Genomic DNA, 86,924 nt, shown 5'->3' on the forward strand with positions numbered 1-86,924 from the left:
CCACCGTGGGCCAGGCTCATGCCCAGTACGGTGTCGCCGGGGGCGCACAGCGCCATGTAAACGGCGGCATTGGCCTGAGAGCCGGAATGGGGCTGCACGTTGGCATAGTCGGCGCCAAACAGTTCCTTGGCGCGCTCGATGGCCAGCACTTCAACCTTGTCTACCGCTTCGCAACCGCCGTAATAGCGTTTGCCCGGGTAGCCTTCCGCATATTTGTTGGTCAGTACCGACCCCTGGGCTTCCATCACCGCCGGGCTGGTGTAGTTTTCTGAAGCAATCAGCTCGATATGCTGTTCCTGACGGGCGGCTTCTTCTTCCATGGCGGCCCACAAAGCCGGGTCTATATCCTGAATGCGGGTGTCTTTGCTGAACATCTTGTGACCTCCTTGCGCGGCCCGGGCTACTCCCGGTGCCTGATGTATCCTGTTTGCCTGGCAACCGATATAAACACGGCGGCCTTGCGTTAGGAGGATACTACTGGGGGCCACTATTGCAGGGGTGACTGGCTGCGGCCTAAAACTGCGCATTTGCGACAATATTTCACATATGAACAACATTGTGATTAATATCCGTCACGAACCGGAGTCAGACCGAACCTTATGCACGGGTACAGGTGCAAAGCCCTGCCCGGCGGGGTACTATTCGGCCCTAAGCGGTAACATTCTGGAAACGCTCCCTTCACCCCGGATCCATCATACAAACACCATGTCTCAAATCAGTGAAAAACGTTACTTCAGTCATCGTCTGCGCGACACCAACAGCGCCTTTCTGCCGGCGCGCCAAAACGGCGCAGAGCCGGTAAGAGTCGGCTTTGTACTGCAGCCCCACTTTTCGATGATGGCCTTTACCGCCGCGGTAGACGCCCTGGTCACCGCCAACCTAGTGCAGGCCACGCCGCTGTTCACCTTTACCATCTTCGGCCTTGACGCCACCAGGGTGCGCAGCGATCTGGGCATCGACATTTCGGCCAACAGCACCCTGGCCGAACTAATGCTGGAAGGCGAAGGCGCCCTGGATGTACTGATTGTGTGCGGCGGCTTTCGCTGCAACCTGAGCGAGCACCCGCCACTGAGCCTGATGCTGAAGGCGGCGGCCAAAAAACAAAAGGTACTGGGCGGCCTGTGGAACGGCGCCGTGGCCCTGGCCCACGCCGGTGTGCTCGACGGGCTTGGCTGCGCCATGCACCCGGACAACCATGCCTTCGTACAGGAAGGTTTCCCCCAGATACAGGTGTCACCTCAGGCCATGGTGGTGGAAGCGCGCATACTGACCAGCGCCGGCCCCAATAGCGCGTTGGAGATGATGCTGGCGTTAATCGAACGACTGCACGGCACCGATACGGTGCGTGCCATTCGCGAAATTCTCAGCAGCGACCGCGTGGCCGACGACGACGAAAACCGGCTGATCCCGGCCGAAAACGACCCGACCATGCCCGATGCCTTGCGCACCCTGCTGCGGCTGATGAACAGCAACATCGAAGAGCCGCTCGGCATCGAGGAGCTGGCCGACTACGTGGGCCTGTCGCGCCGGCGTATAGAACGGCTGTTTCAGAGCCACCTCGAGACCACGCCCTCCCGCTATTATCTGGAGCTGCGCATCACCCACGCCCGCCGCCTGCTGCTGCAAAGCAGCGCCAGCATATCCAGCATCGCCGTGGCCTGCGGCTTTGTCAGTTCCACCCACTTCAGCCACTGCTTCAAGGACTTTTTCGGCGTCTCACCCAGCCAGGCCCGTCAGCTAAAACGCGGTTAACCGGCGCCCACCTCACCCGCCCCGAGCGAGGGCGGGCATAGCGCGCCCGTTCGGTTCATCACTCCCTCCTTAAACATCATCACGATAAAAATAATTAATCATTTAAAAACAATCAATTAACATCATATTCATCATCCGGTGCAACACAAAACCGACACTGCCGGTTGATCATTCCCGCGCCAGCCTCTAGGATTTATTTTTATTGAACGGTCAATTAATTAAAATCATATGCCTATCGTCGGAGTACAGGAAATTCGCAGGAAACAGCTGATCGACGCCACCCTGGCGTCGGTGGCCGAGTATGGCCTGCATAACACCACCATCAACAGCATCAGTCGGCTGGCGGGAATGTCATCGGGCATCATCAGCCACTATTTCGGTGGCAAACAGGGTTTGATTGAAGCCACCGTAAAGCAGCTGCTGGAAGAACTGAAACTGGCGCTGCTGCGCAAGACCAATGGCGGTGAAAGACACTCGCCCCGGCAGCGGCTGATGCTGATAGTGGAAGCCAACTTCACCGAGTTTCAGCGCTCGCAGCCGACCATCAAATTCTGGCTCAGCTTCTGGGCCCAGGCCATGCACGACCCGGCCCTGGCCCGGTTGCAGCACATCAACAGCCGCCGCCTGTACAGCAACCTGCGCTATTCCTTCCGCCAGCTGCTGGGCGAGGCGGCGGCAACCAGCGCCGCCCGGCAGACCGCAGCCATGATCGACGGTTTCTGGCTGCGCAGCGCCATGAGCGCAGATCCCTCTGCCGACTTCGCCCAGGCCGAAGGCCTGTGCAAGTCCTTTATCGAACAATTGTTAACCCCGCATGGAGCAAAAACATGTCATTGATGCGCTATCAGAACTTTGTCGACGGACGCTATCTGGCCAACGAAAGCGGCGAGGCCTTCGACGTCATCAATCCGGCCACCGGCGGCGTCGCCTACCAGATGGAAGTAGCCGACGCCTATGTACAAAAGGCGGCCATCGCCTCGGCCCGCCGGGGCTTCGAGCAGTGGTCGGCCATGAGTGGCATGGACCGCAGCCGCATCCTGTTGCGGGCGGTGGCGCTGCTGCGCGAGCGCAATGACGAGCTGGCCCGTATCGAGGTGCTGGACACCGGCAAACCCTGGCAGGAAGCCTCGGTGGTGGATGTGGTGACCGGTGCCGACAGCATCGAGTTCTTCGCCGGTCTGGCCCCTTCCATCGAAGGCAATCAGCAGGATCTCGGCGGCGATTTCTACTACACCCGGCGCGAACCGCTCGGCATCTGTGCCGGCATCGGCGCCTGGAACTACCCGCTGCAGATCGCCTGCTGGAAAGCCGCCCCGGCCCTGGCCTGCGGTAACGCCATGATCTTCAAACCGTCGGAAGAAACCCCGCTCGGGGCGCTCAAGCTCGCCGAAATCTTCATCGAGGCCGGGGTGCCCGCCGGGGTGTTCAACGTGGTACAGGGTGACGGCGCCGTGGGTGCCTGGCTTACCCAACATCCGGATATCGCCAAGGTATCCTTCACCGGCGAAGTCGGCACCGGCAAGAAAGTCATGGCCGCCGCCGCCGGTTCGCTGAAAGAGGTCACCATGGAGCTGGGGGGCAAGTCGCCGCTGATCATCTTCGACGATGCGGATGTGGACGACGCGGTCTCCGCCGCCATGCTCGGCAACTTCTATACCCAGGGAGAAATCTGTACCAACGGCACCCGGGTGTTCGTTCACAAAAATATCTACCCGGCCTTCATGGAACGACTGCTGGATCGCACCCGCAACAACATCATCATCGGCGACCCCATGGACCCGGCCACCAACTTCGGCGCCCTCATTTCCCGGGAGCATCAGCAGAAGGTACTGGGCTACATCCGCAAGGGCATAGAGGAAGGTGCGACCCTGGCCCATGGCGGCGAAGCGCTGCACCCGGAAGCCGCGCCCGATGGCTATTTTGTGGCACCCACCATCTTCACTCATTGCCGCGACGACATGACGATTTGCCGGGAAGAGATCTTCGGCCCCCTGATGTCGGTGCTGACCTTCGAGCATGAAGAAGAAGTGATTGCCCGCGCCAACAACACCGAAACGGGTCTGGCCGCCGGGGTCTTCACCAACGACATTCGCCGGGCGCACAGGGTCATTCATCGACTGCAGGCCGGCATCTGCTGGATCAACGCCTACGGCGCCTCACCCGCCGAAATGCCGGTGGGCGGCTACAAGCTGTCCGGCATCGGCCGGGAAAACGGCATGGCCACCCTGAATCACTACACCCAGCTCAAGGCGGTGTATGTAGGCATGAACAAGCTGGAAAGCCCGTTTTAAGGGGCGGTGACGAGGTAACGCAATGAACAAGCAATTCGACTACATCATAGTGGGCGCCGGCTCCGCCGGCTGCGTGCTGGCCAACCGCCTCACCGAAGACGGCACCAGCAGCGTGCTGCTGCTAGAAACCGGCGGCAGCGACAAGAGCATCTTCATCCAGATGCCCACCGCCCTGTCCATTCCCATGAACACCGAGAAATACGCCTGGCAGTTTCATACCGAGCCCGAGCCCTTTCTCGACAACCGAGTCATGCACTGCCCCCGCGGCAAGGTACTGGGGGGATCTTCCTCCATCAACGGCATGGTGTATGTACGCGGCCACGCCCGGGACTTTGACGAATGGCAGAGCCAGGGCGCCGAGGGCTGGGACTATGCCCACTGTCTGCCCTACTTCAAGAAAGCCGAAAGCTGGGCCTTCGGTGGCGACGACTACCGGGGTGATCAGGGTCCACTCGGGGTCAACAACGGCAACAACATGAAAAACCCCCTGTATCAGGCCTTTGTCGATGCAGGGCAGGAAGCCGGCTATTTCCATACCCCCGACTACAACGGACGCCAGCAGGAAGGCTTCGGCCCCATGCACATGACGGTGAAGCACGGCAAACGCTGGTCTACCGCCAATGCCTACCTGCGCCCGGCCATGAACCGCCCCAATTTAACCGTGATCACCCATGCCCTGGTGCACAAGGTGCTGCTGGAAGGCAAGCAGGCGGTGGGCGTGCGCTTTGAACGCCAGGGTCAGGTTCAGGAAGTACGGGCCGGCAAGGAGGTGATCCTCAGCGCCGGCTCCATCGGCTCGCCGCACCTGCTGCAGTTGTCGGGCATCGGCGCCCGGGACACGCTGCAGGCGGCCGGTATCGAGCTTGAACATGAGCTGCCCGGGGTCGGTGAAAACCTGCAGGATCATCTGGAGTTCTACTTCCAGTTCCGCTGCAAGGAGCCCATCTCCCTCAACGGCCAGCTGGGGCTGTGGAGCAAGTTCAAGATAGGCAGCCGCTGGTTGCTGAAAAAAGACGGCCTGGGCGCCACCAACCACTTCGAGTCCTGCGGCTTCATCCGTTCCAAGGCCGGGGTGGAATGGCCTGATTTGCAATACCACTTCTTGCCGGCGGCGATGCGCTACGACGGCAAGGAAGCCTTTTCCGGCCACGGTTTTCAGGTACATATCGGCCACAACAAACCGAAAAGCCGCGGCACTGTCAGGGTGGTCAGCGCCGATCCCAGGGTAGCGCCAAAAATCCGCTTCAACTATCTGGAGCACGAAGACGACCGGGAAGGCTTTCGCGCCTGTGTGCGCCTGACCCGGGAGATCATCAACCAGCCGGCAATGGACCCCTACCGGGCGGAAGAAATTCAGCCTGGCGAGCACATCCGTACCGATGAAGAAATCGACGCCTTCGTGCGCCAGGCGGTGGAAAGCGCCTACCACCCCTCCTGCACCTGCCCCATGGGCACGGACGAGCGGGCCGTGGTGGGCCCGGATACCCGGGTGCACGGCATACGGGGCCTGCGGGTGGTGGACTCGTCCATTTTCCCCACCATTCCCAACGGCAACCTGAACTCGCCCACCATCATGGTGGCGGAGCGGGCCGCGGATCTGATCCGAGGCAGGACGCCGCTGGCGCCCTCGGTGGCAGAAGTGGGCATGGATGAACAATGGCAGCAGCATCAGCGGGCAGGCTCCCCCCTTCGCCGTCTGCCCTGAACCAACGACATTATTGAGCAGACATTCGGTTGGCCCGCCCTGACGGATCCGGGCATCATCCGACACGCAATTCGCCAACACGGCACCTATCTGGTGCCGTGTTGGCGTTTAACGCCGACAAAATTCCCCCTGCAGGTCGCTTTAAGACAATATCTCGCCGCCGCCAGAGCCATGCCGAAGACAGGGCAGACTACCATGCCGACATAACAACAAGATAAACGGGAGAACACCATGGATAACCGCTTGAAAGGCGGGCTGCTGACCACAGCCGGGGTCGCGGTACTGAGTCTGGACGCCCTGCTGATCAGGCTGATCAGCGCCGACCCCTGGATTTTGCTGTTCTGGCGCGGGCTGCTGCTCAGCCTGTGCATCGGCGGTGTCTGCCTGTTTCGGGCTCAAAGCTACCGCCCCACCCGCAAGCTGATCACCCTCGGCCTGGGCTCGGCGCTGTTTTATGCGGTCTGTACCGTCACCTTCGTGATCTCGATACGGCTGACCAGCGTGGCCAATACCCTGATCATCCTCAGCGCCGCGCCGCTGATTGGCGCCCTGCTCAGCCGGTTTGTGCTGAAAGAACAGGTATCCGGCCGCACCTGGCTGGCGATATTGCTGTGCCTGGGCGGACTGGCGCTGGTGTTTTCCGGCAGCCGGGACGGCAGCCACCTGCTGGGCGATCTCACCGCGCTGTTGTGTGCCGCCAGCATGGCCGCCAAGTTCGTGGTGGAGCGGGCCGCCAGCCCCGCCAACATGACCCCGGCACTGGTGCCGGCCGGCCTGCTGATCAGCCTGTTCGCCCTGTTCCAGGCGCCCACCCTGGCGATGCCGACCCAAGACATGCTGTGGATGGCCATTCTCGGCCTGCTGGTGGTCCCCCTGGCCTACGCCCTGATCACTCAGGGCCCGCGCTACCTGTCGGCGCCGGAAGTGGGACTGATAATGATGCTGGAAATGCTGCTGGGACCGCTGTGGGTCTGGCTGGTACTGGCGGAACAACCCGGCCAGCAAGCCTGGCTGGGCGGCCTGGTGGTCGTCGCTGCCCTCGCCTGCCAGTCGTGGCCGGTCAAGCGGCGCAAAAAGGGATTGGCCCCGACTCCGTGCGAGGCTTAATACTATCTGATCAAATATTCGATCGGAGCACCAGAGGCAACACAGTCGCCTCCCTCGACACGCCATAAACCCATCCGTGGGGGCTCGGAAATACCATCCCTGGCATTTCACGGTCGTGGGAGCCGTTCTCTGTTACCTCTTATCAAGCACCGAGTTGTCAGTAGACTGCGCTAACAGGTCACTCCATGGCAGCAGGGCGGAGCCTACATGGAGGTATTCACGGCGTGTCGGAGGAGCAGGCCATTTGTCCGACCTTTGCAAAACAACCAAATAGATCAATTTGTGTTATTACGCTTTACAGATACTGTCCATCGCATCATTCCAGGCTTGCAAACCATTTTCTGCCTTTATCTGCTCAATGCCCTTTCGGGTAAAGGTGCCGGGGGTCGCTATGGCGTTGCCGATATCGCCATAGTCGAGCTCGGGGCGGGATTCGGCGAGCTCGATGGCACTGCCGATCGAATGCACCACCATATCCCGCGCAGTTGCCTTATCCATGCCCTGGCCAATGCTCCAGTCAATCAGTTGTTGCACCAGAAAATAACTCCAGCCATGCAGGCAGCCATGGGCCAGTGCCACATCGAAGAGCGCTTCCGACTCCAGCACGATGACCTTGCCGATATTGCCCAACAGTTGCTCGGCTACCTCATTGGCAGGGAACAGCGGCACCGGCCCGGCACAGACCTCGGCACTGGCGGAAGGCAGAGAACGTGCCAGGGTGACCGCTTGCAGTGCCGGATAGTGCCGCAACTGCGATAAGGTGACACCGGCGATCACCGAGATAACCAGCTGTCCCGGCTTGAACGTCAAATCCTCCAGCAGGTCGCCCAGACTCTCCGGCCGTACCGCCAGCAGTATGATATCGCTGTTCTCCACTACCTCCTGGTTATGGTCGGCAATGGAACACCGGCAACGTTCGACCAGCAATGCCGAGGCTTGTGCATTGCGTGGACTCAAGGTGATCGGCCTGTGATCACCACTCTTGCGTAAGCCGGTTACCGTGTAGGTGGCCAGATGACCCACCCCTAAAATCCCGAGTGTGTTTGTAGTCATGTTATGTTTCCTGTGTTTTTCAGGACATTACAGCATCCAGATACTGGCTGTTTTTCCGTCTGCGACCTTGGCATGTTGAATGAGGACGACTCGCTATAAAGCCGTCACCTCCGCGAAAACGGGGGTCCATGCGAACCTTCATACCACCACGGTCATCAACCCTACGCACCCTGCCCGAATACAGCAAACCGGCAAGCTCTTCCCCAAAAACTGCTTACAACCCAACCAAATTCACACAGCCACTTCGCAAAATGACCTTTCACATTGCTTTTTCAGACTCATACGACAAAAATACAGACTCAAACAAGTAAGCCGGGCATACGCTTAAGCCCCAGTACAGTGAGGGGCGGTAGCGTGTTTGTTACACACCACAAAACTGATTTTATTTAAGCACTCCCGCCAACCATGCGCATATTGCTGCGCAGACATGCTCAAAAAGAACAGAAGCATCAGAAAAATATACGGTAGAGCAAAAGGTTACGCAGCTTCTGTATGGAGATAGTGAGCAAGGCCTGAGTGAAAATGAGCATGCTCGTTTTCCACGCTGTCAAAAAGCTTAAAAACTCTGATTAAGTCAATAAAATAATAAATTTAAGAAAGAAATCCAGACCGTCATAACCGAACAAAAACGCGCATGCGCAGTATTAAAATGTTATGCTGCTACGAATCTATATGCAACTTGGTTATTTCAAAGTAGAATACGCCACCTTTTGTATCAACGTATTTTGTATGAGATTCGAAAAACTTAATCAGAAAGCATTTTCAGCAATTTTAATCACGGCTTTGGCACTTTTGTCATTAGCTGCATACTTTGGGGATTCCGATAACTTTTTAGTTGGAAATCTCACCCCCGAGTTAATGGGCGTTTGTATTGAGCTGTTAATCATCCTTTGGGTGTTTGATCGTTGGCAAGAAAATAGTAAGAAAAAGAAGTTAGTTTCCTTGGAACGACGTTTACGTGAGTACTTGATCTTTTTTCTAAAGCACAGCTTTAAAAATGTTCCTCAGGAATATCGAGTTGGCAGATTCTTCGGGAAGGATCATGAAAAGAATATCGAGCAGATCGATAATCTTATCCAGTACGTTAAATCTAACGGTTTAGATGAAGCTGCTTTAACCTCTATCCAACAGCATTGCATGAGAGAGTCTCGTACGTTAGAGAATTTGCTACCCGTAGCATCTGAACTGACTAATGAGCACTTCAAAGCATGGTGCCGTATAGTTTATTTCATTAACTCTATAGCTGGTTCACAAGAGCCAATCAGCAAGTCGACGATAGACATCCTGCAAAACATCAAACGTTTTGACAGTGAATCATTTAAAAGAAAGCTATATGTAGACGGTGAATAATCAGCATAACAAACTGTTTAAGAGTGATTCGCAACGCGTGGCATTTTTACTATGCGTTGCGTTTAGTGTTTAAGGTGGTATGCGGCGGCCTTTGTATTGCGTTGCTCACACCTTAACAGGGCGTTACATGTCACTAAAAGGAGAATTCAGTGTCAGAAGAAAAAAATGAAACAACACCAAAGAAAAAGAGAACTAGGAGAGTCGTCCCTTATCCACTCTGTCCATTTGAAGAGGTTGTTGAGTTCGCAGAAGCCTTATATGAGCTTGGTTCAGGGCATAAAGTTAGACGCGTAACGCTTTTTGACCATATAAAGAAATCACCTGATAGTGGCCCGTCTAGGACATTAATCACAAATTCAAATAAATATGGGCTCGTAAAAGGTGGGTATCAGGCTGAACAACTTGAACTAACACCCGAGGCATTAAAAGCTTTTGATGAATCAGGATCAGAGCATTCAAAAGCTGAAGCTAAAATACAGCTTGCCATCCTAAATGTTGAACCTCTAAAAATCCTCTATGAGAAATTTTCCGGCAATAAAATGCCAGTGAAAACGGTTCTGGCAGACACTTTAAGAGAGGCTGAAGTTGAAGAAAGCGTCATAGATACCCTTGTTGATATTTTTGTAGTAAATGCAGAGTATGTTGGAGTCCTACAAACTCTAGCTGGTGCAGAAAGGATAGTAACAGTCGATCACGCATTAGAATCTTTCTCAAGAACAAAAGCAAAGTTACCTAATGCTAACAATGATCTACCTGTTCCAGCCCAAGGAAAAGAAATTGCAGGAATCATAACATCAGGTAACTCTGTTTATGATTCCACTTGTTTTTATATTACTCCTATTGGAGAAGAAAATTCTGAAAACAGGAAGCACTCAGATTTATTTTTAGGCTCTATTATTGAGCCGGCAATTGAGCCATTGGGGCTAAAGGTTGTTCGAGCAGATACAATAGACCAGCCGGGTCTAATTACAAATCAGATCATTGAATATATCCTTCGCTCACGTTTAGTGATTGCTGATCTTTCATTTCATAATCCTAATGTTTTTTACGAGTTAGCTTTGCGTCATGTCTCAAGGTTGCCAACTATTCAAATAGTTCGTAAGGGAGACAAAATCCCATTTGATATTGGAAACTTTAGAACGATAGTTCTCGACTGTACTGATATATATACATTGGTGCCCAAATTAGAAACTTATAAGTCCGAAATCGCAGCGCAAGCTAGAAGAGTGCTAGATGACCCAGACTCAGTTGAAAACCCTGTAACTTCTGTGTACCCAACTTTAAGCTTGGAGCTACAAAGTTGACAACATGTAACAAGCGCATGTTGTCGGACTGGTTTTCCGCTGCGCTCCAAACCAGCCGCAAATGCGGGCGTTAGGTTTACAATCTATATTTCGGAGAATCATGGACGTTAAAATTGTTTCTGCTCTAATTGGTGTCAGTCTTGGGTGGCTACTGAGTCAACTTACCGACTTAACTAAAGATAAAAGACGAAAGAGAAAAGTGGTTGAGTCTATCTATACAGAACTTTCAGACGTAAACGCTTGGCTGGTAAGAATGTTACATCAAACGAAATACTCTCTTCAGCTAATCGTATTGAGTCAGGAAGTTACTTCGGTACCAGGTAGAATTCACACCTTTATTTTTGATGAGCACTTCCATGAGATATGCATGGATTTATCGAGAAGCGCTAGAATTGGCCTGACGGACACTTATGATTCTATTAAAACTATTAACGAGCTGATTAATCAGCTCAAAGAGTTAATAGATAATCAATCAGGAAGTAACAATAAAAAACTTTGTAAAAAATTTGAGGCCATATATTGTATAGCTTATGCTACTGAGTTTAAAACAAGATACTTGCTGAATAATCGTAGTGGTAGCATGGGTGATTTGGCGGGAGTAGCAATTGAACTTGATAAGAAGCTTCACGAAGAACTTGTCGCAATAGTGAAAGAAGCCAAAGAAATGGATCTTGACGAAGTTAAATCAAAATATTATGCCGAGTAAACCTAACAAGGCCAATCACAAAAGCCAGCAAGCTGGCTGGACTCGCTACGCTCGCCTGTGTTGGCGGCGTTATGCACCATATAATCAGGTGCTTTGGTTGGAAAAAATACCCTTAAGGATAATACATGACAGATAAAGAGCTTCAAGACACAATTCTCAACGTGGTAAAACTATTCGACAGAGTGAACCCCGACCTGGTAAATATGGAAAGTAATTTCGTCACCGACCTGGGCCTCGACTCTCTCGATATGGTAGAAATCGTCATGGCTTTTGAGGACGAATTTGGTATTGAAATCAGCGACGAGGAAGCCGAGAAGATATTAACCATTACTCAGGCCTTCGATCTGGCGAAGCAGAAACAATCCTGAACCCTGTGGCAAAACCACCAACAGGGGGATACATCAAACTTGCCGGCAAGAACAGCTGTTAATCAGAATATTATTGACTTTTAATGTTTTACCTAACCAGAAAACCAATACGATGCAAAAAAACACGCGTATTATTTGAACGTTAGCAAAAATCGAAAGGAACCATACATTGAAAAAGAATCTTGTTGAAATCTATGCTCTTGCTGTTTGCTTTTTTACTGTTGCCTGTTTCGTTATTGTCGCTGGAATGACAGCCTGGGATGCCGTTCAACTGTCAGCCCCGGAGTTCACTATAAATAACAACGAATATGAAGCGCACCTATCTGATCAGCAGTATCGTGATTGGCTGGCTCAACGAAATCAGTACAATGAAGATGCGTTTATTCTGCCAAGTGGTCAAGATCTCACGGATGCAAGAAATGCTAGCTGGCAGCAAGAAATAAAGAGTGAGCAACGGAGCGCGCTGCAAAGTCTCGCGCAAAACTTTATTATTCTTGTAATTGATATCTTGGTATTTATGGCCCACTGGATTATTGCCAGAAAATCACGCGATAGTCACAGTTAACAAGTGAAATCATTGCGACGCTTTCGCGAGCATCCGCAGCTGGAACAAAAACGCCGGCATTTGCCGGCGTTGTTACATTGTCTTCCCCAAGACAGTTACCTACTTTCTCAATACTCCCTCCTCTACCAGCAGATCGTAGATGGCCTTGGCCGCGGCCTGGGGATCATCGCGGATGATCTGGCCCTTGCCGCCCTGGGCCTTGGCGGTCGCCTGCTTGAAACGGTCGGCGGCGGTTTTGGCGGTAGATACCTTGAGTCGTTTGGGCCTGGATTTGGCCGCCGACAGTGTCCATTCGGCACGCGTCAGATCGACCTCGGTGGCCGGGGTCAGCCGCGCGATATTGCCACGCCGGGCCTTGGCAAAGGCAATCTGCCGGGGCTCGGCGGCGGCGCTCTCCACGCTGGCGACGAAGGGCAGCCTGACCTTGATGCGCCGGCGCTGGCCTCTGGGCAGGGCCTGCAACAGGCTGGCTTCGTCGTTCTCAATACTTTCGATGGCCGCAATGCCGGTCACCAGGGGCCAGCCCAGGCGTTCGGCCAACAGGTAGGGCAGCAGGCCGGAGCCTTCGCCACACTCGGCCCGCACCCCGGTCAGCAGGATATCCGGCTGCTGCTCGTTCAGGTAAGGAGTCAACACCGCCAGGGCATCGTCTTCCTCCGTCTGGTTCAGCACCGTCAGGCCATCGATGCCCATGCCGAGGTAATCGCGCAGGGCATCCTGCTCGGGATCACCGGCGTGAATGGCGCTCACCTTGCCGTTCAGAGACGGAGGCAGCGACAGGGCCAGCTCCAGGGCGCAGGCATCCTGATGGGCGCGCCGCGCGCGCCCGGATACCGGATGCTGGCCCTGGGAGACCAGCACGGCAATATTCAGGGTGTCAGGCTGCATCACTCACCTCCTGGGGGGATTTGGCTTCGACCAGTTTCATCAACTCGGCCAGGATCTCGCTGCTGTCGCCGATGGTGGTCAGGCTGGCGCGTTTGACCATGTCACAGTCGGCATCCCGGTTGATGGCGACCACTTTTTCGCATTTGCCGATGCCTTGCAGATGCTGCACGGCGCCGGAAATGCCGATCGCAATATAAACGCGGGCGCTGACCCAGGTACCGGTCGCCCCCACCTGACGGTTGCGGGGCATGAAGCCGTCGTCCACTGCTACCCGGCTGGCCCCTTCCGAGGCCCCGAGCAGGGTCGCGGCCTGATGGAACTGGGGCCAGTCGTGCACACCGTTGCCGGCCGCGAGGATGAACTCGGCCTCGGCCAGGGGGATTTCGGCGGGATCCACCGCCACCTGACCCAGATCTTCGAGCCGGGAACGGATCGGTGCCGAGAGCTCCAGCGCTACCGGGCCGGCCTCGTAACGATACTCGCCACACGGCAGGGCACATTCTTCCAGCAACAGCATGACCCGCGACCAGGGCCGACTGATATCCCGGTTGCCGGCACCGTTTCTGGCCAGCAGGGTGTCTGCTTCCAGCTTCCATACGCCGGTAGCCGGACGCTCGCCCAAGGCGACCCCCAGGCGGCGGCCCAGCTCGGCGGACTCGCCGCTGTCGGGCAGCAGCCAGTACAGCGGTGTCAGCGCCGCTTCCACCTGAGCGCACAGCTGGCTCCAGGCCTCCGGCTGATAGCCTTCATATTCCGGCCCCTGTACCTGCAGCAGCCGATCGATTCCGGCGCCTTCCACACTTTCCTTCAATTCGCCACAAAGCAGGCCCAGTACCGCCGTCGGCTGTTCCCGGGCCACCGCCAGTTGCTGGGCCTGGCCCAGCACGTCCTTGCAGTGGCTGGTCAGGCGACCGCCGCTGGTCTGCAGCCAGACCGCAATATATGCCTGGGGCTCCACCACCTGGTGCAGCGGCAACACCGGCTGTTCGTTGCGCTTTTTGGAAGACAGCTGGGTGATTCCGGCCGCTCCGCCCATGTTCAGCCGATCCAGTCGGCGCAGGCCACTGGGACCATACTGCCACTGGGGCCTGGGGTTCTTGCGCAGCAGGCCGGTCGGGCCTCGGGTCGGCTGGCCATTCAGCTCACCATGACGAGGATGAAGCCGGTTGCGCTGTATCCACTCCAGGCGCGGATCACGACGATTCAGTTCAGACATGCGCCACTTCCTCCTTTGGCTGTTGCTGCACCCCTTGCGAAGCAGTTTGCGGCGAAGCAGGCACGATCAGCGCCTCCAGCAACAGCTCGGCAATATCCTTCACTTCGGGCCGCGGCTCTACCACCCCTTCCATCATATGGGTGCATTGCGGGCAGGCTACCGCCATCAACTCGGCATTCACCGCCCTGGCGTCGTCCATACGCATGTCGGCAATACGACGTTCGCCCGGTATATCGGTGATAGGTGCACCGCCGCCGCCGCCACAACAACGGGAACGGAAGCCGCTGCGTTCCATCTCGGTGCGCTCGTACCCGAGCTGGTCGATCAGGTAACGAGGGGCGTCATAAACGCCGTTGTAGCGACCCAGATAACAGGGATCATGATAGGTCATGCGCCCGTTGCCGTTGGCACTGAACGCCAACAGCCCCTGCTGGTGCAGTTCGGCCAGCAGCTCGGTGTGGTGCACCACCTGGTAGTCTCCGCCCAGCTCCGCATATTCGGTCCCCAGGCACTGCAGGGCATGGGGATCGGCGGTGACGATGCGGTTGAACTGATACTTGCTTAAGGTGTTGATATTGGTTCTGGCCAGGCGCTGGAAGGTGGCTTCATCGCCCAGGCGGCGGGCCAGATCACCGGAGTCCAGCTCTTCGTCACCGAGGAAGGCAAAGTTCACATTCGCCGCCTTCAGCAGCTTGACCAGGGCACGCAGGGTACGCTGGTTGCGCATGTCGAAGGCACCGTCACCAACCCAGAACAGAATGTCGGTCTCTCTGATCTGCTTGAGCAGGGGAATCGACAGGTCCGCCGCCCAGTGGCTACGGCTGGCCGGCGACAGGCCGCCCGGGTTGTCGGTGGCAATCAGGTTTTCCAGCACCTCCTGGCCCTTGCCCGGGGTTTCACCGCGCTCCAGGGTCAGGTAACGACGCATGTCCACCACCGCATCCACGTGCTCAATCATCATGGGGCACTCTTCCACACAGGCCCGACAGGTGGTACAGGACCACAGTGTCTGGCTGTCGAGAATGCTTTCCACCAGCGGCTTGTCGGGGCAGCCGGTACGGGCGGCCTGCTCCTGGCCCGGGTGGGGGCTGCCGTGGTAGTTCACTTCCTCCTGAGCGGCCAGGCTGGTCACCATGTCCTGGATCAGCTTCTTCGGGTTGAGCGGCTGGCCGGCGGCAAAGGCGGGACACTTGCTCTCGCAGCGACCGCATTGCACGCAGGCGTCGAAACTCAGCAACTGGTTCCACTTGAAGTCGGTGACCTTCTCTACGCCCAGCTTGCCGGCGTTCAGATCCAGCGCCTTGAGACCGGTATCGCGGCCACCATTGAAACGGGCCGGACGGCGATGAAACGCCAGATGCAGGGCACCGGCAAAGGCGTGCTTCATGGGGCCGCCCCAGGTCATGCCGAACACCATCTCACCCAGGCCCCAGACACAGGCGGCCAGCAACAGCAGGGCCAGCAGACCGCTGCCGAACCCTTCGGGCAGGATGCCGGTAGCCGGCAGAGTGGCCAGGAAAAAGCCGATGGAAAAGGCCATCAGGCTCTTGGGCAGGCGCTGCCAGGGGCCTCTGGAAAGACGGGAATGAGGCAGCTCGTCGGCCGACTTGCGACGGCGCAGCCACACAAAAATCGCGCCTGTCATCATCAGCAGGCTGGCCGCCAGCAGCGGCCAGGTCAGCCAGGCGGTCTTCAAACCAAAACCATGCACCAGCACCACCAGTACCAGCGCCAGCACAAAGCCGCCGCCGGTGGCCACGTGGGTATTGGACATGTACTTGTCACGGGCGACCACATGGTGCAGGTCAACCAGATAACGCCTCGGCATGGCGGCCAGCCCCTGCCAGAACGAAACCGGGCTCGGCTGCCCCTGGCGCCAGAGGCGGACTCGCCGCAGTGCCCCGACAAAGCCCAGGGCGAAGGCGAGCAATAACAAATAGGGGATCACAGGCTCAAACATAAGGGCTTACCTCATGGTGCCGGAGCAGGCTCCGGCACCTTTCAGATCAGAAGTCCTTGCACAGGCGAAGGGCGTCGTAGATGGCAGCATAGGTGTTGCGCTGGGATACGCAGTCACCAAGACGGAACAGCAAATATCCCTGACCGTCGTGAGACAGGCTCGGTTGGGGCTTGGCCGCATAGAGGGCTTCCAGATCGATCTGCCCCTTGTTGACGGAGTCGGCCTTCAGCTCGTAGTAAAGCCGCTCGTCGGAACGAACACCGTTCTCCACCACGATTTGATCCACCACCCGCTCTTCCTTCTGGCCGGTGTACTCGTTTTCGAGTACCGCCACCAGCTTGTCCCCTTCCCGGTACACCTGATGCAGCGCCAGATCGGAAGTCATGATCACCTCACGCTCGTACAGCGAACGGTAATAGGTGGGGAAGGTGGTACCGCCGATGGCCGCGCCCGGCTTGATGTCGTCGGTGACCATTTCCACCAGGCTGCCCTTGGAAGCCAGGTAATCGGCCACCGACATGCCACTGAATTCACAGATGGTGTCATAGACCAGCACATTCTTGCCCGGTTCTACCTTGCCGGACAGGATGTCCCAACTGCTGATCACCAGGCCTTCTTCTGCGCCCCACTCCGGGTTCTGCTCGATGAAGGGGGTTCCGCCTACCGCCAGGATCACCACATCCGGATTTTCCGCCATCATGGCAGGCATATCGGCCGCGGTATTCAGACGCACATCCACCTTCAGGCGTGCCAGTTCCAGGGAGAACCAGCGAGTGATGCCGGCAATCTGATCACGCTGGGGTGCCTTCGCCGCCAGGGTAATCTGTCCGCCCAGCTCGGGGGCTTTCTCGAACAGCACCACATCATGGCCGCGTTCGGCACTGACCCGGGCCGCTTCCATACCGGCAGGACCGCCACCGACCACCACTACCTTGCGCTTGGGCCCGCTGCTGGGCTCAATGATATGCGGCATGGTCGACTCACGTGACGTCGCCGCGTTCTGGATGCAGAGTACATCCAGCCCCTGGTACTGACGGTCGATACAGTAGTTGGCGCCCACGCACTGGCGAATTTGATCGACCTGGCCCAGCTTGATCTTGGCGATCAGGTGCGGGTCGGCCATGTGTGCCCGGGTCATGCCCACGAAGTCGACATAACCGCCTTCGATGATACGCTGGGCCTGGGTGGGATCCTTGATGTTCTGGGCGTGGATCACCGGTACCGTCACCACCTCCTTGATGCCCGCCGCCAGGTGCAGGAAGGGCTCGGGCGGATAGCTCATGTTGGGGATAACGTTGGCCAGGGTATTGTGGGTGTCGCAGCCGGAGCCGATCACCCCAAAGAAATCCACCATGCCGGTGTCGTCGTAGTACTTGGCAATCTGCTTCATGTCGTCGTGGCTGAGGCCGTCCGGATGGAACTCGTCACCACAGATACGCATACCCACCACGAAATCGGGCCCGACTTCGGCACGCACCGCCTTGAGTACTTCCAGACCGAAGCGCATGCGGTTTTCGAAGCTGCCACCCCACTCGTCGGTGCGCTTGTTGACCCGCGGGCTCCAGAACTGATCGATCAGATGCTGGTGCACGGCAGACAGTTCAACGCCGTCCAGCCCGCCTTCCTTGGCACGACGGGCGGCCTGGGCGTAGTCACCGATGATGCGCTGTATTTCTTCCGGCTCGATGACCTTGCAGGTGGCACGGTGCACCGGCTCGCGGATACCACTCGGGCTGACCAGAGTACTCCAGTTATGGCCGTCCCAACGGGAACGACGGCCCATGTGGGTGATCTGTATCATGATCTTGGCACCATGCTTGTGCATGGCATCGGCCAGGTTCTGGAAGTGGGGAATGATGCGGTCGGTACTCAGGTTGACCGAGCTCCACCATTCCTGGGGGCTGTCGATGGACACCACGCTCGAGCCGCCACAGATGGCCAGCCCCAGGCCGCCCTTGGCCTTTTCTTCGTAATATTTGACGTAACGTTCTGTGGTCATGCCGCCGTCGGTGGCATACACCTCGGCATGGGCCGTGCTCACCACCCGGTTACGAATGGTGAGCTTGTTGATATTCATGGGTTGAAACAAGGCGTCGAACTGTCCCATCCTGGATCCCTCTGCTGACTTGTCTGGCGGCCGGCAACCGGCCCGCCGAAAACTACTATCCTGTCGCGATGACCACGCAGGCGGTGCATCTTAACGCGGGCTGACCTCGAACAGGCCGTAGTCACAGCCGGTCTGGGAGCCGCTCTGGGTCTGGCGAGCGACAGTACGCACCGCCAGTCCCAGGCTTTCGGCAATCTGGTCGACCGCACCGGCAAACCAGCCGGTGAACATGTAATCCACCATGCGGTCCACCTTGCCGTACTGGTAGACGAAGGCGGAGTGATCCAGACGAACCCTGGCGGTACCGGCGGCGATATCCAGGCTTTCGATGGTGAACAGACCCCAGCCACGCTGAGACAGGCGCTTCATGTAGTGTTCGAACACGGCGTCACCGCTGATGCCGTGACACTCGGCTTCCTTTTCACACCAGTGCCAGGCAGACTTGTAACCGGCCTTGTACAGGATCTCGGCATAGCGCTCCGGGCCCAGCTCTTCTTCGATCGCCATGTGGTTGTTGACGAAGAAGTGGCGCGGCACATACAGCATGGGCAGCGCGTCCGTAGTCCAGACGCCGGTTTCATTGCTCACTTCAATTGGCATTTCGGGTGCATGTACTGACATTGTGATTCTCCTTTAACTTACCTGTTATGGCTTATGCGCCCCAGACGTCTTTCAGCACACGCATCCAGTTGCCGCCCATGACTTTTTCTACCTGACGTGGTGAGAAACCGTGACGCAGCAGGGCCTCGGTCAGATTGGGGAATTCACCGATGGTACGGATCCCCTCGGGATTGATGATCTCGCCAAAGCGGGTCAGACGACGGGCATAGCCCTTGTCGTGAGTCAGCCATTCGAAGAAATTCTGATCATGACCCTGGGTAAAGTCGGTTCCGATACCGATGGAATCTTCACCCACCAACTCCATCACATAGGCGATGGCCTCGACATAGTCGTCGATGGTGGAATTGATGCCGTTTTTCAGGAAGGGGGCGAACATGGTCACCCCGACAAAGCCGCCGTGATCGGCGATGAAACGCAGCTCTTCGTCGGACTTGTTGCGCGGGTGGTCTTTCAGGCCGGCCGGCAGACAGTGGGAATAGCACACCGGCTTGCCGGACTCGAGGATCACTTCCTTGGAGGTCTGGGCGCCCACATGAGACAGATCACACATGATGCCGACCCGGTTCATTTCGGCCACCACCTCGCGGCCAAAGCCGGACAGGCCGCCATCGCGTTCGTAACAGCCGGTGCCCACCAGGTTCTGGGTGTTGTAGGCCATCTGCACTATGCCCACGCCCAGTTGCTTGAAGATTTCCACATAACCCAGCTGATCTTCGAAGGCATGGGCGTTCTGGAACCCGAGGATCACGCCGGTGCGGCCTTCTTCCTTGGCCTTGAGGATGTCGGCGGTAGTGCGCACCGGACGGATCAGGTCGGCATGCTCCTGGTAGTAGCGATTAAAGGCGGCAATGTTGTTGACCGTGCCCTGAAACCCTTCCCATACCGACACGGTACAGTTGGCGGCGGTGAGGCCGCCACGACGCATGTCCTCAAACAGTTCCCGCCCCCAGTTGGCGATGATCAGGCCATCGATGACGACTGCCTGCTTGTGTAGTTCAGCTGCATTTTGCATAGCCAGACCTTCCTTGAATAAATGTGGCTGGTGGTATGGAGACCACCGGATTCAAGGGCAGTCTAGCCCGCAGCCATGCTCGCCCGCTGGCTGAAAACGACGAGCACATAGCCAAAAACGTCACGCCTGACGACAAACTCCGGAAAGTAAAAAGCCCCGCGATGCGGGGCTTGTCGATACAGTGCTATATCTTCCGGGGCTACAAGGTCACAGAGGCAAAGGTGGGCTCACCCTTCGCCGAATCCAGCTGGATATGCATGACCAGGTTGGGCAGAACCGGGGTGGTTGGTCTGGAGGCGGAACGACTACAGCGGTCATCTCGCGGTGGTACCCCGAAGTTCTCCCGGTAGCATTTGCTGAAATGAGGCGTCGACACAAAGCCGCAGGCGGTAGCGATGTCGATTATCGACAGCGAGGTCTGGCGCAACAGCTGCCGGGCCCGTTTCAGCCGCAGATTGAGGTAATAGCGGGAGGGGGAACATTTTACATGACGCTGAAACAGTCGTTCGACCTGACGCCGGGACAACCCCACATAACAGGCCAGCTCGTCCAGAGTGATCGGCTCTTCCAGGTTGGCTTCCATCAACGCCACCACCTCGGCCAGCTTGGGTTGGGCCGTACCCACCATATGGCGCAGCGGCACCCTCTGCTCTTCCTGCCCCTCGCGAATACGTTCACACAGAAACATGTCGCAAATAGCGGTACTCAGGGCGCTGGAATGTTCCTTCTCGATCAGATGCAGCATCATGTCCATCGGCACTGTGCCGCCGCTGCTGGTCAGACGGTCCCGATCGATGCAATAGAGGGCGCTGCTGGTTTCCAGCTGGGGGAAAGCTTCTTTGAACGAGGCCATGTATTCCCAGTGCAGGGTGCAACGATAACCGCTCAGTACACCGGCATCGGCCAGCAGATAACTGCCGGTACAGACGGCTCCGAGTTTGATCCTACGCCTGGCCAGCTGCTGCAGCCAGACACGCAGGTTACGGCTGCGGGCATTGACCACCCCTACCCCGCCGCAGAGGATCATCATGTCCAGGTGACCACAATCTTGAATACTGTGATCCGGGGTAATCAGCATATGGTCGCTGGCCCGCACCGGGGCTCCGGTTTCGGACAGCATCACCCATTCATAGAGGGGCTGACCCGATAACTGATTGGCCATGCGCAGGGGCTCGATGGCGGAAGCCAGGGAAATCATGGTGAAATTGTCTATTAGTAGGAAACCGACACGTTGTGTTTGGCTCATTTCGCTTGCTCCTGGTCCCTGTACAACCGCAGTCGGGATCCCTGTTGATACGATGGCGTCACGATAACTGGACGTGAACATTTAAATTACAAATGCTCACATTTGCGAAACATATACCATAAGTGAGATTTCGGAAACCCGATCACAGGTAATTTTCAGGCGTTCAGTGATAACTTGTGACGAAGCTATGATAATTCCGTCCTGATGGACGTCGTCAAAGACTCGCTCGCTGTCGGCATGCCCCCGCAAGAGCATGAGGACACAGCCAGTTCCCTCATATTCATCAGCCAGAATCAGCAAGATACGCGCCATTTTTTCACGCCATAAAAAGATAAAAAAACCCTCGTCAAACAGGTGTTTGCCGAGGGTTTTCGGTAAAAAATCGTTATTTGTTGCGAGAATGTTCGGCCGAACGACCGATACCGCACCAGAGCGGGGCAGTACAGCCCCGAAAAAGCACATTAAAAAAGGGGCTTTCGCCCCTTTTGTTACCATTCGATATCAGGCTCAGGATGCCGGTGGCACCTTTACCGGTGCTTCCATGGTGACCGGCGAGTCGACCGTCACCGGCTGGGTGACGGGCACCTCCTGATGCAGGGCTCGGTACAGACCCCACATCATGATCAGGATGACGAACGAGAAGGGAAAAGCCGCAATAATGGCCGCGGTCTGCAGCGCCTTGAGACCACCGGCCAACATCAGTATGGCCGCCACCGCCGCCACCGCCATACTCCATAATACTCGCTGACTGCGCGGAGGATGTTCGTTGCCCAGCGACAATATGGTGGTCACGACCAGGGTGCCGGAGTCGGCAGAGGTAATGAAGTAGAGTGCCACCAGCAGGGTCGACAAGATCGCAGCCAGCGTGCCCATGACACCACCATCCAGCTGGGACAGGGTTGCATACAGGGCCGAGGTGACATTTTCGCCCACCGCCGTCACTATGCCGGCCTGCCCCACGGCCGCCACCGCTTCTCCGGCAGCATTGGTAACCGTATGGGTCAGCTCAAGATAAAGGGCGGTACCACCGAACATGGTCAGCCAGAGCATACCCAGCAGAGTCGGCACCAGCAGCACACCACAGATAAACTCGCGAACGGTGCGCCCCTTGGAAATTCGGGCAATAAACATGCCGACGAAGGGTGACCAGGACATCCACCAGGCCCAGTAGAACACGGTCCACCAGGACTGCCACTGGCTGTCTTTGCTGGCATCGGTCCAGGTACTGAGCGCCACCACATGGGTCAGGTAATCACCGATGCCCTGCACATAGCTCAGCAACAGATAACGGGTGGGGCCGTAGCACAACAGGAACAACAGAATGGCGGCGGTAAACCACATGTTGATGACCGACAGCCATTTTACGCCCCGCCCCAGCCCGGACAGCACCGACAGGGTGGCAATCAGCGAGATCACCACTATCAGGATCAGCTGATTGCTGGTGCTGATTTCCATACCGACCAGGTGGTTCATACCGGTGTTGATCTGGGCGACACCCAGGCCGAGAGAGGTCGCCACCCCGAAGATGGTACCGAATACCGCCAGCACATCCACAGTGTGTCCCATCCAGCCGTAGATGCGCTTGCCAATCAACGGATAGAGCGCCGAGCGAATGGTCAGCGGCAATCCCTTGCGGTAGGAAAAATAGGCCAGGGTCAGCCCCACTACCACATAGATGGCCCAGGGATGCAGACCCCAGTGGAAGAAGGTCAGCCGCATGGCCACTTCGGCCGCTTCCGGCGTCATGCCTTCGGTAATGAAGGGGTTACTCTGAAAATGGTAGATGGGCTCGGCGATAGACCAGAACACCAGGCCAATGCCCATGCCGGCGCTGAACAACATGGCAAACCAGGAAAACAAACTGTATTCCGGGCGGGAATCATCGGCTCCCAGGCGCAAACTGCCAAACCGGCTAAAGGCCAATACCACACAGAACACCAGCATCAACGTCAGAATGGCGATGTAATACCATTTGAAATTGTTGATGAGATATCCCGATACGCTTTCAAACAAGCTGGTCGCCGCATCGGGTAACAAGGCGCCTCCCACCACAAATAAGGTAACGATAATCATGGAACTGATCGTCGCCGCCGGGCTCATTCCTTTCAAAAGTCCATCTTTGCCTAACATAGGACAAGATCTCCGTCGGGTTGGTAAACATCAAAACGGCAACCGGGGGCCAGGGGTCCTGCCGGCCCGGCGCTTGCCGGTACAACTTTTGTCCATAACGCCAGCTGGCTGTCGTTATGGGCAAAAACTGACCTCTATAACAACAGCTATCACCCCGGTACAGTTTCCCCGATACGACACCCGGTTACGTCTGTGCGTCCTACCGGCCGCTTACCATCCTGAATGCGACATATGAACCAAAGAACAACTGCAGTGGGAAAAGCCGTGGAATAGGGTGTAACGTTATGAATAAATCAAGGAGAAGGACCAGATGATTACCGAGCTTATCGATCAGGACGACTTGCATGACAAGTAGCAGGCAAGGAAAAAGCAGCTGTCGCTGGTGAAGTGCAGTCACAGGCTGAATGAGACACTGTCACCTCCGAAACAGGAGTTATGGCAGAACGGCGGGCACCAAGCCGTAACTCTGCATCCCGAAGTACCGAAAGTATATTCTGGAGTGCCTCACTAACTAATTGATATCCGCTATTACGGCCGGATGAATCTATCAAAGCACACCTGATCATAAATTATTCTGGTGACGCGGGTATACAGGCCATAAAGCCGTCATCATTTCCAATTGCATTGTCAGCAGAACAAAGGGGCGCCTGGAGGCCCCCAATGGTTATGGCTTGACCGTTTATGAATCAATACATTACCGATACGACACGCCATATACAGGCCGCACTGCTCAGCGTATTCGAGCGCAGACGGTGTACAAGTCCTTTTAACGGTAAAATGGTACTGGTCGCAAACAAGCAGGGGAGACTCTCTGGAGGACAGTCCGTCTCGTCGGATACTGACTGTTGATTGCGGTGCTACGCCCATGCTACAGGCTCGAGCATATCTCATGATCCCGATAGCGACAAAAACCGGAGAAACTAAGTTAATTGTGTCACAACCCAAATAGCTTGCCTGAATACGACATAATAACCACGGATCTATTGCCCGGCGGAAACCGGCGGCATAGGCTGTGGCGATAATGAACCGAGGAGGACAGAGCCATGATGATTACCGAGCTTATCGATCAGGACGATTTACGTGCCCAGTTGCAGGCCTGGGGGCTTGAGGGGGCAAGGCAGCTGTCGCTGGTGGAGTGCAGTAACAGGCTGAATGAGGCGCTGTCGGGTCCGGAGCAGGAGTTATGGCAAGAACGGCTGGCGTCGTTGCTGGTCAAACGGGAACTCTTGCATCCCGAAGTACAGGCCATGCTGGACGCCTGCATGAAATAAACGTCACTTCCGCGTAGGCGGAGAGCCATGGCAAAGGGCACTGGATTCCCGCCTGCGCGGGAATAACGGTAGAAAATCAGCGGAAATAACAAGGGGGAGCCGATGGCTCCCCCTTTGAATTCACCTTATTCGGACAACTCGACGGACAGGGTCTGCCCGCCGGCGCGACCGGTGGCATGGTCGATAAAGGTATCCGAGTACCAGTCGATGAAGTTCACCACACCAAATTCATAGGTAGGCGAATAAGGACCGGGCTCATAGGCCACCGAGTTGATGCCCCGCTGGTTTTCTTCGGCCAGGGTTCTGTCCTGGGCATTGGTGGCGTCCCACACCCGGCGCAGTTTTTCCACGTCGTAGTCGACCCCTTCCACCGCGTCCTTGTGTACCACCCACTTGGTGATCACCTTGGTTTTCTGCGGGCCTATCGGCACAACCTGGAAAGTAACCAGATGATCGCTCTGGCCATGATTCCAGGAGTTGGGCAGGTGCAGGATGCGCAGCGAGCCCAGCTCCCGGTTCTTGACCCGGCCCAGGGTCTTCTCGCAGGCATGGGTTCCGTCTATGGTCATGGCCACCTTGCCTTCGGCCAGCGGCATCCGCACCATGCGGTTGCGCAGCCCGAACGACACATGGTGATGGGGAATGTTCTCCGCATCCCATTGCTCGCCCATGCGCGCCACGTGGGCCTTGAAGGCGTCGGTGGCACGGGGATCCGTGGTGTCGTCAAACTCCAGCAGGGTATTGAGCAACTCGGGGTGCGAGCCGTTGCAATGGTAACACTCGCGGTTGTTCTCTATTACCAGCTTCCAGTTGGCATCCTCGACGATTTCGGACTGCACCGCCACCTTGGCGTTTTCCAGGTCGTAGGGTTCCAGGTAACGCTCCAGCTCCGCCAGAAAATCATCTATTGCGGGCGGGTTGTCGGCCAGGCTGATGAAGATATAACCGCCGGCGGTCTTGGTGTGCACCTGCTTCAGCGGGAAGTCGGCCTTGTTGAAGCTGTCCCCCATGTCGTTGCCGGCATAGAGCAGGTTGCCATCCAGCTCATAGGTCCACTGATGGTAGGGACAAACCAACTTGGCCACCTTGCCTTTTTTCGAGGTACAAAGGCGTGATCCCCGATGACGGCAGACATTATGAAACGCCTGAATGCCCTGCTTGTTACGTACTATGGTAATGGGATTATTACCCACCTCCAGAGTCATGAAGTTGCCCACTGTGGGGATTTCGCAGGTCAGGCCGACGAAGAGCCATTCCTTGCAGTAGATCTGCTCCATGTCGGCGGCAAAGACGTCGGGGCTGTTATAAAACGCCTGGGGGAGTGAATAGCCGGGACGACGCTGCTGCAACATCTGCACTGCATCACCCAGGCCGGGGGCTGTGCCTAACAATGCGGTGTTGATCTGCTCCATGTTTGCTGCTTCCTTTGCTGTTGATATTGAGCTGTGTCTCTGCCACCTGAGCTGGACACCAGTGACGCTATTCTCACCAAGGCCATCATCTCGTGGTTGTCTGAAAACGACCCGACTGCAGATGATTTCCGACCTCTCCGCCCCCGCCCCGCCCTATATGCGCCTGCTCATGAACAAAAACGGGGCTGGCAGGTATCTGCATGTCGTTTCTGGACAATCAGCAACGGCAAAAGTGCACAAAAATGCCGGCATAAGGACAATCAGGCGAAGCCCAGACGGAGAACAGCGATGAATCAGGATTTTATCTCACCCATCAATACCCAGACATGGAGCAACGGGCGCCATCCGGTGCGGTGCGTCCGGGTCATACAGGAAACCTGGGACGTCAGGACCTTCTGCTTTACCGCAGAAAGCCCCCTGCTGTTCTTCTTCAAGCCCGGGCAGTTCGTTACCCTGGAACTGGAAATAGAAGGGCAAACGGTGATGCGCAGCTACACTATCGCCTCTTCTCCTTCCGTGCCCTACAGCTTCTCCATTACCGTCAAGCGGGTACCCGGCGGCGAGGTGTCCAACTGGCTGCACGACAACCTGAACGAAGGGGACGCACTGGCGGTCCATGGCCCAGTCGGCAACTTCAACTGTATCGACTTCCCCAATGACAAGGTGCTGCTGCTCTCCGGCGGCGTTGGTATCACCCCGGTGATGTCCATGGCCCGCTGGTGGTTCGACACCAATGCCGACGTCGACATCCATTTCGTGCACAGTGCCCGCACGCCCAAGGATCTGGTGTTCTACCGGGAGCTGCAGCACATGGACTCGCGGCTGAACAATATTCACCTCAGCCTGATCTGCGAGCGTACCGACATCGGCGAAACCTGGAGTGGCTTCAAAGGCTACCTTAACGGTTCCATGCTTGCCCTGATCGCCCCGGACTTCATGGAGCGGGAAATCTTCTGCTGTGGGCCCAATCCCTACATGCGGGCGGTACGCACCCTGCTCCAGAACAGCGGCTTCCCGATGGAGCACTACCACGAGGAAAGCTTCGGCGCGACACCGGTAGATGTGGCCGAAGACGTCGAAGAGCAAGCCCGCGATGCGGTCGAGCTGGCCGAGGAGCTGGAGCGTACCGAAGACCGGCTGACGGTGTCGTTCCAGGACAGCGATTTGCAGGTGGAGATAATGCCGGGCGAAACGCTGCACAGCGCCGCGGCCCAGGTAGGCCTGCACATTCCCAAGGCCTGCGGCATGGGTATCTGCGGCACCTGCAAGGTGCAGGTGGTAAGAGGCGAAGTCACCATGGATCACAACGGCGGTATTACGGATGAAGACATCGCCGACGGTTATGTACTGAGCTGCTGCAGCGTGCCTCAGGGCAATGTGGAAGTGGCGTTCTAACCTCAGACAGGCACCTTGAGTTATTGAATGTGAATTAATTAAGGTCGGTCCACTTTGCTGGTCTGGGCGGTATGCCCCGACCAGCTTTTTTATGGGCCCTGCCCGGTGGGTTACACTCGATACCCTGGTTAAGATGCAGCCACCTCCGTATAGGCCGAGCTCCATGGCACTGGACACCAGGCTCCCGCCTGTACGGGCACGACAATTGAGGGGGGCGCGGGAACGACAACAGAAGACTCACGGAAGACGGTGGAAAATACAGGTAGTTTGTCTGCAATATAAAGGCCGCCATCCGGCGGCCTGTTTCAGATAGGAATATAGCGGGAACTGTGGCTTTAGGCCTTGGTAGAGGCCGCACTCAGTGAAGAAGGCGTCTGCCCCAAGCCACCAAGCTGGCGGCGACGATGCCAGAGCAGCACGGTAATCAGGGCATAGAGACCAATCACCACCAGCCCTATCCACTCTATCTTCAATGGTGTGAACTGGAACAACAGCACCAGGCCAAACATCAGGCTCCAGTTAAAGGCCACATAACGCACCGGCCCCAACTTTTCCGCCTCGATACGCAGATTAGTGGTGTAGAGCCGGATCAGCGAGTCCAGAGAGTTGATCACGAAGATGACGCCGACCACTACCATCGCCAGGTTCAGCAGGCCGTCGATGGCCAGACTCTGCTCGAAATGCACATAGAGCACGGAAAACCAGATGGCGATGGGAATGGACGGTACCACCAGCATGGACACACACAGCTGCCAGGCCTTGAGTCCGCCAGAAAAACGGGCCACGAACTGACCGATCATGATGCTCCAGGAGAACCACCAGAACAGGTAGAAGGCGTGATAGTCGGTGATGGGCGCCACAAACTGATGAATATTGGTAAAATACTCGCCAATGCCGGCCACCGTATTCCCCAGCCCCTGCACACCGGCTCCGGTATTCAGCCACATGGCGGCGATCAGGGCGATAAACAGCCAGGTCGAGGCCACACTCAGCAGTTTCACATAACGCACGTCCGAGCTGGACCAGACCGCCGCCAGCACCACCAGTGCCACCAGGCCATAGGTCATGGCCGGCGAGATGCCTTCGATATAAGTGGGCAGATAGCTGAGAAACAGGAAGCCGGTGAAGGCGCAGGTACCTATGATCACCAGGTTGTTGACAAACTTGACCACAGGCAGCTCGAACAGCCGGACCCTGGGCTCAATCAGCACGAAGTAGAAGGTGGTCAGAAAATAGAAGCCCCAGACCAGAAAGCCCCAGAAGCCGAACTCGATGGCCAGGGGGTTGGCAAACCCGTATTCGGCTTCACTGGCATAAACCGGAAATTCGGTCAGCGGAAACATGATCAGGCCTACGTCCAGGCCCGAGGTAAACAGGATTGCGATAAAGGTAAATAAGGAGGTGGGCATATCGCCCTTGCAACGAAGATTCCCGTAGCGAAGCAGGATCACCACCGACGCCAGCAGGGTAAAAACAATAGCAACAGATAACACCATTTCCATGAGTAACATCCTTTTGTCTCGATTCCATGACACATCGTTAAATTAGCTTAATACCGTCCATCGGTTTCTCTGATCTGTGAACACCCCGCTGCGAACATGATCCGGTTTGCCTGTAGCTAGGCTGCCAGATGTTAATTGAACGATCAATTAATTTAACTTTAGATAACATTCCCTACAGAACAAGCACTGGATACGTCACCTACCTATCTGGATGCGACGGCGGAAAAGCGGCGAGGGAAAACAGGAGTCAGATGGATGTGCTTTCAGAGAAACAAACAAAGGGATAAGAGACTGCAGCAGCGAGGTTAAGGGGTGTCACCTCCGCGCAGGCGGAGATCCACGGTAAAGGACGCTGGATGCCCGTCTTCGCTCTGAGGGATCCCCAAAAAAATGAGGGCGCCTGTCAGACAGGCGCCCTCTTTTTTGATGTCCGTTCAACCTATAACGGAGACTTACCGACTCCCCTGCTCACTCCCGGCCTCAAGATGGTCCAGCTGCTCGCGGGTAAAGGCATAGAACTTCTGCTGCCAGTCGGACAGGGCATGCGTATCCGTGCCCAGCACCTGCACCGCCGTCACCTTGTATTCCGGGCAGTTGGTGGCCCAGTCGGAGTTATCGGTGGTGATCACGTTGGCACCGCTGTGCGGGAAGTGGAAGGTGGTATACACCACTCCCGGCTGCATGCGCTTGCTCAACCTGGCCTTCAGCACCGTATTGCCGGTGCGGCTGGCGATGGTCACCGGCTGACCGTCCGCTATCTGCCTGAGCTGGGCATCGTGCGGATGGATTTCCAGCACGTCCTCGCTGTGCCAGACGTTGTTGTCGGTGCGCCGGGTCTGGGCACCGACGTTGTACTGGCTGAGGATACGCCCCGTGGTCAGCAACAACGGGTAGCTTTCCGACACCTTCTCGGTGGTGGGAATGAACTCGGTCACCACCATGCGCCCCAGGCCGATGGGGAAGCTGTCGCCGTGCATGATGGGCATACCGTCCGGATGCTCGTCGTTGCAGGGCCACTGTATGCTGCCCAGCTCGTCCAGCTTGTCGAAGCTGACATTGGTGAACGAGGGCGTCAGGCTGGCGATTTCATCCATGATCTCGGAAGGATGATCGTAATGCATCGGGTAGCCGAGGGCATTGGCCAGCGCCATGGTGACTTCCCAATCTTCCTTGCCCGCCAGCGGCGGCATCACCTTGCGCACCCGGTTGATGCGGCGCTCGGCGTTGGTGAAGGTGCCGTTCTTCTCCAGGAAGGTGGAGCCGGGCAGGATCACATGGGCGAACTTGGCGGTCTCGTTCAGGAAGAGATCCTGCACGATAAGCAGCTCCAGCGAGCGCAGCGCCGCCTCCACATGATGGGTGTTGGGATCCGACTGGGCGATGTCCTCCCCCTGCACATACATGGCCTTGAATTCGCCATTGATGGCGGCATCGAACATGTGCGGAATTCGCAGCCCCGGCTCGGCATCCAGGCTGACGCCCCAGGCCGCCTCGAACCGGTGGCGGATCTGGTCGTTGTTGACCGGCTGATAACCGGGCAGCTCGTGCGGGAAAGAACCCATGTCGCAGGAGCCCTGCACGTTGTTCTGGCCCCGCAACGGGTTGACCCCGACCCCGGGTCGGCCGATATTGCCGGTGGCCATGGCCAGGTTGGCGATACCCATTACCATGGTCGAGCCCTGGCTGTGCTCGGTGACGCCCAGACCATAATAGATGGCGCCGTTGCCGGCGGTGGCATACTGACGGGCGGCCCGGCGAAGCGTCTCCGCCGACACGCCAATCACGTCCGCCATCTGTTCGGGAGCATGACGCTCTTCGGCAACAAAGGCACGCCAGGCGAGGTAATCCTCCGGTTCACAGCGCTCGGCTACAAAGGCTTCGTTTTCCAGACCTTCGGTGACCACCACATGGGCCAGGGCGTTGATCAGGGCCACGTTGGTACCGGGCCGTATCGGCAGGTGAATACCCTCGCCCGCATGGGGGGTGTCCAGCAAATCAATCTGACGCGGGTCGGCCACAATCAGGCTGGCCCCTTCGCGCAGACGCTTGCGCATCATGGAGCCGAAGACAGGGTGGGCGTCGGTGGGGTTGGCGCCAATCACCATGATGCAGTCGGCTTCCATCACGGAGTCGAAGTCCTGGGTGCCCGCCGACTCGCCCAGTGTCATCTTGAGGCCATAGCCGGTGGGGCTGTGACAGACCCGGGCACAGGTGTCGGTGTTGTTGTTACCCAGCGCCGCCCGGATCAGCTTCTGCACCAGATAGGTTTCTTCGTTGGTGCAGCGAGACGAGGTAATGCCGCCCACGCTCTTGCGGCCATGCAACTCCTGCACTTCGCGCAAACGGCGAGCGGAAAAGGCGATGGCCTCCTCCCAGCTGACTTCGTTCCAGGGATCATCGATGGACGCCCGTATCATCGGCTTGGTCAGCCGGTCCTTGTGGGTGGCATAGCCGAAGGCGAAGCGCCCCTTGACGCAGGAATGACCATGGTTGGCGCTGCCGCCCTTCCAGGGGGTCATACGGATGACCTTGTCGCCTTTCATTTCGGCCTTGAACGAGCAGCCCACGCCACAGTAGGCACAGGTGGTGATCACGCTGTGCTCGGGCTGGCCCTGATCGATGACCGATTTTTCCATAAGAGTCGAGGTCGGGCAGGCCTGTACGCAGGCACCGCAGGAGACACAGTCCGATTCAACGAAATTGGTGTTCTTGCCGGTCGACACCTTGGAGTCGAAGCCCCGGCCTTCGATGGTCAGGGCGAAGGTGCCCTGCACCTCGCCACAGGCCCGCACACAGCGGGAGCAAGCGATACACTTGCTGGGGTCGAAGCTGAAATAGGGATTGCTTTCGTCCTTGACCGCCTCCAGGTGGTTCTCGCCGTCGAAGCCGTAGCGCACTTCGCGCAGGCCCACGGCACCCGCCATGTCCTGCAACTCGCAGTCGCCGTTGGCCGGGCAGGTCAGGCAGTCGAGGGGATGATCGGAGATATACAGCTCCATCACATTGCGGCGCAGTTTGGCCAGCGCCCGGGTCTGGCTGCGTACCACCATGCCCGGCTCGACCGGCGTGGTGCAGGAGGCGGGATAACCACGCCGCCCCTCGATTTCCACCGTGCACAGCCGGCAGGAGCCAAAGGCTTCCATGTTATCGGTGGCGCACAGCTTGGGGATGTTGATGTCGGCCCGGGCCGCCGCGTGCATCACGGAAGTCCCTTCGGGCACAGTGACCTCGACACCGTCTATGTTCAGGGTGATCAGGTTTTCCGACAGCCGGGCCGGCGTCCCGTAATCCTTCTCGGGATAAAAATGTTCAACCATCTTTTACGCCCCCTTCGAGTCGTTGAAATCTTCGGGAAAATACTGGAGTGCGCTCTTCACCGGGAAGGGTGTCATGCCGCCCATGGCGCACAGGGAGCCGTGGATCATGGTGTCGCACAGGTCTTCCAGCAATTCGATATTGGCGGCCCTGTTGTCGCCCTCGATGATCCTGTCGATCACCTCGACCCCGCGTACCGAGCCAATCCGGCAGGGAGTACACTTGCCGCAGGACTCTTCGACACAGAATTCCATCGAGAAACGGGCCTGCTCGGCCATGTTGACCGTGTCGTCAAACACCACCACGCCCCCATGACCGAGCACGGCACCAATCTTGGTGAAAGACTCGTAATCCAGCAGTACATCGAACTGCTCCGGCGCCAGATAGGCGCCCAGCGGGCCGCCCACCTGCACGGCGCGCACCGGCCGGCCGCTGCGGGTACCGCCGCCGAATTCATAAATCAGATCATGCAGGCGCTGGCCGAACGCCAGCTCCACCAGGCCGCCCCGTTCCAGGTTGCCGGCCAGCTGAAACGGCAGTGTGCCCTTGGATCGCTCGTAGCCGTAATTGGCGTAATAGGCGGCGCCCTCGCTGAGGATGGCGGGAATGGCGGCGAAGGTGAGCACGTTGTTGACCACGGTCGGCTGACCGAACAGGCCGACGATGGCGGGCAACGGTGGCTTGGCGCGAACCATGCCGCGCTTGCCTTCCAGACTTTCCAACAGCGAGGTTTCTTCGCCGCAGATGTAGGCGCCGGCGCCGAGCCGTACTTCCAGCTCGAAGCGGCGGCCGCTGCCGGCAACATCGGTGCCCAGTATGCCGGCGGCGTAGGCCCGCTCGATAGCCTGGTTCAGCAGCTCATGGGCCAGCGGGTATTCTTCCCGCAGGTAGATGTAACCCTGGGTGGCGCCCACCGCCAGGCCGCTGATGATCATGCCCTCGATCAGCATATAGGGATCGCATTCCATCACCATGCGGTCGGCAAAGGTGCCCGAGTCGCCTTCATCGGCATTACAGACGATATATTTCTGTTCGGCCGGCGTGTCCAGCACCGTCTGCCACTTGATACCGGTAGGAAAGGCCGCCCCGCCCCGGCCGCGCAGACCGGACGCTTTCACGCAATCGACCAACTGCTGGGCCGACAGGCTCACCGCCTTGTCCAGCCCCTTGAAACCGTCCAGCTCACGGTAGTCGTCCAGCGATACCGGGTCCGAGATACCGATGCGAGAGAAGGTCACCCGCTGCTGCTGCTTGAGATAGGGAATTGCTTCGGTCAGGCCCTGGGCCAGTGGGTGCTCGACCGCACCGCGCTCGAAGCCGGCGTCGAACAGGGAAGACACATCGTCCAGCTCGACCGGGCCGAAGGCATAACGGCCTTCATCGGTGGATACTTCCACCAGCGGCTCCAGCCAGAACAGCCCCCGGGAGCCGTTGCGGACCAGCTCGATATCCATGCCACGCCGTTCGGCCTCGCGCCGGATCAGGGTCGCGACCTCGTCGGCACCCAGTGACAGGGCCGTGGTTTCATAGGGAACATAGACACGCAGCGTCATTATTTCAGCTCCAGTTTAAAGGTGGTCAGCTCGTCTACCAGACGGTCGAACTTGGACGGGCTCATACGACCCTTTATCTTGTCGCCGACTCTGATGGAAGGACCGGTGGCGCAGTTGCCCAGGCAATAGACCGCCTTCAGGCTGATGTCCTGGTTCGGGGTGGTCTGATCGAAGCCGATGTTCAGCTTTTCCCGCACATGGCGTTCTAGCTCACGGCTACCCTGGGCCTGACAGGCCTCGGCCCGGCAGACTTCAATCACGTGTCGGCCCGGCTTCTCGCTACGAAAATAATGATAAAAACTGATCACCCCGTGCACATCGGCCGCGGTGCTGCGTAAATGGGTCGCTATCACCGCGATGGCGGCATCGGGAATATACCCGAACTGATCCTGGATACGATGCAGGATGGGCAACAGCGCGCCGGGTTTGTGTTTTATTGACGTCACTATCGCTTCGATGGTGTCAAGAACGCCTGCTTGAGTCTCATCCATATCATCAACCTTGTAAAAACGGTCATGGAGGCTGTCTGATCAACCGCCATGAACAGTACTGTTCTGCCGGCCGCTCCTGACCGGATGATTTTTTTCAACCAAAACATGCCCTCCACCGAGAGATGGAAGGCATGAACCAGTCAACCCTATCCGTTACGCCGGGACCATACCATGGGGGTCGATCACAAATTTCTTCGCCACTCCGCCGTCAAATTCGGCATAACCCTGGGCGGCCTGATCCAGGCTTATCACCTGTACGTTGACCGCATCGGCGATCTTCACCTTGTCGAACAGAATCGCCTGCATCAGGGGTCTGTGATACTTCATCACCGGACACTGACCGGTATGGAAGGAATGGGACTTGGCCCAGCCCAGACCGAAGCGCATGCTCAGGGCACCCTGCTTGGCAGCCTCGTCGACGGCACCCGGATCTTCGGTAACATACAAGCCGGGAATGCCAATCTGGCCGCCGGCGCGGGTCAGAGCCATGGCCGAGTTCAGCACGGTAGCCGGCTGCTCCTTGCCATGGTCACAACCGCAACCGTGCGCCTCGAAGCCGACACAGTCGACGAAGGCATCGACTTCACGCTCGCCCAGTATCTGTTCAATCTTGTCTTCCATCGACCCTTCTTCGCGCAGATCTATGGTCTCGCAACCGAAGCTGCGTGCCTGGGCCAGACGGTCCGGGATCATGTCGCCAACGATGACGCAGGCGGCGCCCAGCAACTGGGCCGAGGCGGCGGCAGCCAGGCCGACCGGGCCGGCACCGGCGATATAGACGGTAGAGCCGGGGCCGACACCGGCGGTAACACAGCCGTGGAAACCGGTGGGGAAGATGTCGGACAACAGGGTCAGGTCGCGGATTTTTTCCATCGCCTGATTCGGATCCGGGAACTTAAGCAGGTTGAAGTCCGCATAGGGCACCATCACATACTCGGACTGGCCACCGACCCAGCCGCCCATGTCCACATAGCCGTAGGCGGCGCCGGGACGGGCCGGGTTGACGTTAAGGCAGATGCCGGTTTTGCCTTCCTTGCAGTTGCGGCAACGGCCACAGGCGATGTTGAACGGCACGGAAACGATGTCGCCCACCTTGAGGAACTCGACATCGCGGCCGCATTCGATGACTTGCCCGGTGATTTCGTGGCCCAGCACCAGGCCGGCTTCGGCGGTGGTTCGCCCACGCACCATGTGCTGGTCACTACCGCAGATGTTGGTCGCCACTACCTTGAGAATCACCCCGTGGTGACAGGCACGTTTTCCGATGGCCAGCTCGGGGAAGGCGATGGATTGCACCTCGACCTTGCCCGGACCGGTATAGACAACACCTCTGTTTCCGTGAATTGCGCACATAATCAGCATCCTTTTTCTTAACGGGAGTCAACGCCGGCACCTGGCCCGCGCGTCACAAACCGCGACAGGCAGCCTCTGTGCCCCTGTCAAGGTAGCCGACAGTAAACAGCCGAAGCCCTTTCGCCACATTGCTGATTAAGACACCGACATGCCAAAACGAGACATGGGATAAAACCACGGCCAACCGCAGCCCCGCGAAAGGCTTATGTGAAAAGGTCAACCTGACGCATCGGTCACCGTCACTCTTTGATCAACGACTGCACCAGATGATCGAATTCCTCCTTGAGAGCAACCTGAAAGTGGCGACAAAGCCGGGAAACAAGGTGAAATTTAGGCAGGATAATGGCGACCTCAAATTCGACCAGGGGTCTGAAAGGCCGCAAAATGACCTGACTGTCACTCCTCTTGCCGTATTCCATCGCGGTAACAGGATCGATCAGCGCATATCCAACCCCTTCATTGACCAAGGCAATCGCCGAGGGGAAAAGCTGGGTTTCGGCAACCACATTAAGCTGACAATCGTGCTTGTTTGCCAGACTCCGCAACTGCATGGTGGTTTGATGCGCATCACCCAGGGTTATCATTGGCTTGTCATCCAGATCCTCTATGGTTATTTCATCTCTGGCTGCCAGCATAGAGCCTTCGGGTAACGCACAGAGCATCTCGAACTTATAAGAAAAAACCTCCAACTCATTTTTAGACTGCGGCCTTTCGACAATGCCAAGATCGAAGTGGCCGGCGGCAACCCACTCCTCCACCTTCCTGGAAGGAAAGGTCTGCAGGGAAAGCTTCACTTCCGGGTTGTCACGCATAAAACGGGCGGCAATCTTGGGCGTGATGGTCGACAACCCCGGCATACACCCTATCTGCAGTTTACCGACCCGGCCATGTTTCAGGTTCTCGGCCAGCTCCTCGAGGTTATTCAGCGCCGTCAGCACCCGCTCTACACCTTCGGAAAAGGACTTGGCTTCTATCGTCATTTCGGTGCCGTAATGGTTCCGCTTGAACAGCAAAAAACCCATATCACTTTCGAGGTTGGCGATGGCGGTACTGACTGCCGGTTGCGTCAACCCCAATCGCCGCGCCGCCTTGCTGATGCTACCTCCACCCATAACCTCTTGAAATATATATAGTTGCTTTGCGTTTATTTTCGGGATCATGCGTTACCTCGAATCGCTTTTGCCGTTAACCAACGTTGGGTAAAAATATAATTTATACAATCATCAAAAAGTATTATTTGTTCCTATGACTGAATGGTTAACATAATCAATACATCTTCACAACAAACAAGGGATGTAGAGTGATGCACTATTTAGATGTGACGGGCCTGCTGGCCTACTTTATTTTGCTGGGATACATAGGATACCGCAGTGTCAAAAAAGTGAATTCCAGCGCCGACTTTGCCGTTGCCGGCAATAAAATAACCTGGCCCATCCTGTTTGCTACCCTGGCGGCCTCCTTCCTCGGTGGCGGCGCCTCCATGGGGCGGGCCGGGCAGGCATTTGATCACGGCTACGCCTTTATGTTCGCGGCCAGTGCCTTTCCGATTGCCACCGTGCTGACAGGGATCTTCATTGCCCCAAAACTGAAACGGTATATCGGTGCTCATACGGTGGGCGACATCATGGAACAGCAGTTCGGCCGTTATGCCCGGCTGATTACCGGACTCTTTTCACTGATATTCTGTATCGGAATCCTGGGTGCCCAGGCTCTGGCGGTCGGGACCGTGTTCAATGCCATCATCGGCATCGACATTACCACCGGCATCCTGATCGGCATGGGGGTGGTGCTGCTTTATTCCACCATTGGCGGCATGTGGGCGGTTATTCAGACCGATGTGGTGCAGTTTCTGATGCTGGCCATCTTCATGCCAATTACCCTGATGATCGGCATCAATGAAGTCGGTGGCGCGGAGCAACTGATTGCCCGGTTGCCTGACAGCCATTTCAGCATCATGGGCGATTACGGCCCCGGCATGTTCCTGAGCCTGTTTATCGCCTTTCTGCTGGGTGAAACCCTGGTGCCTCCCTATACCCAACGCGCACTGGCGGCACCCGACTCTCGCAATGCCAAGATCGGCTATACCATCTCGGGTCTGTTTGGCTTCCTGTTCTATTTTGTCAGCTCGACCATTGGCCTGATTGCCCTGATCCTCTATCCGGATATCAGCCCGGATCTGGCCATGCCCGAGCTGATCAGAACCGCCCTGCCCCTGGGCATCACCGGCCTGGTGCTCGCCTCCTTGCTGGCGGTGGTGATGTCGACTGCCGACTCCTATCTCAACTCGGCGTCGGTCATCTTCGTCAAGGATATCTACCAGAGCTTTATCAACCCCGATGTCGGCGAGAAAAAGAAACTGTGGATTGAACGTCTGGTGAATCTGTTGATAGGTATTGGCGCCATCGTGTTCGCCCTGTATGCGACCTCCATCATCGATGCTCTGCTGATCAGTTATTCGCTGTGGGCGCCGACCATTCTCATTCCCTTTGTTCTCGGTGTGCTCCTGGACCTTAAATGCAGCAAATCGGCCATCGGTGCCATCATCGCCGGTGCTCTGGTCACCATGGTATGGAAATGGGGCCCCTGGGATCTGAGCGGCATGACGGGACTGTCGGCACTGGTCGCCGGCGTATCGGCCAACCTGCTGACCTTTACCGTGATTTATCACACCTTTAAAAACGGCCGCTCGGCCACGCTTATCACCAAAAACAGTTAACAAGGAGTTCAGATATGCATTGGTTCGAATTCGCCATTTATGCCACAGCCGCCACCTGTATTCTGACGGCATTGGCTATCGGTGTTATGTCCTACAGATTCTATAAAGAAAATTAATGAACAGGGGGGCTCGCCCCCCTATCACCCCTTATTGCCCTGTTAAATAACCGATGCTCTCTGCTTTAGGCCGCTATCAGGTTCAGCAATAGCCTCCCATGGTATTCCGGGACGTCTGAACCTCAGGAGCCGTTATTTCACAGCGCACCTTGTCACTGTCATTCGAGTCAATCAGGTGATTTTATTAACATGAAACACATCATAGTGGTCGGCGCAGGTATTGTTGGCCTCTCCGTCTCCAAAGCATTACTGGACCAGGGTTATCGAGTGACCTTGCTGGATGAGAGCCAACCCGGCTCGGGTACTTCGTCGGGCAATGCCGGTCTTATCGCCAATTATGCCACCACCCCGCTGGCCAACCCCGACAGCCTGCGCTCTATGCTGACGGAAATCATCCGCAGCAAACGCGCGCTCTCGATCGATCCCCGTTATCTGACCGAGCTGACCGGATTTGGCCGCGCTTTTCTGCGTGCCATCGGCAACGGCCCCTTTACCGACAACAAGCGGACCCTGGTCGAGCTGGTTGCCAGAGGAACCCTGTTGCAGCAGCAGTTACTGAAAAGCCTGGGCTCGGATGAGATATATCAGACCAAGGGATGCCTGCAGGTCTATCGCCAGGTTCCCGCCATGGGTCCGCAACTGGCCGCGCTGGCCACCGCCAAACAACGGGACGGGGTCATGTGTGAAGCCCTGGATCGGGAGTCATTACTGAAACTGGAGCCGGGTCTTAACTCACAAGGTTTGGAGGGCGGCCTCTGGTATCCGGATACCTGGTCGCTGCGTCATCCCCGACAGCTCTGCACACGACTCCATGAGCAACTGCTGGTACAGGGACTGGATTATCGGCCATTAGCGGCCGATAGCGTAAAACAAGTGGGTGACCGCATCCAGGTAAGGGCCGGCAGTCAGGAGCTGGCGGCCGATGCCGTGGTGCTCTGCGCCGGTATGGGCAACCAGCCGCTGCTGGCGCCTCTGGGAGTCAAGCTGCCGGTGGTCAGCGAACGCGGCTATCACCTGATGCTGGACGATAAGGATCTGGTACTGAACCGGCCCGTCGGCTGGCTCGCTCATTATTTCTATGCCACCCCGATGGACAACGGCATCCGCATCGCCGGTACCACGCAATTTGCCCAACCGACGGCGCCCGAGGCACAGGGCAGGTACCACCATATGCAGGACTGGGCCGAAAGCCTGTTCGGCCGGCCGGTTACGGTGACGTCCCGCTGGATGGGGGTCCGCCACAGCAGCCCCGACTCGCTGCCCGTTATCGGCGCCCTGCCAAACCATAAGCGTGTGATCCTGGCCTTTGGCCACGGCCACCTGGGCATGACCCTGGCCGCATTCACCGGCCAGATGGTCGCCGACTGCCTGACCGGCCGGCAACCCGACAGGCTGGCCACGGCGCTCTCGCCGAGCCGCTTCCTTTAAGATGTACCGGTATCGTTGAGCAGATAGGAGTCGGGTTAGCGTTCGGACGCCACCAGTCGTGACAGGCGGTCACCACTGAGCCTCTGCTCGGATACCCGACGGTAAACCGCCGTTACCCTCCGGTAACATGACCGGTGGAAACATCGACATACCAAAACAAGAAACGGGCATTTGTTGAGCTACGCCCTGCCCGTACCAGGCAACATCGACCCGCCGCCTTACCCATACGGGGGCCAGACCACCCGATCAATAAAGCGCTCCGGCGCCATCATGCGACCGGGCGGCCAGCAGCGATTAACATGTAAAAGATCTCATCAGATGCCGCACCCGGTACTGGCTTGCTACGTGCAGAATCCGCATTGCCAAGCCTGACTTGGCGATGTTGCAAGTCGGAGGCGAGGAGTAACCGCAATGACCGCAATTCCCCGCTGGCTGAGGCCCGGACTCACTCAATACCGCGACCACTCCTCGTTTTTTTTACAGGGTTTAATGGTCATGTATCCTCCGACAAAATGCGGTTAAACTCTGCATACAGCAAAACCGGACACCGACTCCATGAAAGACCCAGATGACACATCATTCGACAGCAAAAAGGCAACCGACGACCAAAAGAACCTGATCGACGCGGTTAACGTGCGCAGTGTCTCGCTGATCATACTGGCGTCGGTGGCGACCGTGTATTTTATCGACTGGGCGCAGGCGGTGCTGCTGCCGCTGATGGTGGCTGTCTTCATCAGTTATGCTCTGGATCCGCTACTTTCCCCCTTCGACCGGCTCAGGGTGCCTCGTCCCGTCAGCGCGGCCATGGTGATGTCCGTCTTGCTGGCAGTCATGGTCAGCGCCAGCATCCCCTTGCAGCGTGAAGCCGTAATCATGCTGGACAAGGTACCGGTGGCCATCAGCAAGTTCAAACGCACTGCCGCCACTACCCCGCCCAAAGAGGCGGGAATCATAGAAAAAGCCCAGGCTGCGGCCAAAGAAATTGAAGAAAGCACCAGTGGCAAGAAGCAGCAAGCCAGAACGCCGGGCGTGACGGCAGTGCGCATCGTGGATAAGCCCTTTGATGTGCAGGAATATTTGCTTGGCGGCGCCTCGGCGGCGCTGGTCATGGTGTCCCAGAGTTTTTCTGCCCTGCTGCTGGTGTATTTCATGCTGGCGGTGGGCAAGCTGTATCGGCGCAAGGTGACCCGGATCTCGGGCCCCTCGTTTGAACGCATGCGCAAGGCCGCCCGTATCATGGATGACTTTCATCATCAGGTGCGCCGCTTCCTGTTTGTCATGCTGCTCAGCGCCGTTTTTGTCGGCGCCTTCACCTGGCTGGCATTCTGGATGCTCGGTGTGGAACAGGCCGGCCTCTGGGGTGTACTGGCCGGTGTGGCCAGCGGCATTCCCTATCTGGGTCCGCTGCTCGTGTTGCTGGGCACCGGCATGGCGGCCTTTTTACAGTTCGGTACCCTGGACATGGTGCTGATCGTGGCCGGTACTTCGCTGGCGGTCACCAGTATTCAGGGCTATCTGCTGACCCCCTGGCTGACCAGCCATCTTTCCAGTCTCAACCCGGTGGCCATTTTTGTCGGCCTCTCATTCTGGGGCTGGATATGGGGCCCGGTGGGGCTGATTATCGCCACCCCCATGATGATGGTGATCAAGTCGTTGTGTGACCACGTCACCAACCTGCGGCCTATGGGCGAACTGCTGGGAAAATAGACGGCAACATTGACAGTTGTGCGTCGGCGGTGGTAGAAGTTGGCCGCCGGGCTCGCACGTATACAACAAGAAAGAAAAATGAGAACAACCGATATGGATATCCGCATCTTGATTGTGGAAGACGACGACACCACGCGGGATTGCCTGGTGGAGTACTTCAGGGTAGAGCAGCACCAGGTATTTGCGGCCCGGAGCGCGGAAGAAGCCGAGCAGATACTGAGCGGGCAGGATATCGACCTTGTCCTGCTGGATATCCGGCTGCCGGGCAAGGACGGCCTGACCTTGACCCGGGAGCTGCGCGCCGCTTCCGAAGTGGGCATCATATTGGTGACCGGCCGTCAGGACGATATAGAACGCATCATCGGCCTGGAATGCGGTGCCGACGACTATGTGTGCAAACCCTTCAACCCCCGCGAGCTGCTGGCCCGGGCCAAGAACCTGGCCCGCCGGGTACGCACCGTGTCGCCCTGGGCCGACACGGCTCCCGCGACCAACATTCATCGGTTCGACGACTGGCGCATCGATCTGGATCGTCGGGTGCTGCTCGATGAAGATGACCGACAAACCCCGCTGACTCACGGCGAATACCAGCTGCTATGTGCCTTTTTACGTCATTCGGGGCAGACTCTGTCACGGGATCAACTGCTGGATCAGATAAAGAACCGCGAGTGGGCCCCCAACGACAGAACCATAGACGTGCTGGTGGGCCGGCTGCGGCGCAAACTGCAAGACGATCCGGCCCAGCCCAGGATCATCCTCACCATGCATGGTGCCGGATACGTCTTTACCCCAAGGCCGGTACCATGCCACTGATCCTCACGCTGCTGCTTGCCCTGCTGCCGGCGCTGTCGTCTCACGCTCAGGAACCGGTTCAACCCCGCCCTCTCACCGCCTGTGGCCACCCCATGTATCCGCCCCTGTCGTGGGAGCAAGGGGGCGAACTGACCGGCATAGCTCCCCATCTGGTCCGCAAGCTGCTGGCCGAGCACGGCTATTCGGTCAACATGCGGGTATTCGGCAACTGGGAGCGCTGTCAGCTGGCAGCACGCCAGGGCAAGGTGGATCTGATTGTTGCCGCCTACAAAACCAGTCAGAGGGAGCGGGACTTCCGCTTCAGCGACACGCCCATAGTGGCGGATCCTGTGGTGCTCTTTACCCATTTCGGCAACGGCAATCAGTCCCCCTGGAACCTGTCAGACAAGACACTTGGCTTGCTGTTTGGCGACAGCTTCGGTGACGATTTCGATAAGACCGCCACCCGCCATCCTCATGTTGAGCGGGTATCCACCGGCGAGCAGAACTTCCGCAAACTGGCACTGGGCCGTATCGATTACATGCCCATTGGTCTGTCCACCGGCAAGTTGCAGGCACAAAAACTCGGACTGAACGGGCAGGTGCTTGCCCTGCCCGAGCTGCTTACCCTGGAGCATTACCATCTGGCCCTGCCCAGAGGCTCGGTACTGGAGCCCCTGCTGCCGGCCCTGTCCGCTCGGCTGCGAGAGCTTGCCGACGACCGTTATATTCAACGCATTACCTTCTATTTTGAACGCCGTTATCTGGATACACCCTGAATGCATGCCCTGTTGACCCTGTTGCCCCGCTACCGGCGGCGGCATCCACTGAGTTTTCGCCTGTTTCTGCTGGTACTGGGCGTCAGCCTGACGCTTTCTCTGCTGTCCACCGCCTTTCAGCTCTTGCTCGACCATCGCCAGATAAAACAGGATCTGGACGATCGGCTCGCCCTCATAGAGCAGAGCTACCTCGACAGCCTGACCCAGAGCCTATGGGATCTTAACCTGCCGCAAGCCCGGTTACAGCTGGAGAGCATGCTCGACATGCCACACATGGCCAGGCTTTCGGTGACCGGGGACGCCCTCGCAGATCCCTTGGTGTTTGCCCGTCATAACAGCGATGAAGGCATGCATAAACACGGTTTCGATTTGATTTATCCCAGCCCGGTGCTGGGGCCCCAGAGAGTGGGCCGGCTGGAGGTTGCCTTCAGCAAGCACAGTATTCGTCAGCAGTTGCTCGATCATGCCCAGACCATACTGCTGGGCCAGACCCTCACGATACTGGCCATCGCCTTTTGCCTGATGCTGGTGTTTCAACGCCGGGTCACCCGCCATCTGGAACGCATGGCCCGCCATGTGGCGCAGATTGGCGAAGGGCAGCCAGGCAGCCCGCCGCTGACCCTGGCCCGTCCGCCCGGCCAGTTGCCCGACGAACTGGATACCCTGGTAGGCGCCATCAACACCATGCGCCGCTCGGTCGAGCGCCGTCAGAACGAACTGCAGCATGACAAGGATAGGCTCGAAGCCCTGGTCGACAAACGCACTCACCACCTGCGCCAGGCCAAGGAGGCGGCCGAGGCAGCCGATATGGCCAAAAGCCGCTTCATCGCCAACATGACCCACGAGCTGCGCACCCCCATGAACGGCATTCTGGGCACCCTTACCCTGCTCAGAACCGCCCTGAAAGACAGCCCGGAACAAGAACTGCTCGACATACTGCAGCACTCGTCCGAGCACCTGCTGATGTTGCTGAACGACGTGCTCGATTATGCGGCGCTGGAGCAGGGCCCGCTGCCCGAAGGACCGGCTCCCTTCGCCCTGAACGAGCTGCTTGAAAGCAGTGTTGCCATGATGCAGGGTTACGCCGAGGCCAGACAGATCCAGCTGCAACTGGATGCGCCCGATGCCCGGATTTGGCTCTCGGGTCATGCCGGCCGGCTGCGTCAGGTGCTGATCAACCTGCTGTCCAACGCCACCAAGTTCACCGATACCGGTGGCCGGGTCACGCTCGGAGCCAAAGCGGTAGACGCAGGCTGGCAGTTCAGCGTAGAAGACAACGGCATCGGCATTGCCCCCGAACAGCAGGACCGCATTTTTCAGCGCTTTACCCAGGCCGACGAAAGCATCAGCCGGCGTTATGGCGGCACCGGGCTGGGGCTGGCCATCTCCAAACGGCTGATCGAAGCCATGGGCGGCAGCATGACACTGCAAAGCACCCCCGGCCAGGGCAGCCGATTCGGCTTTATCCTGCCGCTGCCACCCGCCGCTACGCCGGCCACAGAACAAGAGACCGAACTGGCCGCCCTGCCCAGCCTCAGCCTGCTGCTGGTGGAGGATGTGGCCATCAACAGGGCCATTCTTGCCGCCATGCTGGAGCAGCATGGCCATCTGGTAAGCCAGGCGGAAAGCGGCGAACAGGCGCTCGAGATGACCCATCATCAGGCCTTTGACCTCCTTCTGATGGACATGCATCTGCCGGGTATGGACGGCCTGGAAGCCAGCCGCAGTATTCGCCATCAAACGCAGGGGTTGAACCGGGACACCCCGGTCATTGCCCTCACCGCCAGTGTGGCCCCCGACGACATTCGCCGTTATCTGGCCGCCGGGCTCAGGGCCGTGGTGGCCAAGCCGGTGCAATGGCCAAGACTCACTCAGGCGTTAAATCAGGCGCTGGGAGTTCGCATACAACCGGAATTGGAGCAGCCCCTGCTGCAGGAACACCTGCGGGTACTGGGCCGCCCCCGGCTGCAAGCCATGCTGCACCGCTTTGCCGACGAGCTGCCGGCCGAACAGGCGGCCCTTGAACGGGCGCTGGCAGAAGAAGATCACCTGGAGCTGGGCCAGCTGGCACATCGACTGGGCGGCACAGCCCGCATGCTGGCTCAGACCCGGCTGGCCGGGGTGCTGGCACAACTGGAGCAGGCGGCCGAAACTCAGAGCTTACTGACACACAACCTCGCCGGCGAGCTGATCCAGGCGACAAATGAAACTCAAAAAGAGCTCTTTTCGCTCATCGGTCGCCTCGATAGCAACAAATAAAACAACATCTTTACAATTTTTTACATTTGCCCCGTAACTGTCATACATGGTGGCCTTAGTCTGAAGAAATCCCCCGGGATATATGGCGTCGGCCGGTTGCACAAACCGGCCAGACTCACAGGCTCAAGGAGAGAACCATGACCACAACAACACCCCGCAAACCCGGCTTCTGGCTGGCCTGCCTGCCCATAGCACTGACCTTTGTCGTGCTGGGCGTGCAGCTGTTTTATTTCGGCAACTTTACCCCTCATATTCCGCTCGCCATCGGCGTGGCCATCACCGCCCTCATCGGCTGGCTGCGCGGCTACCGCTGGCCCGAGATGGAAGACGGCATCATGCACGTGGTGCGCCTGGGGCTGCAATCGGTGGGCATTCTGATTATCGTGGGCATGATCGTCGGCATCTGGATTGCCAGCGGTACCGTGCCTTACCTGATCAAGCTGGGCCTGAGTCTGATCTCTCCCGAGCTGTTTCTGGCCGCCAGCGTGCTGATTTGCGCCGTGGTGTCGGTGTCGCTCGGTACCTCGTGGGGTACCACCGGTACCGTGGGCCTGGCGCTGATGGGCATCGGCAACGGTTTCGACATTCCCATGTACTGGACCGCCGGCGCCGTGGTGTCGGGCGCCTTCTTCGGTGACAAGATGTCGCCGCTGTCGGACACCACCAATCTGGCCCCGGCGGTAACCGGCGTAAATCTGTTCGACCATATCCGCAACATGCTGCCCACCACCATACCGGCCATGCTGATTGCCCTGGTCATCTATCTGTTCGCCGGCTTCAGCCTGATTGGCGAACAGGCCGTGGACTTCGGTCGCATCGAGGCCATCATCAACGGCCTTGATCGGCACTTCAATCTGTCGTGGCCGCTGCTGCTGCCCCTGGGCGTGACCGTGCTGCTGGCGCTGAAGAAAATGCCCGCCCTGCCCACCCTGTTTGCCGGCGCCATGCTGGGCCTGGCCACCGCCATGCTGACCCAGGACGTAGGCCTGCAGCAGGCCTTCAACTTCATGTTCAGCGGCTATCAGATTGATACCGACGTAAGCGAAATCGACGCCCTGCTCAACCGCGGCGGCATTCAGAGCATGACCTGGGTGATCACCCTGATGCTGGTGGCCCTGGCCTTCGGCGGCGTGCTGGAGCGCACCGGCTGCCTGGAAGTGATAATGGAAAAAATCCTGACCCGTGCCAACAGCTTCGGTGCCATCCAGTCTTCCGCCATCGCGACCTCTGCCATGACCAACGTGATTGGCGGCGACCCCTATCTGTCCATCGCTCTGCCCGGCCGCATGTTCGCCCCCGCCTACCGAGCCAAGGGCTATTCGGCGCTCAACCTGTCGCGGGCCGTTGAAGAAGGCGGCACCCTGATATCGCCCCTCATTCCCTGGAACGCCGGTGGCGCCATCGTGATCACCGCATTGGGCCTCGGCATTGCCGAAGGCAACACCGAGAACCTGTTGTACATACCACTGGCCTTCGCCTGCTGGCTGTCGCCGCTGATCGGTATGGCCTACGCCCACCTGGGCTGGTTCTCGCCCAAACTCGGCGCGGAAGAAGCGGCACAATGGCAACGGCAAGAAGCCGAACTCGTCCCCGAGCCGGTGCCGACGAAATAACGCACCGCAAACACAAAAACGAGCCTCTCGGCTCGTTTTTGTGTTGAAGTCTTTGCATACTCATACCCGCAGCATTAAACATTCGATATTTTCTACGGCATGCCAATCTAAGACAACGGGTCCGCTCCGCCGACCCGTTCAAGCGCATCCTTGTGATGCTCGGCACATGACGTCCCTATCAAGGGCAGGCAGCGGGAACGAACTCGAGGGGCCGGATCTTGCCTTTTGCCCTTCATTCCGACTCGTCGTTTACACAACTCAAAGAGAGGAAAGCCTCGTGTTCATCGCCGTATATGAATTTGAAATCAGGGACGGTAAAGAACAGCCGTTTCGTGAGTCCTGGCTGGCCGTCACCCAAGCCATTTATCGGCACTGTGGCAGCCATGGTTCGCGCCTGCATACGTCAGATAGGCCGAATATCTTGATCGGCTATGCCCAGTGGCCGAATCGTGCCCAATGGGAGCAAGACAAGTCACTTGAAGATCCGGCATATCTACAGGCCCGGCAAAACATGCGTGAGTGTCTGATCTCATCCCGAACCGTATATGAGCTGGAGGTATGCGATGACTATCTGCAAACCGATTTGGCTCCAATCTGTGTTCCCGCACAAGGCATGGTGGCGAGCAAAGGGATATGATGGTGATGTGAGTCATTACTTATATCGCAGCAACATAACATTGTCGGTTGTCAGGTGAGAGGAGGAAACACCATGGCCGGAGGATGGTCACGAGACGGCGCCGTTCAGGATCAGATAGACGCCAGTGTGGAAGACGCGGTGCAGAATGCCCGCAGCCGGTTGGGTGCCGGCGAGAGTCTGAGCCACTGTGAGGAATGCGACGCTCCCATTCCCGAGCCGCGCCGAAAGGCGGTGCCGGGCGTGCGGTTGTGCATCGGGTGCCAGAGCGAACAGGAAAAGCAGCGCAAGGCGGTCGACGGCGTCAACCGCCGCGCAAGTAAGGACAGCCAGCTAAGGTAAGGCTTGAAAGTGCAGACCAACGGAACACCAATAGAGGATAAAGGGATCTGCTCAGCCGACCGTGACATGCCATGGATGGCATGTCCGAGCTTACACGGATGTACTTGCAGCGGGTCGGCGGAGCTGGCCCTTTATCCTCTTTGACTCCGGCCTGCAGGCCAATCAGCCCGCCAGTCGGGGGTAGATCAACAGGCTATCGTCCGGGCCGGGCAGAATGTCGGCCCCTACTCCGTATAACGTCTGGATCAGCTCGGCTTGCAGGCACTGATGCAGCGGGCCGAAAGCCTGCAGCTTGCCGCCCTTCACCGCCAGCACGTCGTCGGCGCAGCGGGCCGCCAGGTTCAAGTCGTGAATGGCCACCAGGGTCACCATGTTCTGTTCCCGGGTCAGGCGACGCAATACCGCCATGATGTGCAGCGAATGATACAAGTCCAGCGCACTGGTGGGCTCGTCCAGCAGCAGCACCCTGGGTCGGCGGATCAGCGCCTGGGCGATGGCCACCATCTGGCGCTGGCCACCGGACAACTGCTCCAGATAGCGGGGCGAAAGATGTGCAATTTCCAGCTCGCTCAGCACGCCGCGTACCAACGCCAGATCGTCATCGGTCACCCGCACCTTGCCGTGCACCTTCAGCGCCATCAATATCGCTTCAAATACCGTGATCCGCACGCCCACCGGGGTGGTCTGGGGCAGGTACACCACCTGCCCGGCCCGGCGGGCGCGGCTCAGATCGGCCAGATCCTGACCGTCCAGCAGCACCCTGCCCAGCTCAGGGTCCAGCAGGCCGGCAATACCCTTGAGCAGAGTCGATTTTCCGGTGCCGTTGGGGCCCAGCAGCACACTTAATCGACCGGACTCGGCGGTCAGGCTCAGATCGTCCACTATCAGCCCCTGGCGATAACCCAGGCTCAGGTGTTCCAGTGTCAGGCTCATGACCAGCTCCTTCTACGCACCACCACCAGCAAAAACACGAAGAACGGCACCCCGATAAGCGAGGTGGTGATGCCGATAGGCAACAGGATGCCGGGGATGATGCTCTTGGACAGAATTTCGGCGATGGTCAGCAGAATGGCGCCGAACAGCATGGAGCCGGGAAGGAAAAAGCGCTGATCTTCACCCAGTAACATCCGCGCCATGTGCGGCCCCACCAGGCCGACGAAGCCGATAATACCGACAAAGGCCACCGCCACCGCCGCCAGCAACGACGACAGCAACAGCACCACCAGCCGGATGCGGGTCACGTTCACCCCCATGGCCTCCGCCGCCTCGTCGCCCATGCGCAGGGCCGTCAGACGCCAGGCGCTGCGCGACAGCAACACGCAGGCCAGCACCAGCAGCGCCGCCGCCACGCCCACCTTGGGCCAGGTGGCCCGGCCAAGGGAGCCCATGGCCCAGAACACGATCTGCTGCAGGGTCTCGGCGCTGGCCGCAAACTGCAGCATGGCGTTGAGGGCAGAGAACACGAACAGGATGGCGATGCCGGTGAGGATCATGGTTTCCTGGGTGGAGCCGCGCATGCGACTGACCAGAAAGATGACCCCGGCGCTCAGGCAGGCAAAGAGGAAGGCATTAAGGGTAATCATGTAGCCCTGAGCCCACTCCCAGGGCAGCAGCGGCGCGCCGAAGGCGATGGCCAGGGCCGCACCAAAGGCCGCGGCGTGGGATATGCCAAGGGTAAAGGGCTCGGCCAGCGGGTTGTTGAGAATGGTCTGCATCAGGGCGCCGGCCCCGCCCAGCGCCGCGCCGACCAGCACCGCCATCAACGCCACCGGCAGACGAATATCCCAGATGATGAAGCGGGACTTCACATCCGCGCCATCCGGATCCATCAGGGTGGCGACCACCTGCCCCAGCCCCAGTTTTCCCGGACCCAGGGTCATGTCCAGCAAAAAGATACCCAGCAGCAGCATGGCGCCGATGGCCACCCACCGCAGGCGCCGCCCCTGATGTTGACGATAGTGATGCCGGTCTTCCTGACGGGCCATGATGACGTCGGTGCTCATTTCATCTTCACCCAGAAACGACCTTCATAAGGGAAAGGCATGAAGCGCTCGTGAAATTCCCGCAAATCCGCTTCGGCGTCGATGTCCTGCATACGCTCGGGATGCATCCACTGGGCCATGACTTCGATGGCGGCGAAATAGGCGGGGCTGTTGTAGAACTGGTGCCAGATGCCGTAAAACGCCTTGTTGCCAACGGCGTCTATGGCCTGCCAGCCGGCGCGCCGGCTCAGGGCCTGGAATCCACGCTGTAAATCATCGTCCTCGGCCTGGTAACCCAGATTAAGGCTGTTGACCTCGGGATATGCCCGCTGCCAGTTGGCGCCGGTACCGATGATCAGATCGAAGGGCTCGGTGACCAGGGCTTCCGGATTGATGATCAGCGACAGGGCCTGGGTCTTGTCACTCCCCCAGTTGTTGCCGCCGGCCAGCTCCACATAGTGGCCGAAGTTGTTGGGACCAAACACCTGACAACAGTCGCCCATGCCGGAGGCGCGCTCCATCAGCACCAACGGGCGCTCTTGTGCTTTCAGCCCTTTCATGCGCTCGGCCAGCCGGGCCATTTTGTCGGCAATAAAGGTGTTTACCGCCTCGGCTTCTTTTTCTTTATGCAGCACCTCACCCAGAATGCGGATGCTGGGCACAGTGTTCTCGGTCGGCGCGTCGCGGAAGTCCACAAACAGGGCGGCAATGCCCGCCTTTTTCAGCTTGTCCAGGGTGCCGTTTTCCTGCCAAAGCTGGAAGTAGGCCTGATTGACCACCACCAACTGGGCATCCAGAGTCAGGGCTTTTTCGATATCGAAGGTTACCTTGCCCGGATGGCCGAAGCGTGGCAGCGTGTTGACGATGTCGGGAAAGGTTTCGGCCAGCTTGAGGTAGGTATCGGGATCGGCCCGCTCCATATCGTCCGACCAGGCCACTACATGGGCAAAGGGGTCGTCCTTTTGCAGCGGCATCAGCATGTACATCAAGCGGGCTTCGGAAAGAATGATGCGCTCTACCTGGCTCGGCAGGGCCACGGTGCGCCCCAGAAGGTCGGTGACCTGGCGCTCGGCCGCCAGTGCCGGCTGTGTGATAAAACAGGCACAAAGCAGCAATAAGCACTTTCTGAACATGAGCAATCTCGAGGATAAAAAATGGACGTTAATGGTATTGCTAACCATTGCTATTTGTAAACTCTTATCTGGCTTGGCATTGATCGGTATCGGTGAAAAGCACAGAGAGGCATAGGGCCAAGCGACCTCCATGATTCATGACCGGATTCTGCTATTCTGTTCCTCCTGTGGTTCGCCATACAGCAATGAGGTAAGCGGCATGTTCATCGAAAAAATATCCATCGGATTCATGGCCATACTGGCCATGCTGACGTCCATCACCACCTCCGCCGATGGCGGCGAACTCGAACACCAGTTACGGTCGGCCGCAGAGCAAGGCAAGACTCAAGAGATCCGCCTGCTGCTCGAACAAGGAGCAGATATGGAATCGCGCAACAAGATGGGCCGTACCCCGCTGCTGATTGCCACTCGCCATAACCAGATCGCCGCCGCCAGGCTGTTGATCGAGGCCGGAGCCAACGTCAATGCCAGGGATGCGATTCAAGACAGTCCCTACCTCTATGCCGGTGCCAGCGGCTACAACGAGATCCTGGCCATGACCCTCAGCCGGGGTGCCGACCTAGGCAGTACCAACCGCTATGGCGGCACCGCCCTGATCCCCGCCGCCGAACGCGGCCACGTAGAAACGGTGCGCCTGCTGATCGCGGCCGGGGTGGATGTGGATCATGTCAATCGCCTGCACTGGACCGCTCTGCTGGAAGCCATCATTCTCGGTAACGGCGGCGCGCAACACACGGATATTGTGCAGTTGCTGGTCGATGCCGGGGCCGATGTAAATATCGGCGATGCCGAAGGTATTTCGCCCCTTCGGCATGCACGCGAACGCGGTTACGCCGATATAGTGCAAATACTGACGGCGGCAGTTGCCCCTTGATGGCGATGTTTCGGGGCAGACCCCGCCTGCACCTGCCTGAATGCGGCCAGCCCCCGGGGGCCGGGCTTGGCCCTGGAGTCAAAACTTCTATACAATAGACCCCTTTACCTTCCCTTTTCTTCTGTTGACTCTACGCTATCCATTCTGAGTTGACTCATTACACACCCGGAGCAGCACCTTGGCGCAAAAACCCGAACAGTTTAAAGATCTTGGGCTGGATTCCCGTCTATTGACCGCATTGGATCACATGGGCCTCACCACGCCCACCGAGATCCAGGACAGGGCCATTCCGGTTATATTGACCGGCCATGATCTGATCGCGTCCTCCAAAACCGGCTCGGGCAAGACGCTGGCCTTCCTGCTGCCGGCTCTGCACCGGCTGATGAAGACCAAGGCGCTGAGCAAGCGCGATCCGCGGGCGCTGATCCTCGCACCCACCCGGGAGCTGGCCAAGCAGGTGTATGTGCAGCTGCGCTCGCTCACCAGCGGCAGCTCCACCAACATCGCCCTGGTGCTGGGCGGAGAAAACTTCAACGACCAGATCAAGGCACTGCGTAAAGAGCCCCATGTGGTGGTGGCCACCCCGGGCCGACTGGCCAACCATCTGGATGCCCGCTCGCTGATGCTGAGCGGTCTGGAACTGCTGATCATGGACGAGGCCGACCGCATGCTGGATCTGGGCTTCGCCAAGGAGCTGAACCAGATCAACGAAGCCGCCGATCACCGCCGCCGCCAGACGCTGATGTTCTCGGCCACCCTGGAACACGCCGAAGTGAACGAAATGGCCGAAAAGCTGCTCAGGTCCCCCAAGCGGGTGGCCGTGGGTGCCGCCAACGCCGAGCACCTGGACATAGAAAAGCGCTTTTATCTGTGTGATCACCTGGATCACAAACAGGCACTGCTGCAGCATATTCTGACCACAGAAAGCTACCAGCAGGCGATTATCTTTACCGCCACCCGCCCCGATACCGAGCGGCTGGCGACCCTGTTGCACGCGCAGGGCCTGACCACCGCCGCCCTCAGTGGCGACATGAGCCAGTCCGAACGTAACCGCATCATGGACAGCTTCAGCCGTGGCCAGCAGAAGGTGCTGATCACCACAGACGTGGCCTCGCGCGGGCTGGACCTGTTGCAGGTGTCGCTGGTGGTGAACTTCGACATGCCCAAACAGGCGGAAGAATACGTGCACCGCATCGGCCGTACCGGCCGTGCCGGCGCCAAGGGCACGGCGGTGTCCCTGGTGGGTCCCAAGGACTGGGACGCCTTCAAGCGGGTCGAGCGCTTCCTGCAGCAGGACATTGCCTTCGTGACCATCGAAGGGCTGGAAGGCAAGTTCAAGGGCGTGAAACCGACCGCCAAAAAGTCCGGCCCCGGGGGAGCGAACAAGCCGGCCGCCAGAGGCAACGGCTACAAGGGCAAAGGTGGTCCCGGCGCGTACAAACCGGCCAAAAAACCGGTCAAGGCGTTGAAGGATCGCAGCGACCGACTGCCGGCCGGCGCCGGTTTGGGCTCCAATGACGGCATGGCGCCGATGAAGCGCAAGAAACCGACCAGCAACGACTGATCCCGCCCGCCATTCAACCGGTTGCGGAAACAAAAGGCCGGGGCGCACAAGCGCCCCGGCCTTTTTTACCCTCACGCCTCACGTCACTCTCACTGCATATGCCAGCCGTGGCTGACCACCATCGCCTGTCCGGTGAGGGCCGCCGACGGAAAGGCCGCCAGATGCACCGCCAGCTCGGACACGTCTTCCAGGGTAGTGAACTCGCCGTCGACGGTGTTTTTCAGCATCACATTGCGGATCACCTCTTCTTCGCTGATACCCAGCTCTCTGGCCTGTTCCGGGATCTGCTTGTCCACCAATGGCGTGCGCACGAAGCCGGGGCAGATAATGTTGCTGCGCACCCCGTGTTCGGCCCCTTCGCGCGCCACCGCACGGCACAGGCCCAGCATGCCGTGCTTGGCGGTCACATACGGCGCCTTGAGCGGCGAGGCCTCCATGGAATGCACAGAGCCCATGTACAGCATGACCCCGCCCCCATTCCGGTACATCTGCTGCAGGGCCGCGCGGGTCACCAGGAAGGCGCCGCCCAGATGCACCTTGAGCACCCGGTTCCAGTCATCGAAGGCCAGCTTGTGCAGCGGCGCTATATGCTGAATGCCGGCGTTGGCCAGCGCTATGTCCAGCCGACCCCAGTGGCGTACCACCCGGGCCATGCCCTGCTCTACCGCCAGTTCGTCGGTCACGTCCATTTCCAGGGCGATGGCACTTCCCCCGGCCGCGACGATGGCCAGCGCCACCCGCTCGGCCCGGCCCAAATCCAGATCCGCCACCGCGACCCTGGCGCCTTCCCGGGCATAGTGCTCGGCAATGGCCCGCCCTATGCCTTGGCCCGCGCCGGTGATCAGGGCCACTTTGTTTTCAAGACGCATGGTTCTTTCTCCTTTTAAGCAGCATATTCGTTATTTACAGGCCGCCGTAGACTCGGGTCGGCAGCCAGGTGGCCAGCGGCTCGTAACAGAACACCAGCACCAGACCCAGCAATTGCAGGGCGATAAAGGGCAGCACCCCCAGATAGATATGGCGGGTGGTAATGCCCGGCGGGCACACGCCCTTGATGTAGAAGAGCGCAAAACCCACCGGCGGGGTCAGAAACGAGGTTTGCAGACACAGGGCAAACAGCACCGCAAACCACACCGGCTCCACCCCCAGCGAGAACACCACGGGTGCCACCAGCGGCAAGATGATCAGGGTGATTTCCACCCAGTCGAGAAAGAAGCCCAGCAGGAAGGTGATGAACAGTATGGTGATCATGATGCCGGTGGTACCGAACGGCAGCCCGGTAATGGCATCGCGGATCACGTCATCGCCGCCCAGCCCGCGCAGCACGGCGGCAAACACGGTGGCGCCGATGAAAATCCCGAAGATAAAGGCGGTGGTGCGGCTGGTCTGGTACAGGGATTCCTGCAGCACCTTCAGGTTCAGGCGCTTGCTCAACAAGGCCATCAGCAAGGCGCCCGCCGCCCCGACCGCCGAGGCTTCGGTGGTGGTGGCAATGCCCATGAAGATGGAGCCCAGCACCGCCACTATCAGCACCATGGGCGGCACCACGGCGCCGATAACGTCCAGCCAGGCACGGGCATCCATGCGCTCGCTGTATGTCGGGGCCGGTGCCGCGTCTTTCTTGATCCAGGCCAGCAGCACTATATAGAGCACATACATCAGGCCCAGCATGACACCGGGGATCAGCGCCCCCATGAACAGCTTGCCCACCGAGGCGGCCGGCGTGCCCAGCCGGTCGGCCATCAATACCAGCATGATGCTGGGCGGTACCAGAATGCCGAGGGTACCCACAGAGCAGGCCGTGCCCACCGCCAGGCTCTTGCTGTAGCTGGCCTGCATCATGGGGCCGAGCGACAGCATGCCGAGCAGCACCACGGAGGCACCGACGATGCCGGTCGAGGCCGCCAGCAGCATGCCGACAATCACCACGGTAATGGCGTAGCCACCGCGCAGCGGACCCAGCAGCCGCACCAGGCTGTGCATCAGTTTTTCGGCGATGCCGGAGCGGTCCAGCATGATGCCCATGAAAATAAACAGCGGCAGCGCCACCATGAGTTCGTTGGCGACAATGCCGAAGATGCGGGCGTCCAGCACCCCTATGGTGCCGTTCCAGGTGAACCAGAGGTTGGCGTCAAACTGCTCCACCAGCACATGGCCCGCCAGCGCAAACAGCAGGCCGGTGCCCGCCAGCACCCAGGCCACGGGAAAGCCCAGCAGCAACAGCCCCATAAAGGAGGCAAACATGGCCACCACCAGTAAGGTTTCCAGCTCCATCGTGACCTCTTTTATTTCGACTGGGAAGAAGAATGCCTGCCCGGCCCGGCCGTGGGCAGCACGGCCCGGGGAAAGGCGAACAACAGGGTCGTGCAACGCAGACCACGAGAAAACAGCGCCATGGCCACCAGCAGCAGGCCGATGGGCAGAGCGCTCTTGAAGATGAAGCGATACGGCAGACCGCTTGGCGCCTGGGACCGTTCGTTATAGACAAAGGCCTTGTATGCGTAGGGAACCAGGGCGTCGACCATGAGTGCCATGATCGGCAGCGCCAGCAGCACTATGCCCGCCAGCTCTATGATGGCCTGAGTTCGCAGCGAAAACTTTTCACGCAGTACATCCACCCGCACGTGGTCATCTTTCACCACCGCAAAGCCCAGGGTCAGCATCATGGCGATGCCGAACAGATGCCAGGACAGCTCTTCCAGCGCGATGGAGCCCGCCGACAGCACGAAGCGGCTGAACACGTTGGTCAGTACCACCACCAGCACCGCCAGCCACAACCAGGAGCTGAGCCGGCCCACGGCCGACACAACGGCATCCAGCCGTTGTGACAAGCCGTTGACAGGCAGCTCGCCGGTGGCAGCCGGGTTCATGGGGGGAATAATGTGATTGTTTGTTTGAGACGGGCCTTCAGACATAAGCTTCTCCAGGCAAGATCAGCAATAAGGCGGGCCCAGCCGGGCCCGCCGCCGTGAGGCATTATTCAGTCGTACTGGTAGAAGTCGCGCGGCAGGTAACCCTTGCCATGCCAGATGGAGTGATGTTTCATGAAGTCGCGCTGACTGGTCAACACCCGCTTGAACATCTCGTCTTCGGCGGCCATGTCATCCATCACCTTATTAGTGACTTTTTCCAGCTCGCGCAATACCGGCTCGGGCAATACCTGGGCCGTGACTCCTTCCTTTTCATAGTCACGCAGCGCCGTGGGCTGGGCCCACTCGCTCTGGGAGAAGCCCTTGAGGGTGGCCGACTCGCAGCCCATTTCGATCAGGGCGCGGGTTTCCGGCTCCAGGCCCTTCCACACATCCTGATTCACCAGCAGGTGCGAGGTGGTCAGGGTCTGGTGCCAGCCGGGCATGATGTAGTTTTTGACGATCTGATCCAGGCCCAGCATCTTGTCGATGGCCGGCTGGGAGAATTCGGTGGCGTCTATGGTATTGCGTTCCAGTGCCTGGAAAATTTCCGCCCCCGGCACCATGGTCACGGATGCGCCCAGGTTCTCCAGCACCTTGCCGCCGATACCGGCAAAGCGGATACGCAGGCCCTGAAAGTCGTCCAGGCTGGTGATCTGCTGCTTGAACCAACCGGCGCCTTCCGGACCTATGATGCTGCACAGCATGGGATGAATGTTGCGCTCGGCATAGATCTCTTCCAGCAGGGCCTTGCCGTCCCCTTCGTAATACCAGGCCAGGTAGGCCGGCGGCTCCATGTTGAAGGGCGCGCCCGAATACAGCGGCAGGGCGGGAATGGTGCCCTGATCGTAACCGACCCAGGTGTAGCCCGCCGGGTACTTGCCGGAGCTGACTGCATCCATGATTTCAAACGGCGGCACCAGCTCGCCCGGCTCGTAATAACGCAGTTTTACATTACCGCCGGAGACGGCGGCCAGAGATTCGGACAAATGCTTGACCGGCGTGGTCAGCCCCACCAGATGGGAAGGAAAGGCCAGCGGAACCTGCCAGCGTACCTTTTCGGTGGCGGCCACCGGCGCGCTGATCAGGGTGGCGCACAGGGCGGCGGCGGTCATGGCATGAGGTAATCTGGACAGCTTGTGCTTGATGGTCATGGAGGTTTCCTTCTTCTCGTTCAGTCCTTTGGCTCCGCCTGCCGAGGCGGCGGAACACGATATATTCCATCCGTATCTAAGCACAAGCCGTGCCATTAATGTAAACCCAATGTTAACCAATGGCTTATGGTAAGTAACAGGGATAACGAAGGCGGAAACTGCCCGGAAAACCGGACAACCTCAAAAAGGGAATCATTTGAACCATCCGATAATCCGGACAGGTGTCCGCTTTTCAGGACAACCGGGCCAGCTTGTCGTAGAACACAGAGCGGGAGATCCCCAGCAGCCGGGCGGCCCGGGTACGATTGTTCCCACAGCGGGCCAGGGCAGCCCGAATAGCATCGGCTTCGGCTCTGGCCAGCACCGCTGCCAACGGGCGTATGTCCGAGCCGTCCCCGTTCGAGCTATCCCGCGCCGCATGATCGGCTTCGGGCTGCGACTCTGCCGGCCGCTCCGGCGCCAAGGTCGGCTCCGGCAGTACCCGGCGAATCGTGTCTGTGTCCAGCACCTCGGCGCTTTCGCTCATGGTAAAGGCCCGTTCCAGCACGTTGTGCAGTTCGCGCACATTGCCCGGCCAGTCATGCTGGCTCAGCAGCGCCACCGCCGCATCGGTGATCTCGGTGCGTTCCTGACCGTTGCAGATGTCTTCCAGCAGAAATTCGCACAGAATGCCGATATCGGCCCGCCGCTCCCGCAACGGCGGTATCTTGATTTCCAGCACGTTGAGCCGGTAATAAAGATCCGAGCGAAAGCGGCCCTCGGCCATCATGGCATCCAGATCCCGGCTGGTGGCGGCGATGACCCGCACATCCACCGGCACCACCTGATTCGAGCCCAGCGGCTCTATTTCCCGCTCCTGCAGGGCACGCAACAGCTTGGCCTGCAGGCCAAGGGGCATGTCACCCACTTCGTCCAGGAACAGGGTGCCACCCTGGGCATGCTGAAACTTGCCCTTGCGCATGCGCTTGTCGGCGCCGGTAAAGGCCCCGGGCGCCACCCCGAAGAATTCGGCTTCCAGCAGGTTCTCGGGAATCGCCGCCAGGTTCACCCCCACGAAGGGCCCCCCGGATCGTGCTGACAAGGTATGAACAGACTGGGCCAGCACCTCCTTGCCGGTGCCGGTTTCTCCCAGCAACAGCACGGGAATATCGCGCGCTGCCGCCAGCCGGGCCCGGCGCTTGGCTTCCAGTGCCGCCGCGCTGGCACCGATAAAATCACCAAGATGATAACGGGTGCCCCGCCCGGTTTTGGCCAGGGCGCGCTTGGCGGCCAGCAAGTCCTGATGCAGGCGGCGGTACTTGCTGACCAGCGGGGTCAGGGGCTGCAGATCGTCGAACAGCACAAAGGCCACGGCGCCGCTGATCTGTCCCTGTTCATCAAAAAACGGCAACCGGGTTACTACCAGTTGCTGGGTCTGGTATTCCATGATGTCGAGCAGCAGGGGCTGGCCACTTTCCAGCACTTCCGGCATCCGACTGTGGGGGATCACACTCCGTATTGGCCGGCCAATCACCCCGTGAGTATCGGCCAGCCCCAGCAGGCTGGCATAACGACTGTTAATCCAGCTGATGCAAGCGTGTTTGTCGACGGCAATGGCGCCGGCACTGGCCTGCTCACACATGGGGAACAACACTTCGATCAGCTCTCGGGTCAGGCCATGACCGGGATGGGATTCAAACAAGTTAGGCATGGGGTCGGCTCCGTGACACGCAATGGCTCGATGGTAGCCAAAAGTCCGGCCAAGTTCGTCTGTTTTTCTTTATCGGGGCTTTCATTTATTAATTTAATGTTAATAATGTAGCCATTAATTTATACAATGGTGAGATTTCAGGATGAAGAACCTGCCCACTGATCTGCTGCGCACCTTCGTCACCATCAATCAGCTGGGGGGCTTTACCCAGGCCGGTGAGCGGCTGGGCCGCTCGCAGCCCGCCGTCAGCCTGCAGGTAAAACGGCTGGAAGAGTTGCTCGATATCCGGCTGTTTCACCGTGCCAGCGGCCTTCAGCTGACCGAAGAAGGGCTGCTGCTACTGGGCTATGCCCAGAAGATGCTGGACTTGAACGATGCGGTGGTGTCGCGATTGAGCTCACCCAATGTCAGCGGCTCGGTACGACTGGGGATTCCCAACGACTTTGAAGTCTCGTTTCTGGCCACCACCATAGGCCGTTTTTCTCAGGCCTACCCCAACGTGACCCTGGATGTAAGCAGCGACATCAGCGCCAATCTGCTGCATGACTACGGCAAGGGCGAATACGATCTGGTGATGGCAATAGAAGAAAGCAACCGGCCCCAGCCGCAACTGACCGATTACATCATAGAGCCACTGGTATGGGTACGCGGTAATAACCTGATACTGGAGCCCGAGGCGCCGCTGCCGCTTATTCTCTACCCCAAGGGCTGCCTGTATCGCAAGGCAATCATCAACGCCCTGACCGAGGCCAACCAGCCCTGGCGAATCGTGTACAGTACCTCCAGCCTGTTGGGGATCCATGCCGCCATCAAGGCGGGTCTGGGTATCAGCGCCTTGTCCAGAAGCACTGTGCCCGACGGGCTGGAAGCCTCGGCCAGCTATGCCCCCTGCCCCACGCTCGGCAATCTGTCCATTGGCTTTTGTTACGATCCGAACAAGCTGACTTCCGCTTCCCGCATGCTGCTCGACTACCTCAAGCACGGACTCAACGCCCTGTGATACTCGCCGGCTCGTATAATTTTTTGTGTGGTATTTGAGTGAATAAACCCAATATGAAGCCGGTTCATCATCCTTGGCGGTCAGGTGACATTTGCTGAGCGTCACAGGGCCGAGCTTGCCGTGACGAAGGGTTTCAGTCTGACCGAATATCCAGTGAATATTCGCAGTTGGCTGACACAGTAAGTATCATTTCACCGCCGCATATCGGAAGAGGCAACCCTGTTGCCCCTTTATTCCGAAAGTGGACTTGCGACTAACTCTGCCCCATCAAGCTTCCGGCTTTCTTCAGTCCACCAGTGCCGCCGCCTTGATCAGTGCGTAACATTCACTCCCCGTTGTCAGTTGCAATTGCCCGACCGAATAGGCGGACAGCTGCGCCGGTATCTGCTGGCCTCCGGCCAGCGCCAACATCAGCAGTACCCTCCCCTCCGAAGTCGGCGTCAGGCTCTGCACCCGCGCCGGCAACTGATTGAGTATGGAAATATCGGGCACCGGCGCCAGCGCCACGCTGACGTCGCTGGCCAGGATACGTAACCGCACCGGACCGGGACCGGCGGTATGCGGGCCGGCCAGCCACAGCCGACCCGCACTACCGTCAAAAGGGCGGCGACCATCGGCCAGCGTCTGTTGCAGTTGGCCTTCCAGAATGGCGGCGGCTTCGTCATCCCGGAACAAAGGGCTACGGGGCCGGGCCAGGGCCTGCTGCAGGCTGTCGTTGTGGGTAATGCTCCCACCTTCCATCAGTAAGACCCGATCGGCCAGCCGCTCCACTTCTTCCGGCGCATGGGTCACATAAAATACCGGTACCCGGGCCTGCACCGATAATCGCTCCAGCAGGGGCAGAATTTCTCTTTTTGCTCGGGTATCGAGCGCCGACAGCGGCTCGTCCAGCAGCAGCAGTCGGGGGCTGGTAAGCAATGCCCGGCCAATGGCCACCCGTTGGCGTTGACCGCCGGACAGCTCGGTCGCCCTTTGTTGCAACAAAGGCGTCAGCCCCAGCCAGTCGATGATCTCGTCCCTGTCGTTCCGGCGCAGTGCCGCCGGCAGTCGCCGCCAGCCATAATCGAGGTTGCCCTGTACCGACAGGTGCGCAAATAGACTGGCCTCCTGAAAGACGTAACCGAGTCGCCTTTTATGGGTTGGCATGAATAAATCGTCATTTTGCCAGCATTGGTCATCCAGCCGAAAATAGCCGGTACAACGTTCCAGGCCGGCCATGGCCCGCAGCAGGGTGGTCTTGCCGCACCCGGAAGGGCCAAACAGGGCGGTCACGCCGGTGGCGGGCAGCTCGAAGTCCACCTCCAGCCGGAAGTCGGATCTTTGCAGGGTAAATGCCGCCTGGATGCTCATGGATGCACCACCGCAAAGCGCCGGTTGAGGGCGTATACCAGCAGCAGGATACTGAACGACAACACCAGCAGTATGGCCGACAGCAGATGCGCATCCCCGTATTGTAGTGTCTCCACATGGTCGTAGATGGCGATGGAAATCACCTGGGTTGCTCCCGGTATGTTGCCGCCGATCATCAGCACTACCCCGAATTCGCCCAGGGTATGGGCAAAGCCGAGCACCACCGCCGTTAAAAAACCATTACGGGCCAGTGGCAGCACCACGGTAAAAAATCGGTCGAGCGGTGAAGCCCGCAGGGTGGCAGCCACTTCCAGCGGTCGTCGGCCGATACTGCTAAAGGCGCCTTGCAAGGGCTGCACCACAAAGGGAAGGGAATAAAAGGCCGAGCCGATCACCAGGCCGGTAAAACTGAACGCCAGAGTACCACCGCCCAATGCCTGTGAAGTCATACCGAAGATGCCGTTAGGCCCCAGCGCCAGCAAGAGGTAAAACCCCAGCACCGTCGGCGGCAAGACCAGTGGCAGCGCCACCACCGCCTCCACCAGCGTCTTGAACCGACAATGGCTCTGGCTCAGCCACCAGGCCAGCGGCATGCCGAACACCAACAGTACCAACACGGTGACCACCGCCAGGCGCAGGGTCAGCAACAGGGCCGCCAGATCATCCGGAGACAGCAACATCCTTCTTCCTCATGCCTGTTTCGTTATTGGGCTGCGACACCATAGCCGTAGGACTCGATCACCCGGGCCGCGGCCGGCGAGCGGATATAATCCAGCAGATCCCGGGCGGCGGCACCGTCTTTCAGCAACACCGCCTGCTGTACTATGGGATCGTACAAGTCTTCCGGCACCTGCCAGTAGGAGCCGTCGGCAAAGACGCCGTCTTTGAAAATCTGGGACTTGGCGACGAAACCCAGTTGGGCGTTCTGACTGTATACGTACTGATAGGCCTGGCCGATGTTTTCGCCTCGTACCATCCTGGACTGTAGCGTGTCCCAATGGCCCAGCGTTTCCAGTACCTGCTGTGCTGCGCGACCATAAGGCGCGGTTCTGGGGTTGGCGATAGACAGAAAACGGAAATCCTGCCGTTGCAGTACCTGCAGATCGTCATCGATGACATCGGCGGCGGGGCTCCACAACACCAGCTTGCCCAGTGCATAGGTGAAGCGACTATCGGCGATGGCCACCCCTTCCTTATCCAGCAGGGTCGGACGCTGTTCGTCGGCCGCAAGAAAGACATCGAAAGGCGCACCATTCTTGATCTGGGCATAGAGTTTGCCAGTCGCACCGGAAGACACCAACACCTTATGCCCGCTTTGTTCGCCGAAGTTTTTGCCCAACAGCTCCATCACATCGATAAAATTGGTGGCCACCGCCACCCGGATTTCATCGGCCGCCAGCGGAGCGGAGCACCCCAGCAAAACAAACAACAGGGGCAAGTACGGCGTCTTCTTCATATCTTCATCCATCCATTGGCGATATAACAAAATACATAATGACTGACACTGTACCGCTGTATAAACAAAAACACAACGATACTTGTCACACCACCAACCGGAATAAGCATTTGAACACCGGCTCCGGCTTCGCCACAATGGCGCCAGTCGACTTTGAGGACTACCGATGGATCTGCAACTACTGCTGAGCCTGCACAGCCAGGATAAATTGTTCGTCAACCCCCGGCGCATCCGCCTGCTGGAGCAGATCCGTACCCAGGGCTCGATCAGCCGGGGTGCCAGGGCCGCCGGCATCAGCTACAAGTCGGCCTGGGATGCGGTCAGGGAGATCAACACCCTGGCCGATCAGCCGGTTGTCGAGAGCGAAACCGGTGGCAAGGGTGGCGGCGGCGCCCTGCTCACGCCCTATGGCGAACGGCTGCTCAAGATTTATCGCCTGCTGGAACAGATAGAGCGCATGGCGGTGAATGCCCTCCAGGACGAGTCGACTTCCCTCGACAGCCTGTTGTCGGTGGTCGCTCGCTTCTCGCTGCAGACCAGCGCCCGCAACCAGTTTTTCACCCGGGTACTCTCACTGGATCCAACAGATCTCAGTCGCAAGGTTTGTTTACAGATGAACGGCGGCCCCCTGCTCTACGCGGACATAACCGAGCGCAGCAGTCATCGGCTGGGGCTGACACCCGGCAAGGAGGTATTGGCCCTGATCAAGGCACCCTGGGTACAGCTTGAGCCGGAAAATACGCCGGCGGCCGACGACCGCGATAACCGCTTGCCGGGAATCATTACCGAGCTAGTGCCGGGGGAAGAATTCGATGAATATGAACTTAAGCTGGATCAGGGCGAACCACTGTGCGCCCTGCTGTCAAAAACAGACAGCCGGCGGCTGAAACTGGCCGCAGGTAACCGGGTTCAGGCCCGCTTTGCGCCTTCTCAAGTGATACTGGCAACCTTGGGGTGAAGGACCGTGCTGAACAAATACCAATTTGAATAAAGATCTCATCTTTTTCAAACTCGAATTCAGAGCAACACAGTTAACAGACGACTCGGCAGCATCGAGGAGGACAAAGGGAGCTGCTCAGCCGCACCACAGATGGTGCGGCTGAGCCCCCAGCGAGTCGGCGGAGAAGTGCCCTTTGTCAGGTTTCTTGCTGCCATCAAAGCTGATGGCTTCCTTTACCCCAGCATGCGCCGGATCACGTAGTGCAGTATGCCGCCGTGCCGGTAGTAGGTCAGCTCGTTACCGGTATCGATGCGACAGCGTACCTTGATCTGTTGTGCCCTGCCGTCCACACCTGCTATCTTCACCACCAGCTCCTTACCGGGCGTCAGGTCATCCAGTCCCTTGATGCTGATCAGCTCGTCACCTTTCAGCCCCAGACTCTCGGCGCTGTCACCGATAAACTCCAGCGGCACCACCCCCATACCGATCAGGTTGGATCTGTGGATACGCTCGTAAGAGCCGGCAATCACGGCACGCACCCCCAGCAACAGGGTACCCTTGGCTGCCCAGTCACGACTGGAACCGGTGCCGTACTCCTTGCCGGCCACCACCACCAGCGGCACTCCTTCTTCCTGATAACGCATGGCGGCGTCGTAAATCGACAACTGCTCGCCACTGGGATAGTGCCGGGTTTCACCACCTTCCACGTCTTCCAGCATGCGGTTACGAATGCGGATATTGGCAAAGGTGCCGCGCATCATCACCTCGTGATTCCCCCGACGGGAACCATAGGAGTTGAAATCCTTGCGCTCCACACCCAACGACTGCAGGTATTGGCCCGCCGGACTGTCGGCCTTGATACTGCCGGCCGGAGAAATATGGTCGGTAGTGACCGAATCTCCCAGAATGGCCAGCAATCGGGCCTGAGCAATGTCTTCCACCGGCTCCGGCTCTTTGGCCATGGTCCGGAAAAACGGCGGATGCTGAATGTAACTGGAGTCCGACTGCCAGTTGAAGGTGCTACTGTCTTCTACCGCGATGGCCTGCCAGTGCTCATCGCCATCGAATACCGCGGCGTATTCCTTGTGAAACATCTCTCTGTTGACCAGCTCCACCGCCTCGGCTATCGCCTGCTGCGAAGGCCAGATATCTTTCAGGTAGACAGGTTTGCCGTCTTTGCCGGTGCCGAGCGGCTCGCGGGTCAGATCGACATTCATGCTGCCGGCCAAGGCGTAAGCCACCACCAGCGGCGGCGACGCCAACCAGTTGGACTTCACGAAGGGGTGAATACGCCCTTCGAAGTTCCGATTGCCCGACAGCACCGCCGCTACGGTCAGATCGTGTTTTTTAATGGCCTGCTCGATGGGATCGGCCAGGGGACCCGAGTTACCTATGCAGGTGGTGCAGCCATAGCCGACCAGATAAAAGCCCAGCTGTTCCAGGTAGGGCATCAGGCCGGCTTTCTCGAGGTAGTCGGTCACCACCTTGGAGCCCGGCGCCAACGAGCTCTTCACCCAGGGCGCCCTCGTCAGGCCCTTCTCTGCCGCCGACTTGGCCAGCAGCCCGGCGGCCATCAGCACACTCGGGTTGGAGGTGTTGGTACAGGAGGTGATGGCAGCAATGACCACGGCGCCGTCCTTCAGCTTGTGACGGCTACCGTTCAGCGAAAATTCGGCCTCCAGCGACTGTCTGGCCGCCACCGCCGTTTGCCCGCCCTCGCCTTCCAGACAGTCTTTCTGATCCTGATCTACCCGAAGCTCACCACTCTGGCCGAATATCTCGGGTACCTTCGATAGTTCGACCCTGTCTTGCGGCCGCTTGGGCCCGGCCAGACAGGCTTCCACCTTTCCCATGTCCAGGCTGAGAGTATCGGTAAACATCGGCTCGTCGCCGGCATGTCGCCACAGCCCCTGTGCCTTGCTATAGGCTTCAACCAGTTCCACCTGCTCCTCACTACGACCGGTGAGGGTCAGGTAGCGCAGGGTTTCTTCGTCCACCGGGAAGAAACCGCAGGTGGCGCCGTATTCCGGCGCCATGTTGGCGATGGTGGCACGGTCGGCCAGCGGCAGGGAGGCCAGACCGTCACCATAGAATTCCACGAACTTGCCGACCACGCCTTTGTTACGCAGCATCTGCACCACCGTCAGCACCAGATCGGTGGCGGTAATGCCTTCTCGCAGCTTGCCTGTGAGCTTGAAGCCCACCACCTCGGGGATCAGCATCGACACCGGCTGGCCCAGCATGGCCGCCTCGGCCTCTATGCCGCCCACGCCCCAACCGAGGATTCCCAGGGCGTTGATCATGGTGGTATGAGAGTCGGTACCGACCAGGGTATCCGGGCAGACAACGGTAGTACCATCCTGCTGCTGTTGCCAGACCGTCTGGCCCAGATATTCCAGGTTGACCTGGTGGCAGATGCCGGTGCCGGGCGGTACCACCCGGAAGTTGTCGAAGGTTTGCTGGCCCCAGCGCAAAAAGGCATAACGCTCGCCGTTACGGGCCATTTCCATGCCCACGTTGGTGGCAAAGGCCTGCTCGCTGGCAAAGGCATCCACCATCACGGAGTGGTCTATCACCAGATCCACTGCCGACAGCGGGTTTACCTGCTCGGCCTGGCCGCCCAGCCGCCGCACCGCATCGCGCATGGCGGCCAAATCCACCACCGCCGGCACCCCGGTAAAGTCCTGCATCAGCACCCGCACCGGGCGAAAGGCAATTTCCCGGTCAGAGGCCCCCCGCTGCAGCCACTCGGTCATGGCGGTAATATCATCCTGGGTCACAGTGTCGTCATCCAGGTTACGCAGCAGGTTTTCGGTCAGTACTTTCAACGACTTGGGCAATAGAGCCAGTTCCTGACTCTGAGGCAGTTTTTGCAGGCAATAATAAAGGTAGGATTTCTGACCCAGGGTCAGCGTATCGGTAAAAGACGAAGTCAGACGGTAAGACATCATTCCTCCTTAACGATGGAAGTAGTCGGTGCAAAGTTCACCGGCTCAGATCCATTTAGACATAGACAGAGCCACAAAGGAAGCTCATGTTCAAAAAGCACCCAACCTCGCCTCTTGTCGGCGTAAAAACAGGCCAACACTGCTACGTTAAGGTCATATTCGAATATTTTTGGCTTCAGCCCCGGTATTTCTTGTTGGCGCAATGTCGTTGGATAGCGTAGATAGAGGGCCTGAATTGTCTCCCCTGAACATCAACGGATAGAGAGCCGTGCCACACCCATGAAAATTGCTATTCTTTCACGCAATGCATCCCTGTATTCCACCCGCCGCCTGCGCGAGGCCGCAGAGGCCCGGGGCCATGAGGTGCGCATCATCGATGCCCTCAAGTGCTACATGAACATCAATGACAACAAACCCTCTATTCACTATCACGGTGAGGAGCTCGAACACTTCGATGCGATTATTCCACGTATCGGTGCCAGCGTGACCTTCTACGGCACCGCCGTGTTACGCCAGTTCGAAATGATGAACGGCTATTCGCTGAACCACTCCGCCGCCATCAGCCGCTCCCGCGACAAGCTGCGCTCGCTGCAGTTGCTGTCGGGTCAGGGCGTGGGTATGCCGGTAACCGGCTTCGCCTGCAAGCCCGACGATGTACCCGATCTGATCGACATGGTGGGCGGTGCCCCTTTGGTGATCAAGCTGCTGGAAGGCACCCAGGGCATTGGTGTGGTACTGGCGGAAACCCGCAAGGCCGCCGAAAGCGTGCTGGAAGCCTTTATGGGGCTCAAGGCCAACATCATGGTGCAGGAGTTTATCGAAGAAGCCGGCGGTGCCGATATTCGCTGTTTCGTGCTGGGTGACAAGGTCATCGCCGCCATGAAACGACAGGCCAAGGAAGGCGAGTTTCGCTCCAACCTGCACCGGGGCGGCGCCGCTCAGCTGATCCGTATCAGCCCGGAAGAACGCAAGACCGCCATTGCCTCGGCCCGGGCCATGGGCCTGAGTGTGGCCGGAGTTGACCTGTTACGATCCAAACGAGGCCCACTGGTGATGGAGGTCAACTCTTCGCCGGGCCTGCAGGGCATCGAGGTGGCGACCGGCAAAGACGTGGCCGATCTGATGATTCAGTACATCGAAAAGCATTCCCATAAAAAAACCAAAACCCGGGAGCGTGGCTGATGGTGGTCCCTTTTCACATCGCCGGAGATCAGGTTGCCCCGGGCCAGCGCAAGGTACTGCAACTGGCACTGGCCCAGCTTTACACCCAGTCACCGTTGACGGTACCGCTGGAAGTGGTGCACGGCAAGCATCCCGGCCCTGTGCTGCTGATCTGCGCCGCCATACACGGCGACGAGCTCAACGGCATCGAGATCGTCAATCAGGTCTTGAGCCGGGTCAACCCGGCCCGGCTGAAGGGCACCCTGATCGCGGTACCCGTGGTGAATGTGTTCGGTTTTATCCACAAGTCCCGCTATCTGCCGGACCGGCGGGATCTGAATCGCTGTTTTCCGGGCTCGGAAAAAGGCTCGCTCGGCTCGCGGGTGGCGCATTTTTTCGTCGATGAAATCGTCAACAAGTGCTCGCACATCATCGACCTGCACACCGGCGCCATCCACAGATCCAACCTGCCCCAGATCCGGGCCCAACTGGACTGCAACATTACCCGCCAGATGTCCGAGAGCTTTGGCGCGCCGGTGATCCTGGACTCCAGCATCCGTGATGGCTCGCTGCGGGCGGTGGCGGAAAGCCGCGACATCCCGGTGATCCTGTATGAAGCCGGCGAAGCCCTGCGCTTCGATCCTGTGGCCATCAAGGCCGGGACCCGCGGCGTACTGAACGTGATGCGCACCCTTGGCATGCTGAAGCCCACGGTGACTAAAGCCCGGATGAACCCGATGATCGCCAAATCCAGCGCCTGGATCCGCGCAGAGCAAGACGGTCTTTTACATCTCAAGGCCCGACTGGGTGACAGAGTGAGCAAGGGAGAATGCCTGGGTACCATTACCGCGCCGCTGGGAACGGAGGTCTGCGAGGTGGTAGCACCCAAGGGAGGCATAGTGATTGGTTGCCTGACCATGCCCTTGGTGAACGAAGGGGATGCGGTCTACCATATTGCCAGCTTTGACGAGGTGAAACAGGCCGAGATAAGCGTGGAGCGTTTTGTGGACGAACTCGATATCCAGCCGCAGACATTATAAAAAAGGGGCCTGGGCCCCTTTTTTATGGCTAATGCTTGAAATCAATGCAAAATTCGGGCGCGAATGGTGCCTTCAATGGATTTCAGCTTTTCCAGTGCCTGCTCGCTTTGTGCCGTTTCCACTTCTATAACCACATAACCAATCTTGGGCGAGGTCTGCAGATACTGGGCTGCGATGTTGATATCCTCGGCGGCAAAGGCCTGCACTATCTGGCTCAGAATGCCCGGCTTGTTGTGGTGAATATGTAACAGGCGGCTGGTATCGGGATGCTCGGGCAGAGACACCTCGGGGAAGTTGACCGCAGACAGAGTAGAGCCGTTATCGGAATACTTTATAAGCTTGCCGGCCACTTCATAACCAATGTTTTCCTGAGCTTCCTGGGTGGAACCACCGATATGCGGAGTCAGGATCACGTTATCAAATTGACGCAGAGGTGACACAAACTCTTCATCGTTAGACTTGGGCTCAACCGGGAACACATCTATGGCGGCTCCGGCAATGTGCTTACTTGCCAAGGCCACGGCCAGAGCATCGATATCCACGACGGTTCCGCGAGAAGCGTTGATCAGAATGGCGCCCGGCTTCATCATCGCCAACTCTTCCGCACCCAGCATATTCCTGGTCTGCGGGGTTTCCGGTACATGCAGCGATACCACATCGGACATGTTCAGCAGCTCTTGCAGGCTGGCTACCTGAGTGGCATTGCCCAGTGACAGCTTGCTTTCGATATCATAATAAGACACCTGCATGCCGATACCCTCGGCGATAATGCCAAGCTGAATACCGATATGGCCATAACCGATAATACCCAGGCGTTTACCGCGGGCTTCAAAAGAATGGTTGGCGGTTTTCTGCCATTCGCCGCGATGAGCCAGCGCATTACGTTCGGGGATACCGCGCAGTAACAACAGCAGTTCACCCAATACCAGTTCGGCCACACTGCGGGTGTTGGAGAAGGGCGCATTGAATACCGGAATACCGCGAATTTCGGCGGCGTTCAGGTCGACCTGATTGGTACCAATACAGAAGCAGCCGATGGCGACCAGCTTGTCGGCGGCGTCCAGTACCGCCTCTGTCAGTTGAGTACGTGAGCGTAAACCGACAAAATGAACGTCTTTGATCCGTTCTTTCAGTTCATCTTCCGCCAGCGATGTCTTCAGATAGTCAATGTTGCTGTAACCCGCACTTTTGAAAGATTCAACTGTGCCCGGGTGTACTCCTTCCAGTAATAAAATTTTAATTTTTTCTTTATCTAAAGAATGGTTAGCCATTACCTGGTCCTTTATGACTGCTGCGTTAGTATCACCATAAAGTACCAAAAACATCGGCTTTAGGGAATTTATGTAGCCAAAGTCACGTTTTTTTAAGTTATAAATTTTTTTTTAATATTATCGGGATACCAGAGGCTGATACAAGGCGATTCCATTCGCCTCCCCGATGCTGTTCAGTCCAGATTGAAGACCACTTGCACCCGGTCGGTAAACTGGATCTCATTCTGTACATAGCTGGCATTCAGCGCTTCTTCCGAAGCCATCTTCATCATGCCCAAATGCCGGGCCGGCGCCATCGATGGCAAGGGCTGATACTCGATGGCATAGACATCGCCCAGCTTGTGCCCAAATTCCTGAGCCAGTTCTTCCGCCAGGATCTTGGCATTGGCTACCGCCGCCAGTCGTGCCTCTCGATGTAATTCGTCTGCGTTGCGCCGATCGTAACTGACCTGCTGAATCGTCTGAACTCCCTGCTCCAGTATCTTGTTAAGAACCTGACTCAACAGATCCAGATCATACAATCGCACGCTGATCTGACGCTCGGCCTGATAACCAACCAGCTTGGGGCCCTCACCGTTCTTCGGGTAGGTGTAATCGGGACGGGTGATCACATTGCCGCTGTCGATGTCCTTCTTGCCGATCCCGAGTCTCGCCAGACTGCTGAACAGCGCCGCTACTTTGGTGTCCACTTCTTCTTTCGCCAACCGGCTTTCCGTCTTGAGTGCGGTCACCGCTACCGACAGGGTTGCCATATCGGGCGCCACCCGTATTTCCGACTGCCCCTGGGTCACCAGGTGGGGGTGCTCGGGAACGGCGATGGCAAAGGTGGTAGAGCTGAACAGCAGTGGCAACAGCGACAGGCTGCCCAGTGGAGAAATACGCATAATAAAGCCTCATGATAAGCAAGCGTCAGGTTGCTCCGGATGGAACCACCCTGTCTAATCATGTTGACTATACACCGCCAGCCAGTTGATCACATCCTCGATCCGCTCGCCGTCGAGATGCGCTGTGTCAGCTGCCGTCGCGACCATTATCGGCTCCAACTGCTCGCTTTCGTAGAGAATGTCTCCCAGATCCAGCACCACCAGCTCGTCGGTGGTCATCGTCTCGACCGGCGTCGGTAGTACCAGGACATTCGAAGGCAATGGCATGTCCTCTTCCGCTGCTGGTGGATACACCGCCAGAGAGACCCCCGCCTCATCCAGAAGGATGATGTCACCCGGTGCACCGGGCCCGGACAAGAACCACCGCTGCCCCTCGAAATCGATGGTAAATGCCGCCACCGACTCCCCTTCGCCATCGAAAAGCTCAACCTGCTCCAGCGCATGGCCGCCGAGTGGCCAAGGCATACCGACACCGTCGTCGACCAGAATATCCTGGCCGTCCCAGCAATAGCTGACCCCCTGCAGTAAAACCGTGGTCACCTTGGCCATGTTCACCTCTGTCTCTGTCACGAAAAGGCAGTCATCACGCCCTGTTTCAGCTGTCTATCACCAGTGTCTGATCGACCAGCATGGCATTGATGAGATCCGCACTGCTGGCCGCCCCGTAAAGCTCCAGCAGATCGACGCCTTCGAAACGGATTTGCTGCCATTCGTTACCCGCTTCGGGTAACACCTGCAGCAGGGTATCGCCATTGTCCGTATTGAAACTCAGGCAATCAGATAAATCGGCGACCTCGATATCCGTCAGCAAGGCGCTCAAATCCAGCTTGTCCTCCAGGGTAAAGTCGGTGATGACATTGACCGAATGGGATTCAGCTTCGGTAAATATGAAGGTATCGATTCCACCACCGCCGGTCATAATGTTGTTGCCCAGCAGACCATTCAACCCGTCATGACCATTATCGCCTACCAGCACATCGATATCGGCGCCCCCTATCAGCTTGTCGTCTCCCTCAAGCTCCAGAATATGGTTCTTGTTGTCCATTTCTCCTTCAAGAAAATCAGCCTGCACCGAACCAAACAATTTCGGGGTTGTACTATCGATGTCGATGCTGAACGGGTGGGTAACGACCTCCCCGTTACCATCCTTGGCGGTAAACTCAAACTCCAGCGTCTGACCTGCCAGGAAAGCACCGGGCTGCACCGAGTCTAAGTTGTGCAAATCGAACTCGTAACTGCCGTCGATATTCATATCCAGAGTGAAAAACTGCGAATTATCGACGTGTCCCGGCTCGTCTCCGATAAAAGCTGTCAGCCGCTCACCCAGATAGTGTTCGCCATCAAATCTATCTTCTCTTGTCAGCACGACTCCATCCGGACAATTCTGCAGCAGTACATTAATGCCGGACTCTGTATCGCCCATATCGATCAGCAAGCCGGCCGCTGCAAGGGCATGGCCCCAGAGCCCCGCAAAGGAAGCGGCGATATGAGGCAGGCTCAGATGGGTAATATAAAAGGTAACAGGAGCATGGCTATCGTGGCTGTGGTTGCCATGGTTACCGTGGTTGCCATGGTTACCGTGGTTGCCATGGTTGCCATGGTTGCCATGGTTACCGTGGTTGCCATGGTTGCCGTGATTACCGTGGTTGCCGTGGTTGCCGTGGTTGCCGTGATCATGGTCATGATGGTGCTCGCAATCGTCATCCGGCTGACCGTCAGGAGGCGGTGTCTGGCCGTTATCGTTGACGGTGATGTTCAACGTGGCACTGCTGGTATCTCCGTCACCGTCTGTCATGGTGTAGGTAAAGGATTCGGTGAGACCATCCTCATCCACATCTGCCGGACCGCGGTAGGTAAAGTCACCGTTGGAGTGCATGGTGAGAATGCCGTCGTTATCGGTGGGAATGTCCACCGAGCCATTCTCCGGTACCTCATAGGTTCTTTCGCCGTAGGTCACGGACACCACCCGGCCGAGACCATCGGCGCCGAATGCATCGGTTCCTCCCACATCATTTTCAAACACATTATCGGACAGTTGCGTCGGTGTCGGCACAGTTCCCTGCAAGGCCGCATCCAGCTCGGTGGCGTCAGCGATTATCAGGGTTTCATCACCGCTGTTGCCGACTTTATCCAACTCGGCCACCGCATTCGCCCCTTCGATACCGACCCCCACGGCAACCACATCGATGTAATTGCCATTACCATCGACAAAGCCCTGCCAGCCATCGGGAGCATCTCCCCTGTTGGGCTCGCCATCGGAAATGAAATATACCTTGTGTATCTCACCCGGCTTGTCATCGAGCTGCTCGGTCAGGATATCCTGAGCTGCATTCAAGGGCGCCGCATAGTTGGTAAAGCCGCCCGCCGTCAGGGCTTCGATATGGGCAAGCGCCTGTTCGACCGTCATATCGGTTTCGAAGCCTTTAACACCGTCGCCAAAATCAATGACGCTGATCCTCAGCTCGGCCGCAATGCCCTCGTAGCTGTTGATCAGGTTAATCAGCGCCGCCTTGGCAAGACAGAGCTTGTCACCCTGCATGCTGCCCGAGGTATCGATGACCAGCATCAGGTTGTAACAGGGCAGCCCGCTCTCGGGAACGCTGAAGTCGTCGTTTTCGGCGATGGGACCATCATCGTGTACGTCTATGGTCAGGCCGGCGCTGGCCTGATCGCCGTCATCGTCGGTGGCCCGTACCTCGAAGTTTTCCTTGAGAACATCCTCGGCGCCGGTATTCATGTCATCGGGATGATCCGCCGCCCCGTCCAGCTTGTAGGTCCACTGATAGACGCCATCGACCAGGGTAATTTCCAGGGTACCGTACTGGCCTTCAATCTGCCCGCCCCCGGTCACATCGACCCAGTCGCCGTTGGCCAGCCTGACCTCGAGTTTGGCCAGGGCGTCACCACCGGTATCGATATCGAAACGGCCGGAGGCACATTCGTTGTCGCTGCCCGGATTGGAGCCATCGGGCAAGGCGCTTTCTTCAACATAAGCGACTGTAGCGCCGCCACCCGAGCCACCGCCATCACCACCATTCCCTCCATCATCCGGCGGGGTGGGAGGAGGATCGATCACCACGGTAATCATGGGTATGGAGTTGTCATCAGCGGCCATATCACGCTCGGGCAGCACCCGTAACTGTGATGCAAACGCCTCGGTAGCAAAACGCGTGTCAAATCCCGCCTGGGAGATAACGGAATGCCCCACCCGGTCCACCACCACGAAGCCGTGGTTACCACTACTGCCGTCAAAGCCGGCTACCGGTGCCTCGTTACCGGCGGCGGGGGCGCCAAAGAGTTTGGTCGGATCCAGGCCGGCCAAAATGGCCGCCTGAATGGCGTCGGCATCCGCCATGGCAACGTCATTAACCGGAGGGATTGGGGTCGTATCTGCCAGCGGGGCATCGGCGTGGACAATTCGGGAGTTGCTATCGGTCAACAGCAGGGTGCCGGGCAACAACACCTGGCCCGCACCAACGGGCTCTACGGTGCCATCCTGACCGATAATGAAGGCTTTACCTTGCAGGCTGACGACTTTAACAGCACTGTCGATTCGAGTGGTTTCCATGGTCTTTGATCCCTGTTCACCTTGTAATACTTTAAGGCTAGGGCCGAAAACCACTTAGATCATGCTCAATATATAGGCAGCTAGCCGAAGACTAGCCGCCTTTCACATCGAAAAAATAGAATGGTTAATCGAGTCGCCTGGGCGGACTGACAAAGCCCTGATAGGCATCGACATACAATGTTTTAAGCACATCGACCTGTTTGCCGGTCTCCACGCGCGTGGCAATGGTCTGCGCCCCCATGTTATGCGCCGCCCGGCATACCGCCGCCAGAAAGGCATCGTCATAGTCCGGTTGTGCTACCTGGCTGCTATAGCCGTAGTCCAGCTTGACGTAATGGGGCCTCAGATCACCGAGGTGTGTCAATAAATCGAAATGTCGCCCGAAATGATCGATGCCCCATGCCACCTTCAATGAAGACAACGGTGCCATCAATGCGCTCTTGCTCGAAACGAACGCACTTTCCGGCAACTCCAGAAACAGTCGGGAATACACACCAGTATGCCGGTCGAGTAGCTGCTTGAGTTCATGCCAGAACTCCACCTGACGACAACTGTGCTGCGTCAGGTTAACGGCCAGTCGCAGCTCGGGCCTCTGTTTCAGCAATCTTAATGCACGACCCACTATATGCAGATCCAGGCGCTCGCCTAGCTTGAACTGATCCACCGCCGGCAAGAAATTACCGGCACCGTAGAGCACATCGTCCTTGCGGATGGCAATATACAACTCTTCATGCTGCAGCTGACCATCGAAGTCGAGCACCGCCTGACTGCTTAGTACAAAGTTGTCTTCCGCCAGCGCTTCTTCTACCAGCTGTTTCCAGGCCTGCCGGCCCATGTTGTGCTCTTCCTGGTGATATTCTATTACCACGGCACCGGCGGCGTTCATGCGGGCCTTGTTCAGCGCGTTGTCGGCGCGGGTCAGCAGCTGGCTGGTATCGTCGCCGGGCTGCACTACCACGATACCCACCACCGATATATCCCGGCCATTCACCGGATCGACCACCAAATCGGCAACCAGACGGTTGATTTCATCCCCCAGCAGAGATAACCGTTTGGCATCAGACTCCGGCACCAGCATGGCGTATTCATAAGCGGAAATGCGAGCCAGCGCATATTCATCGAAGCGGCGGCAAAGTTGTCGCAAATTGCCGGCAATGGCCTTAATCATCTGCTCCCGGGCGGAAAAGCCTTCATCCTGATAAAGCCGCTCCAGCATATCGACCGAAATAAGTATGGCGGCACCGCCGGTGCCATCGCCGATCCAGGACTGACTCTGGGACACAAAATAAGCCCGGTTTCCCAGCCCCGAGGTTTCATCCAGAAAGGCTTTATTGCGCAGTCGCTCCGCTTCATCGGCCTGCTCCCTGAACTGGACTTCAAGCTTTCCGGCCATATCATTGATAGCAGAGACAAGGGCCCTGAGTTCGCGAGTATTCGGCAGCGGAATCGCCTTGCCAAAATGGTGCAGCTCAATTTCCCGCGCCTGGATTTCAATATCGTGCAAGGGCTTGAGCAAATAACGCAACGCCAGTATCAGCAGACCCCATACCAGCAAAAAACAGACCACAAACCAGGTCGCCAATTGGCTCATTCCCTGCCAAAGTTGGTAATAAGCCTGTCCGGGATGCCCTTCAACATACAACTTCCCCAGCTGTAACCAGCCGGAAGTGAGCACAGCTTCATGCTTCTCACCGTCAAAGAGTCCGAGGTTAATAAACCAGTCAGGCACCCCACGGGGTTGAGCCTGATGTTCTCGGGTAATGTTCTGACCGGCCGCCAGTAAGTCGAGTTGTACCTTGCGATAAAAGCCACCATCGAATACCGCATTGATCACCGACTCTGCACCCAGGGTATCGCTGGTTTCCAGATAAGGGGTTAGCGCCAATCCCAACGAAGTCACGGTATTGATCACCGTGGTTTGCTGTTGTTGTGCCAGGTAGCTTCTGGTTGAACTGAACTGTACCGAGTACGCCGTAATAAACAGCATGGCAAAGAGCAGCAGCATGGTCACCAGAAGTTGCCGGTATAGAGTCATAGTTAGCCATCCAAATTCATGCGGGGTCGCTGTAGTCGTTTGACATCGACCCGGCCACGTAAATCATTCCAAAGAGACAGACGTGATGCCCGGCCGGCCAATTCGCCCTGACCTCGTTCCCGCATCAGCCATAGATGTTGACCGTTAAAACTGTAAATAGGCGCAAGATCGCCACGCTCCGTTGCTGGCCGAATGGTACCGTCGAGATTATCCAGAATCAAAGGTACCGCCGACGCCGTCGGGTAATAGGCAACCACCATATGAAACTGATCCAGTTCCAGTGCCTTGACATACACCAGCCTCAGCTTGCTATCGTCAATGCCTAATTCCCGCAACGAGAAATATTTGGCCACACTGAAGTCTTCACAATCTCCGCCACCTGCGCCTAAAAATTCCAGCGGCGTCGCCCAGTAGTCATTCTTGCCCCATAATTTGACATCGTCGATAAAACGCAGGCGATTAAAAAATATATTTACCCGCGACAGGCTTTCTCTGTCGCTCCAGTCTTTAGCCTGCCCGTCACGTACCAGTTGTCGCCAGCCACGAAGACGGTTAGCGGCCTTGTCACCATAAAACCGGTGTACCGCCTCGGCCATATTTTCATCTTCATCCAGTAACGACTGGGCTGGCGCACCAAGCACCAAGCCCAGTATCGCCAGCCCACAGAGCCGATGAAGAAATCGCCCCATTATTTGTCGGAGTTTTCAACGCTATAGACGTTCCAGCGCATTCTGGCTCCTTCTTTCATGCTGGTCAGCGCACCCACCACTCGCCGATTGGCGGCGGCAGCTTGCTCATCTTCGCCCATCAGCAAGGGCTTGCTCTCACCATAACCGATGATCTCCAGGCGATTCCCCTCAATCCCGGCTTTCATCAGGGCACGTCGCGCCGCTTCTGCCCGGCGCTTGGACAAGGCCTGGTTATACTCGTCGCTGCCCACCTGGCTTGCATGCCCTTCCAGCAACAGCTTAAGGTCGGGGTTTTGCTTCATGAAGTTCGCCATCTGGTTGATTTCATCCCGGTATTTGGGCGTGATCTCCGAACGATCGTGAGCAAACAGGATAATAATATCCTGCTGCAATGCTTTATAGGCACTACCGCCACAACCGCCGTTATCCACCTCCGAATTCGCAACCGAATCCAGACAGTTGTCCCGGGCGGCAATAACACCATCCCGATCGAGATCGGTTTGATCAAAAACCGCCACTGTTTCCCTCTCCGGCTCGGTCGTCAAGCTGGTACAGGCGGCTAATGGGAGTATAAGAGCCAATACAGTCCATGTTTTCATCATCTCTCTCCTTTTTATTTTTTAGCCTGCCACTGTTCCGGCTGGGTGAAACGCAGCGCATCAAGCAACTGCCCGGACGCATTCATGATGCGATACACCGCCAGCAGCTGATCGTACTCGGTATTGATGTAGGAGCGTCGAGTCTCGAACAACTCGTTTTCGGTGTTCAACACGTCCAGCAAGGTCCGGCTACCCAGTGAAAATTGCTTTTTATAGGCATCGACGGTATCGGAACTGGCTTCCACATGTTTGCGCAGAAAGTTTTTTTGCCGCCCGAGTGATTCATACGCAGCCCAAGACAAGCGCATACCTTCTTCTACCTGACGGTGTGCGTTCATGTGAATATCCTTGGCTTGCATCTCCAATGCCGAGGTCGAGCGGCTACGTGCCACGTCGGCGCCGCCGTTAAACAGGTTATACCGCATGCGTACCATGGCGGTGAAGTCGTTGTTGTGACCACGAACACCATCGATATCATCATTCCAGCCACTGTCCAGCTCCAGATTCACCTTGGGATAAAAACCGGATTTGGCATCTTCATGTTGATAACGAGCCGCTTCCACATCGAAGGCGGCGGATGCCAGGGTCGGATGCTTCTCCTGGGCAATCACCAGCGCTTCATCCAGTGTGGGCGGAATATAATTGGCGTCCGCCTTGGGTTGGCGCAAATCACCGGGCATGACATGTACCAGCGAGACAAACTGGCTCTCTGCGTCCCGCAAATTGTTTTCGGCGGCCGCCATATTGGAATAGGCTCGCGCCACCCGTCCCTGAATCTGGGTCAAATCGGCGGTAGATCCAACCCCGGAGTCGGTACGGCGCTGGATATCGGATAATATCTGTTCGTGCGTTTCCAGATTACGGCGCGACAGTTCGACAATTTCATCCTGGCGTAGTACGTCCAGGTAGACCTCGGCCACTCGCAGGGCAATATTTTCCGCATCGGAGAGCAGGGTATAGCGCTGAGCATCCGCTTCGGCCTGGGTTCGGTGAACATTGCTGGAGGTCTTGAAACCATCAAACAGCAACTGGCGCAATGAAAGGCCAGCTTCTTTTCGCGTCAGGGTCTTGTCGGCTCGATCGTCTCCGTCACGAGTACCCGGGCTGTCGGTATATTCATAACCAATACCGGCACTGGCATCGAGGGTCGGCAAATAGCCGGCAAATGCTTCATCCTGCTCGTATTGCCGGGACTGATAGAGATGAAACGCTTCCTTCACCTTCGGGTGGATTATCAGAGTCTGGGTCACCGCTTCTTCCAGAGTCTGGGCTTGTACCGGCAATACCAGGGCGGCACCGACCAACACTGCAATCGTCGTTTTTTTCATTTTTATTTCTCCCTTCTCGGATTTAACGCTCACGCAAAGCGCCCTGCCTTGCTCTTAATATGGGTTTGAGCAGGTAGTCCAGTACCGTTTTTTTACCCGTTATAATATCGACTCCGGCTTGCATGCCTGGAATGATCCTGAGCGGTGCCGTTTCCTGTCCCAGAAAGCTTTCCCGGGTACGAATGGTCGCCAGAAAAAAGGTATTTCCTTCCTCATCTTGGATGGAGTCGGCACTGATTTTCTCCACTTCACCGACCAAACCACCATAGATAGTGAAATCATAGGCGGTAAACTTGACCATCGCCTCCAGTCCCGGGCGTAAAAAACCGATATCTTTCGGCTCGATACGGGCTTCTACCAGCAAGGTATCTTCCAGCGGCACTATTTCGACCAGGTCTACCCCCGGCTGCACTATGCCGCCCACGGTATTCACATTAAGCGTTTTGATGGTGCCTTTGACCGGTGAGGTTACCGAGGTTCGCCGTACCCTGTCCTGCAGGCCAACTTCTCCCTGCTGTAACTGAACCAGCCGGTTGCGCCGCTCGTTCAGCTCTTTCTGAGCCTCGGAGCGGAAGGTCAACGCCACCTCCTTGCGCTTGAAGATGTTTTCCCGCAGGGATGCATCGAGTTTAGGCAACAGCAGGCGGGTCGATTCCAGCTCGCCCTGCATTTCGTTCAGCTGTCGTTCGAGGCGCAGAATTTCTACCTGAGGAACTATGCCTTCCCGGGCCAGCGGGCGGCTCATGTTCACTTCACGCGCGGCCAGCGAAACGCCGCGTTTCAGCGTACGCACCTTGGAATTGGTCTCTATGACTTCCTGCTCGCGTTGCTCTATCTGATTACCGAAAATGGACAACTGGTTTTTGACAAATCCCAGTCGCTCGTTAAACAAAGAGCGCTGGAACTCGGGCTGTCCCGGATACTGCTCGCTAAATTCGTCGGGAAACTCCAGACCAACCCTTTCAACCTTCACCTGTTCACGCCAGGCCAGGCCAGAGTCTTCCTGAATATGAATCGAGTTAACCTCTGCTTTTAACCGCCGTACATCACCCTGTAATGCCGCGATTTCCTGCTCCCTCTCCCGCAGATCCGACAGGAAACGGGTGTCATCGATAAGCAGCAACGCCTGTCCCTTTTCAACCTGCTGCCCTTCTCGGATATACAGCTCCCGGACTATGCCGCCCTCCAGGTTGGACACCACCTGGATCTGGCTGGAAGGGATCACCTTGCCCATGCCCGAGGTTACCTCTTCCAGCTCGGCAAAGTACGCCCATATTATGGCGACCATCACAAACAGCAGCATGCTCCACAACAGGGCCTTGCCCGCCCTGGGGGTATTCAGCAACACGGCGGCGGCGGTGTCATTGGTATAATCAAGCAGCTCCGGTGGCAATGTTTTTTTAGCCATGACCGGCCTCCTTGCTACGTACCTTGCCAGACTTCAACTGCTGCAATACCTGTGTTTTGGGTCCATCCGCCACTATCCGCCCCAGCTCCAGCACTATGACTCGATCAACCACCTCCAGCATAGAGGTACGATGGGTCACCAGCAGCAGCGTCTGTTCGGCCCGGAGCTTGAGCAGCTCCTGACGGATATACAGCTCGGAACGGTTATCCATGTTGGAAGTAGGCTCATCCATCATCAGCATAACGGGATCGTTGAGCATCGCCCGGGCGATAGCCACCGCCTGGCGTTGACCACCGGACAACTGGCGCCCGCCTTCACCAACCTGTTTATCCAGACCGTCGGGATCCTGATTGGTAAACAGGGTCACTCCCGCCCGCTGCGCCGCCGCCAGCACCTGACTTTCGTCCGCCAGTGGATTGGCAATCACTATGTTGTCGCGAATGGTACCGAAGAACAGGTTTACATCCTGTGGCACACAGCCGATATTGCGCCTGAGCACCGCCGGCTGCAGCTGACCAATATCGATACCATCGATACGAAGTGCCCCACCGGTCGGCTTGTAAAGGCCGACCACCAACCGCTCCAGGGTCGTTTTTCCCGAACCAATACGGCCGATAATGGCCACCTTTTCACCGGCCTTGATATGCAGATTCAGGTTACTCAACACATCGTGCTCGGAGCCCGGATAACGGAAGCTGACCTGATCAAACAGAATTTCGCCGCTGAATACCGGATGATGGATAAAGCGCCGTCCGGCTTCCTGCTCATCGGGTGCCGCCATTATCTGTTCCAGAATACCCATGGCGGATCGGGCCTGGTTATAACGGGTAGACAACACCGACATTTGTACCATGGGGGCTATGGCTCGGCCGCTCAGCATCACCGCCGCTATCAATCCACCCATCGACAAGTCACCGGCAGCAATCAGATACACTCCCAGCACGATAAGACTGATGGTGGTGAACTGCTGGGTCACATTGGCCAGTGTCGACACCGAGTTGGTCAGACGACGAGTTTTCATGCCCCAGTTGGCAATATGGCTGACCGCCTGCTCCCAACGGTGCTGAAAGGTGCCCTGAGCACCAAACAGCTTGATGGTTTCCAGGCCCGCTATACCTTCAACCAGGTTGGCATTTTTCTGAGACGCCAACCGAGAGCCTTCTTCGATACTGCGCTTCAAGGGTCGCTGGATCAGCACACTGAAACCAAGCAACAACAAAATCGCGATAACCGGCACCCACACCATAGAGCCGGCAAAAATCCAGATGATCAGCAAAAACAGGAAAGAAAACGGAATATCAACCAGCGCCGCCACCGTAGCCGACGTCAGAAAATCCCGCACCGATTCAAATTCCTGCAGATGCTTGGCAAAGGCGCCGGTAGACGGAGGCCGGGCTTCCATGCGCATGCCCATCACCTTGGAGAAAATCTGTGCCGACAGCAGCACGTCCGACTTTTTACCGGCCACATCGATAAAATGGCTGCGCAACATCCGCAACAGAAAATCGAATAAAAACACGATACCGGCACCGATAGCCAATACCCATAAGGAGTCGAAAGACAAATTGGGTACTATCTTGTCGTACACATTCATGGTGAACAGGGGCGTGACCAGAGCAAAAATGTTGATCAGCAAGGAGCCGATCAATACATCCCGGTAAATGGAAAAAGAACGACGCAAGGTACCCCAGAACCAGTGTCCATCCTGGGTATCCAGTACCTTGGGTGAACGCGCATCAAAACGAAATCTGGGCTTGGTAAAAATAACGTGACCGCTGTAACTGGCGGACAGCTTTTCAAGCGACAGCCATTGTTCACCTTCTCCCGAGCCCGGCAGCATGACCCGGCAACGGGCCTGCTCGGTATCCACCCCCAGCAGCACACCGGCACCGCCCTCTTCAAACAACAAAATACAGGGCAGCAGCAAGTCCGAAATATCGTCGAGCGAATAGGCCGCATGGTGGGCCGATAACTCGGCCCGTTCGGCCGCACGGGAAAAAAGCAAAGGGGTCAATTTGCCATCCGCCAGCGGCAAGCCATTGATCAACGCCTCTCCCTGATAAGGGTGGCCGTACACCTTGGTCAGAAACACCAGACTTTGCAGCAAGGGATCCTGAACCGTTTGTGAGTCCTGCATGAATACTACTGCTCTCTTCGGTCACGTCTGAGACTTATTCTAGTGAAGTTATGGCTCTAAGTGTCAGAAAAAAGATAAGCAACGCCCTTTAACATCAAGGGCGTTGCTTATCGGAGGCCATTTTTAACCATTGTCTGGCAGCTTACTCACCAATTCGTCCACCAGTATCTGGTTCAGAATATCCTGCTCATAACCCACTCCGTCCAGGGTAATATTCAATTCAGCCCCCGAACCGCTGCTGACTTTAATAACGGTGTCACCATCCTGCACTTCTGCCGTCAGGTGATCGCCAAGATTATTCTGTTCATCGTCGGTCAGGAAATCGGTCAGATCCAGCTTGTCTATACCCAGTTCAAATGACTTTACGACATCATTCTGAGTTTGTCCGGACCGAGCTTCTGCTGCACTCCAATAGAGAGTATCGCCGGTCAGATCACCGGTATTCAAATCGATAATACCCCCGCTCAAATCACTGATACCCAAATCGATAATGTCATCGCCCAGGCCGCCACTCACCTTGTCGGCGCCGGCTCCTGCACGAATGTTGTCATTGCCGGTACCACCATAAAGGATGTCGTTGCCTTCACCGCCGTCAATGGTGTCATCGCCACCCTGGCCATAGACCACATCATTACCGTCTCCGGCATAAATCGTATCACCCTCGCCTCGAGTATCGGTTTCTACATGCAGATCCGCATGATGTTCTGAAATATATGCCGAAATCTCCCCTTCGGTGGGAAGCAGCCCGGTACCTTCCAGATGATCAATCAGCCCCTGATACCCCTTGCCTTCGATACCCGACAGATCATCGGTATTGATCACATCACCAAAGATGATGTCATCGCCGGCACCGGCATCGATGGTATTGGACTGGCTGGGTGCCAAACCCACGATCACCTCGGGCAGTTCATTAGCATTGGCAACCAACGAAGCGCCCATAGTGCCATCGCTATTCACTGTATTATCGATGGGTGATAGATAGGTATCGACACTGTTTTGATTAACCCCATTACCTATCGCAATGGCGTGTATTTCCGGCGCGGTGCCTAGCTCGCCAATATAATCACTCAACTCGATATTTGCGGTATTCGCTTTGTCCCTATCGGAAGGTTCGCCATCAGTAACGAAGTAGACCTTACCGTTGGCAACCTCGCTGCCCAGCGACTCCAGGTAATCCTGTAAAGACGCTACCGCCTTATGCTGAGGAGTACCTCCGCTCGCTTCCAGGCCGTTGAGATAAGACAGCGCCGCCACGTAATCACCCTCAGACGACAGGGTCCAGGTAGTGGTGGTGCTGGCATTACTTCCTGCATAGGTAATTATTGTCAGGGTGACCGGAATACTGCTTTCTGCCGCCTGATGATAGGCGTCAGTCAATTTCACCAACGACTCTTTTACTACTTCGATGCGCGACTTGGTGGTAATACTCCTACTTCCGGTCTCGGCATCCCAGGCCATGCTGCCCGAGGTGTCGATGACATATACCACCTGAGCACCGGCGGTACCATTCACCAGTGAGCCACCAACATCGCCCAACAGTACGTCGCGTCCGGCACCGCCGGTGAGACTCTCTCCTCCCAGCATCAAGGCTCCGGTTTCATAAATGGTACCGATAGCCTGAATACCCGTCGCGGTTTCGTGACTGGCGTTAGAATAGGATGCAGAGCCGGACAGATTAGTCAGATTCAACGTCAGTTGCTCATTCCCTTCGGGTATCGCATCGGGATGAACCGTCACCGTTACCGTCTTGCTGGTTTCCCCTTCGGCAAACACCAGGGTACCGCTGACACCTGTATAGTCTCCACTTCCTACAGGACCAGCAGTGGCAGAGCCATTAGCAGTCGCATAATCCACGGTCACCGGGCCCGAGGCCGCCGTCGGCGCCTGATCCAGGGTCACTTCAAAGGTAAGAAAAGCGCTGTTATCGTTAGAGTCAACGTGTGCCTGGCCACTCTTGTCATTCAGATAGCTTTGCTGATCTATCGGCGGCAGACTGAGGTTACCTTCCAGGGTCAACACGTAAGAGCCCTGATCGTTGGAACCGTTAGGATAATCACTGCTACTACGGCCTTCGCGCTCGCTCAGGGTATGACTACCAATCGCCACCATATAGGTACCGGCAACCAGGTTGGTATCGGTGATAACAGCATCATCATTGCTGCCAGTATCTTGATTGACAGCAGTCAGACTTCCGTCGGCTTCCACACGGTAGAGTCGAAGATCGCCATCCATGTCCGTCGCATCAAGAGACAGATGCAGCGGCCCCCCCCGATGCTCGAATACCCATTGATCAACCGACGTATCACCATCTGATTCTTTGATGGCACCGCTGACCACCACAGGGCCATTAGAGGGCTCTGATACCTCCACATCTCCGACCGTAATAGTACGTACCGGCACACTCAGTGCCAAAGACTGACTGGTCGTATCGCCATTTGAGGCCTCGGTTGAGATAGCCTCAACACTCAGAGACAAATTAGCTCCGCTATAGTCGCCCGGTATCACACTAAGCTGAGCTAAATTCCAGCCGGTAATATCGACAGGCTGCTCATCCGCATCCACGGTAACACTGTGGGCACCATCCGACAAAGTGGCTCCTTCTGGCAGACCATGGAGCAACACCGTCAGTGCTTCCGAGCCATCAACATCATTCAAGGCTACATCGACTTCCGGTAACGCAATTTGATAACCGCCTATGACGGCCGGATAGTATCCACCATCGTTACCACCAACATAGTCATCATGAAGATTTGCATCCAAATCGGCAATATTCTGGTATGTCGGCAAGCTTGATAAAGACTGCACATCTCCACCATCAACCGACACCAACACGCTAAAGCTACCGATACCTGAGCCATTATAAGCGTACACTTCAAAATCGTAATACCCCGATACACCGGGTGTATATGTTTGGTTGTAACTACCCCAGGTATCGTAACCACTGCTAAATACCGTTTTGCCGCCCACTTCCAGATGGAAGGTATCATCACGATAACCACTGAATTGGTAAGTTTTACCTGCTTCCAGATACAGCAGACCGGTTGCGCGTACAGCCGTATCCTCTGGTAAACCAATTGGGCTCGAGCCATTCTGCAACTCAAGTGCCACGCGGGATGCGGAAGGAGACTTGCCACTTAATGCCGCTTCAAGATAATCGGCATTCTTCGCATTGCTGGTATTCAATGCATCGGTGCGGGTAAACGTATCCAGCTTGAGGCCGGTTGCTGCTGGCGGCATATATTTCGGTGCACTTTCTTCGACTGTGCCGGACAATGACAAACTCGGCTTGTCTGCGCGAGCCATCACGTTCACAACCATTTCGCTCACGGTACTACTCAGTTCACCATCGCTCACTGTAAAGCTGAAGTTACCCAGGCCGTTGCCCGATTCGTTATTGGCCGGCCCCGCTTCTCCTGCAGTCATGCGCAGGTAGCCGGCGTTAATATCCGCCAGCTCAACGGTTTGCCCCGCAGTCACGCTTTGCCAGTCCGCCCCATCAAACCATTCAAGCAAACCATCATTCGGCAGACTGATAATTTTCACTTCTGTCAGCGTATCGCCATCAATGTCGTTGAAACCAAAATCAGACACCGTGAATACATGCGTATTATCAGCATCAACGGTACCGTCGGTTATCTCTTTCACTTCAACGGTACCACCCGCCGCTGTGGGCGCGTTATTCACCGCACTCACCGTCACCGTGACGGTGGCGGTTTCGGTGACGCCGCCGCTGGTGACCGTGTAG

The 86,924-nt window shown here is 57.6% G+C and carries 68 protein-coding genes (1 of these 68 only partly in view); 27 read left to right on the forward strand and 41 right to left on the reverse strand.

Annotated features, from left to right (window positions below; translation table 11 throughout):
• Positions 1-374, reverse strand: the beginning of a protein-coding gene (gene glyA / locus ACLEIV_RS08055) for a serine hydroxymethyltransferase (protein ID WP_410456132.1). Its footprint begins 880 nt before the window's first position; the window shows 374 of its 1,254 coding nt (coding positions 1-374); the start codon lies at positions 372-374; the stop codon falls past the left edge of the window.
• Between the two features lie 331 nt (positions 375-705).
• Here glyA and ACLEIV_RS08060 point away from each other — a divergent pair, with 331 nt between their 5' ends.
• From ACLEIV_RS08060 to ACLEIV_RS08080, 5 genes are all read left to right on the forward strand, one after another.
• Complete coding sequence (locus tag ACLEIV_RS08060) at positions 706-1,752, forward strand: GlxA family transcriptional regulator (protein WP_410456133.1); 1,047 nt, start codon at positions 706-708, stop codon at positions 1,750-1,752.
• Between the two features lie 228 nt (positions 1,753-1,980).
• The gene (gene betI, locus ACLEIV_RS08065; protein ID WP_410456134.1) at positions 1,981-2,589 is read left to right on the forward strand and encodes a transcriptional regulator BetI; all 609 of its coding nucleotides are present in this window, start codon (positions 1,981-1,983) and stop codon (positions 2,587-2,589) included.
• Entirely contained in the window at positions 2,580-4,043 is a 1,464-nt protein-coding gene (betB, locus tag ACLEIV_RS08070) for a betaine-aldehyde dehydrogenase (RefSeq protein ID WP_410456135.1), read from the forward strand. The genes betI and betB overlap by 10 nt, the downstream gene beginning before the upstream one ends.
• 22 nt (positions 4,044-4,065) lie before the next feature.
• Complete coding sequence (betA, locus tag ACLEIV_RS08075) at positions 4,066-5,748, forward strand: choline dehydrogenase (RefSeq protein ID WP_410456136.1); 1,683 nt, start codon at positions 4,066-4,068, stop codon at positions 5,746-5,748.
• A 231-nt stretch (positions 5,749-5,979) separates the two neighbouring features.
• Positions 5,980-6,855 carry a DMT family transporter gene (locus tag ACLEIV_RS08080; protein ID WP_410456137.1) on the forward strand — a complete coding sequence of 292 codons (876 nt, stop codon included), beginning with the start codon at positions 5,980-5,982 and terminating at the stop codon, positions 6,853-6,855.
• 288 nt (positions 6,856-7,143) lie between these two features.
• Here the strand turns inward: ACLEIV_RS08080 and ACLEIV_RS08085 are convergent, their stop codons facing one another.
• Positions 7,144-7,908, reverse strand: coding sequence for an NAD(P)-binding domain-containing protein (locus tag ACLEIV_RS08085; RefSeq protein ID WP_410456138.1), 765 nt, complete (start codon positions 7,906-7,908; stop codon positions 7,144-7,146).
• Between the two features lie 672 nt (positions 7,909-8,580).
• On the opposite strand from ACLEIV_RS08085, the gene ACLEIV_RS08090 reads away from it, so the two are divergent.
• The 5 genes from ACLEIV_RS08090 (at position 8,581) to ACLEIV_RS08110 (ending at position 12,201) form a co-directional block, all read left to right on the forward strand.
• Positions 8,581-9,258, forward strand: a complete 678-nt coding sequence (locus ACLEIV_RS08090; protein ID WP_025793485.1) for a hypothetical protein — start codon at positions 8,581-8,583, stop codon at positions 9,256-9,258.
• A 149-nt stretch (positions 9,259-9,407) separates the two neighbouring features.
• Positions 9,408-10,562: a hypothetical protein gene (locus ACLEIV_RS08095; RefSeq protein WP_410456139.1), complete on the forward strand. Its 1,155-nt coding sequence runs from the start codon at positions 9,408-9,410 to the stop codon at positions 10,560-10,562.
• Positions 10,563-10,662: 100 nt separating this feature from the next.
• A complete protein-coding gene (locus ACLEIV_RS08100) occupies positions 10,663-11,268 on the forward strand; it encodes a hypothetical protein (protein WP_410456140.1) in 606 nt (201 codons plus the stop codon).
• A 125-nt stretch (positions 11,269-11,393) separates the two neighbouring features.
• Positions 11,394-11,636, forward strand: a complete 243-nt coding sequence (gene acpP, locus ACLEIV_RS08105) for an acyl carrier protein (RefSeq protein WP_410456141.1) — start codon at positions 11,394-11,396, stop codon at positions 11,634-11,636.
• 169 nt (positions 11,637-11,805) lie between these two features.
• Positions 11,806-12,201 carry a hypothetical protein gene (locus tag ACLEIV_RS08110; RefSeq protein WP_410456142.1) on the forward strand — a complete coding sequence of 132 codons (396 nt, stop codon included), beginning with the start codon at positions 11,806-11,808 and terminating at the stop codon, positions 12,199-12,201.
• A 99-nt stretch (positions 12,202-12,300) separates the two neighbouring features.
• On the opposite strand, the gene etfB is transcribed toward ACLEIV_RS08110, so the two are convergent.
• The 9 genes from etfB to ACLEIV_RS08155 form a co-directional block, all read right to left on the reverse strand.
• Positions 12,301-13,089 carry an electron transfer flavoprotein subunit beta gene (gene etfB, locus ACLEIV_RS08115; protein ID WP_410456143.1) on the reverse strand — a complete coding sequence of 263 codons (789 nt, stop codon included), beginning with the start codon at positions 13,087-13,089 and terminating at the stop codon, positions 12,301-12,303.
• Complete coding sequence (gene etfA, locus ACLEIV_RS08120) at positions 13,079-14,305, reverse strand: electron transfer flavoprotein subunit alpha (RefSeq protein ID WP_410456144.1); 1,227 nt, start codon at positions 14,303-14,305, stop codon at positions 13,079-13,081. Before etfA ends, etfB begins: the two co-directional genes overlap by 11 nt.
• A complete protein-coding gene (locus ACLEIV_RS08125) occupies positions 14,298-16,265 on the reverse strand; it encodes a (Fe-S)-binding protein (RefSeq protein ID WP_410456145.1) in 1,968 nt (655 codons plus the stop codon). The genes etfA and ACLEIV_RS08125 overlap by 8 nt, the downstream gene beginning before the upstream one ends.
• A gap of 46 nt (positions 16,266-16,311) precedes the next feature.
• Positions 16,312-18,372: a dimethylglycine demethylation protein DgcA gene (gene dgcA, locus ACLEIV_RS08130; RefSeq protein WP_410456146.1), complete on the reverse strand. Its 2,061-nt coding sequence runs from the start codon at positions 18,370-18,372 to the stop codon at positions 16,312-16,314.
• Positions 18,373-18,462: 90 nt separating this feature from the next.
• Entirely contained in the window at positions 18,463-18,993 is a 531-nt protein-coding gene (locus ACLEIV_RS08135; RefSeq protein WP_410456147.1) for a DUF5943 domain-containing protein, read from the reverse strand.
• A gap of 31 nt (positions 18,994-19,024) precedes the next feature.
• Positions 19,025-20,005: a dipeptidase gene (locus ACLEIV_RS08140; RefSeq protein WP_410456148.1), complete on the reverse strand. Its 981-nt coding sequence runs from the start codon at positions 20,003-20,005 to the stop codon at positions 19,025-19,027.
• A 199-nt stretch (positions 20,006-20,204) separates the two neighbouring features.
• Positions 20,205-21,251, reverse strand: a complete 1,047-nt coding sequence (gbdR, locus tag ACLEIV_RS08145; protein WP_410456149.1) for a choline metabolism transcriptional regulator GbdR — start codon at positions 21,249-21,251, stop codon at positions 20,205-20,207.
• 96 nt (positions 21,252-21,347) lie between these two features.
• A complete protein-coding gene (locus ACLEIV_RS08150; RefSeq protein ID WP_410456150.1) occupies positions 21,348-21,746 on the reverse strand; it encodes a hypothetical protein in 399 nt (132 codons plus the stop codon).
• 12 nt (positions 21,747-21,758) lie between these two features.
• Entirely contained in the window at positions 21,759-23,381 is a 1,623-nt protein-coding gene (locus tag ACLEIV_RS08155) for a BCCT family transporter (RefSeq protein ID WP_410456151.1), read from the reverse strand.
• Positions 23,382-24,424: 1,043 nt separating this feature from the next.
• Here ACLEIV_RS08155 and ACLEIV_RS08160 point away from each other — a divergent pair.
• Positions 24,425-24,652: a hypothetical protein gene (locus tag ACLEIV_RS08160; protein ID WP_410456152.1), complete on the forward strand. Its 228-nt coding sequence runs from the start codon at positions 24,425-24,427 to the stop codon at positions 24,650-24,652.
• A gap of 125 nt (positions 24,653-24,777) precedes the next feature.
• Here ACLEIV_RS08160 and ACLEIV_RS08165 read toward each other — a convergent pair whose 3' ends face one another.
• On the reverse strand, positions 24,778-26,064 hold the full coding sequence (locus ACLEIV_RS08165; RefSeq protein ID WP_410456153.1) for an aromatic ring-hydroxylating oxygenase subunit alpha: 1,287 nt from the start codon (positions 26,062-26,064) through the stop codon (positions 24,778-24,780).
• Positions 26,065-26,352: 288 nt separating this feature from the next.
• Here ACLEIV_RS08165 and ACLEIV_RS08170 point away from each other — a divergent pair, with 288 nt between their 5' ends.
• The gene (locus tag ACLEIV_RS08170; RefSeq protein WP_410456154.1) at positions 26,353-27,459 is read left to right on the forward strand and encodes an FAD-binding oxidoreductase; all 1,107 of its coding nucleotides are present in this window, start codon (positions 26,353-26,355) and stop codon (positions 27,457-27,459) included.
• Positions 27,460-27,794: 335 nt separating this feature from the next.
• Here ACLEIV_RS08170 and ACLEIV_RS08175 read toward each other — a convergent pair whose 3' ends face one another.
• The 6 genes from ACLEIV_RS08175 to ACLEIV_RS08200 form a co-directional block, all read right to left on the reverse strand.
• Positions 27,795-28,961 carry a BCCT family transporter gene (locus ACLEIV_RS08175; RefSeq protein ID WP_410456155.1) on the reverse strand — a complete coding sequence of 389 codons (1,167 nt, stop codon included), beginning with the start codon at positions 28,959-28,961 and terminating at the stop codon, positions 27,795-27,797.
• Between the two features lie 452 nt (positions 28,962-29,413).
• Positions 29,414-32,278, reverse strand: coding sequence for a formate dehydrogenase subunit alpha (gene fdhF, locus ACLEIV_RS08180; protein WP_410456156.1), 2,865 nt, complete (start codon positions 32,276-32,278; stop codon positions 29,414-29,416).
• A gap of 3 nt (positions 32,279-32,281) precedes the next feature.
• Positions 32,282-33,829 (reverse strand): formate dehydrogenase beta subunit, encoded by a 1,548-nt coding sequence (locus tag ACLEIV_RS08185; RefSeq protein WP_410456157.1) that lies wholly within the window; start codon positions 33,827-33,829, stop codon positions 32,282-32,284.
• Entirely contained in the window at positions 33,829-34,320 is a 492-nt protein-coding gene (locus ACLEIV_RS08190) for a formate dehydrogenase subunit gamma (protein ID WP_410456158.1), read from the reverse strand. Before ACLEIV_RS08190 ends, ACLEIV_RS08185 begins: the two co-directional genes overlap by 1 nt.
• Before the next feature lie 153 nt (positions 34,321-34,473).
• Positions 34,474-35,673: a formaldehyde dehydrogenase, glutathione-independent gene (fdhA, locus tag ACLEIV_RS08195; protein ID WP_477529386.1), complete on the reverse strand. Its 1,200-nt coding sequence runs from the start codon at positions 35,671-35,673 to the stop codon at positions 34,474-34,476.
• A gap of 239 nt (positions 35,674-35,912) precedes the next feature.
• Positions 35,913-36,833, reverse strand: a complete 921-nt coding sequence (locus ACLEIV_RS08200; RefSeq protein ID WP_410456159.1) for a LysR family transcriptional regulator — start codon at positions 36,831-36,833, stop codon at positions 35,913-35,915.
• 143 nt (positions 36,834-36,976) lie between these two features.
• On the opposite strand from ACLEIV_RS08200, the gene ACLEIV_RS08205 reads away from it, so the two are divergent.
• From ACLEIV_RS08205 to ACLEIV_RS08245, 9 genes are all read left to right on the forward strand, one after another.
• Positions 36,977-38,389, forward strand: coding sequence for a sodium:solute symporter family protein (locus tag ACLEIV_RS08205; RefSeq protein WP_410456160.1), 1,413 nt, complete (start codon positions 36,977-36,979; stop codon positions 38,387-38,389).
• 305 nt (positions 38,390-38,694) lie between these two features.
• Positions 38,695-39,933, forward strand: a complete 1,239-nt coding sequence (locus ACLEIV_RS08210; protein WP_410456161.1) for an NAD(P)/FAD-dependent oxidoreductase — start codon at positions 38,695-38,697, stop codon at positions 39,931-39,933.
• A 555-nt stretch (positions 39,934-40,488) separates the two neighbouring features.
• Positions 40,489-41,640 (forward strand): AI-2E family transporter, encoded by a 1,152-nt coding sequence (locus tag ACLEIV_RS08215; RefSeq protein WP_410456162.1) that lies wholly within the window; start codon positions 40,489-40,491, stop codon positions 41,638-41,640.
• A gap of 78 nt (positions 41,641-41,718) precedes the next feature.
• Positions 41,719-42,453 (forward strand): response regulator, encoded by a 735-nt coding sequence (locus ACLEIV_RS08220; protein ID WP_410456163.1) that lies wholly within the window; start codon positions 41,719-41,721, stop codon positions 42,451-42,453.
• The gene (locus ACLEIV_RS08225; RefSeq protein WP_410456164.1) at positions 42,444-43,211 is read left to right on the forward strand and encodes a substrate-binding periplasmic protein; all 768 of its coding nucleotides are present in this window, start codon (positions 42,444-42,446) and stop codon (positions 43,209-43,211) included. The genes ACLEIV_RS08220 and ACLEIV_RS08225 overlap by 10 nt, the downstream gene beginning before the upstream one ends.
• Positions 43,212-45,470 carry an ATP-binding protein gene (locus ACLEIV_RS08230; RefSeq protein ID WP_410456165.1) on the forward strand — a complete coding sequence of 753 codons (2,259 nt, stop codon included), beginning with the start codon at positions 43,212-43,214 and terminating at the stop codon, positions 45,468-45,470.
• Positions 45,471-45,607: 137 nt separating this feature from the next.
• Positions 45,608-47,083: a Na+/H+ antiporter NhaC gene (gene nhaC, locus ACLEIV_RS08235; protein ID WP_410456166.1), complete on the forward strand. Its 1,476-nt coding sequence runs from the start codon at positions 45,608-45,610 to the stop codon at positions 47,081-47,083.
• 277 nt (positions 47,084-47,360) lie between these two features.
• The gene (locus tag ACLEIV_RS08240) at positions 47,361-47,720 is read left to right on the forward strand and encodes a putative quinol monooxygenase (protein ID WP_410456167.1); all 360 of its coding nucleotides are present in this window, start codon (positions 47,361-47,363) and stop codon (positions 47,718-47,720) included.
• A gap of 72 nt (positions 47,721-47,792) precedes the next feature.
• Complete coding sequence (locus tag ACLEIV_RS08245; protein WP_410456168.1) at positions 47,793-48,059, forward strand: DksA/TraR family C4-type zinc finger protein; 267 nt, start codon at positions 47,793-47,795, stop codon at positions 48,057-48,059.
• A 162-nt stretch (positions 48,060-48,221) separates the two neighbouring features.
• On the opposite strand, the gene ACLEIV_RS08250 is transcribed toward ACLEIV_RS08245, so the two are convergent.
• The 3 genes from ACLEIV_RS08250 to ACLEIV_RS08260 are packed head-to-tail and all read right to left on the reverse strand — an operon-like array spanning position 48,222 to position 51,174.
• Positions 48,222-48,992: an ABC transporter ATP-binding protein gene (locus tag ACLEIV_RS08250; RefSeq protein ID WP_410456169.1), complete on the reverse strand. Its 771-nt coding sequence runs from the start codon at positions 48,990-48,992 to the stop codon at positions 48,222-48,224.
• Complete coding sequence (locus ACLEIV_RS08255; protein WP_410456170.1) at positions 48,989-50,062, reverse strand: FecCD family ABC transporter permease; 1,074 nt, start codon at positions 50,060-50,062, stop codon at positions 48,989-48,991. Before ACLEIV_RS08255 ends, ACLEIV_RS08250 begins: the two co-directional genes overlap by 4 nt.
• Entirely contained in the window at positions 50,059-51,174 is a 1,116-nt protein-coding gene (locus tag ACLEIV_RS08260) for an ABC transporter substrate-binding protein (RefSeq protein WP_410456171.1), read from the reverse strand. The genes ACLEIV_RS08255 and ACLEIV_RS08260 overlap by 4 nt, the downstream gene beginning before the upstream one ends.
• A 199-nt stretch (positions 51,175-51,373) precedes the next feature.
• Between ACLEIV_RS08260 and ACLEIV_RS08265 the strand changes: the two genes are divergently transcribed.
• Together ACLEIV_RS08265 and ACLEIV_RS08270 are read left to right on the forward strand one after the other, a co-directional pair.
• Positions 51,374-52,048, forward strand: a complete 675-nt coding sequence (locus tag ACLEIV_RS08265; RefSeq protein WP_410456172.1) for an ankyrin repeat domain-containing protein — start codon at positions 51,374-51,376, stop codon at positions 52,046-52,048.
• Positions 52,049-52,226: 178 nt separating this feature from the next.
• Entirely contained in the window at positions 52,227-53,612 is a 1,386-nt protein-coding gene (locus ACLEIV_RS08270; RefSeq protein WP_410456173.1) for a DEAD/DEAH box helicase, read from the forward strand.
• A gap of 89 nt (positions 53,613-53,701) precedes the next feature.
• On the opposite strand, the gene ACLEIV_RS08275 is transcribed toward ACLEIV_RS08270, so the two are convergent.
• The 5 genes from ACLEIV_RS08275 to ACLEIV_RS08295 form a co-directional block, all read right to left on the reverse strand.
• Positions 53,702-54,481 (reverse strand): 3-hydroxybutyrate dehydrogenase, encoded by a 780-nt coding sequence (locus ACLEIV_RS08275; protein WP_410456174.1) that lies wholly within the window; start codon positions 54,479-54,481, stop codon positions 53,702-53,704.
• 34 nt (positions 54,482-54,515) lie between these two features.
• Entirely contained in the window at positions 54,516-55,886 is a 1,371-nt protein-coding gene (locus ACLEIV_RS08280) for a TRAP transporter large permease (RefSeq protein ID WP_410456175.1), read from the reverse strand.
• Between the two features lie 11 nt (positions 55,887-55,897).
• Positions 55,898-56,527 carry a TRAP transporter small permease subunit gene (locus ACLEIV_RS08285; protein ID WP_410456176.1) on the reverse strand — a complete coding sequence of 210 codons (630 nt, stop codon included), beginning with the start codon at positions 56,525-56,527 and terminating at the stop codon, positions 55,898-55,900.
• A gap of 65 nt (positions 56,528-56,592) precedes the next feature.
• Positions 56,593-57,675, reverse strand: a complete 1,083-nt coding sequence (locus ACLEIV_RS08290) for a TRAP transporter substrate-binding protein (RefSeq protein ID WP_410456177.1) — start codon at positions 57,673-57,675, stop codon at positions 56,593-56,595.
• 232 nt (positions 57,676-57,907) lie between these two features.
• Positions 57,908-59,365 carry a sigma-54 interaction domain-containing protein gene (locus ACLEIV_RS08295; RefSeq protein ID WP_410456178.1) on the reverse strand — a complete coding sequence of 486 codons (1,458 nt, stop codon included), beginning with the start codon at positions 59,363-59,365 and terminating at the stop codon, positions 57,908-57,910.
• A 142-nt stretch (positions 59,366-59,507) separates the two neighbouring features.
• On the opposite strand from ACLEIV_RS08295, the gene ACLEIV_RS08300 reads away from it, so the two are divergent.
• Complete coding sequence (locus ACLEIV_RS08300; protein WP_410456179.1) at positions 59,508-60,365, forward strand: LysR substrate-binding domain-containing protein; 858 nt, start codon at positions 59,508-59,510, stop codon at positions 60,363-60,365.
• A 285-nt stretch (positions 60,366-60,650) separates the two neighbouring features.
• Here ACLEIV_RS08300 and modC read toward each other — a convergent pair whose 3' ends face one another.
• The 3 genes from modC to modA are packed head-to-tail and all read right to left on the reverse strand — an operon-like array spanning position 60,651 to position 63,171.
• Complete coding sequence (modC, locus tag ACLEIV_RS08305) at positions 60,651-61,715, reverse strand: molybdenum ABC transporter ATP-binding protein (protein WP_410456180.1); 1,065 nt, start codon at positions 61,713-61,715, stop codon at positions 60,651-60,653.
• Positions 61,712-62,389, reverse strand: a complete 678-nt coding sequence (gene modB, locus ACLEIV_RS08310) for a molybdate ABC transporter permease subunit (RefSeq protein WP_410456201.1) — start codon at positions 62,387-62,389, stop codon at positions 61,712-61,714. The genes modC and modB overlap by 4 nt, the downstream gene beginning before the upstream one ends.
• A gap of 29 nt (positions 62,390-62,418) precedes the next feature.
• On the reverse strand, positions 62,419-63,171 hold the full coding sequence (modA, locus tag ACLEIV_RS08315) for a molybdate ABC transporter substrate-binding protein (protein WP_410456182.1): 753 nt from the start codon (positions 63,169-63,171) through the stop codon (positions 62,419-62,421).
• Positions 63,172-63,337: 166 nt separating this feature from the next.
• Here modA and ACLEIV_RS08320 point away from each other — a divergent pair, with 166 nt between their 5' ends.
• Positions 63,338-64,129: a TOBE domain-containing protein gene (locus ACLEIV_RS08320; protein ID WP_410456183.1), complete on the forward strand. Its 792-nt coding sequence runs from the start codon at positions 63,338-63,340 to the stop codon at positions 64,127-64,129.
• A 215-nt stretch (positions 64,130-64,344) separates the two neighbouring features.
• On the opposite strand, the gene acnA is transcribed toward ACLEIV_RS08320, so the two are convergent.
• On the reverse strand, positions 64,345-67,062 hold the full coding sequence (acnA, locus tag ACLEIV_RS08325) for an aconitate hydratase AcnA (protein ID WP_410456184.1): 2,718 nt from the start codon (positions 67,060-67,062) through the stop codon (positions 64,345-64,347).
• A 276-nt stretch (positions 67,063-67,338) separates the two neighbouring features.
• Between acnA and rimK the strand changes: the two genes are divergently transcribed.
• Both rimK and ACLEIV_RS08335 read left to right on the forward strand, forming a co-directional pair.
• Entirely contained in the window at positions 67,339-68,241 is a 903-nt protein-coding gene (gene rimK, locus ACLEIV_RS08330) for a 30S ribosomal protein S6--L-glutamate ligase (RefSeq protein ID WP_410456185.1), read from the forward strand.
• Positions 68,241-69,260: a succinylglutamate desuccinylase/aspartoacylase family protein gene (locus tag ACLEIV_RS08335; protein ID WP_410456186.1), complete on the forward strand. Its 1,020-nt coding sequence runs from the start codon at positions 68,241-68,243 to the stop codon at positions 69,258-69,260. The genes rimK and ACLEIV_RS08335 overlap by 1 nt, the downstream gene beginning before the upstream one ends.
• A gap of 41 nt (positions 69,261-69,301) precedes the next feature.
• On the opposite strand, the gene serA is transcribed toward ACLEIV_RS08335, so the two are convergent.
• The 11 genes from serA to ACLEIV_RS08390 all read right to left on the reverse strand — a co-directional run bounded on the left by serA (position 69,302) and on the right by ACLEIV_RS08390 (position 86,770).
• Positions 69,302-70,531, reverse strand: a complete 1,230-nt coding sequence (gene serA / locus ACLEIV_RS08340; RefSeq protein ID WP_410456187.1) for a phosphoglycerate dehydrogenase — start codon at positions 70,529-70,531, stop codon at positions 69,302-69,304.
• Between the two features lie 173 nt (positions 70,532-70,704).
• The gene (locus tag ACLEIV_RS08345; RefSeq protein ID WP_410456188.1) at positions 70,705-71,415 is read right to left on the reverse strand and encodes an SIMPL domain-containing protein; all 711 of its coding nucleotides are present in this window, start codon (positions 71,413-71,415) and stop codon (positions 70,705-70,707) included.
• A gap of 54 nt (positions 71,416-71,469) precedes the next feature.
• Positions 71,470-71,985, reverse strand: a complete 516-nt coding sequence (locus ACLEIV_RS08350; protein ID WP_410456189.1) for a hypothetical protein — start codon at positions 71,983-71,985, stop codon at positions 71,470-71,472.
• 25 nt (positions 71,986-72,010) lie between these two features.
• A complete protein-coding gene (locus ACLEIV_RS08355; protein WP_410456190.1) occupies positions 72,011-74,983 on the reverse strand; it encodes a retention module-containing protein in 2,973 nt (990 codons plus the stop codon).
• A 124-nt stretch (positions 74,984-75,107) separates the two neighbouring features.
• Positions 75,108-77,018 carry an EAL domain-containing protein gene (locus ACLEIV_RS08360; RefSeq protein WP_410456191.1) on the reverse strand — a complete coding sequence of 637 codons (1,911 nt, stop codon included), beginning with the start codon at positions 77,016-77,018 and terminating at the stop codon, positions 75,108-75,110.
• Positions 77,019-77,020: 2 nt separating this feature from the next.
• The gene (locus ACLEIV_RS08365) at positions 77,021-77,707 is read right to left on the reverse strand and encodes a transglutaminase-like cysteine peptidase (protein WP_410456192.1); all 687 of its coding nucleotides are present in this window, start codon (positions 77,705-77,707) and stop codon (positions 77,021-77,023) included.
• A complete protein-coding gene (locus tag ACLEIV_RS08370; RefSeq protein ID WP_410456193.1) occupies positions 77,707-78,309 on the reverse strand; it encodes an OmpA family protein in 603 nt (200 codons plus the stop codon). The genes ACLEIV_RS08365 and ACLEIV_RS08370 overlap by 1 nt, the downstream gene beginning before the upstream one ends.
• An 11-nt stretch (positions 78,310-78,320) precedes the next feature.
• Positions 78,321-79,634, reverse strand: a complete 1,314-nt coding sequence (locus ACLEIV_RS08375; protein WP_410456194.1) for a TolC family outer membrane protein — start codon at positions 79,632-79,634, stop codon at positions 78,321-78,323.
• A gap of 22 nt (positions 79,635-79,656) precedes the next feature.
• Positions 79,657-81,042 carry an HlyD family type I secretion periplasmic adaptor subunit gene (locus ACLEIV_RS08380; RefSeq protein ID WP_410456195.1) on the reverse strand — a complete coding sequence of 462 codons (1,386 nt, stop codon included), beginning with the start codon at positions 81,040-81,042 and terminating at the stop codon, positions 79,657-79,659.
• On the reverse strand, positions 81,035-83,179 hold the full coding sequence (locus ACLEIV_RS08385; protein ID WP_410456196.1) for a type I secretion system permease/ATPase: 2,145 nt from the start codon (positions 83,177-83,179) through the stop codon (positions 81,035-81,037). The genes ACLEIV_RS08380 and ACLEIV_RS08385 overlap by 8 nt, the downstream gene beginning before the upstream one ends.
• 123 nt (positions 83,180-83,302) lie before the next feature.
• On the reverse strand, positions 83,303-86,770 hold the full coding sequence (locus tag ACLEIV_RS08390; protein ID WP_410456197.1) for a Calx-beta domain-containing protein: 3,468 nt from the start codon (positions 86,768-86,770) through the stop codon (positions 83,303-83,305).
• Positions 86,771-86,924: the final 154 nt, after the last annotated feature.

It is taken from the genome of Oceanisphaera submarina (assembly GCF_046521305.1).
In the GTDB taxonomy this organism is placed as follows: Bacteria; Pseudomonadota; Gammaproteobacteria; order Enterobacterales; family Aeromonadaceae; genus Oceanimonas; species Oceanimonas submarina.

Bases quoted from the DNA above. Each gene is read 5' to 3' on its own strand.
- ACLEIV_RS08060 (WP_410456133.1), top strand. From the start codon at position 706: ATGTCTCAAATCAGTGAAAAACGTTACTTCAGTCATCGTCTGCGCGAC.
- betI (WP_410456134.1), top strand. From the start codon at position 1,981: ATGCCTATCGTCGGAGTACAGGAAATTCGCAGGAAACAGCTGATCGAC.
- betB (WP_410456135.1), top strand. From the start codon at position 2,580: ATGTCATTGATGCGCTATCAGAACTTTGTCGACGGACGCTATCTGGCC.
- betA (WP_410456136.1), top strand. From the start codon at position 4,066: ATGAACAAGCAATTCGACTACATCATAGTGGGCGCCGGCTCCGCCGGC.
- ACLEIV_RS08080 (WP_410456137.1), top strand. From the start codon at position 5,980: ATGGATAACCGCTTGAAAGGCGGGCTGCTGACCACAGCCGGGGTCGCG.
- ACLEIV_RS08085 (WP_410456138.1), bottom strand. From the start codon at position 7,908: ATGACTACAAACACACTCGGGATTTTAGGGGTGGGTCATCTGGCCACC.
- ACLEIV_RS08090 (WP_025793485.1), top strand. From the start codon at position 8,581: ATGCAACTTGGTTATTTCAAAGTAGAATACGCCACCTTTTGTATCAAC.
- ACLEIV_RS08100 (WP_410456140.1), top strand. From the start codon at position 10,663: ATGGACGTTAAAATTGTTTCTGCTCTAATTGGTGTCAGTCTTGGGTGG.
- acpP (WP_410456141.1), top strand. From the start codon at position 11,394: ATGACAGATAAAGAGCTTCAAGACACAATTCTCAACGTGGTAAAACTA.
- etfB (WP_410456143.1), bottom strand. From the start codon at position 13,089: ATGCAGCCTGACACCCTGAATATTGCCGTGCTGGTCTCCCAGGGCCAG.
- etfA (WP_410456144.1), bottom strand. From the start codon at position 14,305: ATGTCTGAACTGAATCGTCGTGATCCGCGCCTGGAGTGGATACAGCGC.
- ACLEIV_RS08125 (WP_410456145.1), bottom strand. From the start codon at position 16,265: ATGTTTGAGCCTGTGATCCCCTATTTGTTATTGCTCGCCTTCGCCCTG.
- dgcA (WP_410456146.1), bottom strand. From the start codon at position 18,372: ATGGGACAGTTCGACGCCTTGTTTCAACCCATGAATATCAACAAGCTC.
- ACLEIV_RS08135 (WP_410456147.1), bottom strand. From the start codon at position 18,993: ATGTCAGTACATGCACCCGAAATGCCAATTGAAGTGAGCAATGAAACC.
- ACLEIV_RS08140 (WP_410456148.1), bottom strand. From the start codon at position 20,005: ATGCAAAATGCAGCTGAACTACACAAGCAGGCAGTCGTCATCGATGGC.
- gbdR (WP_410456149.1), bottom strand. From the start codon at position 21,251: ATGAGCCAAACACAACGTGTCGGTTTCCTACTAATAGACAATTTCACC.
- ACLEIV_RS08150 (WP_410456150.1), bottom strand. From the start codon at position 21,746: ATGGTAACAAAAGGGGCGAAAGCCCCTTTTTTAATGTGCTTTTTCGGG.
- ACLEIV_RS08155 (WP_410456151.1), bottom strand. From the start codon at position 23,381: ATGTTAGGCAAAGATGGACTTTTGAAAGGAATGAGCCCGGCGGCGACG.
- ACLEIV_RS08160 (WP_410456152.1), top strand. From the start codon at position 24,425: ATGATGATTACCGAGCTTATCGATCAGGACGATTTACGTGCCCAGTTG.
- ACLEIV_RS08165 (WP_410456153.1), bottom strand. From the start codon at position 26,064: ATGGAGCAGATCAACACCGCATTGTTAGGCACAGCCCCCGGCCTGGGT.
- ACLEIV_RS08170 (WP_410456154.1), top strand. From the start codon at position 26,353: ATGAATCAGGATTTTATCTCACCCATCAATACCCAGACATGGAGCAAC.
- ACLEIV_RS08175 (WP_410456155.1), bottom strand. From the start codon at position 28,961: ATGGAAATGGTGTTATCTGTTGCTATTGTTTTTACCCTGCTGGCGTCG.
- fdhF (WP_410456156.1), bottom strand. From the start codon at position 32,278: ATGGTTGAACATTTTTATCCCGAGAAGGATTACGGGACGCCGGCCCGG.
- ACLEIV_RS08185 (WP_410456157.1), bottom strand. From the start codon at position 33,829: ATGACGCTGCGTGTCTATGTTCCCTATGAAACCACGGCCCTGTCACTG.
- ACLEIV_RS08190 (WP_410456158.1), bottom strand. From the start codon at position 34,320: ATGGATGAGACTCAAGCAGGCGTTCTTGACACCATCGAAGCGATAGTG.
- fdhA (WP_477529386.1), bottom strand. From the start codon at position 35,673: ATGTGCGCAATTCACGGAAACAGAGGTGTTGTCTATACCGGTCCGGGC.
- ACLEIV_RS08200 (WP_410456159.1), bottom strand. From the start codon at position 36,833: ATGATCCCGAAAATAAACGCAAAGCAACTATATATATTTCAAGAGGTT.
- ACLEIV_RS08205 (WP_410456160.1), top strand. From the start codon at position 36,977: ATGCACTATTTAGATGTGACGGGCCTGCTGGCCTACTTTATTTTGCTG.
- ACLEIV_RS08210 (WP_410456161.1), top strand. From the start codon at position 38,695: ATGAAACACATCATAGTGGTCGGCGCAGGTATTGTTGGCCTCTCCGTC.
- ACLEIV_RS08215 (WP_410456162.1), top strand. From the start codon at position 40,489: ATGAAAGACCCAGATGACACATCATTCGACAGCAAAAAGGCAACCGAC.
- ACLEIV_RS08220 (WP_410456163.1), top strand. From the start codon at position 41,719: ATGAGAACAACCGATATGGATATCCGCATCTTGATTGTGGAAGACGAC.
- ACLEIV_RS08225 (WP_410456164.1), top strand. From the start codon at position 42,444: ATGCCACTGATCCTCACGCTGCTGCTTGCCCTGCTGCCGGCGCTGTCG.
- ACLEIV_RS08230 (WP_410456165.1), top strand. From the start codon at position 43,212: ATGCATGCCCTGTTGACCCTGTTGCCCCGCTACCGGCGGCGGCATCCA.
- nhaC (WP_410456166.1), top strand. From the start codon at position 45,608: ATGACCACAACAACACCCCGCAAACCCGGCTTCTGGCTGGCCTGCCTG.
- ACLEIV_RS08245 (WP_410456168.1), top strand. From the start codon at position 47,793: ATGGCCGGAGGATGGTCACGAGACGGCGCCGTTCAGGATCAGATAGAC.
- ACLEIV_RS08250 (WP_410456169.1), bottom strand. From the start codon at position 48,992: ATGAGCCTGACACTGGAACACCTGAGCCTGGGTTATCGCCAGGGGCTG.
- ACLEIV_RS08255 (WP_410456170.1), bottom strand. From the start codon at position 50,062: ATGAGCACCGACGTCATCATGGCCCGTCAGGAAGACCGGCATCACTAT.
- ACLEIV_RS08260 (WP_410456171.1), bottom strand. From the start codon at position 51,174: ATGTTCAGAAAGTGCTTATTGCTGCTTTGTGCCTGTTTTATCACACAG.
- ACLEIV_RS08265 (WP_410456172.1), top strand. From the start codon at position 51,374: ATGTTCATCGAAAAAATATCCATCGGATTCATGGCCATACTGGCCATG.
- ACLEIV_RS08275 (WP_410456174.1), bottom strand. From the start codon at position 54,481: ATGCGTCTTGAAAACAAAGTGGCCCTGATCACCGGCGCGGGCCAAGGC.
- ACLEIV_RS08280 (WP_410456175.1), bottom strand. From the start codon at position 55,886: ATGGAGCTGGAAACCTTACTGGTGGTGGCCATGTTTGCCTCCTTTATG.
- ACLEIV_RS08285 (WP_410456176.1), bottom strand. From the start codon at position 56,527: ATGTCTGAAGGCCCGTCTCAAACAAACAATCACATTATTCCCCCCATG.
- ACLEIV_RS08290 (WP_410456177.1), bottom strand. From the start codon at position 57,675: ATGACCATCAAGCACAAGCTGTCCAGATTACCTCATGCCATGACCGCC.
- ACLEIV_RS08295 (WP_410456178.1), bottom strand. From the start codon at position 59,365: ATGCCTAACTTGTTTGAATCCCATCCCGGTCATGGCCTGACCCGAGAG.
- ACLEIV_RS08300 (WP_410456179.1), top strand. From the start codon at position 59,508: ATGAAGAACCTGCCCACTGATCTGCTGCGCACCTTCGTCACCATCAAT.
- modC (WP_410456180.1), bottom strand. From the start codon at position 61,715: ATGAGCATCCAGGCGGCATTTACCCTGCAAAGATCCGACTTCCGGCTG.
- modA (WP_410456182.1), bottom strand. From the start codon at position 63,171: ATGAAGAAGACGCCGTACTTGCCCCTGTTGTTTGTTTTGCTGGGGTGC.
- ACLEIV_RS08320 (WP_410456183.1), top strand. From the start codon at position 63,338: ATGGATCTGCAACTACTGCTGAGCCTGCACAGCCAGGATAAATTGTTC.
- acnA (WP_410456184.1), bottom strand. From the start codon at position 67,062: ATGATGTCTTACCGTCTGACTTCGTCTTTTACCGATACGCTGACCCTG.
- rimK (WP_410456185.1), top strand. From the start codon at position 67,339: ATGAAAATTGCTATTCTTTCACGCAATGCATCCCTGTATTCCACCCGC.
- ACLEIV_RS08335 (WP_410456186.1), top strand. From the start codon at position 68,241: ATGGTGGTCCCTTTTCACATCGCCGGAGATCAGGTTGCCCCGGGCCAG.
- serA (WP_410456187.1), bottom strand. From the start codon at position 70,531: ATGGCTAACCATTCTTTAGATAAAGAAAAAATTAAAATTTTATTACTG.
- ACLEIV_RS08345 (WP_410456188.1), bottom strand. From the start codon at position 71,415: ATGCGTATTTCTCCACTGGGCAGCCTGTCGCTGTTGCCACTGCTGTTC.
- ACLEIV_RS08355 (WP_410456190.1), bottom strand. From the start codon at position 74,983: ATGGAAACCACTCGAATCGACAGTGCTGTTAAAGTCGTCAGCCTGCAA.
- ACLEIV_RS08360 (WP_410456191.1), bottom strand. From the start codon at position 77,018: ATGACTCTATACCGGCAACTTCTGGTGACCATGCTGCTGCTCTTTGCC.
- ACLEIV_RS08365 (WP_410456192.1), bottom strand. From the start codon at position 77,707: ATGGGGCGATTTCTTCATCGGCTCTGTGGGCTGGCGATACTGGGCTTG.
- ACLEIV_RS08370 (WP_410456193.1), bottom strand. From the start codon at position 78,309: ATGATGAAAACATGGACTGTATTGGCTCTTATACTCCCATTAGCCGCC.
- ACLEIV_RS08375 (WP_410456194.1), bottom strand. From the start codon at position 79,634: ATGAAAAAAACGACGATTGCAGTGTTGGTCGGTGCCGCCCTGGTATTG.
- ACLEIV_RS08380 (WP_410456195.1), bottom strand. From the start codon at position 81,042: ATGGCTAAAAAAACATTGCCACCGGAGCTGCTTGATTATACCAATGAC.
- ACLEIV_RS08385 (WP_410456196.1), bottom strand. From the start codon at position 83,179: ATGCAGGACTCACAAACGGTTCAGGATCCCTTGCTGCAAAGTCTGGTG.